The organism is Pseudarthrobacter sp. NPDC080039 (genome assembly GCF_040702335.1).
GTDB classification, from domain to species: domain Bacteria; phylum Actinomycetota; class Actinomycetes; order Actinomycetales; family Micrococcaceae; genus Arthrobacter; species Arthrobacter enclensis_A.
This window is the reverse complement of the sequence record NZ_JBFBKY010000005.1, coordinates 111,109-222,827: the sequence shown is the minus strand read 5'-3', so window position 1 is coordinate 222,827 and position 111,719 is coordinate 111,109. Positions and strand designations below refer to the sequence as shown.

The window sequence follows — 111,719 nt, the reverse complement described above, 5'->3', positions numbered from 1 at the left end:
TCCGCCGTCACCGCCGGCGGCTCGCACCCCTTCTCCGTGGCCGACGACCTCTGCCTGGTGCACAACGGCTCCTTCTCCAACCATGCCACCGTCCGCCGTGAGCTCAAGCGCGAAGGCGTGGTGTTCGATTCCGAGAACGACACCGAGGTGGGCGCCCGCTATGTCGCCTCCCGGCTGCAGCTGGGCGACACCCTCGAAGAGGCCCTGGTGAACCTGGGCAAGGTCCTGGACGGCTTCTACACGCTGGTGGTCGCCACGGCGGACAGTATGGCCGTGGTCCGCGACCCCATCGCCTGCAAGCCCGCCATCATCGCCGAAACCAACGACTACGTGGCCATGGCCTCCGAATACCGTGCCCTGGCGGCCCTGCCCGGCATCGACAACGCCCGCATCTTTGAACCGGAACCCGGAAAGGTCTACACATGGTCACTCTGACAGCCCCCGAAGCCACTGCCCGCGCACTGGACGGCCCCACCGTCGTCGACCTCGCCGGAGCCCCGGTCCGCGACCTGAACCAGGCCCTGCACCAGGCCGCCGACGGCCAGTCCTGGACCATCACCAACCCCGGCGGCAAGCACAGCCTGGCCGTCGGCATCAACTCCGACGTCTCGGTCACCATCGAAGGCCATGCCGGCTACTACGCAGCCGGGATGCACCAAAAAGGGACAGCGAAGATCACCGGAAACGCCGGCGTCGGGCTCGCCGAGAACATCATGTCCGGCACCGTCCACGTCAAGGGCGACGCCTCCCAGTCCGCGGCCGCCACCGGCCACGGCGGCCTGGTGGTCATCGACGGCAACGCGGGCGCCCGCTGCGGGATCTCCATGAAGGGCGTGGACATCGTGGTGGGCGGCAACATCGGCCACATGTCCGCGTTCATGGCCCAGGCCGGGCGGCTGGTGGTCTGCGGCGATGCGGGTGATGCCCTGGGCGACTCCATCTACGAGGCCCGCATCTACGTCAAGGGCAGTGTCGCTTCGTTGGGCGCCGACTGCATCGAAAAGCCGCTGAAAGCCGAGCACCTGGCCGAGCTCGCGGACCTGCTGGCCGCCGCGGGCCGCACCGACAACCCGGCCGATTTCAAGCGCTACGGCTCCGCCCGGAACCTCTACCACTTCCACGTCGACAACTCGACTGCCTACTAGGAGGCCCCCAATGACCATCACCTCCATTCCGGTTCCTGCCCAGGCTCCCGCCGCAGCACCCGCAAACATCGCTGAGCTGGGCCTGCGCGAGTCAGCCACCTTCGACCGCGCCACCATCGCCGACATCCAGCGCGCCGCGGCCACCGGTGTCTACGACATCCGCGGCTGGGGCGCCAAGCGCAAGGTCCCGCACTTTGATGACCTGCTCTTCCTCGGCGCCTCCATGTCCCGCTACCCGCTGGAGGGCTACCGCGAAAAGTGCGATACCGACGTCGTCATCGGCGACCGGTACGCCAGCCGGCCGCTGCACCTGGCCACGCCGGTGACCATCGCCGGCATGAGCTTCGGCGCGCTGTCCGCCAACGCCAAGGAAGCGCTGGGCCGCGGCGCGTCAGAGGTGGGCACCTCCACCACCACGGGCGACGGCGGCATGACCCCTGAGGAGCGCGGCCAGTCCAAGCACCTGGTGTACCAGTACCTGCCCTCCCGCTACGGCATGAACCCGGACGACCTCCGCAAGGCGGACGCCATTGAAATCGTGCTGGGCCAGGGCGCCAAACCCGGCGGCGGCGGCATGCTGCTGGGCCAGAAAATCACCGAACGCGTGGCCGGGATGCGCACCCTGCCGGTGGGCATCGACCAGCGCTCCGCCAGCCGGCACCCGGACTGGACCGGGCCGGACGACCTCGAGATCAAGATCGGAGAGCTGCGCGAAATCACCGACTGGAAGACCCCCATCTACGTCAAAATTGGTGCCTCACGCCCGTATTACGACACCGCGCTGGCCGTGAAGTCCGGCGCCGATGTGGTGGTGCTGGACGGCATGCAGGGCGGCACCGCGGCCACGCAGCAGGTGTTCATCGAAAACGTGGGCATTCCCACCCTCGCCGCCATCCCGCAGGCCGTCCAGGCGCTGCAGGAACTCGGAATGCACCGCAAGGTCCAGCTCATCGTCTCCGGCGGCATCCGCACCGGCGCCGACGTCGCCAAGGCCATGGCCCTGGGCGCGGACGCCGTCGCCATCGGAACCGCCGCGCTGATTGCCCTCGGCGACAACGACCCCCGCTACGCCGCCGAATACTCGGCCCTGGGCTCTGCCGCCGGGTTCTACGACGACTTCCAGGACGGCCGCGACCCCGCCGGCATCACCACCCAGGACCCCGAACTCTCCTCCCGCCTGGACCCGGTGGCGGCGGGACGCCGCCTGGCCAACTACCTCCGCGTTCTCACTATGGAAGCCCAGACCATCGCCCGGGCCTGCGGAAAGTCGCACCTGCACAACCTCGAGCCGGAAGACCTGGTGGCGCTGACCATCGAGGCCTCCGCCATGGCCCGGGTGCCGCTGGCCGGGACCAGCTGGATCCCCGGAGTGCAGGGGAGCTTCTGATGGCGGAGTCCTCCGACTATGTGGTGGTGGGCGCCGGCCTGGCCGGTGCCGCCACAGCCTGGCAGCTCGCCGCCAGCGGCCACCAGGTCACCCTCCTGGAACGCGACATCCCGGCGGCGCACGACGGCAGCTCGCACGGCTCCGCCCGGATCTTCCGCTACGCCTACCCGGACCCCTTCTACACCCAGGCGGTCCAGGATTCGAAGGCGCTCTGGGACGGGCTCGCCCTGGAAGCCGGCAAGGATCTGGTCACCCCCGTCGGCGCCGTGGACTATGGCCCGAAGCGCAACCCGGCGCAGCTCGCTGACGTATTGGCAGGCGCCGGCGTGGACCACGAGCTGCTGTCCGCCGCCGAGGCCCGGTCCCGCTGGCCCCAGATCGCATTCGACACCGAGGTCCTCTGGCACCCCGGTGCAGGCGTGATCGACGCCGAAACGTCCGTCAATGCCATGGTGGCGCTCGCGGTCCGGAACGGTGCGAGGGTCCTGACCGGCTGGCGCCTGGAGCGGGTGGAACGGCTGGGGGGCGCCGGCTACCGGCTGCATTCCTCCACCAGGGAAACGCTCGACGCCGGCAACCTGGTGGTCAGCGCCGGCGGCTGGCTGCCGCAGCTGCTGGAGTCCCTGCCGCTCCCGGCCGGGTTCCTGGCCGCCCTCCCGGAATTCACTGTGCGCCAGGAGCAGGCCTTCCATTTCCGCTACCGGGAGGGCTCCGGCTCTTCCGGCGCCAGCTGGCCCACCTTCATCCATAAAGCTCCGGATATCCAGGCCTACGGGCTTCCCGGCGGCCGCGACGCCGGCTTCGCCGGCCAGAAGGTGGCCGAATACAACGGCGGCCCGCGGATCCGTTCCGCGGCAGCCCAGACCGGTGTGGTGGACCCGGCCAACCGCACCCGCGTGGTGGACTACGTCCGCCGCTACCTGCCAGGCCTGGACCCGGAACCCTACGCCGAAACCACGTGCCTGTTCACCAACACCCCCAACGAGGACTTCCTCATCGACCGGGCCGACAACCTCACCATCGTCTCGCCGTGCTCCGGTCATGGGGCCAAGTTCGCGCCCCTGATCGGGCAGTGGGCCGCGGACCTGGCCACCGGCAACGCGACAGTTCCGGGCAGGTTCCGCAGCGCATCGACCACAGCATTGACCTCATAGAACGGATCCCCGTGAGCTTTTCCCAGACAGCACCCGTGCTGCCCGTGGTACCCGCCAGCGCACCTACCGTTGCCGGCCTCCTCAAAGACATTTCCGACGTCGGGCGCGACACCAGCCGCGGGGGATACTCCCGCCCGGTGTTCTCCACAGCCGAGGCGGACCTTCGCACCTGGTTCATCGAACAGGCCGGCCGGCGCCGGCTGGACGTGCACACGGACGCCAACGGGATCATCTGGGCCTGGTGGGACACCGCCGCCGGAGTGCGGACGGACGCCGTCGCCACCGGCAGCCACCTCGATTCCGTCCCTGGCGGCGGCGAGTACGACGGCCCGCTCGGTGTCGCGTCGGCGCTGGTCGCCGTCGACCTCCTCAAGGCCAGGAATTTCCGGCCGCGGCGCCCGTTGGCGCTCGCCGTGTTCCCTGAAGAGGAGGGTTCCCGGTTCGGTGTGGCCTGTCTCGGTTCGCGGCTCCTGACCGGGGAACTGAACGCCGACAAGGCCCGCAACCTCAAGGATCCCGACGGCAACACCTATGCGGACGTCGCCGCCGCGAACGGCCAGGACCCGCGATTCATCGGCGCCGACTATGAGGCCCTGCAGCAGCTGGGGATGTTCGTGGAACTGCACGTGGAGCAGGGGAGGGGGCTGATCGACCTCAACCAGCCTGTGGCCATCGGCTCGTCCATCCTGGGGCACGGCCGCTGGAAGCTGGGCATCGCGGGGGAGGGGAACCACGCCGGCACCACGCTTATGAAGGACCGCCGGGACCCGATGATCGCGGCGGCCAAGGTGATGGTGTCCATCCGGGACACGGCCCGCAAGTACAAGGACGCCCGTGCCACTGTGGGCCGCGTGCAGCCAGTTCCCGGTGGCACCAACGTCATCGCCTCCCGGGTGGACCTGTGGATCGACGTCCGGCACCCGGAAGACCCGGTGACTGCGGCTCTCGTGGAGGCCATCGGGTTGAACGCCCAGGTCCTCGCCGCCGAGGAAGGCTGCACGGCGGTCCTGGGCGCGGAGTCGCTCAGCCCCACAGTGCATTTCGACGCCGGCCTCCGGGACCGTCTGCAAAAGCTGCTGCCTTCCGCGCCGGTGCTGGACACCGGAGCAGGCCACGACGCCGGGGTGCTCGCGGCGCACCTGCCCACCGCCATGCTGTTCGTCCGCAACCCCACCGGCATCTCGCACTCGCCGGACGAACTCGTCGAGGACAGGGACGCCGAAGCCGGGGCACTCGCCCTGGCGGACTCCCTCGCCGGGCTGCTTGGTGAGGCGGGGACCATTGGCTAGCGCCGTCGTCGTACGCGGCACCTCCCGCGGGCCGCCTAAGATGGCTGACATGACCGAACAGGCCGGAGACCGCGGCGACGACGTGAGCCGCGACCAGGAAACCGGACAGCCGGCCGGCCGGCTGGAGCAGGTCATCGCGGCGCAGGTGCGGCACTACCGCACCACGCAGGGTCTTTCCTCGGCCGAACTCGCGGCCCGCACCGGCATCTCCAAAGCGATGATTTCCCGGGTCGAAACCGCCACCACCTCCTGTTCCCTGACTACGCTGCAGCGGCTGGCGGACGGCCTGAAGGTTCCCGTTACGGCACTGTTCCGCGGGGCTGACACGGACCGGGACGCTACGTTCACCAAGAGCGGGCAGGGCAGCCTCACCGTCCGCAGCGGCACCCAGCACGGCCACGAATACCGCGTGCTGGGCACCCTCAAAGGCCGCACGGACGCGCTGGAGCCCACGCTGGTGACCCTCACGGACGCCAGCGACGTGTTTCCACTGTTCCAGCACCCCGGCACCGAATTCATCTACATGCTCGCCGGGAAGATGGTGTACGGCCACGGCTCCTACGAGTACGCCATGGAGCCCGGAGACTCCCTGCTGCTCGATGGCGAAGGCCCGCACGGCCCGCTGGAGCTGCTGGACCTTCCCATCCAGTTCCTGGCGGTCTCCGCCAAATAGCGCCGCCCGTAACGGGTGGCTCCTGCAGTAACTTCCTGCGTGCTGCGGGACTCCTGAAACTCGCCTGCGGATGACCGAAACGATCATTTAACACACCGGAAACCCACCCGGGAATTGCCGCCATACAGTTGGAATCAGACGGCAACAGCCGCCCCTCCCGCTGAACGTGGTTTCTCCGGCCACGTCCCTCCGCAGAGCGGCTCTGACGGCAAACGACCGTTCTCTCTTCGCATCACGAAAGGGGTTTCCCATGGATTCGGGAAATGTCGCTTGGATTTTGGCCAGCTCCGCGCTGGTATGCATGATGATCCCCGCCCTGGCCCTGTTTTACGGGGGCATGGTGGGGTCACGCCGCATTCTCAACATGATGATGATGTGCTTCGGCGGCGCCAGCCTGGTGGCCGTCCTCTGGGCACTGTTCGGCTACTCCATGGCCTTCGGCAACTCCGTGGGCGGCCTGGGCCTGATCGGTGACGTCACCGAATTCCCCGGCATGGGGCAGATGCTCGCCAAGGACGATTCGGCGTCCATCCCGCTCATCCTGTTCGCCGCATTCCAGCTGTTCTTCGCCTGCGTCACTACGGCGCTGGTTGCCGGGGCGGCAGCCGGCCGCATGAAGTTCGGCGCCTGGATGGTGTTCGCCGGCATCTGGGCCACCGTGGTCTACTTCCCTATCGCGCACTGGGTGTTCGCGTTCGACTCTGCGGACGGCAGCACGGTGGGCGGCTGGATCGCCAACGGCATCAAGGCCATCGACTTCGCCGGCGGCACCGCGGTGCACATGAACGCCGGCGCCGCCGCCCTGGCCCTGGCACTGGTCCTGGGCAAGAGCTCCGGCTGGCCCAAGGTTGAACACGCCAAGCCGCACAGCCGTCCCCTGGTCCTGGTGGGCGCAGGCCTGCTGTGGGTGGGCTGGTTCGGCTTCAACGCCGGCTCCGCGCTCGCCGCCGGCCAGTCCGCGGCCGTGGTCTTCCTCAACACCGCCGTCGCAGCCTCCGCCGGCCTGCTTGCCTGGGCCCTCGTGGAGCGGGTCCGCCACGGCGCCGCCACCAGCATGGGCGCCGCGTCCGGCCTGATCGCCGCGCTGGTGGCCATCACACCGGCCTGTGGCGCCGTCAGCCCGCTGGGCGCCCTGGCCATCGGCGCCATCGCCGGGGCCGTCTGCTCCCTGGCCATCGAGTGGAAGTTCCGGCTGGGCTTCGACGATTCGCTTGATGTCGTGGGCGTCCACCTCGTCGGCGGCATCCTTGGCACCCTTTTGATCGGCCTCTTCGCCACGGACAAGGCCCCGAACGGCGTCAGCGGCCTGTTGTACGGCGGCGGCTTCAACCTGCTCGGCGTCCAGGCGATCGCCACCGTCAGCGTCCTGGCCTACTCCTTCGGTGTCACCTGGGTCCTTGCGAAGGTCCTGGACAAGGCCATGGGCGGCCTGCGCATCAAGCCCGAGGACGAACTGCGCGGCATCGACCTCGCAGCCCACTCCGAGCTGGCCTACCTGATGGACGAGGACCCGGTGGAACTGGGCTCGCCCCAGCGGGTCTAGCTCAGGCAGGAACCACCGCACACTGCCGGGCGCCCGCCTGCTGGGGGCGGCGCACGGCACCTGATTTACCAGTCCCAGCGCACGAACAGGGCCAAACCTTGGACCGGTGCCGGCAGCAGCCGGCTTATAGTTCCAGGGTTTGGCCCTTCGTTGTGCCCCGGCACCCTTATCCCGCAGGGACGATCGACGCGCGTATGAAGAGGCGCGGCGCGTATTATCCCGCGCTGCGCAGATGTGCGCCGCGGAGCGGAAGGTGTGCGTCGAAACTGCAGACGCGCGTCGAGAGCGGACATGCGGGCGTCAAATCCGGACGCCCAGCCGGCACTACTCCTTGAAGAGCCCCGCCAGGTCCTCCGCCGTGATGGCGCCGCCGGCCAGGGCATCGCCCTCCATCACGTCCGCGAACAGCTGCGACTTCCGGGTCTTCAGCGCCATGACCTTTTCCTCGATGGTGTCCTTGGCCACCAGCCGGTACACCATCACGTTGCTCGCCTGGCCGATCCGGTGGGTCCGGTCCACGGCCTGCGCTTCGGATGCCGGGTTCCACCAAGGATCGAGCAGGAAGACGTAGTCGGCCTCCGTCAGGTTGAGCCCGAAACCGCCGGCCTTCAACGAGATCAGGAACACCGGTGCCGTGCCGTTCTTGAACTCGCTCACCACATCGGCGCGGTTCCGCGTGCCGCCGTCGAGGTAGCAGTACTCGATCTCCTCCTGGTCCAGCCGCTCCCGGACCTTGCCGAGGAAACCGGTGAACTGGCTGAAGATCAGTGCCCGGTGCCCCTCTGCCACCAGGTCCTCGAGCTGCTCGAACAGGACATCCAGCTTGCTGGAGCGAACAGCCGAGAGCGAGGGGTCCACCAGCGAAACGTCCAGGCTCAGCTGCCGCAGCAGGGTCAGCGACTGGAAGATGGTGAACCGGTTCTTGTTGACGTCCTCGATCAGACCCAGGATCTTCTGCCGCTCACGCTGCAGGTGGGTCTGGTACACCTTCTGGTGCCGCGGGTTGAGCACCACTTCCAGGACCTGCTCCTGCTTGGGCGGCAGGTCCTTGATCACCTGGTCCTTGGTGCGGCGCATCATCAGCGGCCGCACGCGGCGGCGGAGCTTCTCCAGCTGCCCCTTGTCCCCATTCTTCTCCACGGGCTTCTGGTAGTACTCGGCGAAGCGCTTGGGGCTGGAGAACAGGCCGGGCGCCACAATAGACGTCAGCGCCCAGAACTCCATCAGGTTGTTCTCCAGCGGGGTTCCCGTGATGGCCAGCTTGAACGCGGCAGGCAGCTTCCGGGCGCACTGGTAGGCCTTGGACTGGTGGTTCTTCACGAACTGCGCCTCGTCCAGCACCAGCCCGTTCCACGAACGGGAGGCGTAGGACTCGTAGTCGATCCGGAACAGGGCATAGGAGGTAATCACGACGTCGGCCCCGCCCAGAGCCTCCGCCACATCCTGGCCGTTCTTGGCAAAGGTTTCGCCGACGGTCCGCACGGTCAGCCAGGGCGCGAACCGCGCCGCTTCCGCCGCCCAGTTGCCCACCACGCTGGTGGGCGCCACCACCAGGAAAGGCGCGACGCCGGCCGCCCGGGTTCCAGAGGCAGCGGCAGCACCGTCGTCGGGCGTCTCCAGGGACGCAGCAGCCGCGACAGCCAGCTCCTTCGCCGCGCACATCAAAGCCAGCGCCTGCACGGTCTTGCCCAGGCCCATGTCGTCCGCGAGGATGCCGCCCAGCCCGTGCTTGTACAGGAAGCTGAGCCAGTTGTAGCCCTCCAGCTGGTACGGGCGCAGCTCCGCATTCAACGTCGCGGGCAGCGGAAGCCCGTCCGTTCCGCCCTCCAAAAGTCCGCCCACCGCGGACCGCCAGGCGGCGGCCTGTTCGTCGACGATTCCCAGCTGTGCCAGTTCGTCCCACAGCCCGGCCTGGAACCGGCTGATCTGCAGCGGTGCGTCCTTGTTGTCCTGCAGCGACCGCGCTTCTTCAATCAGGGCCCGCAGCTGGTGCAGCTCGGGCAGATCCAGGGAGAAGTACGCGCCGCTGGGCAGCAGCATCTTGGTCTGGCCGGCGGCCAAGGCGGAAAATACGGCAGCGAAGGACACCGGCTGGCCTTCCAGCGAAATCTGGATGCCCAGGTCGAACCAGTCCCGCTGCTCCGTTGCCTTGGTGGAGATCGAGACCACTGGCGCTTCCTCGGCCTCGCGGTAGTCGGCGATGTCGCCCGCCGTCTCCACCTCAACGTCCGGGGCTTCGCGCAGCCGGGGCAGCACTTCCTCGGTGAAGGCCAGGGTGTCCAGGCCGGCCAGCTCGGCAGAGGCGGCCAGGCGGGGAGTGCCCCAGCCGCCCGTGGCGGATTCACCCAGTGCCGGAACCACGTCCCACGGGTGGCCGATGCCTTCCAGGATCCGCGACTCGGCGGTGTCGTCGCGGTAGCCCTGGTCGCCCGGATGCCGCCACAGCGGCTGCGCCGTGACCAGCTTCCCGGCCCGGTAGTGCCACTCCCAGTGCAGCCGCACCCGGTGGTCTGCCCCGTAGTTGGCCAGCAGCGACAGGGTGGGGACGGCCAGTTCGGGCAGTTCCACGGATTCGTCGCGCGCCGTGACCCGGGCCGTCTGCTTCAGCTTGGGGTAGAAGCCGGTCAGGAACCGGGATTCGTCCCTGGACGGGATGTGCAGGGTGCTGCCGGCGGTGACGAACGCCAGCAGTTCCTCGCTCAGCCCGTTCTCCAGGGGTGCCAGCGTGATGGCCCCGTTGGGGTCGGGGACTCCGGGCAGCGCCGCCTCGCCTGAGGTGAGGAAGATTCCGTGCGCGGGCCGCCCAATCGTGCCCACCGCAGCCGGATCAACCTCTTCACCCTCCACGGTGATGGTTGGTGAAAGTTCCAGGCCGCCGTCGGAAGTTGCGGCCCCGCCTTCCGCGCTGGTGGGTGCAGCCTGGTCAGCCACGGGAGCGCCGTACCGTCGCAGGGACAGCCCGACGGCGGCCGGGGCCCCGGCAACGCGGACCGGTTCGGTGCCCCGCGAGTGGACCAGCGCGAGGCCGATCTTCCGGGCATCGGACAGCAGGCTCCACAGGTTCCTGCCGGCGTAGGAGTTCAGGCTCAGCCACAAACCCGCGGAGTTGTGCATCCGGCTGGCGGTAGAGGAATGGCCGGCCAGGAACTCCTGCAGCCATTCCACGTGGGCCTGGTTCGATTCGCGCCGGAAATTCACGTAGCTGAGGGTGTTCCACGAAACGTCGCCACGGATCCACTTACCTTTGGCACCCATGATGACGGGCCGGACCTTGAGCTGCCGGACACCGCGGACCGGATCCCGGCGTCCCGTATAGGAGAAGTGGGGTGGCGGTTCCTCAATTTCGAACTGCAGTGCCAGGGGAACGCCGCTGGTCGAGGAGGGGGAACCGGGCTGGGAGATGAGCGGACCCAGGGCCTGCTCCCAGTCGGAAAGTGCGGCCGCAGGGGCACGGGAAACCTGCGTTGCGGCGGACGGTGCCAGCAGTTGCACCCTTACTGACGGGCTGTCCTCGGCTGCGAAGAGCAGGGCGGCCACGTGCTTGCAGTCCTTGCGCACGGGGCAGCTGCACACGCCCACGGTGCAGCTCCAGCCGGCCCCCCTTCGGACCAGCTTGGCCGTGGTGGAGTACGGCAGCTCCGCTCCGCCCCGGACCTTTCCCAGCAGGAGCCCGGTGCCGCCGTCGAACGATATGCCCGAGACCCTGCCCGCCATGGCGTACGCCAGCCCGGCCGCCAGGGAGCGGTCGTTGATGGCGGGTGTCTGTATTGCCAGGTCCGCACTTTCGTCCGGTTGGGATGGCATGGTGAGCGCTACTTTCGGCAGGCCACGGCGGAGCCGGGTCCGGTGGGTGGTTATCTGATCCATCTTAGTTCGCCGTACGGCACGCCCCTGCCGGAGCCTCCCAGGACAGCCCCGAAAACTTCGCTTGCCGTTCATGTCCTCCACGCTGCCCGCGTGAACCTGTGGCCGTAGCGTGAAAGCGTCCCGCGCACCACCACCCGGCAAGGATTCCCATGAACCCCATCCACCAGCCCGTCATCCTCACCAGCAGCAGCATCGAAGGCAGGGACGAGGAGGTGGTGGAGGTGAACGCGGCCATCGTCGACGCCCTCCACCATGCCCTCCCGGGCGCGGAGCTGTCCCCGGTGGCTGTCCGCAGCTACTTCGTGGATTTCTACCTTTCGCAGGCGCTTGAGGGTGGATTCGCGCAGTACACCGCGATGGCCGGCGGCAGGCTGGGCACTGACAGGCTGGTCCGCGAAGGGATGGCGGCCATGGGCGCCACAGCACATCTGGAACTTTTCGAGCGCGCGGTAGACGCGTGCGACGCACCGAAAGACGCCCTGCGCATCGGGGAGCTTGACCGCGAATTTGAGGAGCTGCTGGAACGCGAAAACATTACCGCCCTCAATGCCCGCTGGCTGCGCGGCCAGCCCGACCTGCTGGTGCTCGACGACGAGGAGGTTGGCCCGTACATCCAGCGGCTGGCGGTCCTTTTCGCGGACCCGGCAGACCGGGGCGCCACCCGGGACAAGCCAGCGGAAATAATAAATTCGGGACGTCCGTAACTTTTCCGCTACCACAGGCGATGTAGTCCGTGATGGGCCCGCCCGGCGGGCCCGATCCGATGTGTTGTCTAGGTTTGGAGAAGTCATATGTCTGTGTTCACCGTTCTCGCCACCAGCAAAGTCGCCGCCGGAGTCCTGGCCGCCGGAACCCTGGCCGTAGGAGGCACCGGCGCCGCCGCCATCTCGGGCGTCCTCCCCACCCAGGCCCAGCAGACCGCCCACGAACTCTTCGGTGCACCCGCCCCCAAGCTTGCAGCCGACGCGGCTTCCGACGCTCAGGCCACCCCGGCCCCGACCGCAACCGCGGCGGTCACCGATGCGGCAAAGGCAGACGCCACCGACAAGGCTTCCGCCACGGCTGAGGCCTCGGACGACAAGGCCAGCGCAGAGGCAACCGAATCGGCAAAGGCCGGCACCGCCGTTGACGCCGCAGGTCCGGCAGCCTTTGGCCTGTGCACCGCCTTCACCCACGGTGGCCTGGACGCTTCCTCCAAGGCGTTCTCCTCACTGTCCATCGCGGCCCACGGTGATGCGAACATCAAGAGCTACTGCACCGACGTCGTGGCCAAGGCCGATGCCGCAGCCAAGGCCGGAGCCGAAGCCAAGGGCTCCGCTTCCGTCCAGCTGGAAAAGCCGGCTGTTCCCTCCGCTCCGGCAGTGCCCGCAGTTCCGGCCGTTCCGGCTGTCGGCGGCGAGACCGCTGTTCCCGCCGTTCCGGCCGTTCCCGCTGTGGGCGGCGGCACGGTCCACGCGCCGTCGGTTTCCACCCGCTAAGGCACATTGGCTAGTCTGGACTGCGGCTGCGGCCGCAGTCCGGGCAGCCGGGTGGTGCGCCCCTTGGGGGAGGTACCCCTGGAAGGCCCGTAAAGGGCAGCCGGAAGACCGGGGGACTGGCAGTCCGTACCGGAAACCGGGGAAAGGCGTAAGCCGGATCCCGGGATGGAGGAGCCGCAGGTGCCGGACACTTTGGCCCATAAAGAGATGGACATATTCGACAACGCAGCCGGAGCAGATCCGGCCGCGTTGTTCGCTGCTGCTTACCGAACCTTCGCGGGCCCGGTGCAGGGATATCTCAAAGCGCGCGGACTCGATGATCCGGAGGCTGTCACCCAGGACGTCTTCATGGCCTTTTACGGCAGGATTGGCTCCCTCACTGGCGGAATCCAGGGGGCCAAGTCGCTGATCTTCTCGATCGCCCACGCCCGCATGGTGGACCACTACCGGCGACTGGAACGCAGGCCTCAGCTGACACCGTACGATCCCCAGTTCGACGGCCGGACCACCCCCTCCGCCGAGGACCATGCAGTGGAACTCACAGACGGAGCCGCAGCCATGCTGGAAGGGCTCAGCGACGAACACCAGGAAGTCCTGGCCCTCCGCGTCGTGGCGGACCTGTCCATAGAACAGGTCGCCGCCATCATGGGCAAGAGCACCGGAGCCATCAAACAGCTCCAGCGACGGGCCCTCCAGAACCTGAAAGCACAAACGCTCAAGAGAAACCAGGCGAATCATGAGTGACACCGCAGGATCCCGCACCGAAGGGGCCGTTGACCAACTCCTGCTGGAGGCCGGCATGGGCGGCGACGGCCAGCTCCGCGACGCCCTGCTCGACCTGCGTGCCCTTGCAGCCGACGCCCCGGCGCCCTCCGCTGAAATCGCCGCTTTGATGGCCGGCGCTCCCACCACCGCGCTTCCCGCCGTCGCGTCGACGGTTACCACTGCGCTGCCGGCAACCCGGCCGGCCGACGAACTTGCCGCCCGCCGCAAGGCCAAGCGCCGCATCACACTGACCACGCTCTCGGTTGCCGCGTCCCTCGCGGCCGGCGGTGCCGTTGCCGCCGCTTCCGACCAGGGCTTCCGCGATTCCTTTGCCCAGCTGAACCATGCCGTCACCGCTTTCGTGACGGGCTCCGCTGCAACGCCGGGAGGCAACACCGGCCAGGCCCCTGCTCCCCAGCCCGGAACCACCCGGCCGCCGGCAACCAGCAGCGCGGATGCCGTCCCGCCTGCATCCCCGCCCGCATCGGCACCCTCCGCTGTGGCGCCGTCGGAAGTTCCTGCGCGGCCGGACAACGCCCCCACCCATGGCGCTGCCGCGCAGAAGCCGGCCGAAGCCCCCGCCGGCCCGTCACTCCCGGCCAACGTCCAAGAGGATGTCAGGAAGGGCCTGGAACAATCGCCCAAGCTGCCGGTTCCCGTTCCCACGGAAATCCCGCTGCCGGGCAAGTCCCCCGGAATAGCCCTGAAGTAGGTGTGCCCGGGGCAGCTGCCCTAGTACGCCTGGTTGGCCGCTTTGATCATTGCTCCGGACGGATCCGACAGGTACCACACGCCGCCCACGCCCTGGCCCAGGATGTCGCCCGGCTTCGTGTCCTTGGCGAAGTAATACAGCGGCATGCCGTTCAGGGTCACCTGCTTCTTGCCGTCCGGGGTGCTGATGGTGCCCAGCTTTCCGGTGACTCCCTCTGCGGCCGGCGAACCCGAGGCAGTGGTCAGTGGCGGCCACTGGACCAGGCAGGAACCCGTGCAGGCGCTGGTCCCGGAGTCCTTGGTGTCCTTGGTGAAGAAGTACAGGCTCATTCCCTTCGCATCCACCACAATGCTGCCGGCGGATGAGGACGCCGTTTTGAGGTCGACGGCGGTACTTGCCTTCGAAGACGCTGCAGGGGATGAGGCGGCGCTGGAACCCGCCGTGCCCGCGGTCCCCGGACTGGTGGCTGCCGGCGCGGTGCCGGCGCTGCTGCCGCAACCGGAAAGGGCTGCTGCCAGGGCCAGGATGGCAAGGCCTGCCCCGAGATGATGCTTCATGGTGTGCTCCTTGGCTGTGCGACTCTGTGGCTGGTTGATTCCCGGGAGGCGTCGGGCATCGGAACACCGGACGCTATTCCGTACCACGCCGTCCGGGGAAGAATGGTTCACAGGCCGGGTAGGATCCGGCCATTGAACCGTTCCGCGTCTCCGTGCGTGGTTACAGCCAGGAGCACGGGCCGCAAGGAACAGCGGCGTTCCGCGGAGCCGGGACGGGTCACTGCGGGACAGTGCAGTGGCTTCGCGACAGGGCAGTGACGGGAGGGGTGGGATGCCGCTCGACGACAGCGTGGTGGAGGCCATCTACCGTGAACACGGCAGTGCCCTGCGCCGGTTCGTGCTCAGTGCCACCCGCGACCCCCAGCTTGCCGAGGACGTGGTGCAGGAAACCGTGCTGCGCGTCTGGCAGCATGCGCCGGACGTCAACGGAAGCGTCCGCAGCTACTTGTACCGCACAGCCAGGAACATCATGATTGACAACTACCGCCGGAGCCAGCGACGGCCGCCGGAGACCCTCGAGGGCAGCCCCGCAGATCCAGTCGAGGTGATGGGCCGCGTTGACGAGCTGCTGAACCGGGTGCTGATGGAGGAAGCGCTGCTGCGGCTGAGCAAGGAACACCGGGATGTCCTGGTGGCCCTGCATTACCGCCGTTTCACGGTCAACGAAGCAGCCATCCAGCTCAACATCCCCAGCGGCACCGTGAAGTCACGCGCCTACTACGCCCTCCGCGCACTGCGCACCATCCTGGACGAAATGGGAGTGGAACGGTGAGCACCAACCCGCACCACCTGCTGGGCGCCTACGTCCTGGGCGGCCTTGACCCCTCGGACGTCACCTTGTTCGAGACCCATCTTCACGGCTGCGCCGGCTGCCGGAGGGAGCTGGCGGTGCTGGAGAAGGTGCCGGCCCTCCTGGACGCCCTCCCCGCCGCCGACGCCGTGGCGCTTACGGCCGTCTCCGCCGGTGCCACGGCACCCTCCGTCCCCGCCCGCCTTTTCGATGAACTGGCGCGCCGCCGTCGGACCCTGCGACGGCGGTGGGTTGCGCTGGCAGGCGCCGTCGCTGCCGCCTGCCTGGCCGTGGGGCTGGCGGCCGGCCCGCTGCTGGTCAGGCCGCCGCAGCCGGATGCCACCTACTCCGTGGCATCCGGGGGAGGGCTGCAGGTGAACATCGACATGGCGCGGAAGGCCTGGGGGACCGAACTTGCCGTCAGCGGTAGCAGCCTTCCGGCGGACGGAACATTGTCGCTGTGGGTCCGGGACCGCGCGGGCGGCGAGGACCGTGCCTGCGCCTGGAGCGCAACCCCCAGCGGGAAGGTCAAGGTGACCGGGGCGACGCCCATCCAGCTGGGCAGTATCTCCAGTGTGGAGCTGCGCGACGGCGCCCAGCACGCGGTGGCGGTCATTACCGTTCCGTAGCCCCTACAGGGCCTTGAACTCCGCCATCAGCTCCCTCTTGAGCCGGAGATCCCCTGTGGTCTGGGAGAAGGCGAAGGCAGTCTCCGGATCGATGCGGATGAAGCGTTCGGCGCGTACCTGGGGCATGGCCCCACCTAACCATGCTGCCGGCGGTTACCTGGTCATTTTGGCCAGCCGGGCGCGCATGATCATGTACGCGCCGTAGCAGACCAGCCCCGCTCCCACCGCGGCCAGCAGGTAGGGTCCCATAGGCTGGTCACGGAGGGCCCGCAGGCCGCCGTCCAGGCCGGTGGAGTCCTCCGGGTGAGCCTTGATGGTGGCGATGACGATGAGCAGCCCGGTCAGCAGCAGCACCAGGCCTTTGGCCAGGTACCCGGCAATACCCAGCGAGAGCACTGCCTTTTTGGCTGCAGCGGCCGCCGGCATCCGCAACTGCTTTTCAAAGCTCCGCTTCGGGCCCCGCATGCCGTAGGCCACGCCCGTGACGGCGACTGCCAGGCCGATCACGACCAGCACCGCCACCCCGCCCGGCGCGCCCATCATGGAGATGGTGAAGTCACTGGTGGCCTTCCCATTGTCGTTGCCCGTGCCGGTACCCATGGCGAAGTGCCACAGGGTCAGGGCAAGGACACCATAGACGATCGCCTGCAGGGCTGCCTTGGCCTTGTTCTTGACCTTCTTCTTGGTGGCCTGGTGGTTGAAGTCGAAAATCGCGTCACCGGCCTGCCACAGCGACAATGCCGAGCAGGCCGCGAAGCTTCCCCACAGCAGGAACGGACCCACGGGCATGGTGGCCAGCTCGGCCACGGCGCCGCTGAAATCGGCGTGCCCGGTGCCGCCCATGGCCAGCCGGACGGCGATGGCACCCACCAGCAGGTGCAGGATGCCGCTGACCGCGAACCCGGCCCGGGCCAGGAACTCAAGGACCCGGGAATTGGTGACATCCTCGGCCTTGTCAACAACCTGCTTCAGTTCTTCTTTGATCGTCTTTCCTTTGGACAGGCGCGGTAATGCGCTGGCGTGCGTGCCCTTCCTACAAGGCCAATCGTCCCACGCCGGCCGGGTGGGTAACAGTTTGCGGGCAATCCCCAGGCCATGGGGAGGAATGCCCATCGTCCGGATACACCACCTGTGCAACCATAAGGACCAGCGATTGACATGTACGCACATTTCCCGGGGGAACAATGACTTTTTACGGCGCAGACATCAGCCAGTTGCGGGCGCTGGCCAAAGCGGCGGACCAGGCAGCGTCCCTGCTGAGCAGCCGCGCCGGCTCCCTGCACAGCCAGATCCAGTCGGCGCCGTGGAAGGGCCGGGACGGGGAACGCTTCCGCCAGGAATGGAGCGGCAGCCACCGGCCCAGCCTGGACAAAGTGGTTGCCAGCCTGCGGGAGAACTCAAAGATCCTGATGAAGCAAGCCGACGAGCAGGAGAAGGCCTCCACTGCCGGCACCGGCGGCTCCGGCACCAGCACCTGGGACCGGCTCACCTCCCTGGCCTCGCAGGCCAGGGAGTGGTTCCAGGAAAAGGCCGAAGCCGCCCGGGCTGCCGCTGAACACCGCCGGGAGTTGGAAGCGGGGCTGGGCCGGATGCTCGACGCCACCCCGGCAGAACAGGCAAAGTGGTGGGCCGGATTGTCCGACGCCGACCGCGCCTACCTGATTGAGGGCGAGGGCGCCGACGGTCCCTTCGCCGACGACCTCATGCGCATGGACAGTGGTATCCCCGCAGCCGCGCAGGAGTTGGCCAAGAAGCACCTGCAGGAGCTGGCCAGGGCGGATACCCCGATCTACACGGAGACGGGCAAAGCCTCCATCGAAGCCCGGGTCGCCTGGGTCCACGGCGGCGCCGAGGTAGGAACTGAAGTGGTGGAAAACGCCGACGGCTCCGCCACCGTTAAGGTGTATGGAAACCTGGGCCTGGGCGTCAACGACACCAGCGGCACCGTGGGGGCCACGATGACCGGGGAGGTCTCCCGCGAGTACACGTTCGCCAGCCTGGCGGAGGCCATGGCCGCCCGCGGGCAGATGTACCGTGACCTTCCGCCGGACACCATCGGTGAAATCAAGGGTGTGGCAGGAAATCCTCCCGGGTACGTCCTGGACACCATCAACGACGCCGCCAGGGACAACGGTTCCACCGGGCAGACGGACAAGGCCAAGGGAACGTTCTCGCTGGATGCGTCGGGCGAGTCCGGCACGGCATCCGGGGGTGCCAAGCTGGATCTGGCCTACGAGCGGAACCTGACGGACGGCACCTCCACTGCCAGTGGGGAGGTCTCCGCGCAGGGCCAGCTCAAGCTGGACGGCCGGGTCTTTGAAGCTTCCGGCAAGGCCGGGCTGCAGGTCAACATGGACCAGGCCAACACTATCCATTCTGTGTCCGTGTCGATGGACGGGACCATGGCCCAGGGCGTCGCATCAGGCGTGAAGTCTGAAGCCGCGAAGTTCGATTCCACCGTGACGGCAGGAACCCAGGGCACCGTCAAGATCGATGTCGACTACTCCCCGGAGAACCGGCCCATGATCGACAGCTACCTGCGCAACGTTGCGCTGGGCAATGACGCCGGTGCCGCCCGTGACGCCGCCAGGCTGTACGAGGCCGGCTCCGCCACCGTCCAGGTGAACTCCGTGGTGACTGCCTCCAATGAGGCAGGGTTCGATGTCAAGGTGGGCGAGGTCAAGGTCAGCACCGAGAACCAGGCCACCACCAACGTCTCCACGTACTATAAGGTCCCCAACGACACCAAGCTCGAGAGGCTCTGAAACCATGTCAGTGCACATCGAATCCCCGCTGGGCTTCACCGCAGACTTTCCCGAGCACACCCAGGTCCTGGACGACTCCACGGCCGGCCCCAACAGCGAGCAGTACGGACTGCTCGGCGGCGTCCTGGTCACTGTGATCAAGGACGACACATCCGTGCAGGATGCTCCGCAGGCCAACGGATGGGCACATCTGATGTCGGATTTCTATCGCGAGGAGCGCGGCGGGACACTGCTGGCCGAGGGGGAGCTGAACCTGCCCGGCAAGTCCGCGTACGGCGTGGTTGTGGGTTATGACGACGCCGAAGGGTCGGCAAAGGTGGCAGCCACGGTAGGCGTGTGGGCGAGCGGCCGGTTCATCGGCGTGGTGGTGATCTGGCCGTACCTGAACCCTGAGGCGGAGCCCAGGCTGGACATGCTCAAGGAGATCGTGGCCGCCATCAACGTGGGCTAGCGCCCACGCCCCACCCGTCGGGCGGCCCGCGGTTCAGCGGGTCAGCGGCGGCGGTAGCAGAGGTCGAAAATCATCCGGCCCGCCTCGTGGGCCTTTGCCTCGAAGCTGGTCCTGATCCTGCCTTCGAACCGCGGGGCCCAGCCACCGGTTTCGTCCACCCCTTCATTGGGGCCGGTGTGTTCCGTGCTGACCGGAGCGCGCCCCTCGCGGACGGGAGCCCCGCCCACAACGGATTCGACGCCGGACTGCCACACCTGCGTCAACGGACTTTCCGGCCCCCGGCGCTCACCGGTGTGCAGGTTCTCGAAGTCCTCTGAGCCTGCCATGACGTCCCTGACGTGGACCGCATAGTTGGACCAGTCGGTGGCGATCCGGAACAGGCCGCCCGGCTTCAGCGCCCGGGCCGCCAGTTCCGCGAACCCAGGCTGGATGAGGCGCCGCTTGTGGTGCCGCGACTTGTGCCACGGATCCGGGAAGAAGACCCACAGTTCGCTGACAGAGCCCTCGGGCAGCATGGTTGCCAGCACTTCCGGAGCGTTTGCCTCCACCACGCGCACGTTGTCCAGGCCCCGGCTGTTGATCTTGATGATGGTGTTGGCCAGCCCCGGAGTGTAGACCTCCACTGCCAGGAAATTCGTGTCCGGGTTCTGCTCAGCTGCATGGCAAATCGCGTCGCCCAGGCCCGAGCCGATTTCGACGATGAGCGGGGCTTGGCGGCCGAACTCTGCCGTGGCGTCAAAAGTGTAGTCGGGGTGCACCGAGGTGTTGGCTACATGCCGCGGAACGTTGATTGCCCACCGCTCGGCGTGCTCAGCCCAGGCCGCCTGACGGCGGCCCTGCAGCCGGGTGCCGCGGCGTACGAAGCTGACCGGGCGGCCTCCGTAGGTGCCGAAGGAGGCCTGGGTTCCGGGCGTGACAGGCCTGGGGACATGCGGCTGCTGGGGGTTTTCGGGGGATTCGCTCATCCCTTCCAGAATAGCGCCGCTGCGCCTTCCCAAGTGGTCACGGTCCCAAGCGGGCACGGTGGAACCGCCCTCACGGCGGCATCAGCATGACGCGAAAGTCCTGTCACTGCATCATCTGCATGAAGCCGACCGAGAGAATGAGGCCGATGGCAAAGACCGCCCCCGACACGCACAGTGATGCTGTTGCCATACCCTTGGCAAACCCCTGCTGATGCGGGCTGCGGACTACAGAGATGGCCAACCCCGTGGAAATGGCTCCCAGGACCAGCGGCAGGCTCCACAAAACCAGGGGCGCCACCCACGGGAGCTTTGAAGGACCGTTGTATGGGAAGGTCAGCAGCAACGCGAAAGCGGCAAAGAAGCGGGTAACAAACAGGCTCAGGGGCGCAAGGAGCGTCAGGATAAGGCTGGCCACGGCCTTCCCGGACCCTTGCGTGTTGGGCGCCGGCGATTGAAGGACCGGGCGTCTTTCATCAACTGGAACGGTTTCCTGTGAATCCATGGAGATCCTCTACTTCCGGTGTCAGTCTGTCTGCCGAGCGGCAGGTTTCGGCGCGGTTGCGGGGCCAACCGGGCCGCTTTCCCCAAAGCTACGGATCTGCGCGGAGGTCCGGCAGGGTGCAGTTGCCGCATGTGGAAAACTTCGCACCCCGGCTCTCCTGCGAGAATGGGCGCATGATGGACGCAACGAATGCCGAAGCGGGGAAGCAGCGGCGCACGGCCGACTCGGGGACCGCCGGGGGCAGGACCCGGACGGGCAGCAGCCTGGTGGACCCCAGCACCCTGGTCGATGCCGAGATCGATGAACTGCCGGCGGCGGAGCCCACCCGGGTGGGCGGCCGGCGCGCCCTGGCCTACCTGGGCGTGTGCCTGGTCCTGATCGGCCTGAATCTGCGCAGCGTCTTCTCCAGCCTGTCCGCGGTCCTGCCGGAAGTAACATCGCAGGCCGGGCTGCCCGGCTGGTCCGTGGTGGTGCTGACCACCGTTCCCGTGACACTCCTGGGCGTGTTCGCGCCGCTGGCCCCGGTGCTTGCCCGCCGGTTCGGCGCGGAACGGGTGCTGCTGGGCGCCATGGCATTACTGACCGCCGGGCTGCTGCTGCGGCCCGTGGATGCCGGGGCCGTGATGGGCGCTGCCGGACACCTGCCGGCCTTGCTGATGGGAACAGCGGCCTGCGGTGCAGCTATCGCTTTATGCAACGTCCTACTCCCGGGCCTGGTCAAACGCGACTTCCCGCACCGGCTGGGCCTCATGGGCGGCCTCTACACCACCGCAATCTGCGCCTCCGCGGCGCTGGGGGCCGGATTCACCTACCCGGTCTACACGGCCACGGGGGAGTGGACCAAGGCGCTGTGGGTGTGGGCGCTTCCCGCCGCCGTCGTGCTTGTGCTGTTCCTTCCCGTCGCCGTGCGGCAGGGGACTGTCCGGCGCCAGGCCGTCCGGGACGGAGTCAATGTGTGGCGTTCACCGGTCGCCTGGCAGGTGACCATCTTCATGGTGCTGCAGGCCATGATGTCCTTCAGCGGTTTCGCCTGGCTGGCACCCATCCTCCGCGAAAGGGGTGTTGACGGGGCCACCGCCGGACTGATCGTTGCCGGCTGCATCGTGCTTCAGATGCTGGGCTCGCTGTTCGCGCCTGCGCTGGCCGCGAGGTTCCGGGACCAGCGCACCATCAACACCGTGGTGGCGCTGATGACCGGTAGCGGCTTCGTGCTCAGCATCCTCGGTCCGCTCAACCTGATCTGGGTGTGGGCCGGCCTGCTGGGCCTGGGCCAGGGCAGCCTCACCGCCTGCGCCCTGACCCTGATCATGCTGAGGACCCGGGACGGGCATACTGCGGCCCACCTGTCCGGCATGATGCAGGGAGTCGGCTACGGGGTGGGCTCCACGGGCACCCTCATGGTGGGGCAGCTGCACCAGGCCACGGGGTCGTTCGTTCCTGCGGGCGTCCTGTTCATGGTGGTGGGCCTGCTCGCTGCGGTCTTCGGCTACAGGTCCGGCCGGGACCGGTTCGTGGGTTAGGAAAAGCCGTGCAGGACTCCACGCTCCCGGCCGCGCACCAGGCCACCGGGATCTTCCGGCCCCCGTACATCTGGGTGACCGTGGGGACCTGCGCCCTGGTATTCCTCTCCGCCTTCGAATCCCTTGCCGTCACCACCATCATGCCCCTGGTCAGCCGGGAACTGAACGGCGGAAGCCTCTATGCCCTGGCCTTCGCCGGGCCGATGGCCACAGGGGTCATCGGCATGGTGGGCGCCGGGAACTGGTCCGACCGGCGCGGGCCTGCCATGCCGCTGTACGCCTCGGTGGCATTGTTCGTTCTGGGCCTGCTGATCGCTGGAACTTCGGTTTCCATGCCCATGTTCGTCTCGGGCCGCCTGGTCCAGGGGCTCGGCGGCGGCGCCCTCACCGTGGCGCTCTACGTGCTGGTGGCCCGGTTCTTTCCCGGACCGCTGCACCCCCGGATTTTTGCGGCGTTTTCCGCCGCCTGGGTGGTTCCGTCACTCGTGGGACCCTTCGCCGCCGGCGTGGTGGCCCAGGTCTTCAGTTGGCACTGGGTGTTCCTGGGCGTGGTGGGGCTGGTCATTCCCGCGCTGGTGATGGTCGTGCCGGTCCTGCGCGGCCTGGATGAGCCTGAAGACGTTGGCCGGGCACGGGCTGCTGAGCCGCCCTGGGCCATCCGCCGGCTCGGGTGGGCGGCGCTCGCCGCGGTCGCGGTGCTGGGGCTCAACCTCTCCGCGGACGTCAGCATCCCGGCAATGCCGGCGGCCACGGCGCTGCTGGCGTGCGCCGCCGTCGTGCTTGCACTGGTGGCCGTCCGGCCTCTGGTTCCCGCCGGCACCCTCGCCGCCCGCCGCGGGCTCCCCAGCGTGATCCTGGCGCGCGGGCTCGCGTCCGCGTCCTTCTTCGGTGCGGAGGTGTACCTTCCGTACCTGCTGATTGACCAGTTCGCGTTCCCGCCCACACTCGCGGGCCTGACCCTGACCGGGGGAGCGCTCGCCTGGGCCGGCGCCGCAGCGGTGCAGGGCCGGCTGGGTGCCCGGCTGCCGCACCGGAGCGCAGTGCAGGGCGGGGCGCTCATGGTCCTCGCGGCAGTGCTCCTGGCCCTTGCCACCACGGCGCTGCATTGGCCGGCGGCCGTCGCGATCGCCGGGTGGGTGCTGGCCGGCGGCGGAATGGGCCTGCTCTACCCGCGCCTGAGCGTGATGACCCTGGCGCTGTCCACCAAGGAAAACGAGGGCTTCAACAGCTCCGCCATGTCCATTTCAGACTCCCTGGGCGGGGCGCTGTCCCTGGCCACCACCGGGATTGTCTTCGCAGCATTTACGACGGCGGTCCAGTCCTTCGCCGGCGTGTTCGCCTTCACCGCGGCCATCGGGGTGGCCGCGGCACTGGTGGCGCCGAGGGTCATCGCCGGCAAGGCCTGAGGCGGTCAGGCGAGGCGGGTGGCGCGCAGGACGACGTCGGCGATGACCGCTTCCTGGCCGTCCGGCCCCGTCACCGGCCGTTCCCGGTTGGTGAGGACCTCGATCTGCCAGTCGCCGCCGTCCAGGCCGAGCTCGCGCACCAGCTGCCCACCCGTGTAAAGCATGTTGCGATGCTGATGGAGGTCGGCGCCCCAGGGCGGCAGCTGGTCCGGGTGATGGCCCACCACCAGCAGGGTGCCGCCGGGCTTGACGGCGCCCGCGGCCGCACTCAGCGGGATCCGCCAGTCGAGCTCCTGGGAGTGCAGGAACTGGGACGTGACCAGGTCGTAGGAAGCCTTCGGCTGCCACTGGGCCAGGTCCGCCAGCTGCCAGCTGATCCGGCCGCCGATGTCCGCGCTGGAGGCGTGCACGCGTTCCCGGGCCAGTTCCGCCAGTTCATGCGAATGCGCCCGTTCAAGGGCGACGGCGGACACGTCGACGGCGGTCACCGACCAGCCTTGCCGCGCAAGCCAGATGGCGTCGGCACCTTCGCCGCAGCCCAGGTCGAGCGCCTTTCCCGGACGCAGCCCGCCGGCTTCACGTACCAGCTGGGGGTTGGGCTTACCGCTCCAGAGCCTGGTCTTGCTGCGGTACCGCTCGTCCCAGACTGCTGCGGCGCCCATGCTGCCGCCGGCCCCTTCCTGGCCGCCGCCGTCGTGAGCCTGTTGCCCGTCCGGTCCATCGTGTGGTCCATGCTGTTGCGTGTCCTGTTGCTGCCCGGGGTGTTCGCTCATGCGTCAACACTGCCCCGCCCGGCCGTCGAAGGCAACGGCGGAAACCGGTGCCCGGCTGCGGGATGCTAGACTGGAGGAACTTGATGTGCAGTGATGCCGCCTGCTCCGGATCTGGAGTTCCTTCCAGGGAGTGGGCTTTTTTCATGTGAGAGGCACATCCTGCGTCGATGAACGCGTTCCATTTGGTCCCGGCCGGCTGTCCTATTTACAGCGCCCGGTTGACCACCTGACTTTTCTTCGGCGAAACCCCCGGTCCAACCGGATTCGGGGGCCGATATCCGCCCGGATACCGCCAGAAAGACCGTAAAAACTACATGACTACTTTTGCTGCCCTCGGTACTCCCAAGGCACTTGCAGACACACTCTCCGCGCAGGGAATCGTTGAACCGTTCCCCATCCAGGTGAAGACCCTTCCGGACACGCTGTCCGGGCGTGACGTCCTGGGCCGCGGCCGGACCGGATCCGGTAAGACCATCGCTTTCGCCATCCCGCTTGTAGCAAGACTCGCTGAGCGGGAAGCCAAGCACTTCCGCAAGCCCGGCCGCCCCATGGGCCTGGTCCTGGCGCCCACCCGTGAACTGGCAACCCAGATCAACGCCACCATCGAGCCGCTGGCCAAGGCCGCCGGCCTGAACACCACCGTGATCTACGGCGGCATTTCGCAGGCCCGGCAGGAGAAGGCGCTGCGCGCCGGCGTCGACATTGTCATCGCCTGCCCCGGCCGCCTGGAGGACCTGATCCGCCAGCGCATCCTCACCCTTGAGGCCGTCGAGATCACCGTTCTTGACGAGGCCGACCACATGGCCGACCTCGGCTTCCTGCCCGTGGTGAAGAAGCTCATGGACATGACCCCCAGCCAGGGCCAGCGCCTGCTCTTCTCCGCCACCCTGGACAACGGCGTGGACAAGATCGTCCAGCGCTACCTGTCCAACCCGCTCACGCACTCCGTGGACGACCCGCAGGCAGCGGTGACCACCATGGAGCACCACGTGCTGGTGGTCAACGACCAGACGGTCAAGAAGCAGCTGATCGTGGAGCTCGCCTCCGGCGCCGGCCGCCGCGTCCTGTTCATGCGGACCAAGCACCACGCCCGCAAGCTGGCCAAGACGCTGACCGACGCCGGCATCCCCGCCGTGGACCTGCACGGCAACCTGTCGCAGAACGCCCGTGACAGGAACCTCGCCGAGTTCTCCAACGGCGACGTCCGCGTCCTGGTGGCCACCGACGTTGCCGCCCGCGGTGTGCACGTCGACGACGTCGAACTGGTCATCCACGTGGACCCGCCCACCGAGCACAAGGCGTACCTGCACCGCTCCGGGCGCACCGCGCGTGCCGGTTCCGACGGCACCGTGGTCACGCTGACCCTTCCTGAGCAGCAGAGCGACGTCAAGAAGCTCATGAAGGCTGCCGGCGTGGACGTCAGCTTCGAGCGCGTCACCGCCAGCTCCCCGATCGTTGCCGAGCTCGTGGGCGAGATCGCTGAGAAGGTTGATCCGCGCACCCGCGCTGCACTGCTGGCTGCCAAGGCACCCAGGCAGGGCGGCGGCACCTCCACCGGCGCCAACGCGGAGCGCAAGCGCGCACGCCGCCAGGCTGCGCCGAGTGCCGGTGGCCGTGGCGGCCGCGGTGGCCGTGGCAAGGTTTCGGCCGAGCCCGCCCGCAGTGACGCCCCCCGCGCAGAACGCCGCGCAGCAGCTTTCGAAGGCCGGACCGAAGCCCGCGCCGCCTTCGACCGCAACGCAGAGCAGAACGAGGACCGCGCTGTTGCAGCCGCGGCCGCCCGCCGCAATGCCCGCGGCCGCGGCACCGCCTCGACCCACCGCAACGACGTCCCCGCAGCAGGTGGCCGCTCATCGGCCGGCCGCGGTTCCGACGGCCGTGCAGCAGAGGGCCGGGGCGATTCCCGGATCACCCGCAGCGACGCCCCGCGCGGCGGCTCCGGCCGTCCGGCCTCAGGCGGACGCCCGGCGTCCGGCGGTGGCCAGCGCGGCGGGCGCCCGGCAACCGGCCAGCGTGCGGCGGCAGGTGCCTCCGGTCAGCGTTCGTCAGGCGCCGGCGGCAGCAAGGCCGTATGGTCCTCCAACACCGGCGGCACCTCCGGCGGCTCCTACGGTTCCGGTAACGGCGGCTCAGGTAACGGTGGTTCCGGCCGGCCCGCCCGCAGCGGCCCGCGCCGTGCTTCGGCTCCCGCATCCAACGAGCGCCGCGGCCGGTAGCCGCCGGCAAAGATGCAAAGAGTGGGCCCACACCAGCTTCCCGCGGGTGTGGGCCCACTCATTTTTTTGACAGCTGCCAGCCGCGGTCGTGGCCATGGCCAGTCCTGATCACGTCAGTGCGGTCATGGCGAGCGCGCCCACCAGGCCCATGCCCATGACGGCGAACCCGATGGCAACGATCACCCGGCCGGGGAAAGCCCTGCGGACCATGAGCATGGACGGCAGGCTGAGGGCCGGGAGGGTCAGCACCAGCGCTCCCAGGGGACCCATTCCCACCCCTGCGGCCATCAAGGCGCCGATGATTGGAATTTCCGCCGCGGTCGGAATCACGAACAGGGTTCCGCCGACGGCGAGCAGGACGGCTGCGGCGACACCCCACGAGGCGAGTGCGCCGGCCTCAGGGAACAGCCAGCCCCGGAAGCCGCCAAGCAGCATCACAACCACCGCATACTCCGGCAGGAGGCGCACCGCCAACCTGGCCAGGGCCTTGGTGAACCTGCCAACAGCGCCGGCGGCAGTTCCGGTTTCGGCGACGTCCTCCTCCGGTTCGGCCACCCGGGTCTCTTTTCGCCAGGCGGCCCACCAGCAGCGTGACGCCGAAAACAAGGACCACCCCCGTGCCAACACGCACCGCGACGAACTGCCAAGGCAGCACAAAGGCCATGAACGCCAGGGCAGCCGGATTAAGCACCGGGTTCCCCAGCCAGTACGCGAGCGCGGAGCTGACTGGAACCCCTCTGCGGCGGACGTTCAAAGCCACAGGTGCCGCGCAGCACGTGCACATCATTGACGTCATCGACAGAAGTCCGCCCCAGACCGTGCTTGCCGCCGGTCCGCGCCTGGCCTGGAACAGCGCGAGCAGCCGACGGGCCGGAAGGAACGCCTCTACCGCCGCGGCCACGAGCAAGCCGGCCACGAGCGCCTGCCAGATCGACCCCAGGTAACCGAGGCTGTACTCAAGGGCAGTGTTCCAGGACGGGGGCGGCGGCGCGCTTGCCTTGCCGGACAGGATGGAGTTGCCCAGCGAGTGGCTGCGGGCCACCACCGGGATCTTGAGGGCATAGGGGTACCACTTGGCCCAGCTGAGGACCGCGATGGCGATCCCTGCCGTGGCCAGCGTTCCCACAAGCATTCCCCGCCGATAACGTTGGGCGGTATCCGGCATGGGCTCCGCAGCCGGCAGCCCCTTGTCCTGGGGTTCGGTGCCGACAGCAATGTCCTTCATGAATTTTCCGGACCCCGGCTACCAGCCACGGGCCCGCCATTCGCCAAGGTGCGGCCGCTCGGCCCCCAGGGTGGTGGGCTTGCCGTGGCCGGGATGCACGATCGCGGTGTCCGGGTAAGCGTCGAACAACCGCCCGGTGACGTCGGACAGGAGCTGGGTGAACCGCCCCGGATCCTTCTGCGTATTGCCCACCCCGCCGGGGAACAGCGAGTCTCCGGAGAAGATGTGCGCCGGGCCTTCCGGGTCCTCGTAGACGAAGGCGATGGAGCCGGGGGTGTGGCCGCGCAGGTGCACGGCCGCCAGCTCAAAGCCGTCCACGGCTACCTTGTCCCCGTGCCCAAGCCGCCGTTCCACCGGAACAGGCAACGCATCGGCGTCGTCGGCCCCGGCGGCGGTTGGAGCGGAAGTTGCCTCCACCAGCTCCTTCAGCGCCCGCACGTGGTCCCAGTGCTGGTGCGTAGTGGCGATCAGGGCAAGGTGTGCCTCGGCGCCGGTGTCCGCGGAACCGTCGGCCAGCAGCTGCCGGATGGCGGCAAGGTCGTCTGCGGCATCAATGAGCAGCTGCGCGCCGCTTTCCTTGGCGGTCAGCAGGTACACGTTGTTATCCATCTGGCTGACGGAGATGCTGCGGATGGTGAGCGCCGGCAGGTCGTAAAGAAGTGAGTCCATGGGCTTCAGTCCAGGGAGGGCTGCAGGTCGAGCGGCATGGTGGTCGAGTACACCTGCTTGGACGGCGGGGCGGCGAGGATCTCATGGAGCCCGCTTTTGCCTTCCGGCGTCTTCCGCCACGCCGCGTAGTCGTCGTGGTCCTGCGTGGTTGCCCAGGTTTCCACCACCAGGATGTGGCAGGGGTCCGTGTCATCAACCAGCGCTTCGATGCCCTGGTTGCCGGGCCATGCCCGGGTGGCGGCAAGGGTTTCGGAGAGGTACTTGGCGGCGTCGTCGCGGCGGGCCGGATCGACACGGACTTCGAAGTGGACGATGGCAGGCATGGTGCTCCTTGGGTTGGGGTGGAAACTGTCGGGCGTCGGCAATGCGCTTATTCCCGTCCTTCGGACACCCACGTGGGGTTCGCGGAACGGGATCCGACGACGGCGTCCGAGGCCGCGTCGAGGACCTCCAGGTGGGCGGGGGTGAGGTCCAGGGCCAGCGCGCCGAGGTTCTCGTCGATGCGGGCGGCTTTGCGGGTGCCCGGGATGGGGACGACCGGCAGGCCGAGCCGGCTGCCCTGGGCGAACAGCCAGGCGAGGGCCACCTGCGCCGGCGTGGCGTTGAGCTGGTCCGCCACGGACCTGACGGCATCCACGACGGCCTGGTTGGCGCTGGCGGCGTCGGGGGCGAAGCGCGGGATGTTCCGGCGGAAGTCCTTGGCGCCAAGGCTTGCCGTGTCAACGGTGCCCGTGAGGAAACCGCGGCCAAGCGGGGAGTAGGGGACGAAGCCCACGCCCAGTGCGGCTGCGGCGGGTACCACGTTGCGTTCCACGTCGCGGCTCCAGATGGACCATTCGCTCTGGACGGCGGCGATCGGGTGGACCGCCGACGCGTCCTGCAGTTCCTGCGCCGTCACTTCGGACAGGCCAAGATGCTTGACCTTTCCCTGCTTCACCAGTTCGGCCATGGCCCCCACGGTTTCCTCGATGGGCACGCGGACGTCGCGGCGGTGCATGTAATAGAGGTCGATCACGTCCGTGCCGAGCCGCTGCAGGCTCCGTTCCACGGCCTGGCGGACGTACCCGGCGTCGCCGCGGATGTCCGTGTAACCGTCTGTTGGGGTGCCCACCAGCGCGAACTTGGTGGCGAGCTGCACCTCGTCCCGCCGTTCCTTGAGCAGTTGGGAGATCAGCTCCTCATTGCTGCCGCCGCCGTAAATGTCCGCAGTGTCGATGAAGCTGACGCCGGCGTCAACGGCGTGGTGCAGCGTGCGCAGTGCTTCGGCGGGATCCACCTCGCCGTAAACGGGGGTGAGGGCCATGCCCCCAAAGCCGAGGCGGCTGACGGTGAATCCGTCGCCGAGCTGGACGGTGCTGCCGGGTCCGGTGCCGCTGCGGTCCGTGGGTGCGTTTGCCATGGATGCTCCTGTGTCGATTCCTGCTTTGAAAATTACAGCCAGGGGATGATGCGGTGGGCCGCCGGCCGGGTGGCCTGGATCAACCGGGCGTTGGCCTCATCCGGTCCGTTCGCCCAGGCGACCGCTGCTTCCCGGTCCATCCCGAACGACACATGCCGGTCTGCCAGCCTCTGCAGCCGGAGCGCAGGCGGGGTTTCCAGGAACCACACCTCGTCCAGCTGGGCGCGCACTTCCTTCCATGGCCCCTGCTCCGCCAGCAGGTAATTGCCCTCCGTGATTACCAGCGGAACGTCGGCGGGGACGGCGATGGAGGCCGCCACGGGCTCATCAATAGTGCGGCGGAACTCCGGCGCGTACACCACGTCCTCGTCCCGGCGAACCAGGCGGCGCAGCAGCGCAAGGTAGCCGCCGCCGTCGAACGTATCGATGGCACCTTTGCGTTGCCGCAGCGGGGTGCCGTCAATAATTGCGTTGCCCAGGTGGAACCCGTCCATCGGTACTACTACGGATGCCCCGGGGCTGAACTGTCCCTGCAGCCAGGCGGCGAAGGTGGACTTTCCGGACCCCGGCGCTCCGGCAATGCCGATGATCACGCGCGTCCCCGGCGCCAACCGGTGGCGCAGCGCGTCTACTGCCTGCGTGATCTCGGGGGAGTCCATGGCAAAAGCCTAGTCACTGCAGCGCGCAGCCGGAGCGTTATCTCCGGCCGGCAGTGCCTTGAGTCCCGCCGCGCAACCCACGATGCCCGCGATGAAGAACAGTTTGACGGTGCTGAAAGGTTCCGCCCCGGTGGCCATGGCCCAGCCCACCGTCAGCGCGGCGCCGATGCCCACCCAGATGGCGTAGGCGGTGCCCAGGGGAATCCTGCGGATGGCCATGCCCAGCCCCAGCATGCTGAGGGCGGCGGTGACGGCGAAGACGGCGGTGGGCAGCGGCCTGCTCAAACCGTCGGACAGGCCCAGGGCCGTGGCCCAGACGGCCTCCAGGACAGCGGACGCCAACAGCGCCAGCCACGGAAGGGTGCGCGGCACCATCACGCCACCACCTTCAGGCCAACCACGCACGCGGCGATGCCGGACAGCAGGAACAGGCGCGCCGCCGTCGGGCGTTCCACCCTGGTGGCCATGGCGTAGGCCGAGGTGAGCACAACGCCCACGCCCACCCACACCGCGTATGCGGTCCCTGTGGGAATTGACTGCATTGCGGCGGCAAGGCCGCCCGTGCTTGCCGCTACGGCGGCGAGGAACGCGGCGGCAGGAACGAGGCGGCGGCGTCCGGAGGCCTGGAAGGCCCGGTGCAGGGCAGCTGCCCACACGGCCTCGAGCGCTCCCGAAAGAACGAGGATTAACCACGACATGACCGGTTCCTTTGGCCAGTCTTGTCGCGTACCGGGTACTGAACCGTCGTCCGGAGGCTCGGGTGCGGAGCCTTGGTTTCCAAAATAGCAAGGCGCGGCGACGGGCTGCCAGCGTTGGTGCCCAACCTCACCACCCGCGGATGCCTAGGGCGTGGATTCGACCGGATCGACCGACACGACGGCCAGGAAGCCGCGCCCCAGGATCTCAGGGGAGTTCTCGTCCGAACCGGTCACTGCGTCATACCGGCCCAGGTCCACCGGCTCCGCACCGGCTTCGCTGGCCACGGCCTGCCCCTGGAGCAGCACCCCCAGCTGCCCTTCGAAGAGAGGGTGGGCCCGCTTTTTGGACAGCTCGATGATGGAGGTGTAGCCCTTGCATGCGGCCGCGCGGGTAATGACATTGAGGTCCCTGATGTCCCCCGTAGGCAGCTCCGCTGACGTGGCGGCGCCCCCATCAAACCGGAACGGGCGGTACTTTTCCATCGCGTGCCCGGCGCCGTCCACGGTGAGGACCAGCAGTTCGCCTTCGATGACCGTCAGCACGCGCTCCATGCCGGGGAAGACAGAGAAGTCACCCGCCTTCGCCACGTCCGCGATGCTCACCCGCCAGTTCCAGCCGCCGTCTTCGGATGCCTGGCGTGCGATTTCCCGGGTCACGCCGCCGCCGTTGCGCCACGGTTCGGCCTTGAGCTCTGCGAAGCGGATGATCTGCATCAGCCCAGCCTAGTTCCCCGTGTGGCCGGCGTCGCAGTTGGGCCGAGTCCCTGCTACTCTCCTGCGGGGGGTCAACGCGAAAACAGCCTGAAGGAGCCGGGAATGTTCGTCAAAGTGTGTGGTCTCAGCACGCCCGAGTCGGTGCGCGAAGCCGTGGATGCCGGGGCGGACGCCGTGGGGTTTGTCCTCACCGCCAGCCCCCGTGTTGTCTCGCCGTCGCAGGCGGCCTCCCTGCTGGCGGCAGTCCCCGCTGACGTCTCCCCGATCGGAGTGTTCCGCGACGAGCCCGTGGCTGACGCCATCGCCATCGCCCGGGCTGCGGGCTTGCACTGGATCCAGTTGCATGGCACGCGGTCCCGCGGCGACGTTGCAACAGTGCACGACGCCGGCATGAAGCTGGTCAGGGCCATCACCATGGGTGCCGCCCAGGATGAGTTCGAGGACTGGGGCGAGGACCTGCTCCTGATTGATGCCGCGGTGCCGGGCTCGGGGGAGTCCTGGGATTATGCCTCCGTTGCAGCCCTGCCCGTGCTCCAAGGGCGGCATTGGGTGCTCGCCGGCGGCCTCGACGCTGCCAACGTGGGAGCGGCATCAGCCGCCGCACACGCCTGGGGTGTTGACGTTTCCTCGGGCGTTGAAGCGTCCCGCGGCGTGAAGGACCCGGCAAAGATCCGTGCCTTCGTGCACGCCGCCAAAGCGGCCGCCACAGTCTAGGGGCCGGCTGCCGCCCTTACGCAGCGCAAGGGAGCAGGTTCAGGGCAGGATCAGGGGAGTCCCCCACGTTTTTGTCGGAGGGGTGGGGGCAGAATGGGTGCATGAAGACACTCCTGAACATCATCTGGCTGGTTTTCGGCGGCCTGTGGCTTGCACTGGGCTATTTCCTGGCGGGCGTGGTGTGCTGCCTGCTGATCGTCACCATTCCGTGGGGCATTGCCTCGTTCCGCATCGCCGCCTACACCCTGTGGCCGTTTGGCCGGATGGTGGTGGACAAGCCCGGCGGCACCGGAGTCTTTTCGTTGCTGGGCAACGTGATCTGGCTGTTGGTGGCCGGGATCTGGATCGCGATCGGGCACGTGGTGACAGCGTTCGCCATGGCCGTGACGATCGTTGGCATTCCGCTGGCCATCGCCAACCTCAAGCTCATCCCGGTGTCCCTGATGCCGCTCGGCAAGCAGATCGTGCCCAGCAATACGCCGTTTGCCAGGACCTACCCCGTCAGGACGTACCGCTAGGCCCGTCCGCCCGGGGCCCGGAACGCGTTGCCATCGGTGCCACTATCGGGTGTGCGCCAGCTGCCTGAATCTTTGCCCCGCGGGCGTTCAGGCAAGCTCGCCGTTCAGGTTGCGGTGCGCGGCGTCCAGCCACAGTTCCCGGGCGCGCCGGTGGTGGAACAGCGGGTCCAGTTCCAGCAGGTGGCGCACGACGGCGGTCCGGCCGGCTGCGAAGTCGGCGTCACCGATGTGCGCGTAGTCTTTCCGCACCGCGGCTACGTAGCGGGCGTACTCGTCCGGCCCGGTGCCAAGGATTGAAAGGTCCGCGTCGCACAGGAGCGCGCCGTCGTGGTCGCCCGGTCCGGCGCGGTGGTCCGAGGTGAGGCGCACCAGCCGCGCCGTTTCCGCCACTTCTGCCTCCGGCAGGCCGGCGTCGGCGAGGCGTTCTTCGGCAAGCCGGGCCGATTCCTCCTCGTCGCGGCCGGCTGCGCCGCGGTACACGGCGTCGTGGAACCAGGCCGCCAGCAGGACGGTGCGCGGTGGCTCATTCGGCTCCGCCAGCAGGTCCAGCGCCTCCAGCACGGAGAGCAGGTGGGTGCTCCCGTGGTAGTGGCGGTGGGGTTCGCTCCACCGGTCCAGCAGGTCCAGGAAGAGCGCGTCGTGGCCGGGCATGATGGCTTCCCAGCGGTTCAGCAGGGGCACCTTCAGAGACTTGTTCCGCCGGCGGGCCGGGATCCGCAGGCCGCTGGCAATGAGCTTGCGGACCAGCACCCGTGCCTCCACGGAGACCGCGCCGGCCGCCACGAGGTCGTCAAAGCGTCGTTCCGGCACGTCGTAATGGTCGCCGTCGAACGCCCGCTCGGGGATCCCCGCTGCGGCGGCGAACATGTGCAGCTCGTCCAGCGATGCATCCGAGACAAGGTGCGAAAAGTGCGTTCCGTGTGCAGGCCACAGTGGCGGGTCGATGTAGATGGCCATGGAAGGAGTCTAGTGCCGTCGGTCTTTTCGCCGGCCGGGCATCCGCAGGTGGCCCGCATCTTCATGTGCGTCTCAATGCAGTTTCCGCTGCCGCATATGCGGACTAGTATCACCTCATGGCCCTTATCCGCGTTTCCGAAGCCGCCCGGTTCCTGGGTGTCAGTGACGATACGGTGCGCCGCTGGACGGAGCACGGAACGCTCACCGCGCTCCGCGACCCCAGCGGCCGGCTCGCCGTCGACGGCCTGGAGTTGGCCGCCCAGGCGCAGAAACTGGCCCAGCTTCCCGATGATCCTAAAAACGGCAGCAGTTCCGCCCGGAACAGGTTCGTGGGGCTGGTAACAAATGTCATCACGGACAAAGTCATGGCGCAGGTGGAACTGCAGTGCGGGCCCTTCCGGGTGGTTTCGCTGATGAGCAGCGAGGCCGTGCGCGAGCTGGGCCTTGAGCCGGGCTCCGTGGCCACCGCCGTGGTCAAGGCAACCACCGTTATCATCGAGTCCCCGAAGGGCAGGGCCACCGCATGACCCGGCATGTTTCCATCCTGAAGCCGCGGTTTGCCGCGGCCATGCTTGCCCTGGGCATCTTCCTTCCGGCGGCACTCGGCGGGTGTGCCGCGGATGCCGGCTCCCCCAATACCGGCGCCCCGAATACCGGCGCCGGCTCCACACCGGGTGGCACCATCACCGTCTTCGCGGCAGCCTCCCTCAAAGCCACCTTCACCCAGCTCGCCCAGAGCTTCGAAGCCGAAAATCCGGGAACCACTGTCACGTTGAGCTTCGCGGGGTCTTCAGACCTTGCCGGCCAGATCAGCCAGGGCGCCCCTGCGGACGTTTTTGCCTCGGCAGACGCCGCCAACATGCAGAAGGTGGAAGACGCACGGCTCGCGGACGGCGCGCCAAAGGACTTCGCCACCAACACCCTGGCCATCGCAGTACCCCCTGGCAACCCGTCCGGTATCCAATCGCTGAAGGACCTGGCCCGGCCGGGCACCAGGCTGGTCATCTGCGCCAGGCAGGTCCCCTGCGGGGCCGCCGCAGCCAAGGCGGCGGCCGCGGCGGGTGTCACGCTGAATCCGGTCAGCGAGGAAAACGCGGTCACCGATGTCCTGGGCAAGGTCATCTCCGGGGAGGCCGACGCCGGGCTGGTCTACGGCACGGACATCAAGGGCGCCGGGTCCAGGGTTGCAGGCATCGCGTTCCCCGAAGCGGGGAGCGCGGTCAACACCTACCCGATTGTCGGAGTCGCCAACGGCCGGAACCGCGCCACGGCACAGGCCTTCATCAACATGGTCACGGGCGCGGAGGGACAAAAGGTCCTCGCCGCGGCAGGATTCGGGCCGCCCGCCACCCCTGGCGGAAGCGGCAAATGATAAGGAAAGGGGTGGCCACTCGGCAGCGGGTGAAGACGCGCACCCGGGTCCCGGCGTACTCCGGCATCCCGGGCTGGGTCCGCGTCCTTGCAGTCCTGGCGGCCGTCGTCGTCGTGCTTCCGCTGCTGGCCATGGTGCTGAAGGTGGATTGGGCGCACTTCATCCCGCTGGTGACGTCGGAGCCGTCGCTGACGGCGCTCGGCCTGAGCCTGCGGACCTCGGCGGCCAGCACCCTGCTGTGCGTCGTGCTCGGCGTCCCGCTGGCGCTGGTCCTGGCCCGGGATACGTTCCGCCTGCAGGGCCTGCTGCGGTCCCTGGTGCTCCTGCCCCTGGTGCTGCCCCCGGTGGTGGGCGGGATCGCGCTGCTGTACACGTTCGGCCGGCAGGGGCTGCTGGGGAAGACGCTGGATGTGCTTGGCCTGCAGATCGCGTTCTCCACCACGGCGGTAGTCCTTGCCCAGACATTCGTGGCGCTGCCCTTCCTGGTGGTGAGCCTCGAAGGTGCGCTGCGGACCTCAGGCTCGCGGTACGAGGCAGTGGCAGCCACCTTGGGCGCCCGCCCTGGCACCGTCTTCCGGCGCGTCACGCTGCCGCTCGTCCTGCCGGGCCTTGCGTCGGGCGCCGTCCTGTCGTTCGCCCGGAGCCTGGGCGAATTTGGTGCCACGCTGACGTTCGCCGGGAGCCTGCAGGGGGTCACCCGGACCCTGCCGCTGGAGATCTACCTCCAGCGCGAGACGGACCCTGATGCCGCCGTCGCCCTATCACTGGTGCTGGTGGCCGTGGCCGTCGCAGTGGTGGCCCTCGCGTACCGGCGCCCCGCCCTGGTTCGTCCTGCCCCGGCATCACGCACGACGGCGCCAGCGCCGGCAGGAGCGGACGTCCCGTGACGCTTTCATTCCACGCAGCCGTGGCCGCGCGTGGTTTCGACATTTCACTGACGGTCCGGCCCGGCGAAACCGTGGCCGTGATGGGACCCAACGGAGCCGGGAAATCCACGCTCTTGTCCGGCGTCGCCGGCCTGCTGCGTCCGGACGGCGGCCGCGCCGAACTCAACGGCAGGACCCTGTTCGACCTCGACGGCGGAAAGCGCACCTGGACGCCGCCCCATGCCCGGGGAACCGCCCTGCTCGCCCAGGAACCCCTGCTCTTTCCGCACCTGAGTGCCGTGGACAACGTCGCCTTTGGTCCCCGAAGCGCCGGAGTGCCTAAACGGGAGGCCAAGCAGCAGGCCCTGCGCTGGCTCAGCGAGGTGGAGGCCGAAGACCTCGCCCTCCGCCGCCCTGCCGAGCTCTCCGGTGGCCAGGCCCAGCGCGTTGCCGTGGCCCGGGCGCTTGCTGCCGATCCTGCGCTGCTGCTGCTCGATGAACCGCTGGCTGCACTGGACATCCACTCCGCCCCGCTGCTGCGCCGCCTCTTCAAACGGGTCCTTGCAGGGCGGCAGGCCATCATCGTCACGCACGACGTCCTGGACGCGCTGATCCTCGCGGACCGGGTGGTCATCCTGGAAAACGGCAGGATCGCCGAGGAAGGCCCCACGCGGGAGGTGCTGGAGCGGCCGCGCAGCTCCTTCGCCGCCGGCCTCGCCGGACTGAACTTCGTTCCCGGAACACTGCAGGGGGCGGGCGTGCGCACCGAAGAGGGCCTGCAAATCGCCGGCCACGGAGAGGACCCCGGTGGTTCCCGGGATCCAGCCCGGTTGTGCACGCCGGGCGGTCCAGGCGTTGCCGTGTTCCCGCCGTCGGCCGTTTCCGTGTTCCTGGATGACGCGCACGGCAGCCCACGGAACTCGTTCGCCGTCACCATCACGGACCTGGAGCCGCACGGGGACCAGGTCCGCGTCCGCGCCGGCAGCCTCGCCGCAGACATCACGCCCGCCGCCTCCGCAGACCTGGGACTTGTCCCCGGCATGACGGTGCATTTCGTGGTCAAAGCCGCTGCCGTTGCCGTGTACGGGGCGTGACGCCGCGCCGCCGGCCTTGTCCGCGGGGGACCTCCGGCTCTGGACAGCTGTTTCGCCGTGGGCAAACATGGCAAGTGGACCTCGCCGTCCAAAGTTGAGCGTAGTAGACTCAACTTAGTCAACAAGCCCCCGAAAGGAGCTCTCTTTGGACGTCAAATTCACCACCAAGAGCCAGGAGGCTCTTTCGGCCGCGGCAATGAATGCCTCAACAGCCGGCAACCCCCAGGTGGAACCTGCCCACCTCCTCAAAGCGCTGATGGACCAGCGGGAGGGCGTGGCCGTTGCGCTCCTCCGCGCCGCCGGCGCGGATCCCGATTCCGTCAGCGTCCAGGCCAGCGGCGCCATCAAGGCCCTGCCCGCCACGTCCGGCGGCTCCAGCCAGCAGGCGCAGCTGTCCCGGCCCGCACTGCAGGCGATCCAGCATGCCAAGGAAGAAGCTGACCGCCTGGGCGACAGCTTTGTCTCCACGGAGGTGCTCCTGGTGGGCCTGTCCGCCGGCAATGATGCCGCGGCACGCGCGCTGCGTGACGCCGGCGCCTCCCGCGAAGCCCTCCTTGCCGCCCTTCCCGGCATCCGCAACGACCGCAAAGTGGACAGCCCGGATCCGGAAAACACCTTCCAGGCGCTGGAGAAGTACGGCACGGACCTTACCGCCATGGCCCGCGCCGGCAAGCTGGACCCCGTGATCGGCCGCGACTCGGAAATCCGCCGCGTTGTCCAGGTCCTCTCCCGGCGCACCAAGAACAACCCGGTACTGATCGGCGAACCCGGCGTAGGCAAGACCGCCGTCGTGGAAGGCCTGGCCCAGCGGATGGTGGCGCAGGACGTCCCGGAAAGCCTGCGCGGCAAGACCCTGATCTCCCTGGACCTGGGCTCCATGGTGGCCGGGGCCAAGTACCGCGGTGAATTCGAGGAGCGGCTGAAGGCGGTCCTCGAAGAGATCAAGGGCTCCGAGGGCCAGATCGTCACCTTCATCGACGAGATCCACACGGTGGTGGGGGCCGGTGCCACCGGCGACTCCTCGATGGACGCCGGGAACATGCTCAAGCCCATGCTGGCACGCGGCGAGTTGCGGCTGATCGGTGCCACCACCCTGGACGAGTACCGCGAAAACATTGAAAAGGACGCGGCGCTCGAACGCCGCTTCCAGCAGGTCTATGTCGGCGAGCCCAGCGTGGAGGACACTATCGGCATCCTCCGCGGCCTGAAGGAACGGTACGAAGCGCACCACAAGGTGTCCATCGCCGACTCCGCCCTGGTAGCGGCCGCCACCCTGTCCAACCGCTACATCTCGGGCCGCCAGCTGCCGGACAAGGCCATCGACCTTGTGGACGAGGCCGCGTCCCGCCTGCGGATGGAGATCGACTCCGCTCCGGAGGAAATCGACCAGCTGCGGCGCCAGGTGGACCGGCTCACAATGGAGGAACTGGCGCTGGCCGGTGAATCGGATCCCGCGTCCGTGGAGCGCCTCGCCGCACTTCGGGCTGACAAGGCGGACAAGGAAGAAGAGCTTTCAGCCCTGAACGCCAGATGGGAAGCCGAGAAGGCCGGCCTCAACCGGGTGGGTGACCTGAAGGCCAAGCTCGACGAGCTCCGCTCCGCCGCTGACAAGGCCCAGCGCGAGGGTGACCTGGAAACTGCCTCAAGGATCCTTTACGGCGAAATTCCGGCCCTTGAGCGGGAGCTGAATGCCGCTGCCGAGGCTGAGGCCGCCGTGACCGACAAGTCCGCCCAGATGGTGGCCGAGGAAGTGACCGCAGAAGACATCGCCGAGGTTATCTCCGCCTGGACCGGCATCCCCGCCGGCCGCATGCTGCAGGGCGAAAGCCAGAAGCTGCTGCACATGGAAGAGGAGCTGGGAACCCGTTTGATTGGCCAGTCCAAGGCCGTGACCGCGGTATCGGATGCCGTCCGGCGTGCCCGTGCGGGTATCAGCGACCCCAACCGCCCCACCGGCTCCTTCCTGTTCCTGGGCCCCACCGGCGTCGGCAAGACTGAGCTGGCCAAGGCCCTGGCGGACTTCCTGTTCGACGACGAACGCGCCATGGTGCGCATCGACATGTCCGAGTACGGCGAGAAGCACAGCGTCGCCCGGCTGGTCGGGGCGCCTCCGGGATACGTGGGCTACGAGGAAGGCGGCCAGCTGACCGAGGCGGTACGCCGTCGTCCGTACTCCGTGGTGCTGCTCGACGAGGTGGAGAAGGCGCACCCTGAGGTGTTCGACATCCTCCTGCAGGTGCTCGACGACGGCCGCCTCACCGACGGCCAAGGCCGCACCGTGGACTTCCGCAACGTAATCCTGGTGCTCACCTCCAACCTGGGCAGCCAGTTCCTGGTGGACCAGACCATGGATGCCGAGGCCAAGCGCAATGCCGTCATGGCGACCGTAAATGCGTCCTTCAAGCCTGAGTTCCTGAACCGGCTCGACGAGGTGGTGCTGTTCGACGCCCTCACGGTGGAGGAGCTGGCGCACATTGTGGAGCTGCACGTGGCGGAACTGGGGCGGCGGCTGCACGAGCGGCGGCTCACCCTGGACGTCACCGACGGCGCCAAGGCATGGCTGGCGCTGTCCGGCTACGACCCGGCCTACGGTGCCCGGCCGCTGCGCCGCCTGGTGCAGCGCGAGATCGGGGACCGGCTGGCCAAAGCCATCCTTGCGGGCGAAATCAGTGACGGCGACACCGTCCTCGTGGACACGGCGCCGGACTTTGGCGAACTCACCAACGACAACGTGGACACGCTGACCGGCGCCCCAAGCTCCGGGCTGTCGGTGCGGCGGAAGGGCTAACAGGCGGCCGCAGCTCCGTAGGCGTGCTGTCCCGGCGGGTTGACCGTCAGGGCAGCACGCTCGCGTTAATGACGTTGCCGCCGTCGGCCGTGACGTAGCAGTCCACCCTGCGGTCGCCCGACTGCCAACTGGTGGTGCTGGGGTAGCTGCGCTGGTAGTTGAGCTGGAACTGCTTTGCGGCGGGGCCGAGCTTGGCCGCCTGGCATACCTCCAGGGCCTTGGCCTTGAGGGCATCGGCGCCCGGGTACGCAGCACTGTCCGGGTAGCGGAGGGTGGCCACGAGCTGCGCCGAGTGGCCAGTGTCGCAGGCAACCACGGTGGAGGCCAGTCCCTGGGGATCGAAATCCTTGAAGCAGTCACCTACCGCGTAGGCCGCCGGCGCGACGCCATCGCGGGGGAGCGGCTGGGCGGTGGCGGGCGGCGTCGCGGCAGTCTGCAGCACGGCCGGCGCCTGGTTCTTCTCCGTGTCGCCGCCGGAAGAAGAATTCAGCCAGAGGGCAAGCCAGGCCAGGGAGCCTGCAACGGCCACGATAACGACGATGAGGAACGCTCTCCACAAAGCCGGTCTCCTGTTGGCGTGCTGATCCGGTGCGGGATCATGGTGCTGTTGGGGCCACGTGACTGATTCAGGGGCGGGTGCCGAAAAAGGGCCGCCGGCTTGGATTTTTGGCAGGCTTCCGGTGCTGGGCGGGGACGCGGGTTTGGGCGGGATGTCCTGGTGGTTCACGGGTGCGCATCCTCCTGGTTTTGGTTCCACGGCCCGCCGGCGGCCAGGCAAAATCTGCAGTTGTTAAGTGACTCTACCGAAGAAAAATGCCGGAATCCCGCGGGTGGAGGTGCGTCATGGTACCCGACAGGCCGCTCGTGGCCGATCGGCGGCGAGCGGGGCCCGCCGAAAGCATGTAATCTAGGTGTACGACAAATTGACCAAACATTCCGGGGCCTCACCGATCGCCAAGGTGACCACCTCCGGTCCAAGTACAAAAGGGGGTCACGCCATGGGGCGCGGCCGTCAAAAGGCAAAAGCTACCAAGCAGGCTCGGGATATTAAGTACTACTCCCCGAACACTGACTACTCGGCACTTCAGCGCGAGCTGACAGGCCCAGGCAGTCGGTCAACGAGCCATTACTCGAATGAGCCGGTTGAGCCGGACTATTCGGCTTATGTGGACAAGTACGCGGATGATTTGGATGACGATGACGACGAGGTAGACAACCGTCGCATCGGCTAGTTGTCGCAAGCCTGCCGTGGTCCCTGGCCCGGCTGCTGTGGCGCCACTGCACATACTGATTCCGCAGGCAACTCTTTACGCGGATGCAGCGAATGTGCGGAATCTCCTCTTGCCACCCGTTTCCGGGTGACCGCTTACTTTGCGGGGCCCGCTGACGCCCGGATTACCGGTGCGGCAGCGGGCTTTCCGTGTTGGCCGGCGCACCGCGTTGGTAACCTGACCGGATGACTGTTCGCACAACCTACGCCAACGGCGAGCCCTGCTGGGCAGACCTGCAGACCCCGGATGTTCCCGCCGCTAAAGACTTCTACGGCCGGATCTTTGGCTGGACCTACCAGGACTTTCCCACCCCGGATGGCCGCAACTACGCGCAGGCGTTTGCCCACGGGCACCTCGTGGCCACGATTGCCCCGCAAAGCCCTCTGCAGCTGCAGGCCGGCACAGCAGCGAAGTGGAATGTCTATTTCGCAGCCAAGGACGCCCCTGACCTGCTCGAGGAGTCACAGCACGCCGGGGGGACCGCGCAGTTCGGCCCGGAGCAGGTGGGCGACACCGGCGTCCTGGGCTTCCTTTCTCCTCCAGGCGGCGGCACCACGGGCATCTGGCAGGCCGGTACCCACTTCGGCAGCCACCTCTTCAACGAGCCAGGCGCGCTGGCCTGGGCGGAGCTCATCACACCCGAGCCGCAGGCCGCCGTCGGCTTCTTCCAGCAGCTTTTCGGGCATGAGGTCACCGAATACCCCCAGGACGACGGCGGCAGCTACAGTACCCTGCTCATCGGCGGCAACGAGGTGGCCGGCGTCGTTCCTGCGGACCCGGGCGACGAGGCGGACTGGCAGATCTACTTCGGCGTGGCGGAGGTGGGGGCGGCGGCAGCGGCCGCCCGCGGGGCAGGCGGCCAGGTCCTTGTGGAGCCGGATGAGCCAGCAGCGGAAGGCTCCCTGGCCACCATTGAGGATCCGCAGGGCGGGGTCCTGAACCTCATCCAGGTTTCTGCTTAAGACAGGTTTCTGCTTAAAAGCGGAGGCTCCCCACCGGTTCAGTGGGGAGCCTCCTGTTGGCTGGCTAGGCGTAAGCGTTGACCAGGCGGACAGCGCCGCCGTCCACGCCTTTGGCGCCCTGCACGTAGTCGGGGCCGGATTTCACGATGGAGTCGGAATCTTCGGCAACCGTGCCCATGACCCAGGAGGGCAGGCCGCGGTCGTTCAACCGTGCGACGGCGGCATCGGCGGCTTCGGGGGACACGATGGCCACCATGCCGACGCCCAGGTTCAGGGTGCGCTCGAGGTCTGCCAGGGGAACGTTGCCCAGTTCAGATACGAGCTTGAAGATGGCGGGCAGTTCCCAGGTGGCGCGGTCCACCGTGGCCACCAGGCCCTGCGGCAGGACGCGGGCAAGGTTCGCGGCGAGGCCGCCGCCGGTGACGTGGCTGAAGCCGTGGACGGCGGCGCCGGCGCTGACCGGGAAGGTCCGGGCCAGGTCCAGGCAGTCGGCGGCGTAGACGCGGGTGGGTTCCAGGAGTTCCTCGCCCAGGGTACGGCCGAGTTCGGAGACCTGCCGGTCCAGGGCCCAGCCGGCGTGGTTGATGACGCGGCGGACCAAGGAGTAACCGTTGGAGTGCAGGCCGGACGATGCCATGCCGATCACAACGTCGCCGGCGCGGACACGGTCCGGGCCCAGCAGTGCGTCCGCTTCCACCACGCCGGTGGCTGCGCCCGCAACGTCGTATTCGTGTTCGCCCAGCAGGCCAGGGTGCTCAGCGGTTTCGCCGCCCACCAGGGCGGTTCCCGCCACAGAGCAGGCGGAGGCGATGCCGCGGACGATTCCCGCGATACGCTCCGGAACCACCTTGCCGCAGGCAATGTAGTCAGTCATGTAGAGCGGTTCGGCGCCAACCACCACGATGTCGTCGACAACCATGCCCACTAGGTCGAATCCGATGGTGTCGTGGATGTCCATTGCCTGTGCGATGGCAACCTTGGTGCCCACACCGTCGGTGGACGTTGCCAGCAGGGGCTTCTTGTAGGTCAGCAGCTGTGAAACGTCGTAAAGGCCGGCGAAGCCGCCCACCCCGCCGATCACCGAGGAGTTGTGGGTTGCCTTGACGGCATCCTTCATGAGCTCAACGGCGCGGTCCCCGGCTTCAACGTCCACGCCTGCGGAGGCGTAGGTGATGCCGGAGTTTTCTGCGGCGGGGCTAGCGGAAGTCATACGGAGTCCTTCTTGTCGGCGCTGGTGGCGGCGTGTACGTCGGGCACGAGGTCGGCTTCGGTCAGCAGGTTCTCGAATTCGGAGTCCGGGCCCGGATCGCAGCCCGTGGCACCGGCCTTCTCCGCCGGATCCTCGGTGGCGTCCACGGCCAGGGCGGCGGTTTCGCCGGGAAGCGCCGACGGCGAAGGCTTCAGGCTCCCCAGGTCGGTGCGCTCCAGCAGGTTCTTGCCCAGCTTGTCGGCGTCCGGAAGCTTGATGGGGTACTTGCCGGTGAAGCAGGCGGTGCAGAGGCGTTCGCGCGGCTGCCGGGTTGCCCCGATCATGCCGTCCTCGGAGATGTAGGCCAGGGAGTCGGCGCCGATGGCCTGGGAGATCTCCTCGATGGTGGCGCCGTTGGCGATCAGCTCCGCGCGCGATGCGAAGTCGATGCCGTAGAAGCATGGCCACTGGACCGGCGGGGAGGAAATTTTGACGTGGACGGCGGCGGCGCCGGCTTCCCGGAGCATCCGGACGATGGCCCGCTGGGTGTTGCCGCGGACGATCGAGTCATCCACCACCACAACGCGCTTGCCGCGGATCACGGATTCAAGGGCGTTCAGCTTGAGTCGGATGCCCAGCTGGCGCAGGGTCTGGGAGGGCTGGATGAAGGTGCGGCCCACATAGGAGTTCTTGACGAAGCCGTGGGCGAAGGGGATGCCGGATTCCTCGGCGTAACCCACGGCTGCGGGGGTGCCCGATTCCGGGACGGGGATGACGATGTCTGCAGCCTGCGTGTTTTCCCGGGCCAGCTGGCGGCCCATCTCCACTCGGGATTCGTACACGGAACGGCCTGCGATGGCGGCGTCCGGGCGTGCAAGGTAAACGTACTCGAAAACGCAGCCGGCCGGCGTCGGCTCGGCGAAGCGCTTGGACCGCACGCCCTGCTCGTCGATGGCAATGAACTCGCCCGGTTCGATTTCGCGGATGAAGCTGGCACCCACGGTGGCCAGGGCGGACTGTTCCGAAGCCACAACCCAGCCGCGCTCCAGCCGCCCCAGGACCAGCGGGCGGATGCCGAAGGTGTCGCGTGCCGCGTAGAGGGTGCCCTCGTCCATGAAGACGAAGCAGAATCCGCCCTTGATCTTGGGCAGGAGCTCGGTGGCGGTTTCCTCCAGGGTCTTGCCCGGTTCGCCTTCCAGCAGCGCGGTGACCAGGGCGGTGTCCGAGGTGTTGCCCTGCTTCATTTCGCCGGTGAGCTGGCCGCCGTTGCGTTCGGTGATCATGGCGTTGAGCTCGGCCGTGTTGGTGAGGTTGCCATTATGGGCCAGGGCAACGGTGCCCGTGGCGGTAGCGCCGAGGGTGGGCTGGGCATTGGCCCAGTGGCTGGCGCCGGTGGTCGAGTAACGGCAGTGGCCGACTGCCAGGTGCCCCGTGAGGGTGTTCAGGGTGGTCTCGTCGAAGACCTGGGACACGAGTCCCATGTCCTTGTAGACGTTGATCCGTTTACCGTCGCTCGTGGCTATGCCAGCCGACTCCTGACCGCGGTGCTGCAGTGCATACAGCCCGTAATAGGTTAGTTTTGCTACTTCTTCGCCTGGGGCCCAGACGCCGAAGACGCCGCAAGCGTCCTGCGGGCCTTTTTCGCCGGGGAGAAGATCATGGGAAAGTTTTCCATCGCCGCGTGCCACTGGTCGATTATCTCACGACATGGGGTATGACTTTTGCGCCGCCCGTTTATGACCCGCAGCGGGCAGCCCGCTAAGCCAAGGGATCAGTGTCCGGCTCAGAATCGGAGACGGCCTCCACCACGGCCCGTTCCTGCCGTTTGACGCTGCGGCGGTCCAGGACCAGCGCAAGTGCGGCACCCAAAAGAGCGCCGCCGGCGGCAAACATCACCATGAAGAAACCGAAGACTGAACCGGGATCGAAAGTGGCGTCCCCCGGCAACGCGTAGGCCACGATTGCGGCGGCCACCACACCCACCAGCGCGCCCACGATCAGGAATGGAACGTACTTGGGTGCCCGGCGGACGGTCACTTCGCGCCGCTCGGCAGGGTGTTCTTCAAAAGACATGCCATCCAGCCTACTGCCCCGGCCCGAGTCGACACAGCGCACCTTCCAGCCCTGTGTACGTCCCGTCTTTCACTGGCCGGTAACTGATATATCTATTGACACGCGGTGTGGCCACTGCCATATTCGTGAGGAAGCGTCTGGTGCGCCCGGTTGCGCAATACGCAATTTCACTCGATGGTGCCGTATTGGTGTGCCGACCCGGGACGTGGTTCCCGGGGAGGGCAGGTCAGCTAGATTGGCTCTTGGTGCCGACTCCCGCGGGATCCGGCCGGATCCCGGAAAGGAACACAGACTCATGGTTCATAAAGTTCAAGCAGTAGTGGTCAAGGAGAAGAACGCTCCGGTGTCGCTGGAGACCATCCTGGTGCCGGATCCGGGCCCGGGTGAGGCTCTGGTGGACATCCTGACCTGCGGTGTCTGCCACACTGACCTGCATTACAAGCAGGGCGGCATCGGCGAGGATTTCCCGTACCTGCTGGGCCACGAGGCCACCGGCGTGGTCAGTGCTGTGGGCCCGGACGTGACGTCCGTGGCACCGGGCGACAAAGTGATCCTGAACTGGCGTGCCGTGTGCGGTGAGTGCCGGGCATGCGCCAAGGGCCAGCCGCAGTACTGCTTCAACACCCACAACGCCACCCAGAAGATGACGCTTGAGGACGGTACGGTCCTGTCCCCGGCGCTGGGCATCGGTGCTTTTGCGGAGAAGACGCTCGTTGCCGCCGGGCAGTGCACCAAGGTGGACCCCGAGGCAGACGCCGCCGCGGTGGGGCTGCTGGGTTGCGGCATCATGGCCGGCATCGGCGCGGCGATCAACACCGGTGAGGTCAAGCGCGGCGAGTCCGTCGCGGTGATCGGCTGTGGCGGCGTGGGCATCGCAGCGATCGCCGGCGCGAAGCTGGCGGGTGCGACGACGATCATCGCGGTGGACATCGATGACAACAAGATCGCGATGGCCAAGTCCCTCGGCGCCACCCACGGCGTGAACTCCCGGCAGGAAGACGCCGTCGAGGCCATCCGGGCCCTCACCGGAGGCCACGGCGCGGACGTGGTGATTGACGCCGTCGGCCGTCCTGAAACCTATAAGCAGGCGTTCTACGCCCGCGACCTTGCCGGCCGCGTGGTCCTGGTCGGTGTGCCAACGCCGGACATGACGCTGGAACTGCCGCTGCTGGACGTCTTTGGCCGCGGCGGGTCGCTGAAGTCCTCCTGGTACGGCGACTGCCTGCCCTCCCGGGATTTCCCCATGCTCGTCTCGCACTACCAGCAGGGAAACCTGGACCTGGACGCCTTTGTCTCCGAACGCATCAGCATCGACCAGGTGGAGGAGGCCTTCGAAAAGATGCACGAGGGCAAGGTCCTCCGTTCCGTGGTGGAGATCTGATGGCGGTAAGCATCGAGAACCTGGTCACCTCGGGCACGTTCTCGCTCGACGGCGGCACCTGGGACGTGGACAACAACGTCTGGATCGTGGGCAACGATGAGGAATGCGTCATCATCGATGCGCCCCACGACGCCGCCGCGATCATCAACCAGGTCCGCAGCCGCAAGGTCAAGGCCATCCTGCTTACGCACGCGCACAACGACCACATCGGCGCCGCCCGCGAAGTCGCCGACGCGCTGGGTGCCCCTATTTACCTGAACGCCGAGGACCTGGTGCTGTGGGAACAGGTCTACCCGGACGCCAAGCCGGACCACTACCACTCGGACGGGGACGTCTTCGAGGTGGGCGGGGCAACCCTGCGGGCGATCCACACCCCGGGCCACTCGCCGGGATCCACCTGCTTCTACCTCGAAAGCGAAGGAACGGTCTTTACCGGGGACACACTTTTCAATGGCGGCCCGGGAGCCACGGGGCGGTCCTACAGCGACTACCCCACCATCCTGGCCTCCATCCGCGAACGGCTGCTGACCCTGCCGGCCGACACCGTGGTCCGTACCGGCCACGGCGAGGACACCACCATCGCGGCGGAACAGGAAACCCTGGCAAAGGTCCCGCAGTAACCCGCAGCAATCATTGATGCGTCAGTGAAAAGCGCGCCGGGAAACCCCGGCGCGCTTTTCACTGACCATCAAACAGCAGAGCCGTAAAGGAAGTTGGAACGATGAAGTTCGGTAAGCAGGCCGCCCCCGTCGCGGACATCAACGAGGACAACCTCGAAGTCCACAAGCCAAAGACCGAGGCCGCCGGGGTCAAGGCCGTGATGGTGGCCCTGGAGCGCGCCGTGGCGCAGGCGGGCGTGACGCGTACGGCCCAGTCCCTGCTGCGGTTGAACCAGCGCGGCGGGTTCGACTGCCCGGGCTGTGCCTGGCCCGAATCGGACAAGAAGCGCAAAGCGGCCGAGTTCTGCGAGAACGGCGCCAAGGCAGTGGCCGAAGAGAACACCCTGCGCACCGTGGGGGCCGACTTCTGGGCCACACACTCGATTGCTGAACTTTCCACGAAGACCGAGTACTGGCTGGGCAACCAGGGGCGCCTCGCCGAACCGGTGGTCATCCGGGAAGGGGAGACGCACTATTCGCCGATTTCCTGGGCGGACGCGTTCGAGTTGATCGGTGAGCATATCCGGGCCAGCACCCCTGACCGCTGCGTGTTCTATACCTCCGGGCGCACCGCGAATGAGACGGCGTTCCTGTACCAACTGTTCGCCCGGTCCATCGGGACCAACAACCTGCCGGACTGCTCCAACATGTGCCACGAATCCTCGGGGTCCGCGCTGAACCCGACCATCGGGATCGGCAAGGGCACGGTGTCCCTGGATGACATCCATGATGCTGAGCTGATCTTCGTCGTCGGGCAGAATCCCGGCACCAACCATCCGCGCATGCTCTCTGCGCTGAAGGAGTGCAAGGACAAGGGCGGCAAGGTGGTGGCCGTGAACCCGCTGCCCGAGGCCGGCCTGTTCAACTTCCGCGACCCGCAGACGCTGTCCGGTGTGGTGGGTGGCGGCACGCCCTTGGCCGACGAATACCTGCAGATCAAGGTCGGCGGCGACCTGGCATTGTTCCAGGCGCTTGGCCACCTGCTCCTGGAAGCCGAGGAACGGAACCCGGGGACCGTCGTCGAGCATTCCTTCATCGCCGCGCAGACGGACGGCTTCGACGCCTACCGTGACGCCCGCGCCGCCCTGGATTGGGATGAGACGGAGCGCGCCACGGGCCTGGCCCGGGAGCAGATCGAAAAGGTCGCCGGCATGCTCATCAAATCCAAGGCCTCCATCTTCTGCTGGGCGCTGGGCGTGACCCAGCAGCCGCACTCGGTGGACACCATCAAGGAGATGGTCAACGTCCTGCTGCTGCAGGGCAACTTCGGCAAGCCCGGCGCGGGCGCCTGCCCTGTCCGCGGCCACTCCAACGTCCAGGGCGACCGGACCATGGGCATCTGGGAAAAGCCCAGCGAAAAGCTCCTCGCCGCTATCGACGCCGAATTTGGCATCACGTCCCCGCGGCACCACGGCTACGATGCAGTCGAATCCATGGAAGCCTTCGAACGGGACGAAGTGGACGTGTTCGTTTCGATGGGCGGCAACTTCTCGCTCGCCTGCTCGGACACCGAGGCCCTGGAAGCGGGGATGCAGCGGATCGGGCTGACCGTCCACATCTCCACCAAGCCCAACCGCTCGCACGTGGTGCACGGACGCACCTCGCTGATCCTGCCCACCCTGGGCCGCACGGACAAAGACGACAAGCACCCCAAAGGCGCCCAGTTCCTCTCCGTGGAGGACTCCATGTCCGTGGTCCACTCCACGCAGGGCCGCCTGACCCCGGTCTCGGAGCACCTGCTGGCCGAGCCTGTGATCGTCGCCCGGATGGCGGAGGCCACGTTCGGCCCAGAGCACCCGGTGGACTGGCAGGCCATGGCGGAGGACTACGACGTGATCCGCGACCACATCGCCCGCGTGCTGCCCGGCTTTGAGGACTTCAATGCCAGGGTCCGGACCAGGAACGGGTTCGTGCTGCCCAATCCGCCGCGCGACTCCCGCTCCTTCGCCACCGACATCGGCAGGGGCCGGTTCACCGTCAGCCCACTGGAGTACCTGACGCCGCCGCCGGGACACCTGGTGCTGCAGACCATCCGCAGCCACGACCAGTACAACACCACCTTCTACGGCCTGGACGACCGCTACCGGGGGATCTCCGACGGGCGCCGCGTGATCCTGATCCACCCCGAAGACCTGGCCGAGTCCGGGTTCCAGGACCGGGAGCTGGTGGACGTGATCAGCACCTTCCAGGGCGTGGACCGCAGGGCCAATAGATTCCGCCTTGTGGCCTACCCCACCGCAAAGGGCTGCGCCGCCGCCTACTTCCCCGAGGCCAACGCCCTGGTCCACAAGGAGAATGTTGCCCGGGTGTCCAATACCCCCGGCTTCAAGGCCATGTTCGTCCGCTTCGAACCGCATCAGGGAGAGGTGGCGGCGGCCCAGGCATCCGCGGGCGAGCTGGCAGGGACGCCGGCTTAGCGCGCCAGTACATCCACAACCTAAGGCCCGCGACGACGGCACACCGGCAGCCCGGTGTGCCGTCGTTTTAATGCCGCCGTTTTCGGGCCTGGAGCGCGCGCGCCAGGGCTGCAAAGCGCGCTGTCGCGGCACCCCACGTAATGCTTTTTCGTCATATCTGAAATTGATTGACAGTGGGCATGGCAGGAGTCACACTGTTGCATATGGTGATCGCTGTTGCGTTGGATGCTTCCAGAATCTCGCTGGAGTCATCGTTTCTGTTCCCGATGGACCTCCCCACGTTCGGGACCAGGATGTCGTGGACATTCCCTGTTGCCCCGCCTGCTCCGTAATCACCCCAAATCGCTTACTACCCAGCCCTATTCGGGAGGAAACACATGACTACCTCAGTGAACGCGCCCCTCAGCGCACGCGGAAAACTCGCGTCAACAATGCCTGCCGAGCAGCTGGCTGAGATCACCGAGCTCTTCGCCCTGCGGCGCACCGGCTACTCCCTGGACGCCCCCTTCTACACCGACCCCACGATCTTCAAGCTCGACATGGAGGCCATCTTCGGCCAGCACTGGATCTTTGCCGGCAGCGTTGCCGAGCTGCCGGAGCCGGGCGACTACATCACGGTGGACTACGGCCCCTACTCCCTGATTGTGCTGCGCACCGACGAGGGCGACGTCAACGTCCTCCACAACGTCTGCCGCCACCGCGGTGCACGTGTCCTGACCGAGGCTGCCGGCTCCACCGGAAACCTGGTCTGCGGCTACCACTCCTGGACCTACTCTCCCGAGGGCAACCTGATCCACGCCTCCGCCCCAGGCGAGGCGAAGTTCGACAAGAACTGCTTTGCCCTCAAGCGCGCCCACAGCCGCGAGGTTGCCGGGCTCATCTTTGTCTGCATCGCGGACGTTCCGCCCGCGGACTTCGACGAGACCGCCAAGATCTTCGAGCCCTACCTGGCACCCCACGACCTGGCCAAGACGAAGATTGCCTACCAGCAGAACATCATCGAAGAAGGCAACTGGAAGCTCGTCATGGAGAACAACCGTGAGTGCTACCACTGCGACGGGCACCCGGAGCTGGCCTGCTCGCTCTTCCCCACGTGGGGCCTGACCGAGGGACTGATCCCGACCCACCTCGAAGAGGTCTGGGACCGCAACAAGCAAGCCCAGTCCTCCCTTGAGGAGCGCTGCCGCCGCTACGGCTTGCCCTACGAGGTGGTTGAGGAACTCGATACCCGCATTGCCGGTATCCGCATCTCCCGCGAATCCCTGGACGGCGAAGGTGAATCGTTCTCGGCCGACGGCCGCCGGCTCTCCAAGAAGCTGCTCGGCGACCTGCCGGACTTCCGCCTGGGCCGTTGCTCGATGCACCTGCAGCCCAACAGCTGGTTCCACTTCCTGGGCGACCACGTCATCACGTTCGGTGTCTTCCCCATCAACGAGCACCAGTCCCTGGTCCGCACCACCTGGCTGGTGGCTGACGACGCCGAGGAAGGCGTTGACTACGACCTCGACAAGCTCACCTACACCTGGAAGCAGACCAACCTGCAGGACAAGGCGTTCGTGGAGCTGTGCCAGCAGGGTGCCGCCAGCCCCGCCTACGAGCCCGGCCCCTACATGAAGAGCGAATACCAGGTGGAGGCCTTTATCAACTGGTACGTCCAGCGTGTGCAGGAGCACTTGGCATGATTGAGGTCCTCTCTGAGACGGCCGTCCAGGAACCACAGCGCATCCGCGGCCTTGAAATGCCGTGGAACCGGGTGATGGGCAGCCACGAAGGACCGGCCAGTGCAGCCAAGGCCCTGGGCCCGTGGCACCCGCAGGAGTTCATGGCCGAATGCGTCGAGACGGTTCCCGAAGCGGGCGGCATGATGACGTTCGTGTTCCGCCGCTGCGACGGCGCGCCCCTGGCGTTCCGCGCGGGCCAATACGTGAACATCGCCTTCCCGGTGAACGGAGACGACCAGGAGCCGGTGGACCGCAGCTACTCGCTGTCCAGTTCACCCACGGAACCGTGGACCTTCAGCGTCACCGTCAAGCGCGACGCCGGCGGACTGGTTTCCCCATGGGTGCACCAGAACGTCAGGCCCGGCACCGTCCTGGACATGCTGGGACCCGTGGGGGCCTTCCACCTGCCCGACGCCGACCGGCGGGCCCGGTACCTGTTCCTGGCCGCCGGCGCCGGCATTACCCCCATCATGTCGATGCTGCGGACCATCCACTCCCTGCCGGGGACCGCCGACGTGGTGGTGCTCTACCACGGCGCGGAAGCCGGCGGCTTTGCCTTCCACCGGGAGCTGGCCTACATCGCCTCCGTGGACTCGCGGGTCAAGGTCTTCTATGCCCTGGGCGACCGCGGCAGGCCCGAGGACTGGGAAGGCTTCAGCGGGCGGCTGACCTCAGCCATGATCGACGAGGTGGCGCCCGACGCCAACGGCCGGCAGGTGTACGCCTGCGGACCCGAGGGTTACCTGAACACCGCCACTGAACTGCTCAGGAACGTGGGCGTCGACGATACTTCCATCTACATGGAGTTCTTCTCCGGCGACCGGCAGACCCTCCTTGAATACCAGGCCGAGCTCGCACTGGCCGCGGACATCGCCGAGGAGATCGCTGAGGAGATCGCGGAGTCCGCAGGGGACTACTTCGAAGGCCAGCCCGCAGCGTTCGGGATCTACGAGCCCGGCTATGACGACGATGGAACCCTTCAGGCCAACGGACTGGCTCTGGAAGCCGCCACCCCGGAAGCCCCCGCCGCCGGCACCCCGGCTGTGGGGACGGAGGCTGCGGCCCCGGAGACCCAGGTCCCTGACGCCTCAAGCTTCGACACCGTGGGTACCGGCAGCCTCACTCTGTCCTTCATGCGCACCGGGATCAATGTCCGGATCGACCCGGAGGAGCACATCCTTGGGGTGGCGCAGCGTGCGGGTGTCCGGATTGGAGCCAACTGCAAGGAGGGCATGTGCGGCTCCTGCAAGGTGGTCAAGCTGTCCGGGGAGATCGACATGAACCACCAGGGCGGAATCCGCAAACGGGAAATTGATGCCGGCAAGTTCCTTCCCTGCTGTTCCACGGCGCGCACCGACATGGTGATCGACGCCTAGCCGTTCCCCGAACCGGCGGCCGCCCCGCGCAGCCCCAAGATTCACCGCAAGTGAAAAGTAAGACCACACGGAAGGCCTGAGGCACCCAGCGTCAGGCCTTCCGTGGCAACCGAACGCCAACCATAGGAGCCATGCCCATGTCAGGTAACAAAGCTGTTGCGTACAAGGAGCCCGGAGTCGTCGAGGTCATCGACACCCCGTATCCCTCGTTTGAACTGAAAGCCGGCCCCGGCGTCAATCCCGCTAATGTCGGCCGGAAGGTCCCGCACGGCGTCATCCTGCGCACCGTGAGCACCAACATCTGCGGGTCCGACCAGCATATGGTCCGCGGCCGCACCACTGCCCCCGCCGGCCTCGTCCTGGGGCACGAGATCACCGGCGAAGTCATCGAGACCGGGCCGGACGTCGAGTTCATCAAGGTCGGGGACATCGTTTCGGTCCCCTTTAACATTTCGTGCGGGCGCTGCCGGAACTGCAAAGAGCGCAAGACCGGGATCTGCCTGAACGTGAACCCGGATCGTCCCGGCTCTGCCTACGGCTATGTGGACATGGGCGGCTGGGTCGGTGGACAGGCGGAGTATGTCCTGGTTCCGTACGCTGACTGGAACCTCTTGCGGTTCCCGGACCGGGACCAGGCGCTGGAGAAGATCATGGACCTGACCATGCTCTCGGACATCCTGCCCACCGGCTTCCACGGCGCCGTCACGGCCGGGGTAGGCGTCGGGTCCACCGTGTACGTTGCCGGAGCCGGCCCCGTAGGCCTTGCCGCGGCCGCCAGCGCCCAGTTGCTGGGAGCCGCGGTGGTCATCGTGGGCGACCTCAACGAGGACCGCCTGGCCCGGGCCCGGTCCTTTGGCTGCGAAACCGTCAATGTGGCCAACGGCGACCCCGCAGACCAGATCGAGCAGATCCTCGGTGTCCGGGAGGTCGACTCCGGCATCGACGCTGTCGGCTTCGAGGCCCGCGGACACGGCCACGGCGCCCAGGAAGCACCGGCCACGGTGCTTAACTCGCTGATGGACCTCACCACTGCCGGCGGCTCTGTGGGCATTCCCGGCCTCTACGTCACGGGCGACCCGGGAGCCGCGGACGAGGCCGCCCGGAAGGGAAGCCTGTCCCTGTCCCTGGGCACCGGCTGGGCCAAGTCCCTGTCCTTCACCACGGGCCAGTGCCCGGTGATGAAGTACAACAGGCAGCTGATGATGGCGATCCTGCATGACAGGATCCAGATCGCCAAGGCGGTCAACGCTACGGCCATTTCGCTCGACGATGCCCCCCGCGGATACGCGGAGTTCGACGCCGGAGCTGCCACGAAGTATGTCCTGGACCCGAACGGTTACCTGAACAACTGATATCCGGAGCCCGGTTTCTGAAGAGCATGGGAGCCAGTCCCAAGGATCTACCTTGGGACTGGCTCCTTTTTCGTTGCCGACAGTGCGCTCCGCGGGCAACAAAAAGGTGGTTGGGCCTGCCGGTCTCAAGCAGGCCCAACCACCTGGTGTGGTTAGGGCAAATCAGCCGCGCAGGCGTTCCATGCCCGGGTCAAAGAGCGGCTCTGCGCTGACCGTGGCGGCTACGCGGCGGCCGAAGTACTCGATCTCCACGGCGTCCCCTTCAGATACGGACGAGGGCAACCAGGCGTAGGCGATCGGCTTGCGGACGGTGAAGCCGTAGGCCGCGCTGGTGACGTACCCAACAGCTTCCCCGCCCACGTACACCGGTTCCTTGCCCAGCACCACTGACGTGCCGTCGTCGACCGTCAGGCAGCGCAGCGTCTTGGCGGCCGGCTGTTCCTTGCGGACGGCCAGCGCCTCGGCGCCGACAAACCCGGTCTTGTCCTTGGCCACGGAGAAGCCCAGCCCGGCCTGGTACGGGTGGTGCTCGGAGTTCATGTCGGTGCCCCAGAGCCGGTAGCCCTTTTCAAGGCGCATGCTGTTGAAGGCGCCGCGTCCGGCGGCGATGATGCCGTGCTCCTGGCCGGCCTCGAAGAGCAGGTCCCAGAGCTTGAGCCCGTACTCGGCGGTGGTGTAGAGCTCCCAGCCGAGTTCGCCAACGTAGGAGAGCCGCATCGCCGTAACAGGGATGCCGCCCACCGAGATCTGCTTGGTGCGGAAGTACTTGAGGCCCTCGTTGCTCAGGTCGTCCGTGCTGACCTTGCCAATGACCTCGCGGGCCAGCGGACCCCACAGTCCGATGCAGCAGGTGCTGCCGGTGATATCGGTAACGTGGACCCACTGCGCGGGATCCGCCGCCGATTGCCGGCGCGCCTCCACCCGAAGGTAGTCGAAGTCAACGTTGCTGTTGACGCCCAGCTGGAACTCTTCCTCCGCGAGCCTGGCCACGGTCACGTCGCTGCGGATGCCGCCGTCGTCCGCCAGCAGCAGGCAGTATGTCACGGCACCCGGCTTCTTGGCGATGTTGCCCGTGCTGAGCCGGTGCAGGAGTGCCTGGGCGCCGGGTCCGGTGACGGCGAGCCGCTTCAACGGCGTCATGTCGAAAAGTCCGACGGCGGTGCGCGTCTTCCACGCTTCGGCGGCGGAAATGGGGGAGTGGAACATGGCGGACCACTCATCGCGCTCCGGGGCCTGCCATTCTTCCGGCAATTCGGCCAGGAGCCCGCGGTTGGCTTCGAACCAGTGCGGGCGTTCCCAGGCGGCGGACTCCAGGAAGAAGGCACCGAGCTCCTTCTGGCGGACATTGAAGGGGCTGACGCGCAGGTCCCGCGGCGATTCGCGGGGCTGCAGCGGGTGCAGGACATCGTAGATCTCCACGAAGTTCTGCTGGGAGGTCTCGCTGACGTACGCGTCGGAGGTCTGCACCTTCTCGAAACGGGTCAGCTCGCAGCCATGCAGATCGGTCTGCGGGTGGCCGTCGATGATCAGTTCTGCCATGGCCTTGGCAACGCCGGCGGAGTGGGTGACCCAGACGGCCTCGGCCACGAAGAAACCCTGGAGGTCCGGTGCCTCGCCCATGAGCGGGCCGCCGTCCGGGGTGAAGGAGAAGATGCCGTTGAAACCGTCCTGGATTTCGGTGCTGCGCAGTGCCGGCAGCAGGTCCTGGCTGTCCTCCCATGCAGGAACAAAGTCTTCCAAGGTGAAGTCCAGGCGGGAGGGCATGCGGTGGTCGGACATGTCCTCGGCAGAGACCTTCGGCAGTGCGGACATGTCCACGGGCATAGGGCGGTGGGCGTAGCTGCCGATGCCGATGCGGTCGCCCCATTCGCGGTAGTACAGGTCCTTGTCCTGGTAACGCAGAATGGGCTTGCTGGCGCCGTTGGGAAGCTCGTTGGCGTTCTCGAGTTCGGCAAGGGGCGTGGTGATGGCGTACTGGTGGGCCAGCGGCAGCAGAGGCACCTCCAGGCCCACCATCCGGCCGAGTTCACGGCCCCAGAACCCTGCGCAGGACACCACGATGTCGGCAGGGATCACCCCGGAGGAGGTCTCGACGCCGGTGACCTTGCCGCCCTCCTGGACGATGCCGGTGACGGTGGTGGAGCCGCGGTAGGTGACGCCGCGTTCCCGCGTGCGCGCGATCAGCAGCTGCACGGCCCGGGCCGCCAGGGCGAGCCCGTCCGTGGGGATGAGCAGGCCGCCCAGGACCTCGCGGCCACCGGAAAGCTTGCCGGCGTTCAACAGCGGGTAGATCTTTTCGCATTCGTCGGCGTCGATGATCCGGCTTTCGACACCCCAGGAAGTCATGACGCCCATCTTGCGCTTGAGGTCGGCCAGGCGCTCCGGGGTGGTGGCCAGCTCCAGGCCGCCCACCTGGTTGAAGCAGGACTCGCCGTCCTTGCTCAGGGCGAGGAGCTTGTTCACGGTGTAGGTGGCGAACTGCGTCATGGTCCTGGACGGATTGTTCTGGAAAACGAGGCCCGGGGCGTGCGACGTGGACCCGCCTGCCAGCTCCAGCGGGCCCTGCTCGACGACGGTGATGTTGTTCCAGCCGCGGCTTGCCAGCTCGTCGGCGAGGTTGGTACCGACGATGCCGGCTCCGATGATGACGACGCGGGATGATGCGCTCATAATTCGTGGTTCTCCTGGTTGCTGCTGGGGTCCGCCTGACCGGGTGATGAATTTGCTTCGCTATGAGCAACGCGCATCACTATATGCAACAGGGTGGCGCAGCTCACAGATGATGTCAAGGGTTTCCTGCTTTGTTGCGAGGGCTGGCAGCACTGTGTCGGAAGGCAGCAAAGAGGCCTCCGCCGCTGGTGCGGCGAAGGCCTCTTGCAGTGACCGTGCGGTCCCGGTTTCAGTGTGAGAAATCTGTTGAGATCTCGGCCAGGGTGCGCCCCTTTGTCTCAGGGGCGAGCCATTGGGAGAGGATTGCGCCGAGCAATGCGACAGCAGCAGCTACGACCATGCTTGGGCCCATGCCGATATTGCTGATCGCCCACGGCAGCGCGAAGGTGCCGAGTGCGGCTCCGATACGGCTGAAGGCCGCGGCAAAACCCATGCCGATGCCGCGCAGGTGGCCGGGGAATACCTCGGCCGGATAGACCTGGGTCAGCGTGGTGTACCCGGCATTGAAGAAGGAGAAGGCGAGAAACAGGCCGAGCACGAGGATTGCTGGTGCGTCCGCCCAAACTCCGATGACCAGCAGGATGCCCGCGCAGAGCCACTGCCCGGGCACGGTGAGGATTCGGCGGCCGAGCTTGTCGATCAGAAGCACGGTGGTGACAACACCCGCGGTCGCAAGTGCGGACAGGCCGACACCGCCGGCCCAGCCGCCGCCGAAGCCGAATTGGTTGAGCACGTCGTCGGCGAAGGTCGCGATCGCGAAGTAGGGCGTGACCGCGCAGAACCAAAAACCTGAGGTGAAGAGGGTGGTGCGCCAGTTCTGCCTCGAGAACAGCATGCCGATGGAGGCGCCCTTGATTTTGGTCCTGCTCTGCGCGGCCTGGGCCTCCTGGACCATCCTCAGATCGATCTCTTCGGTGATGCTGTTGTGCATCTGGGGCGATTCGACGTATCTGTGTGCGATCGCGAGTGCTTCCTCACGCCGCCCCTTCGTAATGAGCCAGCTGGGCGATTCGGGGAGGCCGAAGCGGGCGAAGAACAGGACGAATGCGAGTATCGTGCTCGTGCCGATGACCAAGCGCCATGGGGTGCCGGCGTCGTGCAGGAGCGTGCCGATGATGAATGCCATCATGAAGCCGACGTACCAGGCGATCAGGGTCAGCCCGAGCAGCCGCCCGCGGAGCTTTGGCGGGGAGAACTCCGACAGCAATGGCCCACCGATGGAGTACTCGCCGCCGATCGCGACGCCCATCAAGAATCGGATGATGGCCAGCTGGATCACCGCTCCGTCTCCGGAGGTTACGAAGAACTGTGCCGCGGAGGCGACCAGGAACAGGCCCATGTCCACGAGGAACATTGGCTTGCGGCCAAACTTGTCAGTGGCCCAGCCAGCCAGTGGGGAGCCGACGAAGATACCAGCCAGCGGGCCTGCGGCGATCATGCCCAGGGATAGTGCGTCGAGGTGGAGCTCGGACCGCATGGGTCCGGTGACGGGGCCGATGATTCCGAGGATGTAGCCGTCGAGGAACATCCCGCCGATGAACACAGCAACAAGCCGCACCATGAACCGGCGTTTGAACCTGGAGCTCGTCTCGGGGGATGATTTCGGCGCCGCCCCCGGGTTCCGGCGCCCCGTACTGCTTTGATCGATGGTGCTGCCACCTTTGATAGTCATAAACAGTTTCCTTCAGTGATTTTGGCGCTGCCGCGTGGATGCTGACAACGTTGTGCGGCCGATGCGCGGGCCACGGCTCTCCTTCGGACCGGGCCGGCAGGAATTCGTTCGGCTGTTTACAAGGCCATCACGGGCCGAGCCGGGGGACGCAAGGAGCATAATCCGGGCGAGCTTCGTTCCGTGATGATCAACAACCTTCGCTGTATGCAACAAAATGGTGCGCTAGCTCACACTCAATGTCAAGAGCGTGACCTGTGAAAGGCAGAGTATGTAAGCGTCCTTGCCTATTGTTCCGGGGCAAGCCGAAGGACCTGCCCGCTGGGGTAGGGGGACGGGCCGGCTGTCAGTCCATTGGGCGGCATCCAGGCCCCTCCTTGCCAAGCCACCGGCACCATGCCGGTGGCGGGGCCCCGTTTTCCGAAAACGGTGCTTCGATGAGGAATACCTCCCCAGGTCTTAGGCCCATCGAAGCACCTTTCACGGAAAACGGGACGTCCCGCTGCGACAGCCGGGCCCTAGCTTGCCGTCTCCAGGACGGGGACCCCTGGATCGCCGGCCGGCAGCGGCGGGGGTGACGATTGGCGGCGCGCCGCCTCCACGGTATGGAGCAGCAGCAGCGCGGTGGTGACGGATCCGACGCCGCCCGGAACCGGACTGAGCGCAGCTGCAACCCCGCGGACGCTGTCCGCGTCCACGTCGCCCACCAGGGATCCGTCAGCCAGGACGTTGGTGCCCACATCGATCACCACCGAGGCGGGGGAGACGTGGCGGCCGTTGAGCAGGCCTGTCCTTCCCGCCGCGACCACCAAAATGTCAGCCCCGGCTGTGTAGCGCTCCAACGGCCCGGAGCGCGAATGGCATACCGTCACGGCAGCGTCGCGTTCCAGCAGCAGGAGGGCAAGCGGCTTTCCCACCACTGCCGAGCGGCCCACAACCACGGCGCTGCGGCCCGCCACCGGGATGCGGTAGTGCTCAAGGATCTCGACGACGGACCGGGCCGTGGCAGGCGCGAAGGCCGGCTGCCCCACGGCCAGGCGGCCAAGGCTCAGCGGGTTCGCCCCGTCGATGTCCTTTTCAGGCGGGATCAGGCCCACCAGGGCATCGGTGTGGACGCCGGCCGGCAGCGGCGTCTGCAGGATGATGCCGTGCACCGACGGTTCGGCGCCCAGGTCGCGCAGGACGCCGGCCAGGACCTGCTCCGTTGCGTCGTGCCCCAGGTCGATGACCCGGCACCCGATTCCGGCCGCCTCCGCGGCACGCTCGATGGAGCGGACGTACCAGTGGGTGGACCCGTCGTCGGTGGCGATGACCACCGCCAAGGCAGGATGGATGCCGCCCTGCCCGAGTTCCCGGGCCTGTTCCCGGGCACGGCGCCGGATGTCTCCGGCCAGTTCCTTTCCGGAGAGCGACAGGGTGCTCATTGAAGGATCCTTTCCCGTACCCGCGCCACCAGGGCGTCCGCAGCCGCCACGACCTCTTCCTCGATGCCGTCCGTCTGGTCCTTGAGCAGCGAGCGCATCGTTCGGTCCTTGATGGCCACGACGTTGATGTCGATGTTGACCCGTGCCGTGGTGGCGGCAGCGCGGGCCGCGTCTGCTGCTGCCGCCACGTCGCTGATCACGTTCGGATTGGCCACATCGGCCAGCCCGGTTGCGAGCTCCACCACCGCGCCGGCCAGCTTGACCAGCTGGGCGGGGGTCTGTGCCGCCTGCACCAGCGCTGCCTGGATGGCTGACGATTTGGCGGCCTTGAGCTCTTCGGTGTCAGAGGCAAGCCGGTACGCGTCGATGACGGCCTGGAAGACCTGTTCATCGGAGTCGGCCAGGCGCAGTGCCTCCGACGAGAGCTCATCGGCCACCGTCGTGGTCCGCTCTACCAGTGCTGCATGCTCTGCGTACTTGGGGCCAGTGGTGTAGCGCGCCACCATGGCCACCAGGGCCGCCCCCTGTGCGGCGTGGAGTGCGGCGGCCGCCCCGCCTCCCGGCGTGGGTTGCCGGGAGGCGAGCCGTGCGAGGTAGCTGCCGATGGTTTCGGTACCGATCGACCCCGTGCCGGCGGCCGGCAGTGCGCTGTTCGCTTGCTGTTCCGCCATGGTCAGCCGCGCAGCCGGGACATGGTGGGGTCGTACAGCGGATCCTGGGTGACGGTGGCCACGATGCGGCGGCCGAAGTACTCGATCTCCACCGAATCGCCGACCGAAACGTCCGCGGGCAGGTAGGAGTAGGCAATGGGCTTGCGGACGGTGTATCCGTAGGCCGCGCTGGTGACATAACCCACCGCTTGGTCCTTGTAGAACACCGGTTCCTTGCCCAGCACCAGGCTGCGGCCGTCGTCGACCGTGAGGCAGCGCAGGCGGCGTCCGGAGCTTTCCTCGGTGCGGCCCTCCAGGGCTGCCTTGCCGACGAAGCTGTCCTTGGCCATCTTCACCGCGAAGCCGAGGCCGGCCTCGAAGGGGTCGTGTTCGGTGGTCATGTCGGTGCCCCAGGAGCGGTAGCCCTTTTCCAGGCGGAGCGAGCTGAAGGCGGCCCGGCCCGCCGCGATGATGCCGAACGGCTGGCCGGCCTTCCACAGCGCGTCCCAGAGGCGCTGGCCGTTGTCGGCGCTGGTGTACAGCTCCCAGCCGAGTTCCCCGACGTAGGACAGGCGCATGGCGGTGACCGGTACGCCGCCGATGACGACCTTCTTGGAGCGGAAGTACTTCAGGCCATCGTTGGAGAAGTCGTCGCTGCTGACCGCGCCGACAACCTCACGGGCCAGCGGACCCCAGAGGCCGATGCAGCAGGTGCCGCCGGTGGTGTCGCGGACCTGGACCCAGTCCCCGGCGCTGCCGCTTTCGGTCTGGTGCCGGGCTGCCCGATCAAAGTAGGCGGTGTCGATGTTTCCGTTGGCGCCGAGCTGGAAGGTCTGCTCATCCAGGCGGGCTACGGTGATGTCGCTTCGGACGCCGCCCTGCTCGTCCAGCAGGAGCGTGTAGGTGACGGCTCCGGGCTTCTTGTTCAGGTCCGCGGTGGTCAGTTCCTGCAGCAGCTTCAGGGCGCCGGGTCCGGAGATCTCCAGGCGCTTGAGCGGGGTCATGTCGTACATGGCGACGGCGGTGCGCGTCTTCCATGCCTCGGCCGCGGCAATAGGCGAGCTGAACATGCCGGACCAGGAGTCGCGGGCCGGCGGCTGCCAGTCTGCGGGCATCTCCTTGAGGAGCTCGGCGTTGGCCTCGAACCAGTATGGGCGTTCCCAGCCGCCGCCTTCCAGGAAGTAGCCGCCCAGCTGCTTGTGCCGGGCGTGGAAGGGGCTGACCCGCAGGTTGCGCGGGGAGAGCTTGGGCTGGAGCGGGTGCAGGACGTCGTAGATCTCCACGAAGTTCTGCTGGGAGGTTTCGCTGACGTACTCGGGGGTCAGCTGGACTTCCTCGAAGCGGTGGATGTCGCAGTCGCCCAGGTCGATGGAGGACTTTCCGTCCACCAGGAGCTCGGCGACGGCGCGGGCGATGCCTGCCGAGTGGGTGACCCATACGGCTTCGGCCACGAAGAAGCCGTCCAGTTCCTTGGACTCGCCCACCAGTGAGCCGCCGTCCGGGGTGAAGGAGAAGATGCCGTTGAAGCCGTCCTCGATTTCACTCTCGGCCAGGGCCGGCAGGATCTGCTTGGTTGCTTCCCAGGCCGGCAGGAAGTCCTCGAGGGTGAAGTCCAGGCGGGAGGGCATGTTGTGTTCGCTGATCTCGTTCGGCTTGAAGCTGCCGAGCTCGTCCAGGTCCACGGGCATGGGCTTGTGGGCGTAGGAGCCGATGCCGTAGCGGTCGCCGTGTTCGCGGTAGTAGAGGTCCTGGTCCTGGTGGCGGAGGATGGGCAGCCGCGCACCGTTGGGCAGCTCGTTCTTGCCTTGCTGTGCCGGAACCGGGGTGGTCTTGACGTACTGGTGGGCCAGGGGCAGCAGCGGCACGGACATGCCGATCAGCTCGCCCACCTTTGCACCCCAGAAGCCGGCGCAGGAGACGACGATGTCTGCCGGGATCACGCCGTCGGGCGTCTGGACGCCGGTGACCCGGCGGCCGGACTGCTCGATGCCGGTCACTTCGGTGTTGCCGATGTACTTCACGCCGGCGGCCTCGGTGCGCTTGATCAGGAGCTGTACGGCGCGGGCGGCCAAAGCGAGGCCGTCACTGGGGACGTGGAGGCCACCGAGGATGTCCTCTTCGTTAATGAGGGGGTAGAGCTCCTTGCATTCGGCGGGGGAGAGGATGGAGCCCTCAATGCCCCATGAGGAGGCATAGCCAAGCTTGCGCTTCAGGTCCGCGAGGCGGGTTTCGGTGGTGGCAACTTCCAGCCCGCCCACCTGGTTGAAGCAGCTGACGCCGTCCTCGGTGAGGGACAGAAGCTTCTCCACTGTGTACTTGGCGAACAGCGCCATGGACTTGGAGGGGTTGGTCTGGAAAACCAGGCCGGGGGCGTGGGATGTGGAACCGCCCGGCATATTCAGGGGGCCCTGGTCCAGGACGGTGATGTTGTTCCAGCCCCGGGTGACGAGTTCATCCGCCAGGTTGGTGCCGACGATCCCGGCTCCGATGATGACGATGCGTGGCGACGATTCCATAGAGGTCTCTCCTGCTGCTTTAAGTATTGTGTCTGCGGACGGGCGTGCGGTTACCGGAACACCACGGTGCTGGTCTGATCCAGCAGTACCCGGTGCTGGCAGTGCCAGCGGACGGCGCGGGACAGTGCGAGTGCCTCGGCATCCTGGCCCACGGTGGACAGCTGGGCCGGGCCGTAGGTGTGGTCCACCCGGATGACTTCCTGCTCGATGATTGGCCCCTCATCCAGGTCGGCTGTGACGTAGTGCGCCGTGGCGCCGACCAGCTTTACGCCGCGGTCGTAGGCCTGGTGGTAAGGGCGCGCGCCCTTGAAGCCAGGGAGGAAGGAATGGTGGATATTAATGGCCCGGCCCTCCAGCGCGCGGCAGAGGTCGTCCGAAAGCACCTGCATGTAGCGGGCCAGCACCACCAGGTCGGCGTTGTACTCATCCACCAGCTCCAGGAGCCTGCGCTCGGCGTCGGCCTTGGTGTCCGGGGTGGCGGGGACGTAGATGAAGGGCAGGCCGGCGGCTTCCGCCATGGCGCGGTGGGTCTCGTGGTTGGAAACGACCGCCACCAGTTCGCCACCGAGGCTGCCGCCGCGCCAGCGGAAGATGAGGTCGTTCAGGCAGTGGCCGAACTTGGAGACCATGACCAGGACCCGCTGCTTGGTCTGGCCGTGGAAGCTGAACTTCATGTCGAACCGGCTGGCGATGGCTGCGAATTCTTCTTCGAGCATGGCCGGCGTGTAGTTGGGGGATCCCGAGAACGCGGTGCGCAGGTGCAGGGTTTCGCGGAGGCTGTCGTCGAACTGCTGGTGTTCGTCGATGTTGAAGCCACGCTCGAAGAGGAACGTGGTCACGGCCTGGACGATCCCGGCCTGCTCCTGGCACGACAGGGTCAGCACGAACTTCTGCGCCTGCTCGTCCTTGAGCGCCGGCAGGGTGCTGGTTGCTGCGGTTGCTTCGATGAGGGTCATGTCCCTCCTCCTTCTAGATATATTCAAAAGCACGGAACTGATATATTAGATTGAGTGCCAGCGTATACTCGTCCATAGGCGAGGTCAATAGTTTTTTTCTGGTTTGGGAAGAAGGGGCTCAGCATGGCATTCGAAGCTTTGGCGGTGGCGGACGAAGCTGGCAGGAAGTCGCTGGCAGACGTCGCCTACGAGAGCATCCGCGACTGGCTGCTGACCCTGGAGATCAAGCCCGGCGAGCTGCTGAACGACGAGCTCCTTGCCAAGAGCCTGGGTGTGGGAAGGACTCCAGTGCGCGAAGCCCTGAAGCGGCTGGAGCTGGACCGGCTGGTGAAGACCTACCCACGGCGGGGCACCTTCGCCACCAGGGTGGACGTGACCGACCTTTCCTTCATCTCGGAGATCCGGGCGCAACTCGAGCCCCTCGCTGCCGCGCGGGCCGCCCGGGTTGCTTCCCCGGCGGTCCGGGCCGAGCTGCGTGCCACGCTCGAGAAGGTTGAGGCGTTCGATGTCGCCGCGGCAACAGTGACCGAGACGCTGCAGCTGGACGCCCGGGTGCACCAGGGTATTTACGCCGCCGCTGCCAATCCGCATCTGGAGGACATCTTGATCAGGTATGACAACCTGGCGACGCGGATCTGGTGCATGGTCATTGACCGCCTGCCGGACTTGTCCCACCACGTGCGCGAACACCTCGATCTGCTGCGGGCGGTCATCGACGGGGACGAGGAGCGGGCGTCCGAGCTTGCCAAGGTCCATGTGAGTGGATTCGAGCATGCTGTGCGCGAGGCGCTCTTTAACGCCTAGGGTGGGATGCCTTCCCGACGCGCTGTTGACATGGGGTGTGACCTGGCCCATACTCTGAATCCATATTGATATATCAATCAAATATCAGTGTTGGATTTTTTGAGCGGCGATGGCGCCGGCGAACGGAGCTACCAGTGAATTCCCAAGCAACCATTGAAACCCAACGAGCCGCGAGCGACCTCGAACACGACGGGACGGACGCCGGTAAGACGGACAAGCCGCTCGGCCTGCGCGTGGACTGGGCGCGACTGCCCGGCCACAGTGTCGAGGTGTGGCTGCAGGGGGAGCGGGTGGCCCGCGGGGTGGTGGACCAGGCGGCGGAAGACAATTCCGTGCTCTGGATAGCAGCCGAAGGGATCAGCACCCGTCGCATCTTCGACAAGTCATCGGGCTACCAGGTCTGGCTGTAACCGTCCCTGGCGTACGCAACGCAGATGGTCCTGGGAGTCCATGGCTGGGGGCCAGCGTCGTTCCCGTGACGTGAATGCTGCAAAGCCTATATAAAAAGGCTCCGGCCCCGGCGCTTGAAGCGCCGGGGCCGGAGCCTTCCCATCGTCGTGGGCCGTTAGGGACTGACTGTCAGCTGAGCCACTTGTCAACAGCCGATTGGTGGGCGTCCACCCACTTCTTTGCCGCAGCTTCAGGAGTCATGCCGCCCTGGATGTCCGTGGCCACAGAGTTCTGGTCCTCGTTCGTCCAGGTGAAGCCCTTGGCCAGCTTGGCCGCGGGCGAACCGCTGTCGTCAAGCTTCTTGGAGATCACCTTGTTGAGCTTGTAGGTCGGGTAGTCGCATGCAACGGTTTCCGGGTTCGAATCGCAGCCCTCGGTCCAGGCGGGCAGGTTCACTTTCTTCAGGGGCACCTCGGAAAGGAACCACTGCGGTTCGTAGAAGTAGCCGAGCAGAGGGGTCTTGTTCTGCTGCGCGGTCCGGAATGACTGGATCAGTGCCGCCTCTGAACCCGCGAACACCACTTTGTAGTCCAGGTTCAGGTTTTTAACCAGCGCCTCGTCATTGGTGACAAAGGCGGGATCGCCGTCAAGGACCTGTCCCTTTCCACCGGACTCCGAGGTGGTGAACAGGGACGCGTATTTGTTCAGGTTCTTGCCGTCGGTGATGTCCGGGTACTTTTCTGCCATCCATGGCGGAACGTACCAGCCGATGTGCCCTTCGTTGCCGGTGGGGCCGGCATCAACAGCCACCTTCTGGTCCGTTATGTACTGCTTGGTCAAGTCGGCGTGGCCCCAGTTTTCCATGATGACGTCCACTTCACCGGAAGCGAACCCCTGCCAGGAGACCTGTTCGTTAAGGTCTTTCTGGACCACTGTGCAGCCCAGCTTGTTTTTTGCCACATAGCTGTACACGGCAGCGTCTGCCGTATAGCCCACCCATGCGTTCATGGCCACATTTACGGTGCCGCAGGGGGTTCCGCTGGCGCCGGCGGCCGCTGCCGTCTGGTTCACCGACGCGCCACCACAGCCCGCGAGGAACAGGGCGGCCGCAGCGGCTCCAGCCATTGCCGGCAGGGTGCGTTTTATCAGCCTTTCAGCTTTCTTCATCTTGGGTCTCCTTGTTGGGGTGTAAGGGTCTAATGCCCCGGCGAAAGCCGGGCCTGTGGGGTTGAACCGGTGCCCGCAGAGGGCGGGCATGTCAGGCGGTGGTCTTGGACGGGATGCTGCGCGCCGGCGCGGCTGCGGCCGCCTGGGTCATCCTGTCCATCATGATTCCGAGGAACACGATGGCCAGGCCGGCTGCAAGGCCCTTGCCGAATATCGAGCTTTGGACGAAGCCCGCGACGACGTCGTAGCCGAGGCCGCCGGCCCCTACGAGGGCGCCTACCACCACCATGGCCAGGACGTAGATCAGCCCCTGGTTGGCCGCGAGGGCGAGGGACTGCCTGGCCATGGGAAGCTGCACCTTGGTAATGACCTGCCAGGGCGTCGAACCGCTGGCGACAGCAGACTCGACAACCGTCGGGGAGATGCCGCTGATTCCATCGGCAGTGATCTTGATGGCCACAGGGGCGGCGTAGATGATGCCGGCGATGATCGCGGTGAAGCGGGTAGCTCCGAAGAGGCCGAGGAATGGCACCAGATACACGAAGGAAGGCATGGTCTGGCCCGCGTCAAGCAGCGGCCGCATGAGCTGGTCCACGCGGTCGGACCGGCCCATGGCCACACCAAAGACGATGCCCAGCACCATTACCACTGCCGTGGCCACGAGGGTTCCGGCCAGGGTGACCATGGAGTCGCTCCAGAGGCCGAGATAGATGATGACCGCAAGGCAGGCCGTGGTCAGCGCGGCGAGCTTCCACCCACCCAGTGCATAGGCCACGATGGCGAACACCATGACGAGGATGTAGAAGGGGGTGTCGGTGAGCAGGGACTGGAACGGATTCAGGATTGCGCCGGTGACGCCTTCCCGGAGGGAAACCGTGAAGAGGGACAAATTCGACTGCAGCCAGTGGCTGGCTGCATTCACGGCCTGGACGATCTGAGGGCCAACGTTGAGGTCCGCCGGGAAGGCGGCGGCCCACAGCATGGTCCTGGACAACTGCACCATGGCCAGGACCACGGCAAGGGCAACGCCAAGAATGATGTTGCGGGTCCGGCGCCCCAGCCGGCGGCTGCGGGCTGCGCCTGGCTCCGCGCGGCGGCTCGCTGCCGTGGTCACCCGGTCCAGCACGATGGCCAGCAGGACGATGGAGAGGCCCGCATTGACTGCTGTGCCAACGTCCAGGGACTGCAAAGCCCTGATAACCGTCTGGCCAAGTCCCGGAGCTGCGATCAGTGCCGCGATCGTGACCATGGAGAGGGCCGCCATCGTCCCTTGGTTAATTCCCATCACAATGGTCCGGCGCGCCATGGGCAGCTGCAACGTGAGGAGGCGCTGGAGGCCGGTGGTACCCAGGGAATCGGATGCTTCGCGGGTGTTGTCGGGGATGCGGCGGATGCCGTGTGCCGTCAGCCGGATGACGGGTGGAGCAGCGTAGATCACCGTAGCGATTACCGCGGAAGCCGGCCCGATGAGGAAGACCAGGGCCAGCGGTGCGAGATACACGAACGTCGGAAGGGTCTGCATGAAGTCCAGCACCGGGGTGATCACCTTGGCCACCCGGGTGTAGATGCCGGCCAGGATGCCGAGGGGGATGCCCAGCAGCAGCGTCAGCAGCACAGAGGTGAGGACCAGGGCGAAGGTGTAGGTGGCCTCCACGAACAGGCCCTGGATACCGAAGAAGACAAAGACCGCGGCCGTCAACAGTGCCACCCGGAGGTTTCCGACGGCCAGCGCGATCCAGGTCAGCAGGCCCACGGTGCCCAGCCATCCGATCTCCGGCAGGCGCAGGCCGGTTGCGGTGGCCGCAAAGGTTGTGGTGAAAAGGTTCGCCACGGCGTCCACCGCGGACCTCAGGGGTGTGAAGACGTACAGGAAGAGGGGGTTGTCGGCCCGGTTTGCCCCAACCCAGGCGTTGAACTGGTTGAGTGAACGGTGCAGGTCCGTCAATTCTGAAGCGGGCAACGCCAGCGTTGCTGTTCCGTTCAGGACAAGGAATCCAAGGATCCAGACGGCGGCGGCGCTGAGCAGCAGGATGGTGCGCCGGCTGGGCCTGCGGCGGGGTTCGGAGACAATGACAGCGGCAGGCTGGGCCGTTGGCCGTTCCTGGACGAGGGCTGACATCAGGCCGCCGCCTCTGCCGGCTGCAGCACCGAAAGAATGCTGTCGCGGTCGATCTGGCCGGTGATCCGGCCACCCTCTTCGACCAGGACCGGGCAGGACGAGTGCATTACCGCCGGGATGGCGTCCCGGATGATCATCCGGGAGTTGAGGACTGCGGCGTCCCCCGGCGTGCTGTCTGCAACGGGACGGGTGATCCACTTGAGGGTCAGAACGTCGGCGCGGGGTACTTCGGAGACAAAGTCCTCAATGTACTTGTCCGCCGGTGACCCCACAAGGTCGTCTCCAGTGCCGCACTGGACCGGCTCGCCATTGCGCATGATCAGGATGCGGTCTCCGAGCTTGAGCGCCTCCGAGAGGTCGTGCGTCACGAAGACCATGGTTTTGCCCATGTCCTTGTGCAGCCGGATGACTTCTGCCTGCATGTCCCGGCGGATGAGCGGGTCCAGGGCTGAGAAGGGCTCGTCAAAGAGGATGGTGTCCGGATCCCCGGCCAGGGCACGGCCCAGGCCAACACGCTGTTGCATGCCGCCGGACAGCTGGTCCGGGTAATGCTGTTCGTAGCCTTTGAGGCCAACAAGTTCAATGATTTCGCGGGCCTTGGCGTGGCGTTCGTTCCTGCCCGTTCCGCGTATCTGCAGGCCGTAGGACACGTTGTCCAGCACCGTGCGGTGCGGGAGCAGCCCGAAGTGCTGGAAGACCATGGACACCTTGCGCCGGCGGAGTTCCCGGAGCTCGGCTACGCCCGCCTGCAGGACGTCGTTTCCGTCAACCAGTACCTGACCGGACGTAGGTTCAATCAGCCTGGTGAGGCAACGTATGAGGGTTGATTTGCCTGATCCTGACAGTCCCATGACCACAAACACCTCACCCTTCGCAACGTCGAAGCTCAGGTTGCGGACGGCCGCCACGCACTTGGTGCGTTCGAGGAGTTCGGCAGAGCCAAGGGCCGAAAGTTCGCGGTTGCCGGGAATCTTCTCTCCCCCTGGTCCGAAGACCTTCCAGAGGCTCCGAACTGAGATGGCGGGGTTGTTCATTGCTGTACTCCTGCTTGTGTGGAGGCTGTAACCAATGGCTGGGCCGTGGGCAAAGATGTGCCAGGTATCGGTGCTTCGGGAGTCCGGGGTTGCACTGGTACCGACATTGGGGAGGTATTCGGGCCGTGCTGGTTCGTGGGGGGTCGAGGGCCGGTAAGGCACGGCTCCTAAGTGCCTTACCTGCCATGGTGGAGAAGCGGGCGGGCTGCATGCCCGGTAAACGACGTTCTTTTTTCGGGGCTGGTCTGCCAGTGAGGTAGACGCAACGGACTTCGTATTACGCAACAGAGTGATTTATGCCACTCTTCTTGTCAAGGCTTTGCCCAGGAAGTCCCGATATTACGAGCCGGCAGATAACAACTCCGGAGGGGGTCTTGACACGGACAGTGTCATGGCTCACTGTGTTGCATGCTGCGACTCATGTTGCGCAAGAAGCGACTTCGGAAGGGGCGTCGTGCGGACGCCAGTGCTCACGGAAGCCTCGCAGGCGGGTGTCTTTCAGCCGCCAAAGTCGCCCGCTCCCCGGATCCCAGCGGGCGGCTGATCATTCATCCGCGGGCGGCTGACCATCCATCGGCGGTGGGCATTACTGCCTCATGGGCGCACCGCAAACCCACAGGACTCCGATGCCTGCGAACGGTGCCGGCCTGGAACGGCCTCCAGGAGCTATGCCAGGGGTGGCTTCCTGGTTTCCCGGCACGCTCGACCGCCGGTTTCGCGTTTACCGCCGGTGGTAGCCCATATTGGCGCTGACCTTGAGCCCGGCCTCCTTGAGGGAGTCGAGCAGTCCCGGAATCTTTTCCGGGTCGAACCGGAACGCCGGCCCCGAAATGCTGACGGAACCAATAACAGTGCCCTGGTGGTTATAGACGGGCACCGCCACGGCATTCAGGCCTATCTCGAACTCCTCGCGTACCACGGCGTACCCCTTGGCGGCCACCTCGAGCAGCTGTGCGTCCAGCTCCTTGCGGCTTGTGATGGTGCGGGCAGTGCGGGCAGCAAGGCCCGTTTCCTTCAGGATGCGGTCCCTCTCGTCAGCCTCGAGGGCAGCCAGGAGCACCTTGCCGCTGGAGGTTGCGTGCAGCGGAGTCAGGCTGCCCACCCAGTCGTAGGTGGCCAGCGTGGAGGGGCCCATGGCCTGGTCCACGTTGACGGCATAGTTGGAACGCAGGACGGCGAGATTGACCGTCTCCTTGAATTCCTCGGCCAGGCTTTCCAGCACCTGCCTTGCCTCGTGGACCAGGCTTAGCCGGCCGGGAATGGAGCTGGCGAGGCGCAGGATCCCAAAGCCGAGTTGGTACTTGCCGCGCTCACTGTTCTGGTGGACCATGTCACGGCTTACCAGCGAACCCATCAGCCGGGAGACCGTGGACTTGTGGATGCCCATCTCCTCGGCGATCTCACTGACACCGGCGTTGCCTTCCCTGGCCAAAATCTCCAGGACTGTCAGTGCACGCTCCACGGACTGGACCCCGCCGGACTGGCCGCCCTCGGCATCGGTGTCGGTATCAGATTCCGGTTCATTTTTTGAGGCCATACTTCCTGATCCTATGCCGGGAACTGTGACGCCCGTGACATTGGGGAGCGGGCGGCGATGTTCCAGTGCTCCTGAAGGGCGTTAGCTGCCCCGGTACGTGGAGTACGCGAACGGGCTCAGGAGCAGCGGTACATGGTAGTGCTCGGGCCCGGTCACTTCAAAAACCAGGTCAACTTCCGGGAAGAAGGTGGCCGTCTCCAGGGCTGCATAGTACTTGCCCGTGGCGAAATTCAGTTTGTAGTGGCCCGGTTCGAGATGCTCCGGCCCCAGGTCCTTCGCGCGGCCGTCGGCGTCGGTACTGGACGCAGCCAGCTCACGCCAGGTGCCGCCGTCGTTCTTTGAAAGGACGACGGCGACCCCCGCCGCCGGGCGCCCCGCGCCGGTGTCGAGGATGTGTGTGGTGACGTGGGAAACGCTCATTCGCTGATCAGTCCTTCGAGCCGCAGTACGGCGATTTCGCGCAGCTGCTGCGCCACAATGGTGTCTTCTTCTTCAGGCGCGTTGCCGAGCCGCTGGTTCAGCGACTCCAGGATCTGCGGTGCGGTGCGTCCGGCTGCCCGGATCAGGAAGACCCGGCCGAACTTCTCCTCGTACTCCCGGTTGCCGCGCGCCAGGGCCTCCGCGACCCCGGTATCCGATGGATCGACCCCCGCCTGCTCGGAACGGGACATGGACGCCTCGGCGCTGGCCGCCGTCGGGCGTTCCCCGATCCTTGGGTGGTGTGCCATGGCGGCTTCAACCTCGGCGGGCGTAAAAGGATCCGCCGCCTGGGCGGCGAACTCCAGGAGCTCAGCGCGGCCGGCAAACGGACGTGCCCCTGCCACGGCCTCCACCCAGCGGGTGACGTCGATGCAGGGCCGGAGGGTGGCCTGGGCCGCGGCGGGGTCTGCTTTGTTGAATTCGGCAAGCTTCATGCTGGCGTAATCCTTGAGGTCATGCTGGCATCCATGGTGACGGCTATGCGGATGCCGGACGGGCCCGACGCCCGCGAGTGGAACACGGGCTTCCGCATCATGGAACTGTTATTTCAGCATACGTAATATTCAAGGACAGCTGGACAGCAGTGTCAAGCGGTTACGGGCTGGGCTGCTCCTGTGAGGAGGTCCGGGACAGAACCCAGGTGTCCTCCTTGGGCAGGAGGCTTTGCTGCACTTCCGTGGCGCGTTCAAGTTCTTTGCGGGCCGCGGAAGCCGCAGCGGGGGAGGGCCGGCGGCGGAACAGGGCATTGATGCGTGACTGCAGCTCCCTGGGGCTGAAGGGCTTGCTGATGTATTCGTCCGCACCGTTGTCCAGGCCGGTGAGCTTGTCCAGTTCGTCGGCCCGGGCGGTGAGCATCACGATGAACGCGTCTGAGAACTCGCGCAGGAGCTTGCAGACCTCCAGCCCGTCAAGGTCCGGCAGATTAAGGTCCAGGGTCACCAGGTCCGGCTTGATCCGGCGCACCTCCTCCACACCCGGCAGCCCGGCGCCGGCCTGGGTGACGTCGAAGCCCTGCTTCGCCAGGACACGGACCAGCAGTCCGCGAATGTCCGGGTCATCTTCGATGACCACCGCACGGCGGGATTCGGAGGGAGAGAGCATAGCTCTACTTCTACCGTATTAAGCCGCACACAGCATGTCTTAGGGTTCACAGATTCCGGTGACTTCGCTGACAGCCGGATACAGGCCTCCTGCGGCCCCAGGAGTGGCTCAGCAGATCTTGCGGCAATCTTGGCATCTGCTTGCCGGGACGTTGAGGTGGGGGAGCCACACTCGAGGGAAACGCAGCAGCTTCCCGGGCACAAGGTTCGACGACGAACCGCACGGAAGCTGGACGGCTTGCGGAAGGCGGGGAAGCCAATGGAACAAGTAAAAAGGAGGGGAGCGGACATGGCCAGGGCACTGCTTCGCCTCTACGTCCACTCACGAAAGGTAAGGGCGGCCGCCAGGGAGTTGGAACACGCCCTCGCGGAATCACGGGAAGTCTCCAGCTGGCCGGGAGACAGGCTTCCCGTAGGGGAGGAGATGTCCAGGCACGTGGAGAAACTGACGCGGCGGCTGAAGCTGGAGACCGAGGCGCACCACAGGCTCGAAGTCCTATTCAAGACTGCGGGTGGAGGGCATTCCATAGCGGCTCTGTAGGTGCCACACTTAGCAGCAATCGATTGGCTGGGGATAGTCAGGAGATTGCTGTGAGTTTGTTGCTGGGCTGGTCGTACCTGTTGGCGGGACTCATGACCATGGATGCGATGCTGCTTGCGTTGTGGGCCATGGAAGTCGATTGGGGCAAGTACTGGCGCCGCAAGTAGCGCTCCCTGAACCCAGGGTCAGCCCCCGGCCGGGACGCACCTCGATGGCAATGCCGCCATCCTAGTCTGCCGGGATCCGGCCGATGCTCCAGGCAGCAACCCGGCGGACATCAACCCTGGTTGCCTGCAGCGGCATCCTGGTTCCGCCCGAAAGAAGTACGGGTCCCAGGAAGTGGAGGTACCGTGGTCCGGCTTCAGTGCCGCCCCCACCCGCCGTCGGCTCCCAGGAATCGAGGACTCCGGCGATGGCCCAGCTGCCGATCCGCACCTGGTCGTTCTGCCTCTGCGTCCACGCCTGCTCCGACACCACCGACCCCGAGATGACGGCGCCGGCAACCACGACAGTCAGTTCCAGGGTTGCGTCGGGGCCTGTCCCAAAGACTGAGTCCAATACCAGCGCCAGGCGCGGGTCCGCCCCGTACTCCGGCGCTTCCTTGTCCATCCCGTCGTCCATAGCCGTCCCTTTCCTCATCATCGGTGGAGCTGAATGCCTGTTCAGCCCAGTTTCCACCGTATGCGCGGGTCGCGGCAGAGACCGCCGGTTAAACGCCGGACGCCCAAGCAGTATGTGCTGGGGCGTCCGGGGAATGCTGCAGGAAGTGATGGAGGGTTCTAGACTCCCAGGGCTTCCTTCAGGCGGGCAACGTGGCCGTCGGCCTGGACCTGGTACTGGGCCAGGGTGACGTTGCCTTGCGGGTCCACCACAACCGTGGAGCGGACAATTCCCTCGTGGATTTCGCCGTTGACCAGTTTCTCGCCCCAGGCGCCGTAGGCCAGGGCAACTGCGTGGTCGGGGTCGGAGAGCAGCGGGAAGGTCAGCGAGAAGTCGCCGCTGAAGCCGGCCAGGGCTTCCTGGGCGTCGGGGGAGATGCCGATAACCTCGTAGCCCTTGCCCTGCAGCGATGCAAGGCTGTCGCGGAAGTCGCAGGCCTCGGTGGTGCAGCCGGGGGTGGCGGCCTTGGGGTAGAAGTACACGATGACGTTCTTGCCACGGTAATCGGCCAGAGAGGTCTCGCGGCCCTGGGCGTCCCGGAGGGTGAACTCAGGAGCCGGGGTGCCGGGCTGAAGCTTGGTGGTCAGGGTGGGGCTCATGGCGTTCCTTTGTAAGACTCGGTCAGTGATGGCCAAACATCCAGTGAAGCGGGTCACCGCTTACTGTTTCAAACCAGCGCGTCATATGCAGTATTCCGCAGGACCCCGAACGGCCGCGTGCGGGCCCGGAACGAACTGGTACCCGCCGCCGCGGACGGTGGCCACGGCATGGCGGGCAGTGCCCAGTTTCTTGCGGATCCTGCCCACATAAACGTCGATGGAGCGTGCGGTGGCGCCGGGAAAATCCAGTGATTCCAGGAACTCCTGCAGTTCCTCGCGGCCCACCGTGCGGGACAGGTGCGTCACCAGGTACCGCAGCACCTTGTACTCGACGCCGGTCAGGGCCACCGGTTTGCCGTCCAGCAGGACGGCATCGGCGGCGAGGTCCACGGCGACCCGGCTGACGGGGCCCGCCGACGGCGGCAGGCGGGTGCCGCCGTCGGCCTTTGGAAGTGCCGGGCCGGTTGCCTCCGCCGCGGAGGAAGCGCGGGAGGAGTCATCTTTTGCTTCCTCCGCGGCGGACGTGGGGGCTCCGGCGGCAGGCCAATGGACTTCCGCCTCCGGAGCAGTCTGGAGGGCCCTGGCAAGGACCATTTGGGCGGCGTGGCGCAGGACTTCGGGACTGGTTCCTTCGGCCGGAACCACCCAGACGGCCAGGCCATGCGCGGTGGCGCGCCTCGGCGGAACCCGATGCGGAACAGTGGTCCGGGGATGGTGGGCTTCCACTGCCATGGCGGACCTTATACGCCGCCGCGGCGGATCAGCCTGCCCGTTGGGGTCTGGCCGTCCACTACGGCGCCGCGGAGGAAGGTCTTGCGCACCACACCGGACAGGGCCTTGCCGTCGTACGGGGTGATGGGGTTCTTGTGCTTGAGCTTGGAGACGTCCACCACGAAGGCCTCGTCCGGGGCGAAGACGGCGAAGTCGGCGTCATAGCCCAGGGCCAGTTGGCCCTTGTTGCCGAGCCGGGCCAGGTTGGCGGGCTTTTCGGCCATCCAGGACACCACCTGTTCCAGCGGGATGCCGCGCTGCCGCGCCTCGGTCCAGATCAGGGACAGGCCGAGCTGCAGCGAGGACACACCGCCCCAGGCGACGGCGAAGTCGCCGTTCTCCAGGTCCTTCAGGTCCAGGGTGGAAGGGGAGTGGTCCGAGACGATGCAGTCGATGGTGCCGTCCTGCAGGCCCTGCCACAGCAGCTCGCGGTTGGAGGCTTCGCGGATGGGCGGGCAGCACTTGTACGCGGTGGCGCCGTCCGGGATTTCCTCCGCCATGAGCGTGAGGTAGTGCGGGCAGGTCTCCACGGTGAGCTTCACGCCGTCGCGCTTCGCCGAAGCAATCATGGGCAGCGCGTCCGACGACGACAGGTGCAGGATGTGCGCACGCGCACCGGTCCAGCGGGCCCGCTCGATGACCTCGGCGATGGCCTTGTTCTCGGCGCCGCGGGGGCGGGAAGCCAGGAACGTGGAGTAGTGGTCGCCGCCCGGGTGCGGCGCACGGTCGATCGCGTGCGAGTCCTCGGCGTGGACGATCATGAGCGAGTCGAAGGACTTCAGCTCGGCCATGTCCTCTTCCATCTCATCCGCGTCCAGGTGCGGGAATTCATCCACGCCGGAGTGCAGGAGGAAGCACTTGAAGCCGAAGACGCCCTCGTCGTGCAGGGGGCGGAGGTCGGCCTTGTTGCCGGGGATGGCACCGCCCCAGAATCCGACGTCGATGAACGCCTGGTCCTCGGCCACCTCGCGCTTGAGCTTCAGGTTTTCAACGGTGGTGGTGGGCGGAACGGAGTTCAGCGGCATGTCGATAATGGTGGTCACGCCGCCTGCTGCTGCAGCGCGGGTGGCGGACGCGAAGCCCTCCCACTCGGTTCGGCCGGGCTCGTTGACGTGGACGTGGGTGTCCACCAGGCCGGGAAGCAGGGTCTCATCGTCGGCAAGTTCGATCACTTCGGTGCCGGCCAGGCCGTTGCCCAGCGGCTCGATGGCCACGATCCTGCCGTTGCGCACCCCCACCTCGCGGGGGGCGAGGCCGACAGTGGTCAGGATGCGCCGGCCCCGGATGACGAGGTCAAAACGTTCTTCAGACACGGAGGTCCTCCTTGGTACTTGCGGCGGCAGGCCTGTTGGCCGCCAGTCCCGCACTCATTTGGGTGCCCAGCTGCTCGAGGAGCGGCCCTGCCTCTGCTATGCACCTGTTTACATCGGTTTCGAGCGCCGTCAAAGCATGGATGTCCTCGAATCCTGCTGCGGCCGCCTGCTCCGGATCAAGGGTGGTCCGTCCGCAGACAGCGACGACCGGGACATCCTGGGCCGCCGCTGCGCGGGCAACGCCCATGGGCGTCTTGCCCAGGAGGCTTTGTTCGTCGAGGCTGCCTTCGCCGGTGATCACCAGGTCGGCGCCGGCCAGGCGGTCCGCCAGCCCCGTGAATTCGAGGACGACGTCGATGCCCGGCCGGCGCGTTGCGGCCAGCACGGCGATGGCGGCGTAGCCCACGCCGCCGGCTGCCCCGGCTCCAGGTGCTTCCGCGGCTTTGACCGCGCGAAATCCGATTTCCCTGGCCAGGACTTCGACAAACCTGGCCAGGGCGGCGTCGAGCATGCCGACGTCTTGTTGCGTGGCGCCCTTTTGCGGACCGAACACGGCTGCGGCGCCCTGTGCGCCCAGCAGCGGGTTGTCCACGTCGGACGCCAGCACAAAGCGGGTGTCCACCAGGCGGGGCTCGAAATCGGTGAAGTCGATGCTGTGCAGGTTTGCCAGCGCAGCCCCGCCCGGGGGAAGTTCGTTGTTTCTGCTGTCCAGGAACCTGGCGCCGAGCGCCTGAAGGAGCCCCGCGCCGCCGTCGGTATTGGCACTGCCGCCCACGCCGAGCACGATCCGCCGGCAGCCGGCGTCGAGGGCTGCCCGGATGAGCTGGCCGGTGCCAAGGCTGGTGGCCGCGGAGGCGTCCGCCGATACGGGACGGCCTCCCTTCCGGACATTCGGGACTAAGGCGAGCCCGGACGCGGTGGCCATTTCGATGACGGCCTCGTGTCCACGGACGGCATAGTCCGCTTCCACCGGTTGTCCGGTGGGGCCTGTGACCGTTGCCGTCCGGCGGATGAATCCGGAGCCGACGGCGGCGTCGAGGGTGCCCTCGCCGCCGTCGGCCACCGGAATCCGGACCACGTCAAGGTTGCCGCCCGCGCCGCGCTGCAGGCCTTTTTCCAGATGGCTGCACACCTCCGGGGCGGACAGCGATCCCTTGAACTTGTCCGGGGCGATCACGATGCGCATGATTGGGCCTGCAGTGCCAGGATGGCGGTTGGGGCGTCGGCTGCGGTCTCGGCCAGTTCCTCGAACTCGTTCACGGCGTTGATTTCCACGCCCATGGAGATGTTGGTGACCTTTTCCAGGATCACTTCCACCACCACGGGAACCTGGAACTCACCCATCAGGGCCTTGGCCTTGTCGAAGGCGGCAGCGAGGTCGCTGGGATCCTCCACGCGGACGGCCTTGCAGCCCAGGCCCTCGGCCACCTTCAGGTGGTCAACACCGTAGCCGCGGGTGTCTTCGGACAGGTGCGCGCTGTTGATGTTCTCGAACGCCAGGGACACGTTCTGCTCCATGTTGAACCCGCGCTGGGACTGGCGGATCAGGCCCAGGTAGGAATTGTTCACCACCACGTGGATGTACGGGAGGTTGAACTGCGCGCCCACGGCCAGTTCTTCGATCATGAACTGGAAGTCGTAATCGCCGGAGAGAGCCACCACGGTCTGGTCCGGGTTGGAACGGGCGACACCGAGCGCGGCCGGGGCGGTCCAGCCCAGCGGTCCTGCCTGGCCGGCGTTGATCCACTTGCGTGGGCCGAAGACGTGCAGCATCTGGGCGCCGGCGATCTGCGACAGGCCGATGGTGGAGACGTAGGTGGTGTCGCGGCCGAAGGACTTGTTCATTTCCTCGTACACGCGCTGCGGCTTGATGGGGATGTTCTCGAAGTGCGTCTTGCGGTGCAGGGAGGCCTTGCGGTCCTGGCACTCGGCAACCCAGGCGCTGTAGTCCGGCAGGGACCCGGCCGCCTTGCGCTCCTTGGCGAGCTCAACCAGCCCTGCCAGCGCCGCGCCGGCGTCGGACGCAATGCCCAGGTCCGGGGAGAACACGCGGCCGATCTGCGTGGGTTCGATGTCGATGTGCACGAACTTGCGGCCGGCGGTGTAGGTCTCCAGGCCGCCGGTGTGGCGGTTGGCCCAGCGGTTGCCGATGCCGATCACGAAGTCGCTCTGCAGGTAGTTCTCGTTGCCGTAGCGGTGCGAGGTCTGCAGGCCCACCATGCCGGCCATCAGCTGGTGGTCGTCCGGGATGGTGCCCCAGCCCATCAGGGTGGGGATGACCGGAACGTTGAGGGTCTCGGCCAGTTCCACCAGCTGCGCGGAGGCGCCGGCGTTGATGATGCCGCCGCCGGCCACGATCAGCGGGTGCTTTGCAGCCAGGAGCATGTCCAGGGCCTTCTCCAGCTGCTTGCGGGAGGCCTTGGGCTTTTCGACGGGCAGCGGCTCGTACGCGTCGATGTCGAATTCGATTTCCGCCATCTGCACGTCGATGGGCAGGTCCAGCAGCACGGGGCCGGGGCGGCCGGAGCGCATCAGCTGGAAGGCCTTCTGGAAGGCGCCGGGGACCTGGCCGGGCTCCAGGATGGTCATGGCCATCTTGGTCACGGGGGCGGCGATGGACTCGATGTCCACGGCCTGGAAGTCTTCCTTGTGCAGCTTGGCCACGGGGGCCTGCCCGGTGATGCAGAGCATGGGGATGGAGTCTGCCCAGGCGGCGTAGAGCCCGGTGATCATGTCGGTGCCGGCTGGGCCGGAGGTGCCGATGCAGATGCCGATGTTGCCGTCCTTGGCGCGGCTGAAACCGTCGGCCATGTGGCTGGCACCTTCAACGTGGCGGGCCAGGGTGTGGCGGATGCCGCCGTGGGCGCGCATTGCGGAGTAGAAGGGGTTGATCGCGGCGCCTGGCAGGCCGAACGCCTCGATGGCGCCTTCCTTTTCCAGGATGGCCACCGCTGCATCAACGGTACGCATCTTGCTCATGGGGTGCTCCTTGAAAGCTTGAAAGTCTGTTTTTGGGTGTGCTGGGGGAACCGCCGTCGTAACTCACGACGGCGGGCTCCCTGCTAGGTGCTTGTTTCCGCGCTTTTTGTCCCGGCTGCGCCGGCAGTGGTTACTTCCTGCCGCTGAGCTGGAGGACCTGCTTGAAGAGTCCGGAGTGGTCCAGGCCGCCGTCGCCCTGGTTGACGGTGGCGGCGACCAGCTGGGCGACGACGGCGCCGAGCGGGATGGCGACGTTGGCTTCGCGGGCGGCGGAGGTGACGATGCCGAGGTCCTTGTGGTGCAGGGCGAGGCGGAAGCCGGGGTCGAAGTTGCGGTCCAGCATCTTCTGGCCCTTCTGGTCCAAGACCTTGGAGCCGGCAAGGCCGCCGCCGAGGACCTTGAGGGCGGCGTCGGTGTCCACGCCGTAGGCCTCGAGGAAGGCGATGGCTTCGCCGAGGACCTCAATGTTGACCGCGACGATCAGCTGGTTGGCTGCCTTGACGGTCTGGCCGGAGCCCGAGGGGCCGACGTGGACGATGGTCTTGCCCACTGCGTTCAGGACGTCCTGGGCGTCGTCGAAGTCTGCCTTATCGCCGCCCACCATGATGGAGAGGACGGCGTCGATGGCGCCCTGTTCGCCGCCGGAAACCGGGGCGTCGAGGGGGCGGATGCCGGCTTCGCGGGCTTCTCCTGCGAGGCGGACCGCGACGTCCGGGCGGATGCTGGAAGCGTCGATCCACAGGGCGCCCTGCCTGGCGTTGGCGAAGACGCCGTCCTTGCCGCTGACGACCCCTTCAACGTCGGGGGAGTCCGGCACCATGGTGATGACGACGTCGGCGTCCTTGACGGCGTCAGCGATGCTGGCGGCGCCCTTGCCCCCTTCGGAGACCAGCTTGTCGATCTTGTCCTGGCTGCGGTTGAAACCGGTGACGGTGTGGCCGGCCTTGACCAGGTTGATGGCCATGGGCAGGCCCATGATTCCGAGTCCGATGACTGCAACGTTGCTCATGATGGTTCTCTTTCTGAAGTCTGTATGGTCTTGCCGGTGTACGGCGGTGGTCAGCGTGCGGAGTGCTCGCGGATCGCCCAGCTGAAGGCCGTCTCCTGCGGTTCCTTGTACTCCAGGCCGATGTAGCCTTCGTAGCCAAGTTCGCGGCTGCGGGCGATCCATTCGCCGAGCGGCAGGGTGCCGGTGCCGGGGGCGCCACGGCCGGGGTTGTCGGCGATCTGGATGTGGCCGAAGTCCTTGGCATGGTTTTCGATGACGGATTCGACGTCGTCGCCGTTGACGGCCAGGTGGTAGAAATCGGCGAGGAGCTTGACGTTCTCGACGCCGGCCTCCGCCTTGACGCGGGCGATGACCTTCAGTGCGTCGTCGGCAGTGAGGAGCGGGTACCTGGGTGCGCCGCTGACGGGTTCGAGGAGGACGGTGCCACCAATGCGGGCAACGCCTTCGGCTGCTGCCGCCAGGTTCCTGACGGCCAGCTCATCCTGCTCTGCCGGGGTGAATTCATCCTGCCGGTTGCCGTAGAGGGCATTGAAGGCCTTGCAGCCCAGGCGCTCGCCGATGCCGGCCACGACGTCGATGTTGTCCTTGAACTCCGAGCACCGGCCCTTCCAGGAAACCAGGCCGCGGTCGCCGCCGGGCATGTTGCCCGCGTTGAAGTTCAGCCCGGTGAGCTGGACCCCGGCGTCCTTGATGGCGTTCTCGAACTTGGTGACCTCGCTGTCCGCCGGGACGGAGGTCTCGAAGGGCCACCAGAACTCGACGGCGTCGAAGCCGGCGGCCTTGGCGGCGGCGGGGCGCTCGAGCAGGGGAAGCTCCGTGAGGAGGATGGAGCAGTTCACTGTGTACGTCATCGTAGGTCCTTCCGGGGGAGGGGCTTTGATCTATCTTCCGTTGCTTCCGGCATCCTTACCGTTTCCGCTTTGTGGAATTTAGATTCTGCTTTATGAAAAGTGTAGGGAAAATGGGGTGGGGTAGTCAAGGGGAGCCGCGGGCATGAGACTGGTATGGAGTAAGCCCGCTCTACTGGAATGGATGGGAGCGATCATGGCCGGCGCCCGCCTGCGTCTTCTGGTCTGGCTGATGGCCTTGGCGGCAATCCTTGCCGGCTGTACCCAAGGGGCGGGCCTCCCGCAGTCTGTGACCGCTCCAGCACAGGATGCTGCCACGGCTGTCCCGGCCTCCTCCACGCCCGGGGCAAACCCCGCCGGGGATGGCACCGCGCCTGCACCTTTACCGACGTCCGTCCCAACGGCAGCTTCGGCCCCCGCGCCGGCCGCCGCCCCCGCGCCCTCTCCGTCACTGGCTCCGGCACCCACTCCCGCGCCGGCGCCGCAGCCGTTCGCCCTGGACCTCTACCGGGAAGGCGACTTCGTTCCCCAGTACACCTTCGACTGGTGTGTCGCCGCGAGCATCCAGATGGCCCACAACCTTATCGACGCAACCGGGGGTGGAACGTGGGCGGACCGGGCCCAGCAGAATGAACTGTGGGAGATGGCCCGTGCCCGCTCGTCCGATTCGTTCAACGGCGCGAACCCCTTCGGCTGGGCGCAGGTGCTGACCGAAGCCGGGATGGGACCATACCGCGTGGTGAGCATTCCAGGCTATGAGGAAGCGCTGCGCACCGCGGCAAGCGCGCTGACGGTTACAGGGCGGCCGGTGGGGCGGGTCATGTGGAGTGGGCGGCACGCGTGGGTGATGAGCGGATTCGAGTCCTCCGGTGACCCCCGCCAGTTTCCCGCGTTTTCGGTGACCGGCATCCGCGTCCTGGATCCGCTGTACCCCTACGGCAGCGGCCAGTGGGGGCCTTCGCCCGCACCCAACGCCCTGCTCACCCCGGAACAGTTGGCCACGCAGTTCGTGGTCCGCGAGCCGCGCCGCTGGAGCAGTGCCCTGCCGGCCGGGTACCTGCTGGTGCTGCCGGTCGGCGCCTGATCAGGTTCCTTGCCGCTGCCCCTGGGCCATTGCAGGCGGAGCACCGGCAGCGAGTAGCCTACTGGTAACCCAAGGGGCATCGCCGACCATGAGGAATTTGTACACAGATGGGTAACAAGAACGTCGGCATCAAGGACGTGGCAGCAGCGGCCGGCGTCTCGGTGACGACTGTTTCGCACGTCCTTAATGATGTGTCCTACGCCAGGGTGAGCGCGGAAACGCGCACAAAGGTGCGGTCCGCCGCGGAGCAGCTGGGGTACGGCCCAAACCGCCTGGCCCAGGCCCTTCGTACCCAGCGGACAGGCATGCTGGGCCTGGTCAGCGAGGATATCGCCACCACGCCCCACGCCGGCCGCATCATCCTGGGCGCCGACGAGGCCGCCAAAGCCCGCGGCTACAACCTCATGATCATCAACACCTCCGGCTCCGCCAGCCTCGAATCCCGGCAGGCAGACGTCGCGGCCCTCCTGGACCGCCGCGTGGACGGAATCCTCTACGCCACGATGGACCACCGGAACGTGGAACTGCCGGACAACCTGGGGGACGTGCCCTCCGTCCTGGTCGATTCCGTGGCCGCAGGCGGCAACATCACTGCCGTCATTCCGGATGAGGAAGGTGGCGCCCGGGCGGCTGTTCGCGCGCTCCTCGATGCGGGCCACACCCGGGTGGGCTTCATCAACAACACCGTCGATGTACCGTCTACACGCCAGCGGCTCCGGGCTTTCCGTGCGACCCTCACGGAAGCAGGGCTCGACGGCGATGCCGCACCTGTCGAGACGGAAACCGCCGGCGTGCCGGGTGGCTACGAGGCAGCCCGCCGTATGCTGGCCCGGGAGCGCCGGCCCACGGGCCTCTTCTGCTATAACGACGAGATGGCCATGGGCGCATACCGCGCTGCCGCTGAGCTGGGCCTTGCCATTCCCGCAGACCTGTCGATTGTCGGTTTTGATGATCAGGAACTGATTGCCGCCAACCTCCATCCCGGCCTCACCACCGTGGCGCTTCCCCATTACGGGATGGGTGCGTGGGCCGCCGAACAACTCATTAACGGCATCGAGGGCAAAGTGGACCTTTCGCGGACCGCACTTTCCCCCACTATTCTGGGCTGCCCGGTGGTGACCCGGGACTCCGTGGCGGCACCGCGGCACTAAGCGGCGCTCAAAGACAGGCACTGCCCAGCAGCGGCCAAACTCCAGCACCGGCAAAAGGTCCCCGGCTAACACGCGCCGGGGACCTTTTTGAAAGGGCTGGGCCTAGTGGGTCAGGTCCTTGCCCCTGGTTTCAGGGATGGTGAACACGAATGCCGCGCTGATCACCAGCAGCAGCACCGCGTACACGTTGAACACCTGCGGCGCCCCCAGCGAAGAGCCCAGCCACTGCTGCAGGTAAGGAGCCGTGCCGCCGAACACTGCCACGCAGATGGAGTAGGGAACGCCTACTCCCACGGTGCGGATGGACGTGGGGAACAGTTCGGCATACACGGCCGGAACAATGGCGGCGCTCGCGGCGACGAAGACCAGCATGACGGACATGCTTACCGCCAGCTGCCAGGCCGAATCCTTAAGCAGCCAGGTCATGGGGAAGTGCAGCACCGCGGAACCGATTGCTCCGGCCCAGAGAACCTTCTTGCGGCCAATGCGATCGGAGAGCTTGCCCCAGACCGGGAGGGCCGCGATGAAGACAATGTTGGCGACCACGCCTGCCCACAGGGCCTCGCCGCGGTCGATCTTCAGGGCGGTGGTTGCGTAGCTCGGTGCCACTACGCCCCAGATGTAGTAGATGACGGTGAGGCCAACGGTCAGCCCGATGACCTGGAGGGCCTGCTTGCGGTAGCGGACAATCTGCGGCCAGATCGGGGCGCGCTTTGCGGTGGCGGCCTCGCCCTGGAAGGCTTCGGTTTCGTGCAGCCGCGACCGCATGATCAGCGCGTACAGGCCCATGGCGGCACCGATCAGGAACGGCACGCGCCAGCCCCAGGCGTTCATCGCCTCGGTGCTCAGGGCCATATTGAGCACGGCGCCCAGGAGGGTACCGAACAGGATTCCCACGGTCCCGGACGTGTAGATGAGGGTGGCCCAGAAGCCGCGATGCTCCCGCGGGGCCATTTCGGACAGGTACGTTTGCGACGACGGCAGCTCACCGCCGTGCGCCAGGCCCTGGACCAAGCGGGCCGCCAGCAGCATCAGCGAAGCGAAGGCTCCGAGGCTGGTGAAGGTGGGGGCAACGCCGATCATCAGGCTGCCCAGCGAGGCGAGGCCAACGGCGAGGGTCATGGAGGACTTGCGGCCAATGCGGTCACCAATCCATCCGAAGAGAAAGCCGCCGAAGGGCCGCGCGACGAATCCAACGGCGAAGATCGCCAGGGTGGACAGCACGGCCGACGCCGGGTCCTCCTTGCTGAACAGCTGGCTGGCGATGAATGGGGTGAAGGTGGCGTAGATGGCCCAGTCGTACCATTCGACGGCGTTGCCGATGCCGGTGCCAACGATGGTCTTGGCGGTGGACATGCGTCCAGTCTGGGGCTTGCTTACTGCAACTGACATGGTCTTCTTCCTGGTCGGTTGGGTCTGGGGGGTCGGCAGCGGCGCTGCTGCCGGTTGTTCAGGAGGCTTTGGCGAGTGTGGCCAGCCGCGAGATGGCGAGTTCCGCATAGAGCGCGGCCCCGTCAGCCAGCACGGCGTCGTCGAAGGTTGCGTACGGTGAGTGGTTGAACGGCGAGGCGTCGTGGTCGCCGTCCGGGGCAACGGCGCTGAGCCCGATGAAAGTTCCGGGCACCTCGTCCAGCACCCGGGAAAAGTCCTCCGAACCGCTCAGCGGGGTGGCCCAGCGTGAAAGGCGGCGCTCGCCAAAGAGCTCAGTGATCACCTTTTCGGCCGTGTGGGTTTCGTCCTCGTTGGTGATGGTGAGCGGGTACTCCTGCAGGTAGTCGACGGCGACTTCCAGCCCGTGCGCTGCCGCGATCCCCTTGAGCAGGCGCGGTACGGTGTCCATCATCTTCAGCCGCGACGCGTCCGAGAACGTCCTGATGGTGGCCTCGATCCGGGCGGTTTCGGGGATGACATTGCGTTTGGTCCCGGCGTGAAGCACGCCGACGGACAAGACCACGGGATCGAACATGTTGAACTGGCGGGTGACCATCACCTGAAGTGCCGTCACCATCTCCGCGGCCACCGTGACAGGATCCTTCGCCGAGTGCGGGGCGGAGCCGTGGCCGCCGGCGCCGAGCACTGTGACCTCCAGCCCGTCAGAGGCGCTGAGCATGACGCCGGGCTTGGTGCAAAAGGTGCCGTGCGGTTCCAGTGACGAAAACACATGCATGCCGTAGGCCGCGCTGACCCGGGCGCCGGCGGCGTCGAGGACGCCTTCACGGAGCATGTAGCTGGCGCCGTCGAAGCCCTCCTCGCCGGGCTGGAACATGAGGACGACGTCGCCCTGAAGCTGGTGCCGCTTCTCCGCCAGGAGCGTGGCGGCTCCGGCGAGCATGGAGGTGTGCAGGTCGTGGCCGCAGGCGTGCATGGCTCCGTCGGCCCGGGAGGTGAAAGCCACCCCGGTTTTCTCCTGCACGGGCAGTCCGTCCATGTCCGCCCGGAGGAGGACGGCCGGGCTCTGTCCGCCGGCATTCCCACCCCGAAGGACTGCCGTGACGGAGGTCGTTTCCCTGCCCAGCGTGATCTCGTAGGGCAGGCCGTCCAGCGCCTCAAGGACCCGCTCCTGCGTCCGGGGGAGGTGGAGGCCTATTTCCGGCTGCCGGTGCAGGTCGTGGCGGAGGCGGACCAGGTCTTCCTGCAGGTCTTTGGCGTCGTCGGTAATGGGCACGTGGCTACTCCTTGGAATTAGGCATCAGGGGCTTGGGGACTATTCTGAAGTGGCGTGGTTCACATCCCCCGAAAGCGCTGGAATTATCCACCAGGCACGGGGTGTGAGCAGGATTCGCGCAGCGGGAGGAAGTGGTGGCAGATGGAGCTCAGTGAGGAGGACCTGGCGCTCATCCAGGTCCTGCAGGCGTGGCCGAGGCTTGGCTGGTCTGATGCGGCGAAGGTGCTCGACGTGCATGCCACCACGCTGGCCGCACGCTGGGAGAGGCTGACCTCAAGCGGGGCCGCATGGGTGACGGCGCATCTGGCAGGCGACCCCAAGCAGATGCTCCTCGCCTTTGTGGCCGTGGACTGCGAGATGAACCGGCGGGACAGTGTGACGGCGGAGCTTGCGGCGGTTCCGGAGATCGTTACCGTGGAAGAGGCGGCCAGCAACCGGGATCTGATGCTGACCGTGATCACGCGCTCGCTGGAGGAGTTCAGCGAGAAGATCATCTCCCGGCTCAAAACCGTGGAGGGGCTGACCAAATACCAGGTGGCCCTGTGCACCCGGCTGCACAGCAGCGGCGACGACTGGCGGCTGAACGTCCTGAGCCGCTCCCAGTTGGCAACGCTCCGAACGCTTGCATCCCCCGCGGGCCCGGAGTCCGCCCAGGCGACCCAGCTCCCGGAGAGCCACCTTGACCTGCTGCCGTTCCTGGCCCGTGACGGCAGGGCCACGGCCGCGGACATTGCCCGCTCCCTTGGCCGGCATCCTGCCACCGTCCAGCGCCAGCTGAACCGGGTGCTGGCCAGCGGCATCCTGTCGTTCCGCTGCGAGATTGCCCAACGCTACTCGTCGTTCCCCGTGACGTGCCAGTGGTTCGTCAATGTCCCGGCGGGCCAGCATGAGGCGGCAGCCGCCGAAATCCGCACCATCAGCAATGTCCGCCTCAGCGCCTCCACCACCGGACCCACAAACTTCGTGATCATCATGTGGCTTCATACGCTGGCCGATGTTATGTCCGCCGAACTGGCGCTGCAGCAGAAGGTCCCTGGCATAGAGATCGTTGAAAGCGCGGTGATGCTGCGGACGGTCAAGCGGGTGGGCTGGATGCTTAAGCAAGATACGACGGCGAGTGGCGCCGTCGTGCACGCCGGAAGCCTGGGCGCCGCAGACTGACGAGGCCGGGCGGCGCAGATGCTTCTCGGCGCCAGCTTAATACTTCCGCATTACGGATTTATCTTTCCGGAAACATGGGTTTTCTAGTTTGGGATGACCAGCGGCGTCCATTGCGCCGCCTCCCGAAGCAGTTCCCGCCTCCGGCGGCCTGCCTCCTGACGAACAGGCACAGAGCATGAAGACCTTCCCGCCCGCTACCTTGACGCCACCGACCGCCGATGCCCGCAGGAAGCCGTGGTACGCCTCCCTTTTCGTCCAGATCCTCGTCGCGGTGGTGGCGGGTGTGCTGATCGGGCACTTCTGGCCGGCCCTCGGCGCAGGGCTCCGGCCGCTCGGCGACGGGTTCATCCAGCTCATCAAGATGATCATCGCCCCGCTGATCTTCCTGGTGATCGTCACGGGCATCGCGGCCGTCAGTGACGTTAGGGCAGTGGGCCGGGTTGGGATCAAGGCGCTGGCCTACTTCACCGGTGCCACGCTGTTCGCCCTGGCCTTCGGCCTGGTGGTGGCCAACCTGGTCCAGCCGGGAGCGGGGCTCAACATCGACCCTGCCACCCTGTCCCAGGACGCCCTCAACGCCAAGACCGCCACCGCCCCGCCCAAGGATGCCGGCGCTTTCGTCCTCGGCATCATCCCTACCAGCGTCGTGGGCGCCTTCGCCAGCAACAACCTCCTCCAGGTCCTCTGTTTCGCCGTGTTTTTCGGGGCGGCGATCGTCGTCGTCGGCCGCGAGCGCTGCCTGCCGGTGATCACCCTGATGGAAACCGTGCTGGAACTGTTCTTCAAGATCATGGGCTGGGTGATGCGCGTGGCGCCGATCGGCGCGTTCGGGGCCATGGCCTTCATCATTGGCCAGTACGGCCTCGACTCCCTGGGGACGTACGCGGTGCTGATCGGCGCCTGCTACGGCGCGGCGGTGGTGTTCATCGGGCTGCTGTTCGTGGTGGCGTGGGTTTACCCCCGAGTGCCGCTGTGGCAGTTCCTGAGGTACACCCGGGAGGAGTTCCTCCTGGCACTGGGCACGGCATCTACCGAGTCGGTCCTGCCGCGGATCATGACCAAGCTGACCAACGCCGGGTGCTCCCGGGCCACCACCGGACTGGTGGTCCCCACCGGCTACTCCTTCAACCTGGACGGCGCCGCAATCTACCTGTCCATCGCCTTGCTCTTCCTGGCCCAGGCTTTCGGCTACAACCTTGACCTGGGACAGCAACTCGCGGCCCTGGGAATCCTGATGCTGACATCCAAGGGCATGGCAGGAGTTCCAGGATCGGCCTTCCTTGCCCTGTCTGCCACGGCAGGGGCGCTGGGGATCTTCCCCGTGGCCGGAGTAGCCCTGCTCCTGGGCGCCGACCGGCTGATGGACTCCATGCGTGTGGTGGTGAACCTGCTGGGCAACTGCGTGGCCACGTTCGTGGTGGCCAAATGGGAAGGCCAGTTCGACCGCGAGGCGATGCTGCGGGCATTTACCGGTGGCGACACTGCCACCGACGACGCAGAACAGCCATCCGTGGCCCCGCTGCCGGCCGCTCCCGCCGCGGCGCGCTAGGTGCATCACGTCGTGGTCCGGTCGGTGCTGGTGTCTGGTCCGTGCTGCACACTGTCCCTATGACTTTTGCGAACGTGGGAATGCTCGGAACCAAGCCCGGCCGGCGCGACGCCCTCGTGGCCATCCTGCTCCGGCCCAAGCCTGGGCTGAGGGAAGCAGGCTGCCTGCTCTACGAAGTGGGGGTCAATGAGGACGTTCCGGACGCGGTGTTCGTCTCCGAACTGTGGGAATCGGCGGAGGCGCACCAAGCGTCGCTGCAGCTGGACAGTACCCGCGCTGCCATCGCCGAAGCCATGCCGTTGCTGTCAGGGGAAACAGCGGGCCACCGGTTCACGGTTCTGGGGTCGCCGCTGCGGTGACCCCGGAACCCGGCGTCGCTTCGTCCGCCCCTGGTGCTGCCTCGAAACATGGGGGTTCCGTGATGAGTGTTCGACCTCATTCGGGGTAAGGGGGACACATGAAACCGTTGCCCGCACTTGAGCTTGTCACCCGCCTTGAGGACGCCGAATGGCTTGACCCGCTGGCCAAGAGCGTCCGGAAAGCCGTCAAAAAGGTCATCAAGCCCCAATGGGCCCGCGATATCTTGCACGGCGTCCCCATCGGCCACCCGGTGCATCCCCTCGCTGTCCAGGTTCCCATCGGTGCGTGGCTTTCGGCCGGTGTGCTCGATGCTGTCCCAGGTGGTGAGAAGGCAGCGAGGCTGCTGATTGGCGTGGGCGCTGCCAGCGTGCTCCCGCCCGCGCTCGCCGGGTTCACCGACTGGTCCCAACTCCACCCCCAGCAGCAGCGGGTTGGCCTGGTGCACGCAGCCGCCAACGTCACGGCGACGGGCCTCTACGTCGCGTCCCTGGTCCAGCGGGCCAGGGGCAGCCAAGGCAGCGGCAAGGTGCTCGCTTACCTGGGGCTTGCCACGGTCAGTGCCGGCGGCTTCCTCGGCGGCCACCTCTCCTACCGGCAGGCGGCGGGGGTCAACCACAGCGAGGAAATCCCGCACCGCTTCCCGTCGGGTTGGCACCCGCTCATCCCGCTGGCGGAACTGCCCGAGGGCGGACTTCACAAGCAGACCGTGGCAGGCATTCCGCTGCTGGTTCACCGCGACGGCGACACCGTCAACGTGCTCTCCGACGTCTGCAGCCACCTTTCCGGACCGCTGCACGAAGGCAAGATCAAGGACGACGGCGGTGACCCGTGCGTCGTGTGCCCTTGGCACCGGAGCACCTTCTCGCTGCGCACCGGCGAGGTGAAAGCCGGCCCCGCCACCTCCCGGCAGCCCGTCTTCCAGACGCGCGTCACCAGCGGACTCGTGGAAGTCTGCCTGCCCGGGGCGGACGGGTAGAGGCCGTTCGGCCCTACCGGGGACGGCCGGACGGCGGAAGACTTTGTCCGTGGGGGTCCAGGGGAGTTGGATGCCAGGTGAGCGATCTTCGCGAGGACGTGTCGGTCCTCTATAAGGGGCGGAAAGGGTCGGTCGACTTCATCGACGTTCCTTCACTGCTCTTCGCCCTCATGCCGGGCCAGGGTGACCCGGAAGGACCGGAATTCGCCGACGCGCTCCAGGCGCTCTTCACGGTGAGCTACGCTGCGCATTTCGGGCTCAAGAAGCAGACCGGCGAGCTCACGAAAGTGATGCCGCTGGAAGCGTTGTGGTGGTTGGATGGGGCCGGGGATGAGGACTCCATGGAGGCCGTGACAGCTGGCTTCGGCGGCCTCCCGGGAACCGGCCGCGGGTCATGGCGGTGGCAGGCCATGATGGTGCAGCCCGATCCCATCGATGAAGCCTTGCTGGAGCAGGCCAGGGAGCAGTCCCGCGGCAAAAAACTCCCTGCACTGGACCGCCTGCGCTTCGAACGGTGGGAAGAAGGCCGTTGCGCGCAGACGCTCCACGTGGGTCCTTATGCTGATGAGGCCGGCACCATCGCCGTGCTGGATGCGGCCATAACGGCCGCCGGGTTGAAGGTCCATGGCAAACACCATGAGATCTACTTGGGCGACCCCCGCCGCAGTGCGCCTGACAAGCTGCGCACACTGATCCGCCATCCCGTGGCGTGAAGGCCCGATCATGCGCCTGACCGAGCCGCGGGAGATTGCCTCCGGCGTACTGATGATGACCGCAGGGTCCGGTCCCTTGGCCGTGAACCTATATCTCATCAGGTCCGGTCCCAGTTGGGCCCTTGTTGATTGCGGCTGGGCCCGCAGCGCGGAACCGGTTCATCGGGCGGTGGAACGGGTGCTCGGCCCTGGGAATGTCCCCAACGCCATCTTCCTGACGCACATCCATCCCGACCATTCCGGTGCTGCCGGTGCCCTCGCCCGGCTGTGGGACGTGCCGGTGTACGTCCACAAGGCCGAGTTGCCCATGGCGGCGGGCAAATACGTTCCTGAATTCTCAATGCCGTTGGACCGCTGGATCGTTGCGCCGTTCCTGTGGTCGCTCCCGGCGCGTGCCCGCCGTCGGCTTGAAGCGGCGGGTGATATCAGCGATGTAGTCCACGGCCTGCCGGGTGACCGGGAGCTGCCGGGCCTGCCTGGCTGGGCTGCAGTTCCTACCCCGGGCCACACCCCAGGGCACGTTGCCTACTGGCGATCCAGCGATGCTGTCCTGATCACCGGTGATGCAGTGGTGACCGTGAACTTGAACTCGGTAGGCGGACTCCTGCTGGGGGTGCCCGATCTGTCCGGGCCGCCCTGGTACACCACGGGGAACATGGAATTGGCCAAGGACTCCGTCACCCGCCTGGCTGGACTGGGACCCCGCCTGCTGGCACCCGGCCATGGGCAACCCCTGGCTTTTGGGATCGTTCCCCGGTTGCGGGCCCTGGCCGCGAAGGAGCCAAAGCAGCGGATAGCGATTCGCCGCCGGGCCGCGGGAGCGCCCGGCGCTGTCTAGCTCACAGCTATCGAAGTGCCGCTGCCATTCCGGGTCCGACTCCTACGATGCTTTCGGGTCTAGAGTTCTCAATGAGCAGAGTACGTACAAAGTGAGTGCTCAAATGGAGAACATCATGACGATCGACAAGAACGGACCGGACGTCTTTACGCGCTTTACCACCAGGACGGCCAAGATACTAGGACACGCCTGGGTGTTTGTCTTAGCCGTCGCTGTACTGATCGTCTGGGCGTTGACCGGGCCACTGCTGGGTTTTTCAGACACCTGGCAGCTGGTCATCAATACCAGTACCACAATCGTGACGTTCCTGATGGTGTTTATCATCCAGAACACCCAAAACAGGGACACCGCAGCCTTGCATGTGAAACTCGATGCCTTAATGCTCGAACTCAAGATCAGCAACGCGAAGCTGTACGAGGCCGAAGAGGAAGGCGAGAAAGAAATCGAGCGACAGCGTCGCCGGATCGAGGAAGCCGCCGAAGAAGGCGGATAACCTGGTCCTCGCCGTATCCGCTGGACTATCCCAAAGCATGCTGAATAGTCTGAAATCCATTGGACCAAGAAAACTTCGACAGGGCGGAGGTCCCCCCCTCATGGCCATCAAGCTGAACGACGCCGCACTTCGTCACGCCCGGCAACTGATCAAGGACTCCAGATTCGCACGCGATGCCCGCGACGACTGGAGCGAACATGCCCCGGACACGGACCAGGAAAATGCGTTCATAGACAAGCACGGCTACGCGGAATACGGCACTTGGCACCTGGGCGAAGACAGCGACAAGACTCCCGGAACGAAGGGCCGCTACAGCTTCCCATTCGGGGATTTCCGCCGACTGCACAGGTGCGCGATACTGGCCATCGAAAGCCGGGCCGCCCAAAACAACCACGACGACATCGCCAAGGCAGCAAAGTCGCTGCTTGAGGAACTCGACAAGGACTAAGCGGCACCAATAGATCCGCAACCGGCGCAGGTGACAGTCTGCGGATTATGCCGGGTCCGGGCACGATCACCCCCGGAGTTGACGGCCAATCCCTAGCTGGGTGCGCTGACCCATTCGCCCCTTCGCAGCACTGCTGTGAGGTTCAGGTCCTGGCCAAGGACGACGACGTCGGCCTGCATCCCGGCGCGCAGGTCGCCCACGTGCGACGAGAGGCCCAACAAAGATGCCGGGACGGCCGAGGCTGAGGTCACCGCGTCCCGGAAAGGAACTCCGGCAGCCACGCAGGAACGGACAACGTCCAGCAACGTGCTGGTACCTCCGGCTATACCGCCCGTAGCGTCGACGCGGGCTACGCCGCCTGCCACCGTTACGGAGAGTGATCCGAGCCGGTACTGTCCGTCCGCCAGGCCGGTAGCGGCCATGGAATCCGTTACCAAAGCGATGTTCCGGGGCCCCACCAGGTCAAATACCAGCTTCACCGTTTCCGGCGCCAGGTGCACGCCATCGGCGATCAGCTCCACCACCGCCTTCCCGGCCCGGGCAGCGCTCAGGCTCGCTGATATCGGCCCGGGGGAGCGGTGGTGCAGTGGAGGCATGGCATTGAACAGGTGCGTGACCGTTGGGCGTTTCCTCCCGGTGGGATTGCCGGCCGAGTCTAAAGCCGCCGCCGCGCACGCCAGGAACCCCTCAGCGGTCGCATGGTCCGCGGCGGTGTGTCCCAGGGACGGGATGATGCCGCGGGCCCCAAGCCGGCCGGCGAGTTCGGCGGCGCCGGGCAGTTCGGCAGCCAGGGTCATGGACGCCAAGGTTGGCCCTGCCGCGGCCAGCATGCGGTCCACTAAAACCGGATCCGGTTCCAGGAGCAGGCCGGGATCGTGCGCGCCGCACTGCTGCCCCGAGAGGAACGGACCCTCCAGATGCGAGCCTGCAATCAGCCCGTGGCCTGCCAGCTCCCGCAGCATTCCAAGATTCCGGACCAGGTCCTCCGGCTCTCCGGTGACCAGGCTGGCCAGCAGCGTTGTGGTTCCACGGCTGTGCAGGTAGCGTGCCGCCCGCTCGGCGCCGTCCGGATCGCCCTCGGAGAAATCCGAACCGTAGGCGCCATGGCAGTGGATGTCCACCAGGCCGGGCACCAGGACCTGGCCCGTGGGTGCGTCCGGCGGAAGTTCTCCGGGGAAGTCCTGCGCGGGCCCGGCGAAGGTGACCAGGCCGCCGTCGGCCGCTACCACCCCGTCGGCAATATCCAGCGACGCGGTGACGATACGGCCGCGGAGAACAACGTCATCGCCCATCATTGAAGGTCCTTCGTTCCTCGGTTGCGTCAGCGGCCACTGCGGCAGCCATGCGTGCGGCCAGGTCCGGATCCGCGGCGCCGCCGGCCCTCTCCCCGCCGCCTTCAGCACGCCAGCGCCGGGCGCGCGCCGAGGTGTGCACTGCGTGGACTCCCGCTTCAATGAGCGACGGTACCAGCGCCAGGGTGACACCGCCGCCTGCCATGATCTGGACCGAGGGTGCGCTCCGGCCTCCCTCCTGCACCATCCTGCCCAGCATCGCCAGCATCGCCAGCCCCGCGGCGCAGTCGGGGCCGCCACCGCTGGTGAGGACCCGGTCGACCCCGGCCTGCTCCAGCCGGGAGAGCGCTTCCGCCGGGTCCACGCCGGCGGCCAGGGCTGCATCGAACGCCCGGTGGAACGTGACCTCGGCATCCGGCTTCACGGCTTTTGCTGCCGCCACGATGCGGCGCATCGCGGGAACATCCGGGCCGCCGTCGGATGCCAGCACACCCACCACCACTCCGGCGGCTCCGGCTGCCAGGGCCACGACGGCATCGCGCTCAATGACATCCAGTTCGTCATGCGCATAGGAGAAGTTGCCCGGCCGCGGACGCACCAGGACGTGGACGGGAAAGCCAAGGCCGCATGCCTGCTCAATGGTGCCGATGCTCGGCGTGATGCCCTCTGTTTCCGCCAGGGCTGCGCACAGTTCGACGCGGGCCGCGCCGACCTTGGCGGCCAGCCGGACGCCGTCGGCATTCTCCACGGCCAATTCCAGCTTCGGCACGGTCCGGGCCGCGGGAATCCGCCGGGAGCTCAGAGTCCCTGCCATGCCGGTTTCCGGCTGAAGGTGTCCTGGTAGTACCCGCGGTGGGCGAGCCGCGAGGCGGCGGCCTCATCCAGCAGTACCGATACGTGCGGGTGCAGTTGGAGGGCGGACGCCGGGCAAAACGCCCCAACGGGACCTTCGACGGCGGCCGCCACGGCCTCTGCCTTGGCCTCGCCCATAGCCAGCAGCAGCAGGTGCCGGGCCTCCCGGATGGTGCCCAGGCCCTGGGTCAGCACATGGTCCGGCACATCCTCCGCGGCGTCAAAGAAGCGTGCATTGTCTAGGCGGGTTTGCCGGGTAAGCGTCTTGATGCGGGTGCGGGAGGCGAGCGAGGACATAGGCTCATTGAAGCCCACATGGCCGTCCGTCCCGATGCCCAGGATCTGGACATCCACCCCTCCGGCAGCGGCGATCCGGGCCTCATACTCGGCGGCCTCCGCCTGCGGATCCCGGGCCATGCCATCCAGCCCATGGACCGCACCGGCATTGAAGTCCACGCTCGCCGTGAATTCCGCCCGGATGACGGAATGGTAGGACTGCGGATGGCTTGCAGGCAGGCCCACGTACTCGTCCAGCAGGAAGGCCTGGGCTGCTGCGAAGCTCAACCCGCCATTGCGGTGCCGGTCGATGAGTTCCCGGTACGTGCCCAGGGGAGTGGAGCCTGTGGCCAGTCCAAGGACGGACGGCCCACGGCGGACCTGGTCCTCGATGGCGTCCGCAGCCGTGCGGGCAACGTCGTCAGGGCTGGGAAGAATGATGATTTCCATGCGGTCTGATGCTTTCGGCTGGAGCTGGTGTTGGCGGACTACTTTGCGGCTTCGGTTTCCACCGTTACTTCGTCGTCTTCGCGGCCTGGCGTGCGCAGGTTCCAGCGCTTGATCACGAAGGAGAAGAGGAAGTAGTAGATCGCCGCGTACCCCAGGCCAATCGGGATCAGCATCCATGCGTTCTGCGCCTTGCCGAAGTTAAGGACAAAGTCGATCAGGCCGGCTGAGAACGTGAAGCCGTCATGGATGCCCAGTGCGTTCACCAGGGCCATGGAGGTTCCGGTCAGGGCTGCGTGGACGATGTAGAGCGGGAAGGCGACGAACATGAACGAGTACTCGAGTGGTTCGGTGATGCCGGTGAAGAACGCCGTGAGAGCGGTGGAGAGCATGATGCCGCCCACGATCTTCTTCTGTGAAGGCTTGGCGTGGCGCCAGATGGCAAGGGCCGCGGCGGGCAGGCCGAACATCATGATGGGGAAGAATCCGGTCATGAAGGTGCCCGCGGTGGGGTCGCCGGCGAAGAAGCGGTTGAGGTCGCCGCGGACCAGGTGGCCGGACGCATCGGTGTAGTCGCCAATGAGGAACCAGACGCCGGAGTTCAGGATGTGGTGGAGCCCGGCCGGGATCAGCATGCGGTTGGCGAAGCCGTAGATGCCGCCACCAAGTACCGCGTTGCCTGCCACGGCCTGGCCTACTGCGGTGAGGCCTGCGTTGAAGAGCGGGTACAGGAGGGCCAGGACGACGCCGGCCACCAGGCTGGTGACGGAGGTCAGGATGGGCACCAGGCGCCGGCCGCTGAAGAAGCCGAGGAAGTCAGGCAGCTTGGTGCGGTAGAAACGCTGCCACAGTCCGGCGGACAACAGGCCCACCACGATTCCGGCGAGGACGCCGTAATTGATCATGGCCTGCTTTCCCGCGGGGTCCAACTGCCCGTCGAGGACCAGGGGGGACATGGCCTTGAAGACGCCGTCGATCACCATGTAGCCCACCACTGCTGCGAGGGCGGTCGAGCCGTCTGCCTTCTTGGCCCAGCCGACAGCGATGCCGACGGCGAAGATGAGCGGCAGCCAGGTAAAGACTGCGTTGCCGGCGGCGGAGATGACCGCGGCGCCGCCCTCGAAACCGGGGATGGCACCGAGCAGGTCGGCCTGGCCGATGCGCAGCAGGATGCCGGCAGCGGGCAAGACTGCGATGGGGAGCATCAGGCAGCGGCCCAGCCGCTGAAGGGTGGCGAAGGCCCGGTTTGGCTTCTTCTCTGGAGCCAGGGCGGTGGTCTCGGACGTTGACATGTTTGCACCTCTGCGGGTTCTGATGGGGGCTTGTGGAGAAACGGTTCCAGCCGGTACTGTCTGGTTATGACCAGTTCAGTGTGATTCATCCCACGGTCCGGTGTCAAGGAAGGAAAATTCCCTCCACGACGGGCCGCCCGTGGCGAAAGAAGCCATCATTGGTCGTACCAGGGCCGCCGGCCCAGGGTTGGAGGATGTGCTCCGCGCGGGGCACCGTCAGAAAGGGCAGCCATGTCCAAAGCAGAAAAAATAATTGAAGGCCTGGGCGGAGCCGGCAACATCGTGGAAGTGGAAGCGTGCATCACGCGGCTGCGCACCGAGGTGAAGGACTCCTCGCTGGTGAACGAGGCCTCGCTCAAGGCTGCGGGAGCCCACGGCGTCCTGGCCGCCGGCACCGCCGTGCAGGTCATTGTGGGCCCGGAGGCGGACACGCTGGCCGAAGACATCGAGGACCTCCTCTAGTGGCGGGATCCTTGCGCGTCCATGCCCCGATCGGCGGCGCGGTCATTCAGCTGGCTGACGTGCCGGACCCTGTCTTCGCTGGCCAGATGGTGGGGTCCGGCGCGGCGGTGGAACCGCCCGCCGGGGTGGCGTTCGACGTCGTTTCCCCCGTCGCGGGGAAAGTGGTCAAGATGCTGCCGCACGCCTTCGTGGTGGTTGAGGCGTCAGGCCGCGGTGTCCTGACGCACGTGGGCATCGACACGGTGAAGCTCAAGGGTGAAGGCTTCAAGGTGCTGGTGGCCCAAGGGGACGTGGTCCAGGCCGGCGAGCCGGTCATGCACGTGGATCCCACCGCAGCCCTGGCCGCGGGCTACTCGATGGTGAGTCCCGTCGTCGTACTGGACACCAAGCCGGACACCGCAAACGTTGTGGATGCCGGCGCCGTAACCGCGGGCGAACTGCTGTTTACGCTCCACTGAAGCGCCTTCTAGAGGCGGACTTCCATGGTGAGGGAGTAGCGGTCCGATCGGTACCAGGAGCGCGAATGCTCGATGGCCAGGGTGCCCGAATAGGACACCCGGTCAAACGCAAGCACCGGCGCGCCCGTTCCCGTCCCGAGGAGCGCCCCGACATCGGCCGGGGCGCCCTCGGAGCGCACGCTCTGGCGTGCCCTGTCAATCTGGTGCCCGAATTGCGCAGCCAGGGCCTTGTACACCGAGCCGGTGAGGTCGATGCCCAGCAGTCCGGGCGCGTGCTGGGGGTTGTACCAGGCGTCGTCCACGCTCACCGGCCGGCCGTCCGCCAGGCGGAGCCGCTTGAGGTGGAATGCCTCCGCGCCCGGAGCGAGGCTCAGTGCGTTTGCAGTGTCTTCCGGCGCTGTGACTTGTTCGGCCACCAGCACCACCGTGCTGGGAACGTGGCCCATCGCTTCCATCTCCTGCGTGAACGAGGCCAGGTGCAGCGTGGACTGGACGGGTGAGTCCGCCACGAATGTGCCCTTGGCCGGAACCCGCACCAGGTGACCTTCGTTGACCAGGCGGCCGATCGCAGCGCGCACGGTGATGCGGCTGACCCCGTACGAATCCATGAGGGAGCGCTCGCTGGGCAGCCGGGCGCCGGGCTCCAGTTCCTCCTTGGCAAGCTTGAGGATAATGAGCCGGAGCTGCTCATGCTTGGGCACCTGCGAATTGTTGATGGCCGCGTTGGCCACCTGTGCGGTGCTGCCTGGTGTGGCCGACATCCAGCCCCTCCTCATTCTGGAGCGGTCCGGTTAGGACCACTTCCTCGGATTATTCCACACCAAACCAGCGGTTATTTTGCGTTCGCAGTGGGAACCTCTGAGAATACAGGTACTAAGCATGCTGTCTATTTGGAGGGTGACCTGATGCGAAAAGTTTCTGCGCTTGGAGTTGTAGCTGCGGCGATGCTGGCGCTGGCCGGCTGCTCGGGAGGAGGCGGTGGTACTGCCAGCCCGTCGGGCACCGCCACCGCATCCGCCTCTGCCAGTGCGACTGCCGAAGACAAGGTGTATTCCGAGGATGAGTTGCGCAACCTCATCTCCGGCATGAAGGACGACGACGGCAATGAGCTCAAGCTGTACTCCAAGGACCAGGTTGCCCAGGGCGGCAACATTGCCAACCTGCTCATGAGCACGGCCACCATCGATCCCAAGGACTGCAAGGACATCGCAACCGCCGGCCTGCTGGACAAGGTGGAGAACGGTAATGTCGCCGTCGCGCTTTCTGAAGGTAACCAGCCGCGCACGCTGTCCGCTCAGTCCGGCAGCGACGGTCCGGATGCCGTCAAGACCCTGAATGACATCAGCGGCAAGATGGACCAGTGTGCCAAGTTCTCCGTGTCCGCACTGGGACAGAAGTACGACGTCTCCAGCCAGGAACTCCAGGCGAAGACCGACGCTGACAAGACGTTCGCCACCGTCAGCACCCGCAGCGGCGATAACCAGCAGAAACTGATGCAGGTTTCCGCGGCCCAGGGACGCCTGCTGGTGGTTGCCACCAAGAGCGGCAAGGACCTGGGTGACAAGGACCAGAAGGAGCTTGAGGGCCTCATCAACGATGTCCTGAAGAAGGCTGAGGGCGGGGCAACCTCAAGCCCCAGCTCCACCGGTTCGTCCGGTTCGGCAGGCATGTCCTCGCCGGGCAGCTCGGCGTCCTCCACTGCCTCGCCCACCTCGTCCTCCACCTCTTCGGCGACGATGTCCTCGGGCAGCGACATGTCGTCATCGGCCTCCCCGACATCCTCGCGGTAGCCGCGGCACGGCAAAAAGCAGCACGGCAAAGAAGAAGGGTGCCGCCCGGGATATGAAGTCCCGGGCGGCACCCTTTTCTCTGTGATCGTCTACTTCGCTTTGCCGCCCAGGCGGACGCCGGAGCCGGTGTCCACGGGAAGTTCGGAAACCACTTCGCGGGTGGGTGCGCCGCGGAACTTGGGTGAGGGCTCCTGTCCTTCCGTGAGGCGCTGCAGTTCCTGCCCCTCGAAATCCTCCTCCTTGCCGAGGAGGATTGCGGAGTCATGGTTGGTGATCTCGCCCCTGAAGGCCCGCACCATGACGCTGCGGTCGAACTGGCCTTCCCATTTGGACACAACAAACGTGGCGACGCAGTTGCCCAGCAGGTTGACCACCACGCGCATTGAGTCCATGAGCCGGTCTGCGCCCAGGAGGAGCGCGACGCCGGCCACCGGGAAGATGCCGAGCGCTGCGGCGGTTGCCGAGAGGGCTAGGAATGACGAGCCCGGGACGCCTGCCATGCCCTTGGATGTCAGAAGCAGCACCCCAAGTGCTGCCAGCTGCTGGCCGAGGTCAAGGTGGTGGCCAAAAGCCTGGGCCAGGAAGAGCAGCGAGATCGAAAGATAGATCGCTGCGCCGTCCAGGTTGAAGGAGTAACCGGTGGGAACCACCAGGCCCGTGGTGGCGCGGGAGCAGCCGGCGTTGGTCAGTTTGGTCATGATCCTGGGCATTACTGCTTCGGTGGATGCAGTGCCCAGGGCCAGGAGGAATTCCTCGCGGGTGTACTTCAGGAACTGCCAGAGCGGCACCCGCGCAAAACTCCACGCCACAACGAAGAGCAGGCCGATGAAGATCACTGCGGCGCCGTAGCAGGCCGCGATCAGGACCGCATAGGTGCTCAGGGTATCCAGCCCGTACTGGCCGATGATGAACGCCATGGCTCCGAACGCACCAAGCGGTGCCACCTTCATGATCCAGGCCATGATCTTGAAGATCAGTTCCAGGACCGTTTCCATGACGTTGATGACCGGCAGGCATTTCTCCCGGCCGATGACGACGATTGCAGCGCCGAAGAAGACGGAGAAGAACAGGACCTGCAGGAGGCTGTTGCTGGCAAATGCGCCGATGACGCTGGCTGGAATGATGTCAAGGATGAATGAAGCGGCATCCTTGGGCGGCGCCGTGCCGGTCTTTGCGTCCAGGTCCGCCTGGGACAGTGTTGAGGGGTCGATGTTCAGCCCGGCGCCCGGCTGGACGATGTTTCCGACGATCAGTCCAAAGACCAGGGCGAACAGCGTGGCTGCCGTGAAGTAGAGCAGGGCCTTGACCCCAACCCTTCCAACCGCCTTGACGTCGCCTACGGCCGAAATTCCGGTAACAATCACCAGGAAGATCAGCGGCGCGATGATCATCTTGATGAGTTTGATGAAGCCATCTCCAAGCGGCCTCAGTTGGGAACCGAGGTCGGGCCAGAAATGCCCGATGAGTACACCTGCCACGACGGCGATCAGAATCTGGAAGAAGAGCGACTTGTACAGTGGCTTCCTCTTCGCGGGCACCGAACTCGCCTTCAGTGCCTCAGGGTTTGGGATCTTCATTGACCTTTGCCTATCAATTGGGAACAACCCGTTTGCGGGCTGTTTCCAAAGTAATCCTCGTCACACTTATTCCGCAAGAGGAAAACTGATTTCCGCATTATGGAACGTAAATCGCGCTTTGTGACCGCCCGCCCAGTGGCTCCCAGGCGTCCAGCCCTACATGATGCCGGTCGGCACCAGCAGTGCCCAGGCAAGTGCAGGAGCGATCACTACCACGCCCCCCGCGTAGAACATCAGTTGCCGGTAAACCCGTTGCCTGTCGTCCTCGCGGGCGTTGGCCACCACCAGGGCGCCGTCCGTGGAGAAAGGGGAGACGTCGACGACGGTGGCCGCGATCGACAGCGCGGCCACGGTTCCGGAGGCGCTGAGCGAGCTCGTGGCGAGCAGGGGACCGGCCATGGGGATGAACGCTGTCAGCAGCGCGGTGGAGGATGCGAAGGCCGAGCCAACGCCGATGACGTAGCAGAGGACCAGCGCGATCAGCAGCGGAGCACCCAGGGCCAGGGCCTGCTTGGCCAGGGTGTCGATGACCCCTACGTGCTGCAGCAGGGAGACGTAGGTGATCATGCCGGCCACCAGCAGGACCGTGGACCAGGAGATGCCGCTGATGAAGGTCCTGTGTTCCTTGATGTTGATGAAGGCGAGCAGGAGGCCGGCGGAGAGGGCCACGAATCCGATGGGCATGTGGAAGCCGAGGGTGCACACGAGCATCGCGGCGATCAGTGCCAGCGTCAGGACCTGCTCACCATGGGGCCGTTCGGTGGCCGGCGTACCGATGTGCGCGTGCTGGCCGCCGGTTCTGTCCCGGAGCCTGCCGGTGAGGGCGAACAGGATGATGGTCAGCACCGAGAGGATCAGGTTCAAGGCGAAGCTTGCGGCGAACAGGCCGCCCTGGGAGATGGGGAAATGGTTCCGCAGGGCGATGTCATGGACCAGCACCCCCGCGACCGAGAGCGGGGAGAAACCGCCGGCGTGGGCACCGTTGATAATGAACGCGCCCATGGCCACGGGGTGGAGGCGGGATTCGTACGCGAACCCAAGGGCCGCGGGAGCCAGCAGCGCGATCGCGGCAGGGGAAAACGTGCCCAGCGAGGTCAGGGCTGCAGCGGCCAGGAAGAACACCCAAGGCAGCAGCAGCGTCCTTCCGCGGACCATTCGCACGCAGGCCTTGACCAGGATGTCGATGGTGCCGTTCCGCTGCGCCATGCTGAAGAAGTAGGTTACGCCGATGATGGTCAGCACAATGCTGGCCCGAAACTCTTCCAATATCTGCTGGTCGGACATCCCCAACATGAAGTAGCCGACGCCGAAGGAGGCAACCAGCGCCATCAGGCCGATGTTGAGGGGCCACCTGGTGGCGATGACGAACATCGCCACCAGGATTACCAGCGGGACGATCTGCACGACGGTCATGGTTGGCTCCGGGCTCGGGCGGCCGCCTGGTTGAACACGCCGCGGAGAACGAGGGCAAGTACACCCGGGATGGCCACGCCGGCCACCGTCCAAGCAGGATACGACGCCGGGTGGAAGTGTGCGCGTGCGCCCTCCGGAGTTTCCGGGGCGCCGGAAAACAAAACTGTCCGTGGTTTTCATGGCCGGGTCCGGGAAAGCCCTTAGGCTGGAGGCCGGGCAGGAGCTTCCCTGGCCCGGCCCAACAGTCCCAGGTGAAAGGCAGGACCATGACGGTTTCCAGCGACGATCCCCAGAACACCACAGACCTCCGGGGACCCGGCGACCCCGACGAGGCCAAGAACCAGGCCGTTGAGGCGCCCCAGTCGGGCCAGCATCCGGAACAGCCCGGCGCAGCGAACATCCGTGAGGAACAGCAGGCCCATGCGGCCGGAACCGTGCCGGCGTCATACGTGGGAGGCGAAGAAGCGGCCGCGGAACCCAAGCCGGAAGAGGCGCTGGAGGAACCAGGCACCTGGGACGACGAAGTCTGAGATGATCTTCCGGGCTGATATTGACCAGGCCGCGCGCCGCACAGCAGGCCTCATCCGCAGGACGCCCGTCATGGCGGCGGACACGGATGCCTTCCCCGGCTCCGTATGGTTCAAATGCGAGTTCATGCAGCACACCGGGACCTTCAAGGCCCGGGGCGCCCTGAACCGCATCCTCGCCAGTAAGGAACGCGGGGAACTGCAGGCAGGGGTCGGCATAGTGGTGGCGTCCGGCGGTAACGCCGGGCTGGCCAACGCGTATGCGGCCAGGCAGCTTGGCGTGCCCGCTACCGTGTTCGTCCCCCAGGCCGCGCCTGCCGTCAAAGTGGCCAAACTGAAGGCCATCGGCGCCACGGTGGTCCAGGGCGGGGCGGAATATGCGGCAGCCTACGAGGCCGCGGTGGCTCATGCAGAAGAAACCGGCGCCGTCTACTGCCACGCCTATGACCAGCCGGAAATCGCCGCCGGCGCCGGAACCGTCGGCCTCGAGCTGCTGGAACAGGTGCCGGACGTGGATACCGTCCTGGTGGCCGTGGGTGGAGGCGGCCTGATGGCGGGAGTGGCTGCCGGCGTCGAAGGATCAGCAAAAGTGGTGGCCGTGGAACCTGCGACGGCACCTACCCTGCATGCCGCCCTCGCAGCCGGGAAACCCGTGGATGTGGCCGTGTCCGGCGTCGCCGCAGACTCCCTGGGTGCCCGCCGCGTCGGCGACATCGGCTTCGCGGTCGCGGTCCGCTGCGGCGTCGAAAGCGTCCTGGTCAGCGACGCGGACATCATTGCGGCACGCTCGGCACTCTGGAACGACTACAGGATAGTGGTGGAGCACGGCGCTGCGGCGGCCTACGCTGCGTTGACCGCCGGAGCTTACGTACCCTCAGGGGCCGAGCGGGTTGCCGTCATCCTCTGCGGTGCCAATACGGACCCGGCCACGCTTTGACGCAGCCCGGGCGAACAGGACGCCCGGGCTGGATCAGCTGACTACTGGCCGCCGGCCTGGCCGCAGAACTTGGTGTAGGTGCTGCCGGCTTGCTGGTAGCCGGACTGGAGATCGGCCAGCTTGTCCTTGTCCGGGTTTTCCTTGGCCTGCTCGTCCGTGTACGCCAGGATCTGGGCAAGGGCGGGCTTGAGGTCGTCCGAGGCCACCGCGTGGATGGGCCGGATCTGGTTGGCGAGGTTGTTCATGCCCGTCTTGCCGGCGTTGTTGGCGGGGTTCGACACGACGGCCTGGATCCGCTCGCACGTTTCGGCGGTGGTCAGTTGGTGTGTGGCTGTGCAGGCCGTGGCAGAGGCAACGAGGCCGGCGGCAAACAGGGCTGTGGCGAATTTCTTCATGGGTCCCTCGGTAGTGGTCAGAGGTTTCGATTGTAAGCAGATTGGCTACCCCCATGCCTTCGCAGGTCCTCCACCTGCCTGAAAGTAACGCCTGGAAGCAGTCCCGTAACACGGAACCGGCCGGCAGTTATGAACTGCCGGCCGGTTCCGCGGGATGTCCCCCTTGGGTATGGCGGGGTACTGGACGGTACGCCGCGTTAGATGGTCCGCTGTGCCTTGGCCAGGTTGTCCTTCAGCTGCGCGGCGGTTTGCCGGGCCACATAGGCAGGGCGGTCCCGTTCCACGCGCCAGCTCTCCGAGAGCGGGCCGACGTTGACCGTGTCGAAGCCGAATTCGTCGTAGAGGCGGGTGACCAGTTCGGCGGCTTCCGGGTAGTCGCTGGCGGTGGCCAGGGCACGGCGGCCTTCCGTGCCGGCGGGCTCCCCGTCAGTGGTGATGTCCTTGGCCATGATGTGGTTGAAGCCCTTGGCTACCTTTGACTGCGGAAGGTGTTCCTGCAGCATCCCGGAGGTGGTGGTTTCGCCATTGTCGAGGGCGGGGATCCTGCCGTCCCGTTCCCAGTAGTAGTTGTTCGTGTCGATCACAACCTTGCCTGCCAGTGGCTCCACAGGGACGTCCTTGTAGTTCTTCAGCGGCACCGTGACCACGGCGAAGTCGCCGGCAGTTGCTGCCTCGGCTGCCGTTGCTGCCCGGGCCGTCGGGCCAAGCTCTGCCACCAGGTCCTGGAGGGTCTCGGGGCCGCGTGAGTTGCTGATGACCACGTCGTAGCCCAACTGCACCGCCTTCCGTGCAACCTGGCTTCCAATACGTCCTGCGCCAATGATTCCGATTGTTGTCATACGGGCGGCAACACCCGCCCCTGCACAGATATTTCACGCGGCTGCCAGGAATAAAAGGCAGGATGCGTGCCTACTTTCCCAGGTAGCGGCCCGGCCGGTGGTTCAGGGCGAGGACCAGGTTCAGGAGGGTGGCGCCGGCAGCGGACAGCAAAACCATCAACGGAGACACGAGGACGAGTGATGCCAGGACAATGGCCAGGTCCAGCACCATCTGCACATATCCTGCCCGCCACCCCAGTTTCTCCTGCAGCAGCAGGGCCAGGATGTTGAAACCACCCAGGCTGGATTTGTGCCGGAACAGGATCAGGAGTCCGACGCCGGCCAGCAGGTTTCCGCCGAGCACGCCGTAGACGGGGTTAAGGTGCAGCGACCCCAGAGCAGCCGGGTGCAGGCTGGCCATCAGCGAGACAAGGGCGATGGCACCGCCCGTGCGGAGGGCGAAGTTCCAGCCCTTCTTCCAGACCGCCAGGCCGAAGAACGGGAGGTTCACTGCGAAAAAGATGACGCCGAACGGAAGTGCCACGGAATAGCTGAGCAGCAGCGCGAGTCCGGCTGTCCCGCCCGTCACCGCTCCGCTCGACTTGAGCAGGAACAGCCCCAGCGACGCCGCGAAGGTGCCGGTGAGGATGCCCAGGACGTCCTCAACCACGGAATGGCGGGCTGCCGACGGCGGCGCGGAAGGTCCCGCCGTCGGCTCTTCCACGTGCGCGGCCGGCGCAGCAGTGGAAACGTAGGGAGCTTCCGTGGAGGTGCTCACTCGGCTGCACCCCCTTCCGGCACGAACCGGCCGCGGTCGGCCAGGACGGCAAGGACCCGATCGTTGGTGGTGGCGTCGGCGAGGGTGATGCGGACGCCGTCCACGGCATAGCCGCGCGCCAGGATGTCGGCCCCGGACAGTGCGTCCAGGAGTTGCACGCGCAGCTCGTCGGAGGCCCGGATCCAGTAGAAGTTGGCCTGGCTGTCCGGGGTGTCCCAGCCGTAGCCGCGGAGGGCCTGGATAACCCGGCGGCGTTCCCGGGCCACCGTCTCGGTCCGCTCGAGGATTTCCTCACCGGCCGCCAGCGAAGCGACCGCGGCGGCCTGGGCCATCCGGTTCACGCCGAAGGGGACGGCGGTCCGGCGCAGGCCTTCGGCAATATCGGGGTGCGCGATGGCGTAGCCGATCCGCAGCCCCGCCAGCCCGTACGCCTTAGAGAAGGTCCTCAGGATGCAGAGGTTGGGGTACCGGCGGTAGAAGTCCATGGAGTCGACGCCGCGGCCGCGCTGGAACTCGATGTAGGCCTCGTCCAGCACCACCAGCACCCGCGGCGGCACCGAGCGGAGAAACTCCTCCAGGGCCTCGGGGCTGATGGACACGCCCGTGGGGTTGTTGGGCGAGCAGAGGATTACCAAGCGGGTCCGGTCGGTGATGGCTGCTGCCATGGCGTCCAGGTCGTGGTGCTCGGTGGCCAGCAGCGGCACGGGGACGGACACGGCACCCGCCACGGCCACCAGGATGGGGTAGGCCTCGAAGGACCGCCAGGCGTACACCACTTCGTCACCGTGCCCGCAGACGGCGGAAATGATCTGCTGCAGCACGCCCGAGCTTCCCGGGCCGCAGGCTACTTCGTCGGCAGTGACACCGAAATGTCCGGCAATGGCATCCCGGGCCTCCACCGCGCCCATGCTGGGGTACCGGTGGATTCGGCCCGCCTGGGCAGACATCGCTTCAAGGACCGAGGGCAGGGGCGGAAAGTGGCTTTCGTTCGAGGCAAGGGCTGCCGTCAGGTCAGACTGGGCGCTCTTGCCGGCCACGTAAGCAGGGAGTTGGGCGACGGCGGCGCGGACCTCGGGGGCCGCGGCTTCCGGAAGGGTGCTTGTCATGGACAGCATGGTGCGGGGGTGCAGGACACCTGCGCAACAGAGCCGTATCCGGCAGGACAGATCCGCTTCCCTGAAGCATCGATAGTGGCAAAATGCTCACTATGCACCTCATTGATGCTCTTGACGCAGAGATCCTCCTCACACTCGACCGGGACCCGCAGGCAACGGTGCTGTCCCTCTCGAGGACGCTGGGAGTTGCCCGCAATACCGTCCACGCCCGGCTCCGCCGCCTGGCCAACGATGGCAGCCTTGCTCCCTTCAGCCAGCGCGTGCGGACGGAGGCGCTGGGCCTGCCCCTCATCGCCTTCATCTCGATTTCCATCAGCCAGTCGGTCAGCGACAAGGCCGTTGCCGCGCTGCAGAACATCCCGGAGATCATCGAGATGCACGCCACCACAGGAGATGCCGACCTGCTCGCCAAGGTGGCCGCCAAGGACCCAGCCGACCTCCACCGCGTCACCAACGCAATGCTGGCGATTGACGGCGTCGTCCGTACCAGCACCGCCATGTCCCTGGTGGAAGTGATGCCCACCCGCACTCTGCCGCTGCTCCAGGCGGCGACGCGCAAGTAGCGGGTGCTGTTCAGGCGAACAATTCCAAGGCGTCGATGAGGGCGTCCACGAAGGCGGTAAGGATGGCAGGCTGGGTGCGGCCGGTCATGGTCTGGACCTGGCCCTGCCGCTGGCGCAGCACCGGGTGGTCGATGTTGACGGCCACCAGGTCCTCGCGGTCCCGGCGGTCCAGGGAAAGTCCGCTGACCAGGGAAACCCCCACGCCCGAGCGGGCGAACTGGATCACCGGGTTGATGTGGTCGCTTTGCAGGGTGATGGACGGAGTAAGGCCTTCAATCTGCATGGCCAGGTCCAGGAGCTCGCGCTGGCTGGAGCCCGGGGCCGTGATGGCCAGTTTGTAGCGGCACAGGTCCTGCAGGGTGGCGCGGGGCTGGGCGGCCAGCGGATGGCCCGGTGCCACCAGGGCGAAGGCGACGGGGGTGGGCATGGAGTGTTCCACAGTCACCCTGGACTGGGGGCCCAACGAAAACACTGCGGCGACGTCCGCCTCGCCCTCGGCAACCCGCCTGGTTCCCTCGGAAGAGGACACCACGTCCAGGTGGAATTCCACGTCGTCATGCTGCCGGCTGAAGTTGGCGATGGCTGCAGGAACCCAGACCCGTGCGAACCCTTCGGCGCAGGCCACGCGAAGCGTCCGGGTCTTCCGCTGCATGGACACCAGCAGTTCCTCGCGGACCGCGGCTCCTTCCGCCTCGGCCCGGCGCACATAGGCGAGCAGGAGCCTGCCGGCTTCGGTCAGCTCCACTCCGCGCGCGTGCCGGTTGAACAATGGCGTACCCAGCGAGGACTCGAGTTTGTTGATCTGCCTGCTGATGGCGGACGCCGAGACGTGAAGCTTCTCCGCCGCCTCGGTGAGGGTGCCCTCCTGCGCGACAGCGTGGAAGTACAGCAGCGCCGGAGTGAGCATGTTCACCACAGGGCCTCCTCCCACTGGTTTGCACTGAAATCAAAGCTTGTCAACAAAATGATACTGGTCGTTTTGTCGCGCTGGCCCTAGTTTTGAACTCACGTTTCAACGGGAAAGGGCGGGATTCAATGCACCAACGCGAGCAGTTGACGGCGGCGGCAGGAGATTACGTGGACTCCGGCCGCTTCAAGGCGGACCTCGAAAGGATTGTGTCCTACCCTTCCGAAAGCTCGACGCCGGAGGGTCGCGTTGCACTGAAGTCATACCTTGATGAGGTGATTGAGCCGGCGTTTGCTTCCCTGGGCTGCTCGGTAGAGCGGTTCGACTCCTGGCGGGGCGGCAACAATTCCTTCCTGGTGGCCACCCGGCAGGAGGGACCTGAGCTGCCAACGGTTCTTTGCTATGGACACGCGGACGTGGTGGACGGCCAGGCTGCTGCCTGGTCCAGGGGCAGGGACCCCTGGACGTTGAGCGACGAGGGGGACCGCTGGTACGGCCGTGGTTCTGCCGACAACAAGGGCCAGCACTGGATCAACATGGTGGCGCTCCGGCTGCTCCTGGAACAGCGCGGAAACCTGGGCTTCAACCTGGTGTTCCTATTGGAGGGCGCAGAGGAGATTGGGTCCCCCGACCTGGCGGATTTTGCGCGGGAGCACCATGATTCCCTGCAGGCGGACGTCTTCATCGGTTCAGACGGACCCCGCCTGGCCGCGGACAGTCCCACCGTGTTCCTGGGGGCCCGCGGCGGAATCACCCTTCATCTCACGGCAGACCTCCGCAGCAGTTCCTACCACTCCGGAAACTGGGGCGGGCTCCTGCGCAATCCGGCCACCACGGTGGCCGCGGCCGTGGCCTCCCTGGTGGATGGCCATGGAATCATCAGGCTCCCGGAGCTGCTGCCCGCTGGAATCCCGGATACCGTTGCCGCCGCGCTGGAAGTCATCGACATGGTCCCCAACGCGGGTGATCCCGCCTCCGACCCCACGTGGGGTGACAGTTCCCTAAGCCCCGCCGAGCGGCTGTACGCCTGGAACACCCTGGAGGTCCTCGCCCTGGGTGCTGGGAACCCCGCCAAGCCAGTCAATGCCATTCCCGGCTCGGCCAGTGCCAGCCTCCAACTCCGGTTCGTCCCGGGAACAGACACTGCAAGAGTGGAGCCTGCCGTCCGCCGCCACCTCGACACCGCCGGGTTCAGCATGGTGGATGTTGAAGTGGGCCAATCCTTCCCCGCCAGCCGGCTGGATCCCGGCAGCCCCTGGGTTGCATGGGCCCTGGCCTCCCTGGAAGCCACCACGGGCAGGACGCCGGTGCTGCTGCCGAACATTGGCGGTTCATTGCCGAGCTTTGTCTTCGCCGAAGTCCTCAACCTGCCTACCTTGTGGGTTCCGCATTCCCATCCCGGGTGCCAGCAGCACGCCCCGGATGAACACCTCCTCACATCGGTGGCGCGGGAGGGGCTCCAGATCGCGGCTGGCCTCTTCTTCGACCTCGCCACCACCGCAACACCAACGGCCGGCGGCCTTGCCGGCGCCGCTGCATCCACCAGCTCTGCTTCCTGATCCCCTTGGAGTCCCCATGACCATTCCGCAGCAAGAACACCAGTCCGCTCCCGGCCGTGCTGAAGGCGCGCAGTCCGCTGCCCGGGGAATCGTCGCCGCCACCATCGGCAACGCCCTCGAATGGTTCGATGTCGCCATTTACGCGCTCCTGGCCATCTACATCGGCCGGAACTTCTTTCCAAACCACGATCCGGGCGTCGAACTTATCCAGGCCTTTGCCGTGTTTGGCGTCTCCTACCTCATCCGGCCACTCGGAGGGCTGATCCGGGGCTCGTACGCTGACCGGAACGGGCTGAAGAAGGGCCTCACCGTCACCATCCGGCTCATGGTCCTGGGCACCGCGCTCTTGGCCTTCATGCCGGGCTACGACAGCATCGGAATCATGGCCCCGCTCGGAATTGTCCTGGCACGCCTCATCCAGGGCTTTTCGGCCGGCGGCGAGTTCGGCGCTGCCACCGCCTACCTCATTGCCCAAAACGGCAAGCGGAAAGGGTTCCTGGGCAGTTTCCAGTTCGCCAGCCAAGGCCTGGGCAGCCTGCTCGCGGCGATCCTCGTGGCCATCCTCACCACGGTCCTCACTGACGCCCAGATGACTGACTGGGGCTGGCGGATTCCATTCCTGTTCGGGCTGCTGGTGGGTCCGGCCGGGTTCCTGATCCGCAAGGAGATGAAGGAGGTCCCGCTGCCGGATAAGCCGGGGGACGCCAGGCATTCCCCCATCCGCGAGGTGTTCGCCACCCAGAAGGCGGGAATGCTGATCGCCGCCGGCGCCCTTGCCGTTTCCACCGCACTGAACTTCATCCTGCAGTACATGCCCACCTTCGCCATCAAGCAACTCGGACTCGAGCCGGGCATCTCCTTCACGTCGCTGATCATTACCGGGGTCATCCTGACATTTGGAACTCCGGTGGTGGGCCACCTTTCCG

107 protein-coding genes, 3 pseudogenes and 1 riboswitch (2 of these 111 only partly in view) are annotated in these 111,719 nt (G+C 66.6%); of the genes and pseudogenes, 54 read left to right on the top strand and 56 right to left on the bottom strand.

The window, feature by feature from the left end:
* The 7 genes from AB0313_RS08620 to AB0313_RS08590 all read left to right on the top strand — a co-directional run.
* Positions 1-435: the 3' portion of a glutamine amidotransferase gene (locus AB0313_RS08620; RefSeq protein ID WP_366304876.1), read on the top strand. The gene continues 474 nt to the left of window position 1, outside the view; the window shows 435 of its 909 coding nt (coding positions 475-909); its start codon lies beyond the left edge, outside the window; the stop codon is at positions 433-435.
* On the top strand, positions 423-1,145 hold the full coding sequence (locus AB0313_RS08615) for a protein glxC (RefSeq protein WP_366304874.1): 723 nt from the start codon (positions 423-425) through the stop codon (positions 1,143-1,145). The genes AB0313_RS08620 and AB0313_RS08615 overlap by 13 nt, the downstream gene beginning before the upstream one ends.
* A 10-nt stretch (positions 1,146-1,155) precedes the next feature.
* Complete coding sequence (locus AB0313_RS08610; protein ID WP_366304872.1) at positions 1,156-2,532, top strand: FMN-binding glutamate synthase family protein; 1,377 nt, start codon at positions 1,156-1,158, stop codon at positions 2,530-2,532.
* Positions 2,532-3,686: an FAD-dependent oxidoreductase gene (locus AB0313_RS08605; RefSeq protein ID WP_366304870.1), complete on the top strand. Its 1,155-nt coding sequence runs from the start codon at positions 2,532-2,534 to the stop codon at positions 3,684-3,686. The genes AB0313_RS08610 and AB0313_RS08605 overlap by 1 nt, the downstream gene beginning before the upstream one ends.
* An 11-nt stretch (positions 3,687-3,697) precedes the next feature.
* The gene (locus AB0313_RS08600; RefSeq protein WP_366304868.1) at positions 3,698-4,975 is read left to right on the top strand and encodes an allantoate amidohydrolase; all 1,278 of its coding nucleotides are present in this window, start codon (positions 3,698-3,700) and stop codon (positions 4,973-4,975) included.
* A 49-nt stretch (positions 4,976-5,024) separates the two neighbouring features.
* Positions 5,025-5,648, top strand: coding sequence for an XRE family transcriptional regulator (locus AB0313_RS08595; protein ID WP_141945475.1), 624 nt, complete (start codon positions 5,025-5,027; stop codon positions 5,646-5,648).
* A gap of 250 nt (positions 5,649-5,898) precedes the next feature.
* Positions 5,899-7,191: an ammonium transporter gene (locus AB0313_RS08590; RefSeq protein WP_141945477.1), complete on the top strand. Its 1,293-nt coding sequence runs from the start codon at positions 5,899-5,901 to the stop codon at positions 7,189-7,191.
* A 324-nt stretch (positions 7,192-7,515) separates the two neighbouring features.
* On the opposite strand, the gene AB0313_RS08585 is transcribed toward AB0313_RS08590, so the two are convergent.
* Positions 7,516-10,995: a DEAD/DEAH box helicase gene (locus AB0313_RS08585; RefSeq protein WP_366304934.1), complete on the bottom strand. Its 3,480-nt coding sequence runs from the start codon at positions 10,993-10,995 to the stop codon at positions 7,516-7,518.
* A 212-nt stretch (positions 10,996-11,207) separates the two neighbouring features.
* Here AB0313_RS08585 and AB0313_RS08580 point away from each other — a divergent pair, with 212 nt between their 5' ends.
* From AB0313_RS08580 to AB0313_RS08565, 4 genes are all read left to right on the top strand, one after another.
* Positions 11,208-11,762, top strand: coding sequence for a DUF4375 domain-containing protein (locus AB0313_RS08580; RefSeq protein WP_366304866.1), 555 nt, complete (start codon positions 11,208-11,210; stop codon positions 11,760-11,762).
* An 87-nt stretch (positions 11,763-11,849) separates the two neighbouring features.
* Positions 11,850-12,536 (top strand): protein tyrosine phosphatase, encoded by a 687-nt coding sequence (locus AB0313_RS08575; protein ID WP_366304864.1) that lies wholly within the window; start codon positions 11,850-11,852, stop codon positions 12,534-12,536.
* 165 nt (positions 12,537-12,701) lie between these two features.
* Positions 12,702-13,280 (top strand): RNA polymerase sigma factor, encoded by a 579-nt coding sequence (locus tag AB0313_RS08570; RefSeq protein WP_141945486.1) that lies wholly within the window; start codon positions 12,702-12,704, stop codon positions 13,278-13,280.
* Positions 13,273-14,013 (top strand): hypothetical protein, encoded by a 741-nt coding sequence (locus AB0313_RS08565; protein WP_307303886.1) that lies wholly within the window; start codon positions 13,273-13,275, stop codon positions 14,011-14,013. Before AB0313_RS08570 ends, AB0313_RS08565 begins: the two co-directional genes overlap by 8 nt.
* 20 nt (positions 14,014-14,033) lie before the next feature.
* Here the strand turns inward: AB0313_RS08565 and AB0313_RS08560 are convergent, their stop codons facing one another.
* Positions 14,034-14,570 carry a hypothetical protein gene (locus AB0313_RS08560; RefSeq protein ID WP_366304861.1) on the bottom strand — a complete coding sequence of 179 codons (537 nt, stop codon included), beginning with the start codon at positions 14,568-14,570 and terminating at the stop codon, positions 14,034-14,036.
* 271 nt (positions 14,571-14,841) lie between these two features.
* Here AB0313_RS08560 and AB0313_RS08555 point away from each other — a divergent pair, with 271 nt between their 5' ends.
* Both AB0313_RS08555 and AB0313_RS08550 read left to right on the top strand, forming a co-directional pair.
* On the top strand, positions 14,842-15,342 hold the full coding sequence (locus tag AB0313_RS08555) for a sigma-70 family RNA polymerase sigma factor (protein WP_141945494.1): 501 nt from the start codon (positions 14,842-14,844) through the stop codon (positions 15,340-15,342).
* Entirely contained in the window at positions 15,339-15,989 is a 651-nt protein-coding gene (locus tag AB0313_RS08550; protein ID WP_366304859.1) for a zf-HC2 domain-containing protein, read from the top strand. Before AB0313_RS08555 ends, AB0313_RS08550 begins: the two co-directional genes overlap by 4 nt.
* Before the next feature lie 36 nt (positions 15,990-16,025).
* On the opposite strand, the pseudogene AB0313_RS08545 reads toward AB0313_RS08550, so the two are convergent.
* Positions 16,026-16,115 (bottom strand): annotated as a pseudogene (locus AB0313_RS08545) (SRPBCC family protein); the annotation flags it as partial.
* 27 nt (positions 16,116-16,142) lie between these two features.
* The gene (locus AB0313_RS08540) at positions 16,143-16,961 is read right to left on the bottom strand and encodes a DUF1206 domain-containing protein (RefSeq protein WP_307304201.1); all 819 of its coding nucleotides are present in this window, start codon (positions 16,959-16,961) and stop codon (positions 16,143-16,145) included.
* 212 nt (positions 16,962-17,173) lie between these two features.
* Between AB0313_RS08540 and AB0313_RS08535 the strand changes: the two genes are divergently transcribed.
* Both AB0313_RS08535 and AB0313_RS08530 read left to right on the top strand, forming a co-directional pair.
* Positions 17,174-18,754 carry a hypothetical protein gene (locus tag AB0313_RS08535; RefSeq protein ID WP_366304857.1) on the top strand — a complete coding sequence of 527 codons (1,581 nt, stop codon included), beginning with the start codon at positions 17,174-17,176 and terminating at the stop codon, positions 18,752-18,754.
* 4 nt (positions 18,755-18,758) lie between these two features.
* Entirely contained in the window at positions 18,759-19,205 is a 447-nt protein-coding gene (locus AB0313_RS08530) for a hypothetical protein (RefSeq protein ID WP_141945508.1), read from the top strand.
* Between the two features lie 41 nt (positions 19,206-19,246).
* Here AB0313_RS08530 and trmB read toward each other — a convergent pair whose 3' ends face one another.
* The gene (gene trmB / locus AB0313_RS08525; protein WP_141945512.1) at positions 19,247-20,170 is read right to left on the bottom strand and encodes a tRNA (guanosine(46)-N7)-methyltransferase TrmB; all 924 of its coding nucleotides are present in this window, start codon (positions 20,168-20,170) and stop codon (positions 19,247-19,249) included.
* 103 nt (positions 20,171-20,273) lie between these two features.
* Positions 20,274-20,585, bottom strand: coding sequence for a hypothetical protein (locus AB0313_RS08520; protein ID WP_366304855.1), 312 nt, complete (start codon positions 20,583-20,585; stop codon positions 20,274-20,276).
* A 260-nt stretch (positions 20,586-20,845) separates the two neighbouring features.
* On the opposite strand from AB0313_RS08520, the gene AB0313_RS08515 reads away from it, so the two are divergent.
* A complete protein-coding gene (locus AB0313_RS08515) occupies positions 20,846-22,192 on the top strand; it encodes an MFS transporter (protein WP_174237568.1) in 1,347 nt (448 codons plus the stop codon).
* An 8-nt stretch (positions 22,193-22,200) separates the two neighbouring features.
* Positions 22,201-23,598 (top strand): MFS transporter, encoded by a 1,398-nt coding sequence (locus tag AB0313_RS08510; protein WP_366304853.1) that lies wholly within the window; start codon positions 22,201-22,203, stop codon positions 23,596-23,598.
* A 5-nt stretch (positions 23,599-23,603) separates the two neighbouring features.
* Here AB0313_RS08510 and AB0313_RS08505 read toward each other — a convergent pair whose 3' ends face one another.
* Positions 23,604-24,371 carry a class I SAM-dependent methyltransferase gene (locus AB0313_RS08505; RefSeq protein ID WP_366304851.1) on the bottom strand — a complete coding sequence of 256 codons (768 nt, stop codon included), beginning with the start codon at positions 24,369-24,371 and terminating at the stop codon, positions 23,604-23,606.
* Between the two features lie 314 nt (positions 24,372-24,685).
* On the opposite strand from AB0313_RS08505, the gene AB0313_RS08500 reads away from it, so the two are divergent.
* Positions 24,686-26,587, top strand: a complete 1,902-nt coding sequence (locus AB0313_RS08500) for a DEAD/DEAH box helicase (RefSeq protein ID WP_366304849.1) — start codon at positions 24,686-24,688, stop codon at positions 26,585-26,587.
* A gap of 108 nt (positions 26,588-26,695) precedes the next feature.
* On the opposite strand, the gene AB0313_RS08495 is transcribed toward AB0313_RS08500, so the two are convergent.
* The 9 genes and pseudogenes from AB0313_RS08495 to AB0313_RS08455 all read right to left on the bottom strand — a co-directional run bounded on the left by AB0313_RS08495 (position 26,696) and on the right by AB0313_RS08455 (position 31,951).
* Positions 26,696-27,142 carry a hypothetical protein gene (locus tag AB0313_RS08495; protein WP_366304936.1) on the bottom strand — a complete coding sequence of 149 codons (447 nt, stop codon included), beginning with the start codon at positions 27,140-27,142 and terminating at the stop codon, positions 26,696-26,698.
* 67 nt (positions 27,143-27,209) lie between these two features.
* Positions 27,210-27,719: pseudogene (locus AB0313_RS08490) on the bottom strand (permease); the annotation flags it as partial.
* A gap of 111 nt (positions 27,720-27,830) precedes the next feature.
* A complete protein-coding gene (locus AB0313_RS08485) occupies positions 27,831-28,481 on the bottom strand; it encodes an MBL fold metallo-hydrolase (protein ID WP_141945529.1) in 651 nt (216 codons plus the stop codon).
* Between the two features lie 5 nt (positions 28,482-28,486).
* Positions 28,487-28,804, bottom strand: coding sequence for an antibiotic biosynthesis monooxygenase family protein (locus AB0313_RS08480; protein ID WP_366304846.1), 318 nt, complete (start codon positions 28,802-28,804; stop codon positions 28,487-28,489).
* Positions 28,805-28,851: 47 nt separating this feature from the next.
* Positions 28,852-29,880 carry an aldo/keto reductase gene (locus AB0313_RS08475; RefSeq protein WP_141945533.1) on the bottom strand — a complete coding sequence of 343 codons (1,029 nt, stop codon included), beginning with the start codon at positions 29,878-29,880 and terminating at the stop codon, positions 28,852-28,854.
* 32 nt (positions 29,881-29,912) lie between these two features.
* Positions 29,913-30,539 carry a nucleoside/nucleotide kinase family protein gene (locus AB0313_RS08470; RefSeq protein WP_366304844.1) on the bottom strand — a complete coding sequence of 209 codons (627 nt, stop codon included), beginning with the start codon at positions 30,537-30,539 and terminating at the stop codon, positions 29,913-29,915.
* A 9-nt stretch (positions 30,540-30,548) separates the two neighbouring features.
* Positions 30,549-30,914, bottom strand: coding sequence for a multidrug efflux SMR transporter (locus tag AB0313_RS08465; RefSeq protein WP_366304842.1), 366 nt, complete (start codon positions 30,912-30,914; stop codon positions 30,549-30,551).
* Complete coding sequence (locus AB0313_RS08460) at positions 30,914-31,237, bottom strand: SMR family transporter (RefSeq protein WP_366304840.1); 324 nt, start codon at positions 31,235-31,237, stop codon at positions 30,914-30,916. The genes AB0313_RS08465 and AB0313_RS08460 overlap by 1 nt, the downstream gene beginning before the upstream one ends.
* A gap of 10 nt (positions 31,238-31,247) precedes the next feature.
* A riboswitch (guanidine-III (ykkC-III) riboswitch) is annotated at positions 31,248-31,313 on the bottom strand.
* A 68-nt stretch (positions 31,314-31,381) separates the two neighbouring features.
* Positions 31,382-31,951, bottom strand: coding sequence for a HutD family protein (locus AB0313_RS08455; RefSeq protein ID WP_366304838.1), 570 nt, complete (start codon positions 31,949-31,951; stop codon positions 31,382-31,384).
* A 102-nt stretch (positions 31,952-32,053) separates the two neighbouring features.
* On the opposite strand from AB0313_RS08455, the gene AB0313_RS08450 reads away from it, so the two are divergent.
* A complete protein-coding gene (locus tag AB0313_RS08450; RefSeq protein ID WP_141945544.1) occupies positions 32,054-32,665 on the top strand; it encodes a phosphoribosylanthranilate isomerase in 612 nt (203 codons plus the stop codon).
* Positions 32,666-32,766: 101 nt separating this feature from the next.
* A complete protein-coding gene (locus tag AB0313_RS08445; RefSeq protein ID WP_141945546.1) occupies positions 32,767-33,183 on the top strand; it encodes a YccF domain-containing protein in 417 nt (138 codons plus the stop codon).
* An 87-nt stretch (positions 33,184-33,270) separates the two neighbouring features.
* On the opposite strand, the gene AB0313_RS08440 is transcribed toward AB0313_RS08445, so the two are convergent.
* Positions 33,271-34,140, bottom strand: a complete 870-nt coding sequence (locus tag AB0313_RS08440; RefSeq protein WP_366304835.1) for a DUF4031 domain-containing protein — start codon at positions 34,138-34,140, stop codon at positions 33,271-33,273.
* 116 nt (positions 34,141-34,256) lie between these two features.
* On the opposite strand from AB0313_RS08440, the gene AB0313_RS08435 reads away from it, so the two are divergent.
* The 5 genes from AB0313_RS08435 to clpB all read left to right on the top strand — a co-directional run bounded on the left by AB0313_RS08435 (position 34,257) and on the right by clpB (position 40,260).
* A complete protein-coding gene (locus AB0313_RS08435; protein ID WP_366304833.1) occupies positions 34,257-34,667 on the top strand; it encodes a TOBE domain-containing protein in 411 nt (136 codons plus the stop codon).
* Positions 34,664-35,512, top strand: coding sequence for a molybdate ABC transporter substrate-binding protein (gene modA / locus AB0313_RS08430; RefSeq protein ID WP_366304831.1), 849 nt, complete (start codon positions 34,664-34,666; stop codon positions 35,510-35,512). Before AB0313_RS08435 ends, modA begins: the two co-directional genes overlap by 4 nt.
* Positions 35,509-36,399, top strand: coding sequence for an ABC transporter permease (locus AB0313_RS08425; protein WP_366304829.1), 891 nt, complete (start codon positions 35,509-35,511; stop codon positions 36,397-36,399). The genes modA and AB0313_RS08425 overlap by 4 nt, the downstream gene beginning before the upstream one ends.
* A complete protein-coding gene (locus AB0313_RS08420) occupies positions 36,396-37,472 on the top strand; it encodes an ABC transporter ATP-binding protein (RefSeq protein WP_366304827.1) in 1,077 nt (358 codons plus the stop codon). The genes AB0313_RS08425 and AB0313_RS08420 overlap by 4 nt, the downstream gene beginning before the upstream one ends.
* Positions 37,473-37,617: 145 nt before the next feature.
* Entirely contained in the window at positions 37,618-40,260 is a 2,643-nt protein-coding gene (clpB, locus tag AB0313_RS08415; RefSeq protein ID WP_366304825.1) for an ATP-dependent chaperone ClpB, read from the top strand.
* Positions 40,261-40,306: 46 nt separating this feature from the next.
* On the opposite strand, the gene AB0313_RS08410 is transcribed toward clpB, so the two are convergent.
* Positions 40,307-40,987 (bottom strand): septum formation family protein, encoded by a 681-nt coding sequence (locus AB0313_RS08410; RefSeq protein WP_366304823.1) that lies wholly within the window; start codon positions 40,985-40,987, stop codon positions 40,307-40,309.
* A 271-nt stretch (positions 40,988-41,258) separates the two neighbouring features.
* Here AB0313_RS08410 and AB0313_RS08405 point away from each other — a divergent pair, with 271 nt between their 5' ends.
* Together AB0313_RS08405 and AB0313_RS08400 are read left to right on the top strand one after the other, a co-directional pair.
* Entirely contained in the window at positions 41,259-41,492 is a 234-nt protein-coding gene (locus AB0313_RS08405) for a DUF3073 domain-containing protein (RefSeq protein WP_018772127.1), read from the top strand.
* Between the two features lie 224 nt (positions 41,493-41,716).
* Positions 41,717-42,493 carry a VOC family protein gene (locus tag AB0313_RS08400; RefSeq protein ID WP_366304821.1) on the top strand — a complete coding sequence of 259 codons (777 nt, stop codon included), beginning with the start codon at positions 41,717-41,719 and terminating at the stop codon, positions 42,491-42,493.
* A gap of 64 nt (positions 42,494-42,557) precedes the next feature.
* Here AB0313_RS08400 and purM read toward each other — a convergent pair whose 3' ends face one another.
* The 3 genes from purM to AB0313_RS08385 form a co-directional block, all read right to left on the bottom strand.
* Positions 42,558-43,703, bottom strand: a complete 1,146-nt coding sequence (purM, locus tag AB0313_RS08395; RefSeq protein ID WP_141945564.1) for a phosphoribosylformylglycinamidine cyclo-ligase — start codon at positions 43,701-43,703, stop codon at positions 42,558-42,560.
* Complete coding sequence (gene purF / locus AB0313_RS08390) at positions 43,700-45,370, bottom strand: amidophosphoribosyltransferase (RefSeq protein WP_141945566.1); 1,671 nt, start codon at positions 45,368-45,370, stop codon at positions 43,700-43,702. Before purF ends, purM begins: the two co-directional genes overlap by 4 nt.
* 70 nt (positions 45,371-45,440) lie before the next feature.
* Entirely contained in the window at positions 45,441-45,755 is a 315-nt protein-coding gene (locus tag AB0313_RS08385) for a hypothetical protein (protein ID WP_141945568.1), read from the bottom strand.
* Between the two features lie 295 nt (positions 45,756-46,050).
* Between AB0313_RS08385 and AB0313_RS08380 the strand changes: the two genes are divergently transcribed.
* From AB0313_RS08380 to fdhA, 6 genes are all read left to right on the top strand, one after another.
* Positions 46,051-47,136 carry an S-(hydroxymethyl)mycothiol dehydrogenase gene (locus tag AB0313_RS08380; protein ID WP_366304818.1) on the top strand — a complete coding sequence of 362 codons (1,086 nt, stop codon included), beginning with the start codon at positions 46,051-46,053 and terminating at the stop codon, positions 47,134-47,136.
* Positions 47,136-47,756: an MBL fold metallo-hydrolase gene (locus tag AB0313_RS08375; protein WP_366304816.1), complete on the top strand. Its 621-nt coding sequence runs from the start codon at positions 47,136-47,138 to the stop codon at positions 47,754-47,756. Before AB0313_RS08380 ends, AB0313_RS08375 begins: the two co-directional genes overlap by 1 nt.
* Before the next feature lie 101 nt (positions 47,757-47,857).
* The gene (locus AB0313_RS08370) at positions 47,858-50,212 is read left to right on the top strand and encodes an FdhF/YdeP family oxidoreductase (RefSeq protein WP_366304814.1); all 2,355 of its coding nucleotides are present in this window, start codon (positions 47,858-47,860) and stop codon (positions 50,210-50,212) included.
* Positions 50,213-50,589: 377 nt separating this feature from the next.
* The gene (locus tag AB0313_RS08365; RefSeq protein WP_366304812.1) at positions 50,590-51,894 is read left to right on the top strand and encodes an aromatic ring-hydroxylating dioxygenase subunit alpha; all 1,305 of its coding nucleotides are present in this window, start codon (positions 50,590-50,592) and stop codon (positions 51,892-51,894) included.
* The gene (locus AB0313_RS08360) at positions 51,891-53,309 is read left to right on the top strand and encodes a ferredoxin reductase (RefSeq protein WP_141945579.1); all 1,419 of its coding nucleotides are present in this window, start codon (positions 51,891-51,893) and stop codon (positions 53,307-53,309) included. The genes AB0313_RS08365 and AB0313_RS08360 overlap by 4 nt, the downstream gene beginning before the upstream one ends.
* Before the next feature lie 137 nt (positions 53,310-53,446).
* The gene (gene fdhA, locus AB0313_RS08355; RefSeq protein WP_141945583.1) at positions 53,447-54,661 is read left to right on the top strand and encodes a formaldehyde dehydrogenase, glutathione-independent; all 1,215 of its coding nucleotides are present in this window, start codon (positions 53,447-53,449) and stop codon (positions 54,659-54,661) included.
* A 162-nt stretch (positions 54,662-54,823) separates the two neighbouring features.
* Here fdhA and AB0313_RS08350 read toward each other — a convergent pair whose 3' ends face one another.
* From AB0313_RS08350 to purU, 6 genes are all read right to left on the bottom strand, one after another.
* Positions 54,824-57,331, bottom strand: a complete 2,508-nt coding sequence (locus AB0313_RS08350; RefSeq protein ID WP_366304810.1) for an FAD-dependent oxidoreductase — start codon at positions 57,329-57,331, stop codon at positions 54,824-54,826.
* 229 nt (positions 57,332-57,560) lie between these two features.
* Positions 57,561-59,003 (bottom strand): MFS transporter, encoded by a 1,443-nt coding sequence (locus AB0313_RS08345; RefSeq protein ID WP_141945589.1) that lies wholly within the window; start codon positions 59,001-59,003, stop codon positions 57,561-57,563.
* 515 nt (positions 59,004-59,518) lie between these two features.
* On the bottom strand, positions 59,519-60,424 hold the full coding sequence (locus AB0313_RS08340) for a bifunctional 5,10-methylenetetrahydrofolate dehydrogenase/5,10-methenyltetrahydrofolate cyclohydrolase (RefSeq protein ID WP_366304808.1): 906 nt from the start codon (positions 60,422-60,424) through the stop codon (positions 59,519-59,521).
* A complete protein-coding gene (locus AB0313_RS08335; RefSeq protein WP_366304806.1) occupies positions 60,421-61,095 on the bottom strand; it encodes a cyclodeaminase/cyclohydrolase family protein in 675 nt (224 codons plus the stop codon). The genes AB0313_RS08340 and AB0313_RS08335 overlap by 4 nt, the downstream gene beginning before the upstream one ends.
* Before the next feature lie 2 nt (positions 61,096-61,097).
* On the bottom strand, positions 61,098-63,590 hold the full coding sequence (locus AB0313_RS08330; RefSeq protein WP_366304804.1) for an FAD-dependent oxidoreductase: 2,493 nt from the start codon (positions 63,588-63,590) through the stop codon (positions 61,098-61,100).
* A gap of 50 nt (positions 63,591-63,640) precedes the next feature.
* Positions 63,641-64,546 carry a formyltetrahydrofolate deformylase gene (gene purU / locus AB0313_RS08325; protein WP_366304802.1) on the bottom strand — a complete coding sequence of 302 codons (906 nt, stop codon included), beginning with the start codon at positions 64,544-64,546 and terminating at the stop codon, positions 63,641-63,643.
* A 123-nt stretch (positions 64,547-64,669) separates the two neighbouring features.
* Here purU and AB0313_RS08320 point away from each other — a divergent pair, with 123 nt between their 5' ends.
* Positions 64,670-65,350 carry a GntR family transcriptional regulator gene (locus tag AB0313_RS08320; protein ID WP_141945605.1) on the top strand — a complete coding sequence of 227 codons (681 nt, stop codon included), beginning with the start codon at positions 64,670-64,672 and terminating at the stop codon, positions 65,348-65,350.
* A gap of 134 nt (positions 65,351-65,484) precedes the next feature.
* Entirely contained in the window at positions 65,485-65,760 is a 276-nt protein-coding gene (locus AB0313_RS08315) for a hypothetical protein (protein ID WP_366304800.1), read from the top strand.
* Between the two features lie 169 nt (positions 65,761-65,929).
* Here the strand turns inward: AB0313_RS08315 and AB0313_RS08310 are convergent, their stop codons facing one another.
* From AB0313_RS08310 to AB0313_RS08280, 7 genes and pseudogenes are all read right to left on the bottom strand, one after another.
* Positions 65,930-66,907, bottom strand: a complete 978-nt coding sequence (locus AB0313_RS08310; protein WP_366304799.1) for an ABC transporter substrate-binding protein — start codon at positions 66,905-66,907, stop codon at positions 65,930-65,932.
* 91 nt (positions 66,908-66,998) lie between these two features.
* On the bottom strand, positions 66,999-69,026 hold the full coding sequence (locus tag AB0313_RS08305) for an ABC transporter permease subunit (protein WP_366304798.1): 2,028 nt from the start codon (positions 69,024-69,026) through the stop codon (positions 66,999-67,001).
* On the bottom strand, positions 69,026-70,060 hold the full coding sequence (locus AB0313_RS08300; RefSeq protein WP_141945611.1) for a glycine betaine/L-proline ABC transporter ATP-binding protein: 1,035 nt from the start codon (positions 70,058-70,060) through the stop codon (positions 69,026-69,028). Before AB0313_RS08300 ends, AB0313_RS08305 begins: the two co-directional genes overlap by 1 nt.
* Before the next feature lie 721 nt (positions 70,061-70,781).
* A complete protein-coding gene (locus AB0313_RS08295; RefSeq protein ID WP_141945614.1) occupies positions 70,782-71,597 on the bottom strand; it encodes an IclR family transcriptional regulator in 816 nt (271 codons plus the stop codon).
* Between the two features lie 81 nt (positions 71,598-71,678).
* A complete protein-coding gene (uraH, locus tag AB0313_RS08290) occupies positions 71,679-72,017 on the bottom strand; it encodes a hydroxyisourate hydrolase (RefSeq protein WP_141945616.1) in 339 nt (112 codons plus the stop codon).
* A complete protein-coding gene (gene uraD, locus AB0313_RS08285) occupies positions 72,014-72,511 on the bottom strand; it encodes a 2-oxo-4-hydroxy-4-carboxy-5-ureidoimidazoline decarboxylase (protein WP_141945618.1) in 498 nt (165 codons plus the stop codon). Before uraD ends, uraH begins: the two co-directional genes overlap by 4 nt.
* Positions 72,512-72,719: 208 nt before the next feature.
* Positions 72,720-73,178 (bottom strand): annotated as a pseudogene (locus tag AB0313_RS08280) (response regulator); the annotation flags it as partial.
* A gap of 288 nt (positions 73,179-73,466) precedes the next feature.
* Between AB0313_RS08280 and AB0313_RS08275 the strand changes: the two are divergent.
* Positions 73,467-73,718 carry a hypothetical protein gene (locus AB0313_RS08275; protein WP_366304797.1) on the top strand — a complete coding sequence of 84 codons (252 nt, stop codon included), beginning with the start codon at positions 73,467-73,469 and terminating at the stop codon, positions 73,716-73,718.
* A 228-nt stretch (positions 73,719-73,946) separates the two neighbouring features.
* Here AB0313_RS08275 and AB0313_RS08270 read toward each other — a convergent pair whose 3' ends face one another.
* The 8 genes from AB0313_RS08270 to AB0313_RS08235 form a co-directional block, all read right to left on the bottom strand.
* Positions 73,947-74,339: a hypothetical protein gene (locus AB0313_RS08270; RefSeq protein WP_141945630.1), complete on the bottom strand. Its 393-nt coding sequence runs from the start codon at positions 74,337-74,339 to the stop codon at positions 73,947-73,949.
* 158 nt (positions 74,340-74,497) lie between these two features.
* Complete coding sequence (bcp, locus tag AB0313_RS08265) at positions 74,498-74,977, bottom strand: thioredoxin-dependent thiol peroxidase (RefSeq protein ID WP_141945632.1); 480 nt, start codon at positions 74,975-74,977, stop codon at positions 74,498-74,500.
* Positions 74,978-75,058: 81 nt separating this feature from the next.
* Complete coding sequence (locus AB0313_RS08260) at positions 75,059-75,709, bottom strand: winged helix-turn-helix domain-containing protein (RefSeq protein WP_307303973.1); 651 nt, start codon at positions 75,707-75,709, stop codon at positions 75,059-75,061.
* Positions 75,710-75,717: 8 nt separating this feature from the next.
* Positions 75,718-77,061, bottom strand: a complete 1,344-nt coding sequence (gene allB / locus AB0313_RS08255; protein WP_366304794.1) for an allantoinase AllB — start codon at positions 77,059-77,061, stop codon at positions 75,718-75,720.
* The gene (locus AB0313_RS08250) at positions 77,054-78,247 is read right to left on the bottom strand and encodes a glycerate kinase (RefSeq protein ID WP_366304792.1); all 1,194 of its coding nucleotides are present in this window, start codon (positions 78,245-78,247) and stop codon (positions 77,054-77,056) included. The genes allB and AB0313_RS08250 overlap by 8 nt, the downstream gene beginning before the upstream one ends.
* Positions 78,235-80,040 (bottom strand): glyoxylate carboligase, encoded by a 1,806-nt coding sequence (gcl, locus tag AB0313_RS08245; RefSeq protein WP_366304790.1) that lies wholly within the window; start codon positions 80,038-80,040, stop codon positions 78,235-78,237. Before gcl ends, AB0313_RS08250 begins: the two co-directional genes overlap by 13 nt.
* A 130-nt stretch (positions 80,041-80,170) precedes the next feature.
* The gene (locus tag AB0313_RS08240) at positions 80,171-81,049 is read right to left on the bottom strand and encodes a 2-hydroxy-3-oxopropionate reductase (protein ID WP_307303977.1); all 879 of its coding nucleotides are present in this window, start codon (positions 81,047-81,049) and stop codon (positions 80,171-80,173) included.
* Between the two features lie 50 nt (positions 81,050-81,099).
* Entirely contained in the window at positions 81,100-81,900 is an 801-nt protein-coding gene (locus AB0313_RS08235) for a TIM barrel protein (RefSeq protein ID WP_366304788.1), read from the bottom strand.
* Positions 81,901-82,093: 193 nt separating this feature from the next.
* Between AB0313_RS08235 and AB0313_RS08230 the strand changes: the two genes are divergently transcribed.
* Complete coding sequence (locus AB0313_RS08230) at positions 82,094-82,981, top strand: hypothetical protein (RefSeq protein WP_366304932.1); 888 nt, start codon at positions 82,094-82,096, stop codon at positions 82,979-82,981.
* A gap of 107 nt (positions 82,982-83,088) precedes the next feature.
* Positions 83,089-84,132, top strand: a complete 1,044-nt coding sequence (locus tag AB0313_RS08225) for a LacI family DNA-binding transcriptional regulator (RefSeq protein WP_366304786.1) — start codon at positions 83,089-83,091, stop codon at positions 84,130-84,132.
* A gap of 102 nt (positions 84,133-84,234) precedes the next feature.
* Here AB0313_RS08225 and AB0313_RS08220 read toward each other — a convergent pair whose 3' ends face one another.
* Together AB0313_RS08220 and AB0313_RS08215 are read right to left on the bottom strand one after the other, a co-directional pair.
* Positions 84,235-85,524, bottom strand: a complete 1,290-nt coding sequence (locus AB0313_RS08220) for an MFS transporter (RefSeq protein ID WP_366304784.1) — start codon at positions 85,522-85,524, stop codon at positions 84,235-84,237.
* Positions 85,525-85,582: 58 nt separating this feature from the next.
* The gene (locus tag AB0313_RS08215) at positions 85,583-86,797 is read right to left on the bottom strand and encodes a M20 family metallopeptidase (RefSeq protein ID WP_366304782.1); all 1,215 of its coding nucleotides are present in this window, start codon (positions 86,795-86,797) and stop codon (positions 85,583-85,585) included.
* A 141-nt stretch (positions 86,798-86,938) separates the two neighbouring features.
* On the opposite strand from AB0313_RS08215, the gene AB0313_RS08210 reads away from it, so the two are divergent.
* The 8 genes from AB0313_RS08210 to AB0313_RS08175 all read left to right on the top strand — a co-directional run bounded on the left by AB0313_RS08210 (position 86,939) and on the right by AB0313_RS08175 (position 93,335).
* Positions 86,939-87,958, top strand: a complete 1,020-nt coding sequence (locus tag AB0313_RS08210; RefSeq protein ID WP_366304780.1) for an Lrp/AsnC family transcriptional regulator — start codon at positions 86,939-86,941, stop codon at positions 87,956-87,958.
* Positions 87,959-88,133: 175 nt separating this feature from the next.
* Complete coding sequence (locus tag AB0313_RS08205) at positions 88,134-89,507, top strand: cation:dicarboxylase symporter family transporter (RefSeq protein WP_366304778.1); 1,374 nt, start codon at positions 88,134-88,136, stop codon at positions 89,505-89,507.
* A gap of 59 nt (positions 89,508-89,566) precedes the next feature.
* Complete coding sequence (locus tag AB0313_RS08200) at positions 89,567-89,866, top strand: putative quinol monooxygenase (protein ID WP_141945654.1); 300 nt, start codon at positions 89,567-89,569, stop codon at positions 89,864-89,866.
* Between the two features lie 98 nt (positions 89,867-89,964).
* Positions 89,965-90,843 (top strand): Rieske 2Fe-2S domain-containing protein, encoded by an 879-nt coding sequence (locus AB0313_RS08195; protein WP_141945655.1) that lies wholly within the window; start codon positions 89,965-89,967, stop codon positions 90,841-90,843.
* A gap of 77 nt (positions 90,844-90,920) precedes the next feature.
* Positions 90,921-91,556 (top strand): GyrI-like domain-containing protein, encoded by a 636-nt coding sequence (locus AB0313_RS08190; RefSeq protein WP_307303992.1) that lies wholly within the window; start codon positions 90,921-90,923, stop codon positions 91,554-91,556.
* A 10-nt stretch (positions 91,557-91,566) separates the two neighbouring features.
* Complete coding sequence (locus tag AB0313_RS08185; protein ID WP_141945659.1) at positions 91,567-92,394, top strand: MBL fold metallo-hydrolase; 828 nt, start codon at positions 91,567-91,569, stop codon at positions 92,392-92,394.
* A gap of 115 nt (positions 92,395-92,509) precedes the next feature.
* Complete coding sequence (locus AB0313_RS08180; protein ID WP_307303997.1) at positions 92,510-92,887, top strand: low affinity iron permease family protein; 378 nt, start codon at positions 92,510-92,512, stop codon at positions 92,885-92,887.
* Between the two features lie 100 nt (positions 92,888-92,987).
* Positions 92,988-93,335: a hypothetical protein gene (locus tag AB0313_RS08175; protein WP_141945663.1), complete on the top strand. Its 348-nt coding sequence runs from the start codon at positions 92,988-92,990 to the stop codon at positions 93,333-93,335.
* 92 nt (positions 93,336-93,427) lie between these two features.
* On the opposite strand, the gene AB0313_RS08170 is transcribed toward AB0313_RS08175, so the two are convergent.
* The 4 genes from AB0313_RS08170 to AB0313_RS08155 are packed head-to-tail and all read right to left on the bottom strand — an operon-like array spanning position 93,428 to position 97,494.
* Positions 93,428-94,627, bottom strand: coding sequence for an amidohydrolase family protein (locus AB0313_RS08170; protein ID WP_366304930.1), 1,200 nt, complete (start codon positions 94,625-94,627; stop codon positions 93,428-93,430).
* Positions 94,617-95,441, bottom strand: coding sequence for a copper homeostasis protein CutC (locus AB0313_RS08165; protein ID WP_366304774.1), 825 nt, complete (start codon positions 95,439-95,441; stop codon positions 94,617-94,619). Before AB0313_RS08165 ends, AB0313_RS08170 begins: the two co-directional genes overlap by 11 nt.
* On the bottom strand, positions 95,426-96,205 hold the full coding sequence (gene nagB / locus AB0313_RS08160; RefSeq protein WP_366304772.1) for a glucosamine-6-phosphate deaminase: 780 nt from the start codon (positions 96,203-96,205) through the stop codon (positions 95,426-95,428). The genes AB0313_RS08165 and nagB overlap by 16 nt, the downstream gene beginning before the upstream one ends.
* Before the next feature lie 38 nt (positions 96,206-96,243).
* The gene (locus AB0313_RS08155; protein ID WP_366304770.1) at positions 96,244-97,494 is read right to left on the bottom strand and encodes a PTS transporter subunit EIIC; all 1,251 of its coding nucleotides are present in this window, start codon (positions 97,492-97,494) and stop codon (positions 96,244-96,246) included.
* Positions 97,495-97,725: 231 nt separating this feature from the next.
* On the opposite strand from AB0313_RS08155, the gene AB0313_RS08150 reads away from it, so the two are divergent.
* Both AB0313_RS08150 and AB0313_RS08145 read left to right on the top strand, forming a co-directional pair.
* The gene (locus AB0313_RS08150) at positions 97,726-97,956 is read left to right on the top strand and encodes a glucose PTS transporter subunit EIIB (protein ID WP_018760887.1); all 231 of its coding nucleotides are present in this window, start codon (positions 97,726-97,728) and stop codon (positions 97,954-97,956) included.
* A complete protein-coding gene (locus AB0313_RS08145; protein WP_366304767.1) occupies positions 97,956-98,414 on the top strand; it encodes a glucose PTS transporter subunit IIA in 459 nt (152 codons plus the stop codon). Before AB0313_RS08150 ends, AB0313_RS08145 begins: the two co-directional genes overlap by 1 nt.
* Before the next feature lie 8 nt (positions 98,415-98,422).
* Here the strand turns inward: AB0313_RS08145 and AB0313_RS08140 are convergent, their stop codons facing one another.
* Positions 98,423-99,175, bottom strand: coding sequence for a GntR family transcriptional regulator (locus AB0313_RS08140; RefSeq protein WP_141945671.1), 753 nt, complete (start codon positions 99,173-99,175; stop codon positions 98,423-98,425).
* 144 nt (positions 99,176-99,319) lie between these two features.
* Here AB0313_RS08140 and AB0313_RS08135 point away from each other — a divergent pair, with 144 nt between their 5' ends.
* On the top strand, positions 99,320-100,204 hold the full coding sequence (locus tag AB0313_RS08135) for a hypothetical protein (RefSeq protein ID WP_366304765.1): 885 nt from the start codon (positions 99,320-99,322) through the stop codon (positions 100,202-100,204).
* An 89-nt stretch (positions 100,205-100,293) separates the two neighbouring features.
* Here the strand turns inward: AB0313_RS08135 and AB0313_RS08130 are convergent, their stop codons facing one another.
* Both AB0313_RS08130 and AB0313_RS08125 read right to left on the bottom strand, forming a co-directional pair.
* Positions 100,294-101,781, bottom strand: coding sequence for a cation:dicarboxylase symporter family transporter (locus AB0313_RS08130; RefSeq protein WP_366304763.1), 1,488 nt, complete (start codon positions 101,779-101,781; stop codon positions 100,294-100,296).
* A gap of 156 nt (positions 101,782-101,937) precedes the next feature.
* Positions 101,938-103,194 (bottom strand): SLC13 family permease, encoded by a 1,257-nt coding sequence (locus AB0313_RS08125; protein ID WP_366304761.1) that lies wholly within the window; start codon positions 103,192-103,194, stop codon positions 101,938-101,940.
* A 266-nt stretch (positions 103,195-103,460) separates the two neighbouring features.
* Between AB0313_RS08125 and AB0313_RS08120 the strand changes: the two genes are divergently transcribed.
* Both AB0313_RS08120 and AB0313_RS08115 read left to right on the top strand, forming a co-directional pair.
* A complete protein-coding gene (locus AB0313_RS08120; protein WP_366304759.1) occupies positions 103,461-103,724 on the top strand; it encodes a hypothetical protein in 264 nt (87 codons plus the stop codon).
* Between the two features lies 1 nt (position 103,725).
* Positions 103,726-104,658 carry a threonine/serine dehydratase gene (locus AB0313_RS08115; protein WP_366304757.1) on the top strand — a complete coding sequence of 311 codons (933 nt, stop codon included), beginning with the start codon at positions 103,726-103,728 and terminating at the stop codon, positions 104,656-104,658.
* A gap of 41 nt (positions 104,659-104,699) precedes the next feature.
* Here the strand turns inward: AB0313_RS08115 and AB0313_RS08110 are convergent, their stop codons facing one another.
* The 4 genes from AB0313_RS08110 to AB0313_RS08095 all read right to left on the bottom strand — a co-directional run bounded on the left by AB0313_RS08110 (position 104,700) and on the right by AB0313_RS08095 (position 107,764).
* A complete protein-coding gene (locus AB0313_RS08110) occupies positions 104,700-105,053 on the bottom strand; it encodes a hypothetical protein (RefSeq protein WP_307304022.1) in 354 nt (117 codons plus the stop codon).
* A gap of 197 nt (positions 105,054-105,250) precedes the next feature.
* On the bottom strand, positions 105,251-105,892 hold the full coding sequence (locus AB0313_RS08105; protein WP_307304024.1) for an NAD(P)-binding domain-containing protein: 642 nt from the start codon (positions 105,890-105,892) through the stop codon (positions 105,251-105,253).
* A gap of 70 nt (positions 105,893-105,962) precedes the next feature.
* Positions 105,963-106,595, bottom strand: coding sequence for a YitT family protein (locus AB0313_RS08100; protein WP_141946750.1), 633 nt, complete (start codon positions 106,593-106,595; stop codon positions 105,963-105,965).
* 50 nt (positions 106,596-106,645) lie between these two features.
* Positions 106,646-107,764 (bottom strand): histidinol-phosphate transaminase, encoded by a 1,119-nt coding sequence (locus AB0313_RS08095; RefSeq protein WP_366304755.1) that lies wholly within the window; start codon positions 107,762-107,764, stop codon positions 106,646-106,648.
* Positions 107,765-107,847: 83 nt separating this feature from the next.
* On the opposite strand from AB0313_RS08095, the gene AB0313_RS08090 reads away from it, so the two are divergent.
* On the top strand, positions 107,848-108,327 hold the full coding sequence (locus AB0313_RS08090; protein WP_307304027.1) for an Lrp/AsnC family transcriptional regulator: 480 nt from the start codon (positions 107,848-107,850) through the stop codon (positions 108,325-108,327).
* 10 nt (positions 108,328-108,337) lie between these two features.
* On the opposite strand, the gene AB0313_RS08085 is transcribed toward AB0313_RS08090, so the two are convergent.
* Positions 108,338-109,234 (bottom strand): LysR family transcriptional regulator, encoded by an 897-nt coding sequence (locus tag AB0313_RS08085; RefSeq protein WP_366304927.1) that lies wholly within the window; start codon positions 109,232-109,234, stop codon positions 108,338-108,340.
* 128 nt (positions 109,235-109,362) lie between these two features.
* On the opposite strand from AB0313_RS08085, the gene AB0313_RS08080 reads away from it, so the two are divergent.
* Both AB0313_RS08080 and AB0313_RS08075 read left to right on the top strand, forming a co-directional pair.
* On the top strand, positions 109,363-110,793 hold the full coding sequence (locus AB0313_RS08080) for a M20 family metallopeptidase (protein ID WP_366304752.1): 1,431 nt from the start codon (positions 109,363-109,365) through the stop codon (positions 110,791-110,793).
* Between the two features lie 16 nt (positions 110,794-110,809).
* On the top strand, positions 110,810-111,719 hold the 5' portion of the coding sequence (locus AB0313_RS08075; protein WP_366304750.1) for an MFS transporter. The gene runs 386 nt beyond the window's last position; the window shows 910 of its 1,296 coding nt (coding positions 1-910); the start codon lies at positions 110,810-110,812; the stop codon falls past the right edge of the window.

Excerpts from the sequence above, each read along its gene's own strand:
- AB0313_RS08205 (WP_366304778.1), top strand. The coding sequence starts at position 88,134 with ATGAAGACCTTCCCGCCCGCTACCTTGACGCCACCGACCGCCGATGCC.
- AB0313_RS08605 (WP_366304870.1), top strand. The coding sequence starts at position 2,532 with ATGGCGGAGTCCTCCGACTATGTGGTGGTGGGCGCCGGCCTGGCCGGT.
- uraH (WP_141945616.1), bottom strand. The coding sequence starts at position 72,017 with ATGAGCGTTTCCCACGTCACCACACACATCCTCGACACCGGCGCGGGG.
- AB0313_RS08150 (WP_018760887.1), top strand. The coding sequence starts at position 97,726 with ATGTCCAAAGCAGAAAAAATAATTGAAGGCCTGGGCGGAGCCGGCAAC.
- AB0313_RS08135 (WP_366304765.1), top strand. The coding sequence starts at position 99,320 with ATGCGAAAAGTTTCTGCGCTTGGAGTTGTAGCTGCGGCGATGCTGGCG.
- AB0313_RS08580 (WP_366304866.1), top strand. The coding sequence starts at position 11,208 with ATGAACCCCATCCACCAGCCCGTCATCCTCACCAGCAGCAGCATCGAA.
- AB0313_RS08365 (WP_366304812.1), top strand. The coding sequence starts at position 50,590 with ATGACTACCTCAGTGAACGCGCCCCTCAGCGCACGCGGAAAACTCGCG.
- AB0313_RS08200 (WP_141945654.1), top strand. The coding sequence starts at position 89,567 with ATGACTTTTGCGAACGTGGGAATGCTCGGAACCAAGCCCGGCCGGCGC.
- AB0313_RS08455 (WP_366304838.1), bottom strand. The coding sequence starts at position 31,951 with ATGCAGATCATCCGCTTCGCAGAGCTCAAGGCCGAACCGTGGCGCAAC.
- AB0313_RS08225 (WP_366304786.1), top strand. The coding sequence starts at position 83,089 with ATGGGTAACAAGAACGTCGGCATCAAGGACGTGGCAGCAGCGGCCGGC.
- AB0313_RS08300 (WP_141945611.1), bottom strand. The coding sequence starts at position 70,060 with ATGAACAACCCCGCCATCTCAGTTCGGAGCCTCTGGAAGGTCTTCGGA.
- gcl (WP_366304790.1), bottom strand. The coding sequence starts at position 80,040 with ATGAGCAAGATGCGTACCGTTGATGCAGCGGTGGCCATCCTGGAAAAG.
- AB0313_RS08125 (WP_366304761.1), bottom strand. The coding sequence starts at position 103,194 with ATGACCGTCGTGCAGATCGTCCCGCTGGTAATCCTGGTGGCGATGTTC.
- AB0313_RS08445 (WP_141945546.1), top strand. The coding sequence starts at position 32,767 with ATGAAGACACTCCTGAACATCATCTGGCTGGTTTTCGGCGGCCTGTGG.
- AB0313_RS08440 (WP_366304835.1), bottom strand. The coding sequence starts at position 34,140 with ATGGCCATCTACATCGACCCGCCACTGTGGCCTGCACACGGAACGCAC.
- AB0313_RS08575 (WP_366304864.1), top strand. The coding sequence starts at position 11,850 with ATGTCTGTGTTCACCGTTCTCGCCACCAGCAAAGTCGCCGCCGGAGTC.
- AB0313_RS08080 (WP_366304752.1), top strand. The coding sequence starts at position 109,363 with ATGCACCAACGCGAGCAGTTGACGGCGGCGGCAGGAGATTACGTGGAC.
- AB0313_RS08405 (WP_018772127.1), top strand. The coding sequence starts at position 41,259 with ATGGGGCGCGGCCGTCAAAAGGCAAAAGCTACCAAGCAGGCTCGGGAT.
- AB0313_RS08345 (WP_141945589.1), bottom strand. The coding sequence starts at position 59,003 with ATGACTATCAAAGGTGGCAGCACCATCGATCAAAGCAGTACGGGGCGC.
- AB0313_RS08250 (WP_366304792.1), bottom strand. The coding sequence starts at position 78,247 with ATGCGCATCGTGATCGCCCCGGACAAGTTCAAGGGATCGCTGTCCGCC.
- AB0313_RS08595 (WP_141945475.1), top strand. The coding sequence starts at position 5,025 with ATGACCGAACAGGCCGGAGACCGCGGCGACGACGTGAGCCGCGACCAG.
- AB0313_RS08195 (WP_141945655.1), top strand. The coding sequence starts at position 89,965 with ATGAAACCGTTGCCCGCACTTGAGCTTGTCACCCGCCTTGAGGACGCC.
- AB0313_RS08210 (WP_366304780.1), top strand. The coding sequence starts at position 86,939 with ATGGAGCTCAGTGAGGAGGACCTGGCGCTCATCCAGGTCCTGCAGGCG.
- AB0313_RS08095 (WP_366304755.1), bottom strand. The coding sequence starts at position 107,764 with ATGCTGTCCATGACAAGCACCCTTCCGGAAGCCGCGGCCCCCGAGGTC.
- AB0313_RS08570 (WP_141945486.1), top strand. The coding sequence starts at position 12,702 with ATGGAGGAGCCGCAGGTGCCGGACACTTTGGCCCATAAAGAGATGGAC.
- AB0313_RS08155 (WP_366304770.1), bottom strand. The coding sequence starts at position 97,494 with ATGTCAACGTCCGAGACCACCGCCCTGGCTCCAGAGAAGAAGCCAAAC.
- AB0313_RS08385 (WP_141945568.1), bottom strand. The coding sequence starts at position 45,755 with ATGTCTTTTGAAGAACACCCTGCCGAGCGGCGCGAAGTGACCGTCCGC.
- AB0313_RS08590 (WP_141945477.1), top strand. The coding sequence starts at position 5,899 with ATGGATTCGGGAAATGTCGCTTGGATTTTGGCCAGCTCCGCGCTGGTA.
- AB0313_RS08565 (WP_307303886.1), top strand. The coding sequence starts at position 13,273 with ATGAGTGACACCGCAGGATCCCGCACCGAAGGGGCCGTTGACCAACTC.
- AB0313_RS08165 (WP_366304774.1), bottom strand. The coding sequence starts at position 95,441 with ATGGCAGGGACTCTGAGCTCCCGGCGGATTCCCGCGGCCCGGACCGTG.
- AB0313_RS08470 (WP_366304844.1), bottom strand. The coding sequence starts at position 30,539 with ATGGACTCCCCCGAGATCACGCAGGCAGTAGACGCGCTGCGCCACCGG.
- AB0313_RS08270 (WP_141945630.1), bottom strand. The coding sequence starts at position 74,339 with ATGGACGACGGGATGGACAAGGAAGCGCCGGAGTACGGGGCGGACCCG.
- AB0313_RS08350 (WP_366304810.1), bottom strand. The coding sequence starts at position 57,331 with ATGAGCGCATCATCCCGCGTCGTCATCATCGGAGCCGGCATCGTCGGT.
- AB0313_RS08475 (WP_141945533.1), bottom strand. The coding sequence starts at position 29,880 with ATGGCAAACGCACCCACGGACCGCAGCGGCACCGGACCCGGCAGCACC.
- AB0313_RS08260 (WP_307303973.1), bottom strand. The coding sequence starts at position 75,709 with ATGGCAGTGGAAGCCCACCATCCCCGGACCACTGTTCCGCATCGGGTT.
- AB0313_RS08555 (WP_141945494.1), top strand. The coding sequence starts at position 14,842 with ATGCCGCTCGACGACAGCGTGGTGGAGGCCATCTACCGTGAACACGGC.
- AB0313_RS08295 (WP_141945614.1), bottom strand. The coding sequence starts at position 71,597 with ATGGCCTCAAAAAATGAACCGGAATCTGATACCGACACCGATGCCGAG.
- AB0313_RS08330 (WP_366304804.1), bottom strand. The coding sequence starts at position 63,590 with ATGGAATCGTCGCCACGCATCGTCATCATCGGAGCCGGGATCGTCGGC.
- AB0313_RS08380 (WP_366304818.1), top strand. The coding sequence starts at position 46,051 with ATGGTTCATAAAGTTCAAGCAGTAGTGGTCAAGGAGAAGAACGCTCCG.
- AB0313_RS08460 (WP_366304840.1), bottom strand. The coding sequence starts at position 31,237 with ATGTCGTGGTTAATCCTCGTTCTTTCGGGAGCGCTCGAGGCCGTGTGG.
- AB0313_RS08560 (WP_366304861.1), bottom strand. The coding sequence starts at position 14,570 with ATGAAGCATCATCTCGGGGCAGGCCTTGCCATCCTGGCCCTGGCAGCA.
- AB0313_RS08610 (WP_366304872.1), top strand. The coding sequence starts at position 1,156 with ATGACCATCACCTCCATTCCGGTTCCTGCCCAGGCTCCCGCCGCAGCA.
- AB0313_RS08320 (WP_141945605.1), top strand. The coding sequence starts at position 64,670 with ATGGCATTCGAAGCTTTGGCGGTGGCGGACGAAGCTGGCAGGAAGTCG.
- AB0313_RS08220 (WP_366304784.1), bottom strand. The coding sequence starts at position 85,524 with ATGTCAGTTGCAGTAAGCAAGCCCCAGACTGGACGCATGTCCACCGCC.
- trmB (WP_141945512.1), bottom strand. The coding sequence starts at position 20,170 with ATGAGCGAATCCCCCGAAAACCCCCAGCAGCCGCATGTCCCCAGGCCT.
- AB0313_RS08310 (WP_366304799.1), bottom strand. The coding sequence starts at position 66,907 with ATGAAGAAAGCTGAAAGGCTGATAAAACGCACCCTGCCGGCAATGGCT.
- AB0313_RS08485 (WP_141945529.1), bottom strand. The coding sequence starts at position 28,481 with ATGGACTCACTTCTTTACGACCTGCCGGCGCTCACCATCCGCAGCATC.
- AB0313_RS08085 (WP_366304927.1), bottom strand. The coding sequence starts at position 109,234 with ATGCTCACTCCGGCGCTGCTGTACTTCCACGCTGTCGCGCAGGAGGGC.
- AB0313_RS08275 (WP_366304797.1), top strand. The coding sequence starts at position 73,467 with ATGGCCAGGGCACTGCTTCGCCTCTACGTCCACTCACGAAAGGTAAGG.
- AB0313_RS08400 (WP_366304821.1), top strand. The coding sequence starts at position 41,717 with ATGACTGTTCGCACAACCTACGCCAACGGCGAGCCCTGCTGGGCAGAC.
- AB0313_RS08530 (WP_141945508.1), top strand. The coding sequence starts at position 18,759 with ATGTCAGTGCACATCGAATCCCCGCTGGGCTTCACCGCAGACTTTCCC.
- AB0313_RS08235 (WP_366304788.1), bottom strand. The coding sequence starts at position 81,900 with ATGACGTACACAGTGAACTGCTCCATCCTCCTCACGGAGCTTCCCCTG.
- AB0313_RS08170 (WP_366304930.1), bottom strand. The coding sequence starts at position 94,627 with ATGGGCGATGACGTTGTTCTCCGCGGCCGTATCGTCACCGCGTCGCTG.
- AB0313_RS08370 (WP_366304814.1), top strand. The coding sequence starts at position 47,858 with ATGAAGTTCGGTAAGCAGGCCGCCCCCGTCGCGGACATCAACGAGGAC.
- AB0313_RS08185 (WP_141945659.1), top strand. The coding sequence starts at position 91,567 with ATGCGCCTGACCGAGCCGCGGGAGATTGCCTCCGGCGTACTGATGATG.
- AB0313_RS08360 (WP_141945579.1), top strand. The coding sequence starts at position 51,891 with ATGATTGAGGTCCTCTCTGAGACGGCCGTCCAGGAACCACAGCGCATC.
- AB0313_RS08515 (WP_174237568.1), top strand. The coding sequence starts at position 20,846 with ATGATGGACGCAACGAATGCCGAAGCGGGGAAGCAGCGGCGCACGGCC.
- AB0313_RS08340 (WP_366304808.1), bottom strand. The coding sequence starts at position 60,424 with ATGAGCACCCTGTCGCTCTCCGGAAAGGAACTGGCCGGAGACATCCGG.
- AB0313_RS08480 (WP_366304846.1), bottom strand. The coding sequence starts at position 28,804 with ATGCCTGCCATCGTCCACTTCGAAGTCCGTGTCGATCCGGCCCGCCGC.
- AB0313_RS08240 (WP_307303977.1), bottom strand. The coding sequence starts at position 81,049 with ATGAGCAACGTTGCAGTCATCGGACTCGGAATCATGGGCCTGCCCATG.
- modA (WP_366304831.1), top strand. The coding sequence starts at position 34,664 with ATGACCCGGCATGTTTCCATCCTGAAGCCGCGGTTTGCCGCGGCCATG.
- AB0313_RS08305 (WP_366304798.1), bottom strand. The coding sequence starts at position 69,026 with ATGTCAGCCCTCGTCCAGGAACGGCCAACGGCCCAGCCTGCCGCTGTC.
- AB0313_RS08505 (WP_366304851.1), bottom strand. The coding sequence starts at position 24,371 with ATGAGCGAACACCCCGGGCAGCAACAGGACACGCAACAGCATGGACCA.
- AB0313_RS08375 (WP_366304816.1), top strand. The coding sequence starts at position 47,136 with ATGGCGGTAAGCATCGAGAACCTGGTCACCTCGGGCACGTTCTCGCTC.
- AB0313_RS08090 (WP_307304027.1), top strand. The coding sequence starts at position 107,848 with ATGCTCACTATGCACCTCATTGATGCTCTTGACGCAGAGATCCTCCTC.
- AB0313_RS08535 (WP_366304857.1), top strand. The coding sequence starts at position 17,174 with ATGACTTTTTACGGCGCAGACATCAGCCAGTTGCGGGCGCTGGCCAAA.
- AB0313_RS08450 (WP_141945544.1), top strand. The coding sequence starts at position 32,054 with ATGTTCGTCAAAGTGTGTGGTCTCAGCACGCCCGAGTCGGTGCGCGAA.
- AB0313_RS08140 (WP_141945671.1), bottom strand. The coding sequence starts at position 99,175 with ATGTCGGCCACACCAGGCAGCACCGCACAGGTGGCCAACGCGGCCATC.
- AB0313_RS08175 (WP_141945663.1), top strand. The coding sequence starts at position 92,988 with ATGGCCATCAAGCTGAACGACGCCGCACTTCGTCACGCCCGGCAACTG.
- AB0313_RS08130 (WP_366304763.1), bottom strand. The coding sequence starts at position 101,781 with ATGAAGATCCCAAACCCTGAGGCACTGAAGGCGAGTTCGGTGCCCGCG.
- AB0313_RS08585 (WP_366304934.1), bottom strand. The coding sequence starts at position 10,995 with ATGCCATCCCAACCGGACGAAAGTGCGGACCTGGCAATACAGACACCC.
- uraD (WP_141945618.1), bottom strand. The coding sequence starts at position 72,511 with ATGAAGCTTGCCGAATTCAACAAAGCAGACCCCGCCGCGGCCCAGGCC.
- purM (WP_141945564.1), bottom strand. The coding sequence starts at position 43,703 with ATGACTTCCGCTAGCCCCGCCGCAGAAAACTCCGGCATCACCTACGCC.
- bcp (WP_141945632.1), bottom strand. The coding sequence starts at position 74,977 with ATGAGCCCCACCCTGACCACCAAGCTTCAGCCCGGCACCCCGGCTCCT.
- AB0313_RS08120 (WP_366304759.1), top strand. The coding sequence starts at position 103,461 with ATGACGGTTTCCAGCGACGATCCCCAGAACACCACAGACCTCCGGGGA.
- AB0313_RS08110 (WP_307304022.1), bottom strand. The coding sequence starts at position 105,053 with ATGAAGAAATTCGCCACAGCCCTGTTTGCCGCCGGCCTCGTTGCCTCT.
- AB0313_RS08230 (WP_366304932.1), top strand. The coding sequence starts at position 82,094 with ATGGCCGGCGCCCGCCTGCGTCTTCTGGTCTGGCTGATGGCCTTGGCG.
- fdhA (WP_141945583.1), top strand. The coding sequence starts at position 53,447 with ATGTCAGGTAACAAAGCTGTTGCGTACAAGGAGCCCGGAGTCGTCGAG.
- purU (WP_366304802.1), bottom strand. The coding sequence starts at position 64,546 with ATGACCCTCATCGAAGCAACCGCAGCAACCAGCACCCTGCCGGCGCTC.
- AB0313_RS08435 (WP_366304833.1), top strand. The coding sequence starts at position 34,257 with ATGGCCCTTATCCGCGTTTCCGAAGCCGCCCGGTTCCTGGGTGTCAGT.
- AB0313_RS08105 (WP_307304024.1), bottom strand. The coding sequence starts at position 105,892 with ATGACAACAATCGGAATCATTGGCGCAGGACGTATTGGAAGCCAGGTT.
- AB0313_RS08615 (WP_366304874.1), top strand. The coding sequence starts at position 423 with ATGGTCACTCTGACAGCCCCCGAAGCCACTGCCCGCGCACTGGACGGC.
- AB0313_RS08180 (WP_307303997.1), top strand. The coding sequence starts at position 92,510 with ATGACGATCGACAAGAACGGACCGGACGTCTTTACGCGCTTTACCACC.
- AB0313_RS08500 (WP_366304849.1), top strand. The coding sequence starts at position 24,686 with ATGACTACTTTTGCTGCCCTCGGTACTCCCAAGGCACTTGCAGACACA.
- AB0313_RS08115 (WP_366304757.1), top strand. The coding sequence starts at position 103,726 with ATGATCTTCCGGGCTGATATTGACCAGGCCGCGCGCCGCACAGCAGGC.
- AB0313_RS08425 (WP_366304829.1), top strand. The coding sequence starts at position 35,509 with ATGATAAGGAAAGGGGTGGCCACTCGGCAGCGGGTGAAGACGCGCACC.
- nagB (WP_366304772.1), bottom strand. The coding sequence starts at position 96,205 with ATGGAAATCATCATTCTTCCCAGCCCTGACGACGTTGCCCGCACGGCT.
- AB0313_RS08465 (WP_366304842.1), bottom strand. The coding sequence starts at position 30,914 with ATGGTGCCGCGCACCCTTCCGTGGCTGGCGCTGTTGGCGTCCGCTGTC.
- AB0313_RS08335 (WP_366304806.1), bottom strand. The coding sequence starts at position 61,095 with ATGGCGGAACAGCAAGCGAACAGCGCACTGCCGGCCGCCGGCACGGGG.